The following is a 115,343-nucleotide window of genomic DNA, read 5'->3' as shown; positions in this document are numbered from 1 at the left end:
TTTAGCAAATGTTTGTATAGTTCTGTTTCATTATCTGTTGCGGCGTAATATTGACCAAGGGCGTAATCTATTTCCCCAAACTGGTGGTCTGCCCGTAAATTTTCCAAAGTGTTTAGGTTTTTTTCAGCATCAGCTACTTTTCCAATCTTTTGGTTGCTAATGGCCAATTTCACCAAAACATCACTGTTTTCCGGCTCCTGTGAATACACTTCTTTTAAAATACGCTGTGCTTTTTCATATTCTTCTTTATAGAAAAAAGCATCGGCCAGCATTTTTGAGACTACCGTTTCCTTTTCAGTATTTATTATTTTATTGAAGTATTCAACGGCTTTCTCCTTTTCACCTTTCAACAAATACTCCTTTCCCGCTTGCAGATAAAGTTCTTGAGCCTCGGCTGGGCTTGAAACGATATTTATTTTTCGGAAAAATTGATCCAATTTCTCCTCTTTTCCAGCCCTTATATAAGCAATTACCAAAGGCCTGTTCAACAGCTTTGCCTCCACCTCTTTCTGGGTGTTCTCCATAAGCTGTATCGCCGAACTGTATTTACCCAGTTCAATATCGGCATAGGCTTTTACGTAGATACGTATGGTACAATCTGCACAATTTTGAAGGTTCATGCTGTCCATAGCCACCGTTTTGTAAATGGCATCCACATCCTGTGGCCGATTCACATATTGAAGCGCAATCACCATGGCAGTTTTATTGGTTTGCAGGTCGAAAGGTGCTATTTCATATTCCTTTAAAATAGTTCTATAAACGGTTCGGTTCTCTCCTTTCAGTAAGGCTTCATACATATTTAAGAGGTTCAACTGTCTTTTGTTTCTATAGGAATCTGGCTTTATTTGCTTTAATAATGAATCTGCAGTTTTGTATTCACCAAGATTGTAATAGTGGGCAACGCGCAAAACCTTCGGTTCAAAATAGGTAGAATCTGCAGTAATGGCTTTGTTTAATAAATTGATATATTCTTCATTGTCATTGCTATATTTTGCTTCAAGCAAATATTTATAGGCGTCATATTTTGGAGGCGCATCCTGCAACATCAGCTTTTTCTGATCTTCCGTTATGAAATAGCCTGTTATGGATTCATTAAGTTCTTCAATACAATTCAAAGGATTTTCGGCCGCACACTCTGTGGGTTTAAAAGAAATATTGGTTTTGTTGGTCTTTCCGTCAGTAAGCATTCCCTGAAAAAGAAGGTTTCCGTTCTTCAGAAAAAAATTTCCGGAAATAATTTTACTTGGCTTTAAGTATTCCTTAACAATGGTGCTTTCATTTTCCTCGATATTCTTTCCCTTTAAAATACTTCGGTATTCATCTACCTGATCTTGCGTTATTACTTGCGCCACGTTGTTTTCGGTTATACCGTGGATAATCCAGTCAGCAGCCATTTTGCTTACTATATCATATTGTGGGTCGCCCGTATTGTTTCCAAACTTGAGCACTGCAATCTTATCGCTTTTTACTACTTTGGGAAGGATGTTGGAATCTGTTTGTGAAAAATTCCTATTAACTATTAGAAAAACAGCAATTACGCATAAAGAAGTAATGATGCCCAAGGAAGAGAAATACATTTTTTGAAAAGCGGTTCTTTTCTTCTTCTCCTTTTCGTCAATTTCCGTTTCCGTTTTATGTAGCGGCGCAACACGAAATTTCCATAGAAAAAATATATAAAGGGGAAAACAAAGCAGCAGTACGATAATTAAGAAAGCAACAGATTTCTGGGGAAGCCCCAAAGGTTGCCAAGTAATGGAAAGTACCTGCAAAATTACCCATGCAGATACTATATAAATGGACAACATTTTAAAGACTTCCTTTTCATGGCACTGCTTAAAAAAGGATTTTAATTTCATACAGTCTGGTTAGTCTTGCTAAGTTACTTAAATTCAAAAAGTTTCGAGGATTTAAGGATAAAAAAATAAAAGGTATCCATTAAATGATTATATTTATATATTGTCTAACTAAAACCCTTTCAATTATGCCAACACCACCAGATATGCCGCCCAAAGATGATGGCAACAAGCCCAAGAAAAAGCCCCAGGCTGCTAAGCCAAAACCGAAGCCAAAGGTTAAGCCAAAACCAGGAGCTAATATTAACCCAGGTTAATTATAGTTACCATTCGCTAAATTAAAACATTAAAAAAATCCCTCTTCGGAGGGATTTTTTTTTCTATTTCACCCAGAAGAACTATATCAACCTTTCACATCGTAAACAAACGCACGGTATTTTAGAAGTGCAACGAAGAAGGCACCTCCCAGGGCATTGCCCAATAGTGCCAATGCTATAAAGGAAAGGTACTCCACAAAAATAATTTTTGGGGAACTTATTAGTCCGGCAAACACTTCCACATTTCCTACAATACTGTGGTGTAAGCCTGTAAATGCAAGTACGGCGGTGATTATATAAATAATCAATATACGGCTTAATGTATCTTTGGAGGCGGCTACCAACCAGGAGAGCAGCCCCATCAACCAGCCCGCAAGTATAGCACTCACAAGTATAACGCTGCCGTGATAATCGGTAACGTGTACTGCAATTTTTTCAATGGTATTTAATTCAAAAATCCCCAGCTTTGGCCCAATCCAGACCATTAAGAAAGCTATTAAATAGCCCCCAATTAAATTACCCAAAATAACCAATCCCCAAAGCCTCAATAAGCTGCCGAGGCTACGTTTTTTGTTGAGAACCGGAAGTGATAGTAACGAAGTCTGTTCCGTAAAAAGAATGGATTGCCCAAGGATAATCATTATAAACCCAATGGGATATACCAGTGAAAGGCTTTTAATGATGCTATCTTCGGAAATCTTTCCTTCCAAAAAGAAAAACAAGGTACAAATCAATAAGTAGCTGAAACCTATTTCCAAACCGGCGGTCAAGGAACTCAGCAAAATACTCACTGGACTTTTATCATAGGTCTCCTGCCCTTCTATAATTTGCTGTTTCAGAATCTCTCCGTGCGATTTTGCTGAATCGGCCTCAGAAGCTTTCGAATTTTCCAATTCATCGTCAATGTGCTGCTGCTCTTGTGATTTATCGTATTTTTCCTCTGGCATAGGGTGTGTTCATAAAAAAAATCGTTTTCCGAAGATAGAATTATTTACAACATCAGAAAACGAAACTTTAATTTATATATGAATGGTGTTATTTTCGCATCATTTCTTCCAAATGTTGCCTATTGGTTGATTTTCCATAGATTTTTTGGTCTGGGTCCATTATATGTGTGTCTTCCAGCCCGCCTACATATACAGCATCAAAACCAATATCCTCAATAAGCTGTTTGGTAGCTTTTTTACTATCTTCATCCTGCGCAGCAAAAGGAATTGCCAATTTATCGGTATTTCTGAAAGCCCGATCTTTTAAATGTTCTGCATAAATGGTATTGAATGCCTTGGCGGTTTTGGCTGTTCCAAATTTCATAGCGGTATATTCAGAGGCATTTCGGTTGCTGTCGCGAACTTTCTGCGCCATTTCGCCATCGCGTTCAGGATACGGATTGGTTGCGTCAATAATTACCTTATTACCGTATTCCCCGGCATAAAGTTCAGATAATTTATCTATTGCTTTGAACGGAACTGCCAACAGATACACATCTGTATTAGCTTCCCAAGCTTCATCGAGTGTTACGGCCTTCGACTTACCTCCTGCTTCCTGTACCAATTGGTTCAATTGTTCGGGATGGCGGGAAGTAAACAATACTTCGTGGCCAGCTTTGGCCCAATGTTTACCAAGGTTTCCTCCTATGTTTCCACTTCCTATAATTCCTATTTTCATGACTATTTTGTTTTAATGTCTTATTCTTCTTCTGAATTTATTTCTTTCAGTGTTTGTGAAATCTTCTTTCCTTCCGATTTGTTTTTCATTTCAGCGTCTTTCTCAACCTTCAATTCGCCATCTCCTTTAATTTTAAGGTTTTCCTCTTGCTGAAATTTTCCGAAATTCGATGATTTTCTATATTCATCCTGAAAATCTGCATGTTTTTTTTTATCGTTCATAACATTTTGTTTATTTGTTTTTATGCTGAAAAATTTCCATTAAAGGCAAAATCTTTCTGTGGCTTTCGTTCACGCATTTCCTTGAGTTCCTGTTTTTTTAAATTGTTTGGCAATCCATCCGGATTTCCACCAAAATAGCCGAAGGCTACTGCAGTTGCCACATGGTAATCATCTGTAAACTCAAATTCAGAATGTGCTTTTTTGAACTGCACCCCAGCCATCTGGTGCACAGCAATGCCCATAGTGTTTGCCTGGTGGATTACATTGCCCATGAACAATCCCAAGTCGTGCAAGGCGTGAAAATTTTCCTTGTCATTCTTCTCCATTGTTTTCTTGAAGGCGTTTATCCACAGTAGTTGGGCATTACCTGCCCAAGTCTGGTTAAATTCATCCAAACAGTTAAAAATTCTATCGTACATTTCGGTGCCCTGTATTCCCCAAATTACCCTCCACGGTTGAATGTTTGAGGCACTTGGAGCCCAACGGCCTGCTTCCAATAATTTTTTGACTTCTGTTTCAGTAAGAGGCTCCTTTGAAAACATTCTGGGGCTCCATCTATTTTTTATGCTGTCCAGAATGTGGAAATCCAATGGGGTAATTTTGTTAACTGTAACTGCGTCTTCCATTTTTTCTTTTAAATGTAATAGCTTTCCATCGGCATAAAAAGTTTTTAAAAAACTTTTAACGCCCTATTTAAGTATTAACATTTTCATATCATATTTAGACTTTAATTGCTATTATTTTTGCTCAAAATTTTAGTTAATGATCGTCTGGGGAATTTTTATCGCATTTATCATTTTATTTTTAGCGTTGGATTTGGGTGTTTTCAACCGAACTCCACACGTAATCAAAACCAAGGAAGCTGCTATTTGGACTACCGTTTGGGTAACATTGGCGCTTGGTTTCTCAGGAATAATTTATTGGCTTTTTAAGGATGGATTGGTGGAAAATCCTACCAACTTGGCTCCAGACGTTGCGGTGCTTAAATATATTACGGGCTATTTGATAGAGCTTTCCTTGAGTATTGATAATGTTTTTGTTATTGCCGTTATCTTTTCCTCTTTCGCTATTCCGCAGAAATACCAACACGAAGTATTATTTTATGGAATATTGGGAGCTATCGTTTTTAGGGCGTTGATGATCTTTTTCGGTGTAGCGCTTATCAATAAGTTTGATTGGATAATTTATGTGTTTGGAGCTTTTCTGTTATTCACCGCCTTCAGGATGCTAACGCATAAAGAGTCGGAGTTTGACCCGAAGAAATCGAAAATGTTTCGATTTCTAAAAAAACTATTTCCAGTAAGCTATAAAATGGACGGCGATAAGTTTTTTATAAAGCGTATGGGTGTTCGCGCCGCCACTCCCCTATTCGTAGCGCTGATTATAATTGAGCTGACCGATATACTTTTTGCATTGGACAGTATACCTGCAATTCTTGCAATTACGGCAGATCCTTTTATTGTATTCAGTTCAAATATTTTAGCGATTTTGGGACTTCGGTCTATGTATTTCCTGATTTCCAGAATGCTTACCAAATTCAGATATATTAATTATAGTCTTGTGGTTATACTTGCATTTGTGGGTGTAAAAATGATCATTTCACACAATGTTGAAATTCCAGAATGGCTGTCACTTACTGTAATAGGTGTGTCTTTGGCCTCTGGTATTATTGCTTCAATAGTTATTCCAGACCCCAATCCTCCTGCATTAGAAGATTAATTTCACAAAATCCTATTAAAAAGTTTGGAAAGGATTTCTGCTATTGTATCTTTAAATTTATAATCAAAACCGAAAAATATGAATATCAATTTCGAGTATCACGAGGTGGCAGCGAGCCCAAGATTGGAAGCTTTTGTAGCTGAAAAATCAAACAAACTTGAAAATAAATATGACTCAATTGTAGGCGCCGATGTATACTTTAAAAGAGAGAATACATCCAATCCAGAAATCGGAAAAATTTGTAGCGTGCGCTTAAGCATGCCCGGGCCTACCATATTTGCGGAAACATCTACCGCATCATTTGAAGCTTCGGTAGCCAAAGTAATTACGGAGCTTCGTTCGCAACTGCAAAAAAGAAAAGAAAAATTGAAAGCACATTAATGATGAAAGAAATGGGAATAATAGCAAGAGATGATAGACAATTAACACTTATATATAGTAGCAATACCCGTGTGGGCACTCATACGTTGAGCTACCTAACGGGAATTGATGAAAAATATTTAGCTATAGATTTAGCAAAAACTAAAGTATCTGATACCCAATGGGCTGAAATTGCCGATGCACTGGGCGTAAAGATTGGAGATTTGGTTGATAAAAGACAATTGGAAATAGATGTGGAAAGTACCTCCGAATTTGATTCCAATGACTGGCTAAAAATTATTCAAAAAAATGATTCCGTAATCTCAAAGCCGATTGCAATTAAAGGCAATCGCACCAAGCAAATTGATAATCCACCAGAGATTATGGAATTTTTTGAAGTGGATTCTGCAGGGCTTGAGCAAAGTCCGTCAAATGATACACAACCAGATATTGAGCGTACCACAAGTAAGGAAAACTTTATTGAAAAGAATAAGTAATTATTTCTTTTCTACCGTTTCCAGTGGCTGTATACTGGGTTTGATTTTTTTGTAAACCACCAATTGTGGCCTAGTTAAAATATCATTCATTTCTGCCGTTTCTTCTTGTTGCATTTGGTATAAAAGATCAAGTTTTTTCTTCCCGGAAAACCCATCTTCTATTTTCGATTTACGAATTAAAAATTCTTCAACTTTTTGCTGAAATAATAATTCCTGTTTTTCGGTTAGAGAGAGTTCTAGGTCATAACTGTTGGTTATTTTAATGGCCTCTTCTTCTGCAATTGCATAGGACTTCTGAAAAACTGGGTCTTGGGAAAATGCAGAAATACTAAGTAATAAAATTAAAATAGAAACTATCTTTTTCATTGTCTTTAATTATTAAATGATTTTTTATCAAATTAATAATAAAAGAACCCTATCCCAATTACTTTAACGGTCTTTAACGGCTTATAACTAAGAGGTTAACAAACTGATAAGGATTTTTTCAGAAATTATACGGCTAAAGTTTTTTGCTTTATGAGCAGAATAGCATCGTTTACATTCCGAAGCTGTTCCATATCTTCGTTTTTAAACTCAATGTTGAAAACATCTTCTATGTCCAAAATTATATCTACCAAATGAGCAGAATTTATATTCAGTTCGCGAGTGAGATCACTCTTGCGACTTATTTCTTTGGCAGATACATCCTCGGGCAAATAAGTCTTGATAATAGGTTCAAGCTTTGTGTATATTTCTTCCGAAGTCATGTGCTTTAAATTTTTTTAAAGATAGCACATGCGTTTACATCACCAAAACCAAAGCTGGCCTTAGCAATGGTTTGTAACGATGTTTTTTGCATTTTCATCGAAATTTTTTCAGAAGAAATCAAAGAAGCTATTTTTGGATGCAGATTTTCACAATTTACATTGGGAAAAATGAATCCTTCGTGCAGTTGAAGAATTGCAGAAACAATTTCAATACTTCCACTTGCGGCCAAACAATGCCCCACCATTCCTTTTAATGAATTTATGTAAGGAAAGTGTTCTCCTTTTTTATTGAGCGCGATGCTCCAGTTTTCAATTTCATCGGGATCTTTAATGGTAGCAGTAAGGTGCCCGTTTATATAATCGATTTCCGAAGCTTCTGTATTTGAGTCTTCCAAGGCATTTTTTATGCATTTTTGGATTGCCAAACTATTGGGTGCAGTCATACTTCCACCGCCTCTCTGGCCGCCATTATTTACTGCTCCGCCAAGGACTTCGGCATAAATGGTTGCGCCTCTTTTTTGGGCACTTTCCAATGATTCAAGCAAATATGCCCCTGCCCCGCTTCCTGGTACAAAACCGCTAGCGTCTGCACTCATCGGGCCCGCAACTTCTGTTGGGGCATCGTTGTATTTATAGGTGGTAACTTTCATGGCGTCAAAACCACCCCAGATATAAGGGCCGGAATCACTGGTACTCCCACAAAGCATAAATTCGGCGTTTCCGGAGGCAATATGTTCATAGCCCATTAAAAGAGCTTCTGTTCCTGTAGCGCAGGCAGAAGAGTTTGCAGTCACCATATTTCCTGCGCCTATCAATCCTCCAAGATATGCGCTCACACCGCTCGTCATGGTTTGTGCTACTGAAGTGCTGCCCAATCTGCGCACGTTTTTATTATCGATTTTATGAATTGCTTCGCGAAATTTATCCACACCGCTTATACCGGTGCCGAAGATTATGCCAAGGTCCCAAAGTGGTTCCTCATCAGGTTTAGCAGGAGTTATTTTTGCATCTTTTAATGCGTCCATTCCCGCAATTACCCCGTATAAAATACCATTGCTGTTGAAATTACGAAGTTGAAGGTCTGAAAGGTATTTACGTTTTTTTTCTTCGGAAATTTTCGGGCTTGCGCCTAATTGGCATGAAAAATTAAGGTCGCGCAATTCTGGCAAGAACTCAATACCCAAAACTCCTTTTTTTAATGCTTCAGAAAAAGCCGAAATACCAACACCATTTGGCGAAACAACTCCAAGTCCCGTAATTACAACTCGTTTCTTCATTTTAAATCTCTATTCACAATCATTCCACTTATTGTGCCTTTTGCAACTATTTCATCTTTTGCATTCAGCATTTTTACCTTGCATTTTAATTTATTGAACCTGAAATATTCCTTAACGGAGAAAACTTTTACTTTTTCTCCCGGAACAACTGGACAATAGAAATCAATTTCGGTACTGCTCAAAGCTAAATTTATTTTTTCAGAAGAAGTTTCATCCTTTAACAGAAAGATACCCAAACATACCAGTCCAATCTGTGCCATACATTCCGTAAGTATTACGCCAGGTGTTACAGGGTTGTTTTTAAAATGCCCTTCGTAGAAAAATAAGTTTTTTTTAAAAGTATATGTACCCGAAATATCTTCGTCTGAAACCGAAAGCACTTCGTCCACAAACAAAAAAGGTTCGGAATACGGAAGTTGATTTATGATATGTTGATACTCCATTGTTAAATTTTATCTCAAACTTTCCCCTCCATCTACTTTTAATACTGTTCCATTTATCCAATCGGCTTCTTTTTTGCAGAGCAGATAGACAGCATTTGCAACATCTCCAGGATTTGTAAGTCTGTTCTGCGGGTTGCGGAGTTTCGCCATTTCTGCTAGTTTTTCACTCCCGGGAATTACTAAAAAAGAAGGTGTTTCAGTAGTTCCTGCTTGGATGCAATTTGTTGTAATTTTCAAAGGAGCCAATTCTACGGCCATATTGCGCATCAAAGCCTCCAGCACTGATTTAGCAGCAGAAACTCCAGCATAACCTGGCCAAACCCTTGCACTTCCTTCACTGGTAAAAGCAATATTTCGTGCTCCTTTGGCAAAGCTTTTATGCTCAATCAATGTTTGGGTCCATTCATACCAACTTGTTGCCATAGCGTGAATGGTTATTTCCAAGTCTTGTTTTGTCAATAATTCATCTTTCGGGGCATCCATCTTTTTTAAACTGCCCTTTGCAATGCTGTGAAGTAGAATCTTTACACTTTGTGCGGGAAGGTCTTTAATAATTTCTTCCCTAACGTCTTCCTTTAAAGCATCTTTATTGAAAGTTTTCACAGAAATTCCTAAAGATTTCATCTGCCTCACTTCATTTTCAAATTCTTTCAAGTTGCTCTTGCGATCACGATGGACTATACAAATATTCATTCCTTCGGAAGCGAGTTTTTTTGCGGTGGCAAGACCCAAACCGCTACTGCCTCCAAGTATCAATGCCCATTGACTTTTAAATTCGCCCATAATTAAAACTTCAACAATACACGTTGCGCCGAAAACCCGGGGCCAAAACTGAGCATCAGGCCCAGATCGCCTTTAGGGAGGTCTTTGTCCATAAAACGCTCCAAAACATATAACACGGTTGCGCTGCTCATATTGCCGTACAATTTAAGTACTTCTTTGGTATCATCAATGTTTTTCCCGAGACTTCCGAATAAATCCTCAACAGTTTCAACAATTTTTCTGCCCCCCGGATGAAATATGAGATGGTCGATGTCTTCGATCTTTAAGTTGTTCTTCTTCAAAAAAGGATGTACAATAGCTGGAAAATGTTCGGCAATTTTTTCCGGCACAGTTTTGTCGAGTATCATCTGAAGGCCTGTGTTTACAAGCTTAAAGCCCATCATATCTGTAGCATCATAAAAGTGGTACATTTCATCTGCAAGTATTTCGGGGCCATCGTCTTCTTCGTGTGAAGACATTAAAACACAAGCAGCACCATCACCAAAAATTGCGGCGCTAACAATATTCACCATTGAAAAATCCTCTAATTGAAATGTAGCCGTAGGTGCTTCCAAAGCGATAACCGCAGCGCGTTTGCCAGGATTGGCTTTTAAAAAGTTGTTTGCATACATAATTCCTGAAATCCCCGCAGCACAGCCCATTTCGGTTACGGGAAGGCGTACAATGTCTTGCCTCATCTTCAGTTCATTAATCAAATAGGCATCTACGGAAGGAATCATAATTCCCGTGCAGCTCACGGTTATTATAAAATCTATGTCAGTAGGTTTCCAACTAGCTTTGTCAAGTGCATTTTGAAGACATTGTTTACCCAATTTTATGATTTCGCGAGCGTAAATAGCGTTGCGCTCTTCAAAGCTTGTATTTGTAAATACCTCAACAGGATCCATAATGGAATAACGTTTATCGACGCCGGCACTTTCAAAAATTTTAACTACTTTTCGTTGAAAGCGGCTTTCTTGCTGGTACATCCATTGTTTTACAAAAGGAATTACTTCTTCAGTTTTTCGGCTATGTTGGGGCAATTTTTTTGCCACCGTGGTTATCTTTACGCTCATAAATTCTTTTTGAGTATCCATTGGTATCGGTAAGCCCAGCGCCATTGAATTATACTCTTTTGATTTGGGATTTGTTCTGATATTTTTTCTAATTCATCCTTTTTGAAACCTTTTGCAATGGAGACCAGGCCATCATGTCTTGCGGTTTTAGTTTTTAAAAACAAGGTACTTACAATTTTAAAAAGGTTGAAAGCTTGTTTATTTCGGTGCAGATCGTTTATTACTGCGCCAATGGTTACTTTATGCATAAGTTTTTTTAATAGTCCTTCAATCTCTTTATTATTGAAATGGTGCAAAAACAAAGTGCATACTGCAATATCGCAATTTGGAATTAAATTTTCTTCCAAAAAAACATCAACTTTTTGAAATTTTATATTTGGGTAACTTGCACTACTCTCTTTTGCATAGGCTAGGATGTTTTCGTTAAAATCCAAACCAATACAATCAAAATTGAAATTATTTTGATTTCCAAAGTCAGTGCATTTCCGAAGCAATTCACCATCGCCACAACCAATATCCAAAATTGTTACCTTCTCAGCCTTGGAGTGGTTTTGTAGCAATTTTTTTATTCCATCAATTGTAATCGTGTTCCCGCCTAGCCATTTGTTGACAACTTTTAGATCTTTCAATAAATTTTTCATTTCAACTCCTTGAAAATCCAAGTCGTCCATTATTTCTGTTTGGCCAGATCTATATTTATTGCTGAAAGTTATCATTTTGTTGGATTGCCGTGTGTTTTTTGAATGAGTTTTGGAACTAGGGACGGAAATGTTTTTACCATTGCGAAACCCGCTTTCGCTAAATATGGATTCAATAATACTCCCTGAATTAACTTTCCAGCCTTTAATCTTTCATCAAATTCATTATGCCATTGACTTGCATATTGCCGTTCCATGGTCGTTCTATCAAATTCTTCTTTTTGAAATAGTTGGATAAACATTTCTGAAAAAATCTGTGCACTCTTAATAGCCATTGCCATCCCGTTGCCGCAAAGTGGATGTATAAGTCCTGCGCTGTCGCCAACCATAAATATATGGTTTTCAACAGGTTTTTTTTCTTGAAAAGATATTTGGCTAATGGTCAATGGTCTATCGAAAAGGGGCTTTGCACCACTGAAAAATTTATCTAAAAAAGGGTTTTTTGAAAGTTCCTGTTTTTGAAAAGCATCAATATCGCCATATTTTTTAAAAGACTTGAACGTTGCCAAATAACAAGCATTTACAGCTCCCGTTTCAGTCTTGCTCAAACCACAATAACCTCCATTAAAGTTGTGCAGGGCAACAGTATCATCGGGAAAATCATAATAGTAATGAGTCTTTACGCCTAGCCAAGGCGAACTCTTCTGCATAAATTTTCGGTTTAGAAAAGTATCAATATTTGATCTTTTCCCGAAAGCGCCCACGACAAAATCTGCCAATAGTACTGATTTGTTTTGAGTAGTAACACGAAATTGATTTTCTTCAAAAATTATTTTTTCAACAGTGTCAAAAATTATTTTAGCTTTATTTTTTAAAGCTTCATAAAGCAAATTGTCAAACGTATAACGGCTAATTCCAAAACCACCGAGTGGTAAGGTGGCTGTTATGGGGTTCCCGTTCGTATCAGTTATTTTAAATTTGGAAATCTGTTTTGCTCCTACTGTAAATGGATCAATTCCGAGGGATTTTAAATAGGGCAATACTTCGTTACTAACATATTCGCCACACACTTTATGGTTGGGATATTCGCTCCTTTCAACCAAACAAACTGAAAAATTATTTGAGGCAAGATGCAAGGCTGTGGTAAGACCTGCAAGCCCTCCTCCAATTACAATAACGTTCCATTTGTGGTTGTGTATCATTTTGTTTTAAAACTAAAAAAAATCCCGCCCAAAAATGGTGCGGGATTTATAAAATTGAATATAATTTTTATTCGCCTGCCTGATTTTGTGCATCTTGCTTCATTTTTTCGTTTGGAATGATAGCAAGGTTAACACGGCGGTTTTTTGCGCGACCTTCTGCAGTTGAATTATCTGCAACAGGAGCTGTTTCACCATACCAATTTGTGGTAAATCTTGAAGGACTTAATCCTTTATTTTGTGTAAAATAATTAGTAACGGCCTGTGCCCTATTCTTAGAAAGAGTCATATTCATTTCGTCAGCACCTACGCTGTCGGTATGCCCCACAACCAACACATTAGTATCTGGGTATTCCTTAAGAATGTTTGATAACTTGTCCAGTGTAGCCTGTGATGCGGAATTTATATTATACTTGGCAGTATCAAAATAAACACCACTATTTTCGTCAAAAGTAACAACTATACCGTCGTCAACTCTTTCTACTTGGGCACCGGGAATTTCTTGCTCAATTTTTTGGGCTTGTTTGTCCATTTTGGCACCAATAAGTACTCCGGCACCACCACCAACAACACCGCCAATTACAGCGCCGAGTTCTCCGTTTCCACCTTTTCCAACGTTATTTCCTATAATTGCACCAAGAATTGCTCCTCCAGTTGCACCAATTACGGCACCTTTTTGTTTGTTATTGGCATTTCTTGTAGCTTCACAACTTGCTAAACTGATAACAAATGTAAAAGCTAAAGCAATCAATGCGGTTTGTTTAAAAAATGTCTTCATAATTTTTAATCTTGAATTTTAGAAAAGTTCATATTTATTTTAAATGGCTTGCCATCCAAACTTACAGTTTGCTCCCAGCGCATAGACGAATCATTTAGTTGGGCCAAACGTAATCTATAACCAGCATTTGTTTCTGATTTGCCTTTGGCATTGGTTGGTTTTAATAGGAAATCATACAAGCCCGATTTAGGGTCTATTTCCTGAATAGTAAAGATGAAATTGCGTTCACCGGTTGGGCAATTAGAGTTATCTATATTGTAATTACCCGTATTATTGTTTGGTATAAACCTCCAAGAACTTCCTTCCATACATTCTACTGATGTATCATTGAATAAAGTTACATTAAAGGTTCCTGAAGAGTCATAGGTTATATTGTCCAAAGACCAATATCCTTTGATTACTTTTCGAGATTCTTGAACGGTCTTTGGTGTACCGCAAGCGAAAGTCGTGGCTGCAATAACAACCAGAATGAGGAATTTTTTCATAAAGTTTAAATTAGTTTTGAATTGTTTAGGTTGTGATTATCTTCTGAATAATCTTGAAAGTAATGACAGTACTAAAAGCACTAGAAAAATGTAAAAGATGATTTTTGCAATATCAGCAGCACCTTCTGCAATGCCACCAAATCCAAAAATTGCTGCAATAATTGCAATAACTAGAAAAATAACGATCCAACGTAACATAATAAGTAGTTTTAATGATTAGTATGCTACTAAAGTAAATAACAATTTTAACGTTTCGACCGCCTTTATCTAAAGTTTAACAAGGAATGTTAAATTATTAGTAAGACAATAATTGTTGTAGGATTTCTTTAAATTTTTCTTTAGGAAGATAGCCGGATTCTAAATTTGCTGCAAAAGGAATAGGTGTTTCTAGGCTTGCAACACGTTTGATAGGAGCATCTAAATACTCAAAACAATTTTCTGTTACCAACGCAGAAATGTCTGAAGCAATTCCTCCAAACATAGAATCTTCTTGCAAAATTATGGCCTTGCCAGTTTTCTTTACAGAGGTATATATTGCTTCGGTGTCTAAAGGAACCAGCGTCCTTAAATCAATAAGATCTGCATGAATGTCTGGATTTTGATCCAGCGTTTCCAATGCCCAGTGCACACCTGCCCCATAAGTGATAATAGTAACGTCTTTTCCTTCTTTTAAAAGTGAAGCCCTACCGAGCGGTAATGTATAATAACCTGTCGGCACATCTTGCCGTATACTTCTATAGAGCGCTTTGTGCTCAAAAAACATAACTGGGTTGGGGTCTTCAATACTTGTTGCCAATAATCCTTTGGCGTCGTAAGGAAATGCTGGATAAACTACTTTTAAACCAGGCGTATGTGTAAACCAGGCTTCGTTGGTTTGGCTGTGAAATGGACCAGCTCCTACTCCCGCTCCGCAAGGCATTCGTACTACTACGTCAGCTTTCTCATTCCAACGGTAATGGCTTTTTGCGAGATAATTTATAATTGGATTAAAACCCGATGTAACAAAATCGGCAAACTGCATTTCAACAACAGCCTTAAATCCATTAATGGAAAGTCCCATTGCCGCTGAGACAATTGCAGACTCACAAATAGGTGTATTGCGAACGCGTTCTTTTCCGAATTGTTCTACAAAACCCTCGGTTATTTTAAAAACACCACCATATTCAGCTACATCCTGGCCCATTATAACAAGGTTGTCGTGATGCTCCATGGATTGTTTTAAACCTTGTGAAATGGCGTCAATTAATCTTAGGTTTTCTTTTTTTGAATTTTCCTTAACTTCTTCATAAATAAATGGTTTGTAAACATCATTTAATTCATTTGTTTCGTTAAATTCTATCTTTGGTTCCGCAAAGGCTATATCAAGATTTTCATCTATTTCTTGTTTAAACTCATTTTTAAAAGTCTGTATTTTTTCTTCGGAAAGAACTCCTTCATTCAATAAATATGTTTCGAAATTTAAAAGCGGATCACGCAAGCCCCATTCGTCAATCAAGTTAGTAGGCACGTATTTTGTACCACTTGCTTCTTCATGGCCGCGCATTCTAAAGGTTTTAAATTCCAAAAGAATCGGACGCGGATTTGTACGCATACTTTCCACTAAACCTTTCAGTTTTGTATAAACTTCCAAAATATCGTTGCCCTCAATAATATGAGATTCCATTCCGTAACCTTTCCCGCGGTCTGCAATATGTTCACAATTATATTGCTCATTAGTTGGGGTTGACAAACCATAGCCGTTATTTTCAACACAGAATAAAACTGGAAGTTGCCAAACGGAAGCTACGTTCAGCGCCTCGTGAATATCGCCTTCGCTTGTTCCGCCTTCGCCAGTAAATACTGCACAGACTTTATTGTTCTTTTTAAGTTTGTTTGCCAGTGCTATTCCATCGGCGACGCCAAATTGCGGCCCCAAATGTGAAATCATTCCCACAATATGAAATTCCTGCGTACCAAAATGAAAACTTCTATCTCGGCCTTTGGTAAAACCGTTCGCTTTCCCCTGCCATTGTGAAAACAAGCGATTCAAAGGAATGTCGCGCATCGTGAATACCGCTAAATTTCTATGCATTGGCAGAATGTATTCATCCTTGTCCAATACAGCTGTAATTCCCACTGAAATAGCCTCCTGCCCTATGCCGCTGAACCATTTTGAAACCTTTCCCTGCCGCAGAAGAATCAACATTTTTTCTTCTATCATCCGAGGCTTAAGCATGCCGCGATAGAGTTTCAATAAAGTTTTATCGTCAAGGTCTTTTCTATTATAATCAAAGAAAATATGTGGGGTGGTTTCAGCTTTCATGTTTATTATTTGAAGATTCAAAAGTAGAAAAAAAGCATTTCTAATACGGATTATTATAGCAAAATTTAGCTGTGGAAAAACTTTCACATTTTGGTATCTTTGTAGCTTAAAATTAATTGTGATGAATAATATACCAAGCGTAGATTTAGCAGACTTCCTTTCAGAAGATCCAAAAAGAAAAAAGAAATTTGTAGATGAAATAGGTACTGCTTACGAGGATATTGGCTTCGTTTCGCTGAAGAATCATTTTTTAAGCGATGATTTAGTTGATGAACTTTATAAGGAAGTGAAAAACTTTTTTGCGCTCCCGTTGGAAGTAAAGGAAAAATATGAAATTGAAGGTCTGGGCGGTCAGCGCGGATATATCTCTTTCGGAAAAGAACACGCAAAGGGCAAAAAGGAGGGCGATTTAAAAGAGTTTTGGCACTTTGGACAAGAACCTGCCGCAGATGCAAATCTTGAGGAAGAATATCCAAAAAATATTCAGGTTAAAGAATTGCCCGATTTTAACCACACTGGAATGGAAGCTTACAGAATGCTTGAAAAAACAGGTATTTATGTACTTCGTGCACTCGCACTTTATATCGGGTTGGATGAATTTTATTTTGACCATTGGGCCACAAACGGAAACAGTATTCTTCGCCCAATCCACTACCCTCCCATCACCGAAGAGCCAAAAGGTGCTGTGCGTGCGGGAGCCCACGGAGATATAAATTTAATTACATTGTTGATGGGCGCCTCTGCTGGTGGTCTGCAAGTTTTACGAAAGGATGGCGAATGGATTGATGCAATTCCCAATGAAGATGAACTTGTTATTAATGTAGGCGATATGCTGGAAAGGCATACTAATAACAAGCTGCGGTCAACTATTCACCGTGTAGTGAATCCCCCGCGTGAAGAATGGGGAAGTCCTCGTTATTCCATTCCCTTTTTCATGCACCCACGTAGCGATATGAAATTGAACTGCTTAGAAGAATGCGTTGATAAAGAACACCCGAAAGCCTATGATGACATTACCGCTGGTGAATTTTTGCACCAACGTTTGGTGGAGATAGGACTGATTAAAAAATAAGCAATTGCCAGTGGCAGTAAGCAGTTAACCCTGAAACCTATAATTTTGAAATCTTTAGAAGACCAACTAAAAAACCTTTTTCCCGACCACGAACCATCGAATAGTCCTGAAAACGAAGAGAAATCTACAGTTTGGATGCAAGACGATCCCTTGATATGTAAATATGAAAAACGCAAAGGGAAACCAATTACAATTATAGAAGGTTACACTGGCGACGATTCAGATTTTAAAATACTTGCGAAGGAACTAAAACAATTATTGAGCGTTGGCGGAAGTTTTAAGAATGAACAAATCATTATACAAGGCGATTACCGCGATAAAATTATGCAGTTTTTGAAAGATAAAGGCTTTAAGGTGAAACGAGTTGGCGGATAAAATTTTTAACAATGAAAATAGAAGAATCTGAGCTTATACTCACCTCCGAAGGTAAAATCTATCATTTAAACCTCGACCCGTCCCAATTGGCGAAAACGATAATAACCGTGGGAGATCCTGACCGCGTTGAAATGGTTTCAAAATATTTTGATTCCATTGAAACTACTGCCGAGCACCGTGAGTTCAAAACTTCTACGGGAACCTACAAAGGAAAACGAATTAGCGTTATTTCTACTGGAATTGGTCCTGATAATATTGACATTGTATTCAATGAATTGGACGCTTTGGCAAATATCGATTTTGAAAAACGACAAGCAAAGAAAAAGCTCACATCGCTTGATATTATTAGAATTGGAACTTCGGGAGGTTTGACCCCTGATATAAAAGTAGATAGTTTTTTAATCAGTGCTCTGGGCATTGGGCTTGACAATGTGATGCATTATTACGCCAAAACCGATAAAATATTCAATCGCGATTTTGCGCAAGCATTTATAGACCACACCCAATGGAATCCAGATAATTCTGTTCCTTATGCTGTGGAAGCTGATAAGGCTTTGATACAACAATTCACTTCAGAAAAAACAAAGCAAGGTATCACCATTACCAATGTTGGCTTTTACGGGCCCCAAGGCCGTGTGCTTCGGGCTCCATTGCGGGACGGAAGCCTTAATGAAAAACTTACCTCTTTCCGCTATAAAAAGAAGAAAATTACAAATCTTGAGATGGAAACTGCCACAATGTATGGAATGGCAAAACTATTGGGCCATCACGCGCTGTCAATGAATGCGATCATCGCTAACCGTGCTTCGGGAACTTTCAGTAAAGATGCATCAAAAACTATTGATGCGCTTATTCAATATACATTGGGAAAAATTACGGAATGAAAAACTTTCTAATTGGCGGTGTGCCGGAACATTTCAATTTACCTTGGTACATAGCCCTGCGCGCTAAAGAGTTTCAAAAAGTAGGAATAAATCTTCGTTGGAAAGATTATCCGGGAGGCACCGGACAAATGGTCCGTGCCTTGCGCGAAAAGGAAATTGACATGGCCGTTATCCTTACTGAAGGAATGGTGCGTGATATTATAAACGGAAACGAGTCAAAAATTGTTCAGGTTTTTGTAAAATCGCCCTTGCTCTGGGGAATCCACGTTGCCGCAGCTTCCGATTATGAAGAAGTGGGCGATTTAAAAGGAACTAAAGCTGCCATAAGCCGTTATGGTTCGGGATCGCATTTGATGGCTTTTGTGAATGCAGAAAATCACGAATGGGATTTAAAAAGTGATTTGAAATTTAAGGTTATCCAGGATTTGGATGGCGCTTTGGAAGAACTTCCAAAAGGTAACGGCGACTATTTTATGTGGGAAAAATTTATGACCAAACCTTATGTAGACAACGGTACCTTCCGTTTAGTGGGCGAATCCCCTACTCCCTGGCCAAGTTTTGTTATTGCCGTCCGCAATGATGTTTTAGAAAAAGAATCGGAATCTATAAAATCTATTCTAAACGTAATTAATGGAATAACTGAAAATTTCAAGAACCTGGAAGGTATAGATGAAATGATTGCGAAGCGCTACGGTCAAAAAATAGAAGACGTCCGCGAATGGCTCTCTCTAACTGAATGGAGCGACCGTCAATTAACTTCAAAAGAACTGGAAAACATTCAGCAAAAGCTTATTGAATTGGATTTAATTGAAAATAAAATTCAGGAAACCAGCATCTTACATAATTTCTAAAAAAAAATCTTAATATTTACGCAACCCCACTGTGCAACCTGCATCTTGTTATTATAAAACCAAGTATTATGACTACTTTTTTAATCGTTTTGGGGGCGTTGTTAGTCACAAATTTCTTGCTATTGCAGTTTAGCTGCAATGACGCTACAGAGCCCGAAGTACCAGAAGAAGAATAGAAAATTTCTCCCCGTTTCTATTCTTTAATTATTCTAATAGTAATTTACCAATTAATTGGTTCTTCACCATTTTTCTTTAAATACTCATTTGTTTTACTGAAGTGTTTGTTTCCAAACCAATAGCCTCTATTTGCGGCCAATGGGGAAGGATGTCCGCTGGTCAGCACCAAATGCTTTGAGGCATCTACCTTAGCTCCTTTCTTTTTTGCGGGTCCGCCCCAAAGCATAAAAACCAAGCCTTCCCTTTCCTTTGAAAGTTTTTCAATGACAGCATCCGTAAATTGTTCCCATCCTTTATTTTGATGGCTTCCCGCTTGATGTGCCCGAACTGTTAATGTTGCGTTCAAAAGCAAAACCCCTTGGTCAGCCCACCGTTCCAAATTTCCATTGTTTGGAATTGGCGAACCGATATCAGTCCGTATTTCTTCAAAAATATTTTTCAATGAAGGTGGAACGGCAACATTTTCACCGACAGAAAAACACAAGCCGTGTGCCTGTTCCGGCCCATGATAAGGGTCCTGTCCTATTATTACAACTTTCACTTTCTTAAAAGGCGTATGGTTGAATGCTGAAAAAATCTGCTTTCCCGGCGGAAAACATTTTGTGAAGGAATATTCATTTTTTACAAATTCCACTAAATTTTTGAAATAAGGTTTTTCAAATTCATCCTTTAAAATCGCCTTCCAACCCGGCTCGATTGTTACCTGCATTATTGTTACTTTTGTATGATTGCTGAAAAAGTAAAATTAATGGAAATAAAACGGAAAGCCCGTATAGATAGTAAAACTTTAGAAGACCTGGAATTTCCGACCGTTTTGCGGCAAGTTGCAGAATTTAGTGTAACACAACCGGGAAAAGAGCAGGTTTTAAAAATAACTCCTTTTCAGGAATTTACTGAAATTGAGCCAGAATTGCAACGTGTAAAAGAGTTTACAGCTTCATTTGATGGCGATAACAGAATTCCAAACCACGGTTTTGACCCTATTTTTCGGGAGCTACGTTTGCTTGAAATTGAAAATAGCAGTTTGGAAATTTCGGGTTTCCGAAAAATTCTATCCATTTCTGAAACCACGCGGATTCTTTTAAAATTCTTCAAAAAATTTGAGGAATTCTATATTCACCTCAATTCCTTTTCGGAAGAAGTAAATTATACCTCAATCATTTCCGAAGAAATAAACAAGCGTATTGACAAATACGGCGAAATAAAGGACGAAGCTTCTACAGAACTCGGTATCATTCGCAGGAGATTGAACGTTGTAAAAGGAAAGATTAATTCCTCTTTTACAAAAGCACTTTCACAGTACGCACAAAGTGATTATTTGGACGAAATCCGAGAGTCTGTGGTTGAAAACCGCCGCGTGCTTGCCGTAAAAGCGATGCACCGCAAAAAGGTGAAAGGCGCCGTTTTGGGAAGCTCAAAGACGGGAAGCATTGTTTATATAGAACCACAGGAAACGCTGGAATATGCCAACGAACTCAGCAATCTTTTATATGAGGAAGACGAAGAAATAAAGCGAATTCTAAAAGCAATGACGGAATTTGTACGTCCGCACGCTTCACTTTTGGCGAGCTATCAGGAATATTTGATAACAATGGATGTGCTTTATGCGAAAGCGAAATATGCTTTAAAAATAAATGGCGTGTTGCCCATTATCGTTTCGGAAAAAAAGATTTCGCTTCAAAAAGCATTTCATCCACTGTTGTTGGTTTCAAACAATAAAAGGAAAGAAAAAACATTTCCGCAGAGCATTGAATTGGTTCCGGCAAAACGGATTATCGTAATTTCAGGACCAAACGCAGGCGGGAAAAGTATCACACTAAAAACCGTTGGGCTTTTGCAGGTTATGCTGCAAAGTGGGCTGTTGATATCTGCCGAACCACAAAGTGAAATGTGTTTTTTCAAAAGAATTCTCACAGATATTGGCGATAACCAATCCATCGAAAACCACCTCAGTACATATAGTTACCGTTTAAAAAAAATGAACCAATTTCTGAAAAAGTGCAACAACAAAACGCTTTTTTTGATTGATGAATTTGGAACTGGCAGTGACCCTGAACTCGGCGGGGCTTTGGCGGAAACATTTTTAGAGGTTTTTTACGAACGGGAGGCATTTGGAATAATCACAACCCATTATACCAATTTAAAATTGTTGGCAAATGAACTGCCCCACGCCATCAATGCCAATATGCAGTTCGATAATAAATCTTTGGAACCCTTGTACCATCTGCATTTGGGCGAGGCCGGAAGCAGTTATACGTTTGAGGTTGCTCAAAAAAATGGTATTCCGTATAGTTTGATCAATAAAGCAAAAAAGAAGATTGAACGCGGAAAAGTGCGTTTCGATAAAACCATTGCCAATCTTCAAAAAGAGCGGTCAAACCTTCGGAAGACTTCGGAATCTTTAAAAACCGAAGAACAAAAGGCACGGATTGAAAGCAAACAATTGGAAGAAGTGAATGCCCGTGTACAGGAAAAACTGGAAAGCTATCAGGAATTGTTTGATGCCAATCAAAAACTAATCAGCTTGGGGAAAAAGCTTGATGTGCTTTCTGAAAAATATTTCAACAACAAACAGAAAAAACAGTTGATAGACGAGTTGATGAAGCTGGTGATGATTGAAAACAGCAAACGGAAAAAGCTTGCGCCAAAAGTGAAAAAGGTTGTAAAAGCCAAAGAACGGGAGGTTATTAAAGAAGTTGAAAAGAAAGTTGAAGTTATTCGCGAGCGCAAAAAAGAGGAAAAGGAAAAAGCAAAAAAATTGCCACCGCCAAAACCGAAAGTTACCCTTAAAATTGGCGACAGAGTTCGTATGATTGATGGCAGAGCAATTGGTACGATTGATATTATTGAGAAGAATAAAGCAATCGTTAATTACGGAATGTTTACAACGAATGTTAGTTTGGAAGAACTGGAGAAAGTTTGAATTGAAAATTCCAAATGACAAATCACAAGTCACAAATCACAAATCACAAAAAAGAATCAAATAACAAATTCCAAATCACAAAAGCCTTATAAATGTTTCAACTAGTTGATTTTTTGAAATTGAGATTTATTTGGAATTTGGGATTTGTTTTCTTTGGGATTTCTTAAAAGTTATTATGTCTAATAATTATAAAATCATCTTATTTGACGGCGTTTGCAATCTCTGCAATGACGCGGTTACTTATATTATTAAACGCGATAAAAAGAATGTTTTCAAATTTGCTGCGCTTCAAAGTGAAATTGGGCAAGAGCTGACTTCAAAATTCAATATAGATACTTCAAAAGTAGATTCCATCATTCTTATTGATGGCGAAAAACATTATGAAAAATCCTCGGCGGCGCTTCGTATAGCCAAATACCTTTCGGGCGCCTACCCCCTACTTTTTGGGTTTATGGTTGTACCGAAATTCATCAGAAATGCAGTCTATGATTACATTGCCAAAAACCGCTATAAATGGTTCGGAAAAAAGGAAAGTTGTATGATTCCCACTGCGGAACTGAAATCAAAATTTCTATAATACAAATTGCCCATTCCAAAATTTTACACTTCGGTTAACGATAAGTTAACGGTTCGTTTTATTTCCTTAACTTTTCATCTAAACAATATTTTTACGCCATGCAATTGAAGTTTAAAGGCTTAGTCGCCATTTCAATTTTTACCCTGATCGCGCTTATTGGCATTCAGGGATATCTTATTTATAATACCTACGAGCTCAAAAAGAAAACTTACACTATTGATGCCCGTAACGCGATTGCCAAGGTGTACAACACCAAGGAGTTGGACTCCATAATGTGGTTGTACCGGACAGATTTTCTTGAAAACCTGAGAGCATATGAAAAGGGTGAGTTAAAAGAAAAAGATTTACTCTTAAACCTTCGGGAAAAAACTATAGAAATCAACCCGGGTTTTCTGCAACTTTTTAATCAAGGATTGGCAAAGGAGAAAGAGAATTATAATGTAAAGATTAAAAAGGTACTCACTTCAGTAACACTTACAGATTCTTTGGGAAACAAAAAGGAAATTTATAATCCTGAAGACAATGATACAATAATCCTTTTGGGAGAAAATTTTGCACAAAATGACGGACTTCTCATCAATAACAGTACGTGGCAGGACGATCAAAGTCCAATAAAGCTCAATTTTAAATCCAGTATTTATATGAATATCACGGATTGGGACGCAATTATGCTGAAAGAACTTTCTGGGTTGCTTATCCTTTCAAGCTTGCTTTTTCTTTTTGTGGTGAGTTTGCTTTATTATTCCATTCAAAATTTGATGAAGCAGAAACGGTTGGCTGAAATTAAAACCGATTTCATCAATAACATTACACACGAACTTAAAACGCCACTTTCCACACTTTCATTAGCAACAAAAACATTAACGAGCGAACACGCCAATGGAAATAAAGAAATTGCAGATAATGCTGTTCAAATTATTGAACGCCAGAATACAAGACTTCAAAAATTGATAGACCAAGTTTTGCAAAGCAGTTTGGGCTATCAGGAAATCCAGCTTTCAAAGGAAACATTTAATAGCAGTATTTTTATGAATGAATTGCTGGACGATTATATACTTTCTATTTCATCGGAAATAAAACTTCAGAGAAATATCGACAGTACTGGAATCCCTATCGAAGCTGACAAATTCTATCTGAGCACTGCAATTATAAATCTTTTAAATAACGCCATTAAATATGGCGGAAACGAATTGACGGCCAGTTACGGAATTGATAAAATGGATTCCACACATTACATTTCCATAAAGGACAACGGCATCGGTATTTCCCCAAAATACCAACGCTTCATCTTTGAGAAATTTTATCGAATTAGCGAAAAAGACACCCACAATTACAAAGGTTTGGGACTGGGACTTTACTATACAAAACAAATTATAAAAGCGCACGGCGGAAGTATTTTAGTAGAAAGTGAAGGAAACAAGGGTTCAGTATTCACCATTAAAATCCCCATAATATGAAAAATATACTTTTAGCCGAAGATGATTTGGATTTCGGAACGATGCTGAAACAATATTTAGAGCTAAACAAGTTTTCGGTTTCTTGGGCAAAGGACGGAAACGAAGGTTTTGAAGTTTTTAAAAATGGTGAATTTGACATTTGTATTCTGGATGTTATGATGCCAATTATGGACGGTTTTTCGCTTGCTGAAAAAATAATAGAAGTGAATCCCGAAATTCCATTTTTATTCCTAACCGCCCGTAAAACAAAGGAAGACAGGATAAAAGGTTTAAAACTTGGCGCCGATGACTATGTAGTAAAACCTTTTGAAGCTGAGGAATTAATTCTTCGTATTAAAAATATAATGAACCGTGCTGAACAACAAAAAACCGTTCGTGCCGAACTTCCACAAAACGAGATTATTTCCATCGGAAAATACACTTTTGACGCTACAAATCTGGAGTTAAAAATTAATGACAAAACCCAGAAAATCACCGAAAAGGAAGCGCGTCTGCTCTATTATCTCTATTCAAACAGAAACCAATTGATAAAACGGGAAGAAATTTTACAACAGGTATGGCAAAAGACCGATTTCTTTTCGGGCAGAAGTATGGATGTATTTGTAACAAGAGTTCGAAAACATCTTCAAGACGACCCCAATATTTCAATTGAAAGTGTTCGTGGAATTGGGTTGGAGTTCAATATAAACTAAACAATTATTAATAATTTAAAACAAGTGAAAATGAAAACAATTACAAAATCGATACTCGTTGCTGCGGTTTCTCTTTGGGGAGCAATTTGTTCAGCACAGGAGTATTTTGGTACAACAACCTTTGGTGATACTTCCATTGAAATTCCCTATCGTTCTGCTATGGACAGTCAAGGCAATGTATATTCAGCAGGAATTTATTCGGGAACCATTACTGTTGGTAGCACAAGCGTAACTTGGGCCGGTGGAAATGCGGATGGCTTTTTAACAAAATTCGATATCGATGGAAATCCAATTTGGGTAAAAGGTTTTGGTGGACAAGCTGACGATGTTGCTCTAGACGTAGCGGTAGACGCGAACGATAACCTTTACATAACCGGATATTTCCAAGGGGCTGGGGCTTTAGCCTTTGATGCCGATCCAGGACCAGGAGTATTTCTTTTAGAACAGCCTGCACCTTTTTTAAGCCGGGATTGTTTTATCATTAAACTAGATAGCAATGGCGATTTTGTTTGGGCAAATTAAGTAAGTAATCCAGCTGCCGTGGCCAATGAAGATTCAAAAAGCATTGAAGTGGACAGTGCTGGTAATGTTTATATTGGCGGTTCATTTAATTATGCAGATTTTGATCCAGATCCAATCGCTGAACATATATTGTTCTCAACCAATGGAGGTGCTTCTACAGATGGTTTTCTTCTAAAGTTGGATACTGACGGAAATTTTGTTTGGGTAAAAACTTTTGATTCTACTGGCATAGTGCAAGTAATAGATATGGAATTTGACACAAATGAAGACTTATTGCTTACAGGAAGATTCAGAAATACTGTAGATCTTGATCCAAATGCAGGAAGCGCTCCATTTACATCTAATGGAAATGATGATATTTTTATGGCAAAACTTTCCTCCGATGGTGATTTTATTTGGGGACAATCCTTTGGTGGGTCTACCAATGATTATGTGAGCACTATAAAAAATCTTCCTTCAGGAATTTACTTGGGAGGTGAATTTGCTGGAACAGTAGATTTAGACCCTAGTGCAGGTGTAAATACTTTTGTGTCTTTAGGTTTTTCTGATGCCTTTTTAAGCAAATTTGATACCGATGGAAATTATGATTATAGTTATGTTTTAGGAGGTGATAGTACAAATTTTGAAAATTTTTATGATATAAAAGAAGGCTTTAACGGCAATCTATATGCAACAGGTCAATTTAGTGGAACAACCGATTTTGATAATAGTGCTGCTGAGGCTTTAACGACATCTAATGGTAATTCTGATAATTTCCTTTTGGAATTGACCACATCGGGTCAATATTTAAACCATTGGACTATTGGCGGCAGCAATGTTGAGATTAATCCTCAATTGTTTTTTAACAATAATAATGAAATACTTACTACAGGAGGATTTAGAAGTGCAGATGTAGATTTTGATCCATTTGTATCAGAAGATATTATTAGCACTACAGGAAATTACGATGTATATTTTTCACATTATAATATTTTCAATAATGGAAACGACAATTGTAGCGGTGCAATAGCCCTTGCATGTGGCGATATTGTTACGGGTGAAACAATAAATGATACTGATTCTGGTGGAAACGCCGCTAACGATGAATTTTTTAGCTATACTGGTACAGGAATCGCACAATTTGTAACAATTTCTTTATGTAACGGAACAGATTACGATTCTCTAATAAGAATTTACGATAATTGTGATCTTTCCAATCAATTGGCTTACAATGACGATAGTTGTGGAGCACAATCCGAAGTTACTTTTCTCTCTGATGGAACTTCTACCTATTTCATTATGATTGAAGGTTACGCTTCAAACGAAGGTAACTTTACATTGGAAGTATCTTGTGAAGACCTAGCTGTAAATGACGAGTGCGAAAACGCCTTGCCTATAGCTTGTGGCGAAACCGTAACCGGAACAACCGTAAATGCCACTGTTGATGCTTCTGCCCCCGACTGTGGCGGGGTGTCTATTACCGCTCCGGGTGTTTGGTATGAATTTACCGATACTAGTGGCTTAATTACAGACTATACCATTTCCTTATGTGCTGGTACTGATTTTGACAGTAAATTAACCGTTTACTCAGGAACTTGTGGTGCCTTGGTATGTGAAACTGCAAACGATGATAGCTGTGGTCTGCAATCTGAAGTGTCATTTCAAGGAGATGGCAATACAACCTACTATATATTGGTTCACGGATTCGACAATGCCTCCGGAAGCTTCACATTAAATGTTGACTGTGCCCCAGTACCACCACCAAATGATATGATTGTTAACGCGATTGATGTAGACCAAGTAGGTTTCCCATACACAGACACTGCAGTTGCAATGCCTGCAGCTACCACTGAAAATGGAAGCCCAGCTGGGTGTGATCTAACAGGTGCAAACGGAGTTTGGTACAAGTTCACCACAAATGTTGACGGAAATGCAGATGCTACTATTGTTTCACCTGCAGGGGCAAGCTCAGTGACGTTCTATACTGCTTCCGATGAAAATGCAACAGAAGCAGATTTAACTTGGGTAGACCAAAATTCTAACCAATGTGCCCCAGGTACATCGGCCTCTATTTTCACTTTGGCAAACCAAACATATTACGTTTTTGTATTGAATACTGGAGGAATAACTGACATTACTATAGATGCAAGCGTACTTGGTGTGGATGAAAACATTCTTGAAGATTTCAGTTTTTATCCTAATCCAACAAATAATGTAGTGAATCTGAAAGCACAAGCAGCTATAGAAAAAGCAACTGTTTTCAATATGTTGGGCCAAAGAGTAATTGAAATGAGCAATAACGCAAATACTATGGAACTTAACGTTTCAAGCCTTGCTACGGGAACATATATTATGAAAATTACCGTAAGTGGTCAAGTGGGAACCTATAAACTGATTAAGAACTAATTACTTTTCATAATTAGATTTAGTTGATAAGACAGGCCTCATAGTGGGGCCTGTTTTTTTTTAATAACCAATAACCTCTTTTCCCTATCTCAAATAACTTCTTCCCTCAAAGTAATTATTTAAAAAGGGAACACTGTGATAGTTTTGGTTCTATAACCAATAAAAACCATCACCATGAAAAATTTACTGCTACTTTATTTCTTACTGCCCCTTTCCCTATTTGCTAATTTGGAAAAACCTACAACTTCAAAAATTGAAAAAGTAACCGTTTATTTAGAAGGTGCTTCCATTGAGCGTATCGCTTCCGTAAATCTTTTATCGGGCGAGAATACTTTTGTATTTAACAATCTTTCTCCCGACATAGATGAAAATAGCATTCAGGTTTCAGGTTTGGGAGATGCTTCGGTGCTTTCCATAGTTTTTAATATAGATTTTTTGGAAAAGAAAGAAAGCTCACAGGAATATAAATCTGTAGAAAATCTATTGAAAACCTTTCAGCAACAAAAAAACCAAATAGAGAATGAAATAGCGGGCTACAATGAAGAATTACAATTACTTCAAAAAAATCAACGTATCAATAGCGATGCTACCAATCTTTCCGTGGAAATGATAAAGGAAATGTCTGTTTACTATCGCAACCGTGTAACCGAGATAAAAAATGAAATTTTCAAGCAGCAACTGATCCTATCAGAAATAAATAAGTCAATTGCCGATCACCAAAACGAACTTTTGAAACTGGATGATTCCAAAAAAGAGCAACGTGGCGAAATAATCTTAAAACTGAATTCCCAAAAGCCCACAAACCTTGTTTTAAAGTTTAAGTACAATATTAAAAATGCTGGTTGGTTTCCTTTATATGATATTCGCGCTACCAATACCTCCTCACCTATCGAGTTTTCTTATAAAGCCAATGTGTATCAACAAAGCGGTACAGATTGGGATAATGTGAATGTGGTATTATCAACAGGTGATCCTAATACGAACAATATAAAGCCTACACTACTTCCCAAATATCTCAATTTCAATAATAGAAGTTATGCTAGCAAAGCACCCGTGCGCAACACAACGTATAAATACAATCCAACCATTCGTAAAGTTAGTGGAACGGTATATGACGATACTGGATTGCCGTTGCCGGGAGTAAATGTAATAATAGCCGGAACTTCACAGGGAACCCAAACTGATTTTAATGGAAACTATACAATAGACGTTCTGGGCTACCGCGAATTAACATACAGTTATGTTGGTTTTGAAACTGAAAAATTGCCAATTTATGCAAGCACAATGAATGTGTCATTGATTGTGGGTTCAGCGTTGGATGAAGTTGTTGTTACAGGCTACTCAAAAACAGAAAGTGATGAGCCAGAATGGTTGGCTAAAAGAATACAAGGAAAAGCGGCTGGAGTAAATGCTTCAACATCTTATATTGAAGCTGAAGATTTACAGCAAGATAATTCTAAAATGATTAAAGAATCTGGCATTACCAACACCCGTTTTGAGATTAGGGAAAAATACACAATTAAATCCAATGCCGAAATAACCGTGATAGAGGTTGATAAATTCGAATTGCCCGCTCTCTTTCAGCATTACGCTGCTCCAGAGCTTAACGAAAATGTTTTTCTCACGGCCACTCTTAAAAACTGGGAGAAGTTTGACTTTCTTGCCGGCGAAGCAAATATATATTTTGAAGGAAACTATGCTGGAAAATCATTTATAGATCCACAAGCAACCTCAGATAGTTTAAACCTTTCCCTAGGAATGGACCCAAATATTATTGTGAAACGTGAAAAATTGGAAAATTTTAAAAGTAAGTCCTTTTTGGGCGGTACCCGAATTGTAGATAAAGGATATACCATTGAAATAAAAAACAATAAGAAAACCCCAATCAATCTGATTCTTGAAGACCGAATCCCCATTTCAGAAAATAAGGAAATTAAGGTAGAAGATGTAACAATTGGCACTGCGGAATACAATGACAAAACAGGTATTCTAAGATGGAAATTAAATCTGCAACCCAATACTACTGATAAAAAGGAATTTACCTATACCGTAAAATATCCCAAATATAAGAGAGTATATCTATGATTTAAAGATTGAAAAGTGCAGCGCTTCGGCTCTGTACTTTTCTAATTTATTGTTTGTCCTGAATTTATGTTTCCTGGTGACTCAGCCGAAGGACTGCTCCACCTAAAATCATTGTATTGTTTTCCAGTTCCTGTAAGTTGAAGTGATTCACCAATAGGCGTAGTACCTGGTTCGGCTACACCAATATCATCTGAAGTCATACCTGCAGCTGTCCCATTATTTGCAATAAAAGAACCTCCGTAACTCAAAAAGTAAAGAACGGTACCAGAATCAATTAAAGCAAATCCATCTGGGTTTCCGTTTTGGATGGGAGAAATATTAAAGCTAAGTGTTCCAATCCCATTGGATTGATTAGGTATTATACCGTTTAAATTAATTGTTGTTCCGTAAGTATTACCATTCGCTCCATTATAAAGTTCAATGGAATAACTGCTCAAATCCAAACCTGCAGGGCCTGCTATTTCAATAAACTCGCCAGTGTCGGTTCCACTATTATCGTAATGAAATTCATTAATCCAGGCCACGGGGCTGGCAAGAACAACACAATTTATAATTTCCCAACTATCACCATCCCACATTTGCCAACATCCCTGATTATTAGGGTAATCCAATAAAAAAATGGTTAGCCCAAAATCTGAATACCCTGCATTAATTGCATCCCGCGCAGCTACATTAGGAACACGTGGAGGCATAAACCCTTTATAGGTAGTACCCCCATCTGAAGTGCTACTTACTTCAAGCATGGACGCAGGTGATGGTGTGGTGGTACCAATGCCAACTTGGCAATAAGATACAGTTGCAATAGCTGCAATAACAAAGAATAAAAGTGATTTTTTCATAACTATGTAATTTACATAGCTAAGAAGGCAAGGGTTCAGAAATATAGATTGGGTCTATGCTTCTGGGGAGAAATCTAATTTAATATAAATTAATATTTCTTGCAACATATTTTTAATAGTAAACCTGGGAAGGCAAAATTACGTTTACATTTTATTGAAAAGGTTATTCTATTTTTAAGAAACTATTGAGAAAATGTTACGAATCCAAATCAAAAGTCTCTGAAGGATTATCGTGTGGCACATAGTTTAACATGTCTTCACCCTTTGCAATAATTGTACACACTGTAGCATCTCCCGTAACATTCACTACGGTGCGGAACATATCCAAAATTCTGTCAACAGGGAAAATGATTGCAATCCAAGCTGGATTTAAACCAACCGATTCCAAAACTATTATAAGCATTACCAAGCCCGCACTTGGCACAGCAGCTGAACCAATGGATGCCAATGTTGCTGTCAGCACTATTGTAAGTTGTTGTCCAAGCGTCAAATCAATCATATGTAGTTGCGCAAGAAAAACCACTGCAACTGCTTGATAAAGGCAGGTTCCGTCCATATTCACAGTAGCACCAATAGGCAACACGAAACTGGTTATTTTTTTGTCAACTCCTAAGTTTTCCTCTACACATTCCATGGTAACTGGCAGGGTTGCCGCGCTACTTGAAGTTGAAAAAGCCAAAGTCTGTGCAGGTGCCATTGCTTTAAAAAAGCCTTTATAGGGAATTTTCTTCACAAATAATTTCACCAATAATGGATAAATGAGAAAAATCATCAACATCAATCCTAGAAAAACAGTAAGTGAATACCAACTTAACCCTTTAAATATTTCATAAACTTTGCCTATATCGTCCCCTGCCATTTTGCTCACAACGCCTGCCAAAAGCGCGAATACAAAGAATGGCGCCGCCTGCATCACCAAGTCAACCATTTTTAAGAAAACTTCCATGGCGCTGTCCATAAAATCTGTGACAGGTTTTGATTTTTCATTCGGAATCAATAACAAACACACCCCGAAAAATATTCCGAAGAAAATAATCTGCAGCATCAGGCCATTGTCAGTAAGCGAAAAAAAGAAATTTTCCGGGACAATATCCACTAAAGGCTGCAAAGGCGTGGACTCTTTTGTCTTTTCGGCGGTCTGCATTTTTTCGGTAACCGAAGCATCTTTTAATTCACCTTTTGAGAGATCGGTGATTTTTTGGGCGCGTTCAAAGAAAGCCGGATCCTGCAGGTAATTGATTCCATCCTTAATTTCGTGCCCTTCGGAAGCGGCCCAGATTTCATAACTTATTCTATTGTCTATTCTACTCTGTTCGTCAATTAATTTTCCGGGTTTAATAACGTTTACCAATAGAAGCCCCATGCTTACGGCAAAAAGTGTGGTAATCAAATACGCCAAAAGGGTCTTCCCTCCCATTCTTCCCAAACTCGAGGGGTCGCCAATATTTGCAACTCCACTAATTATTGAGACTAAAACAAGCGGTACGGCAATCAACTTTAAAAGATTGATGAAAATTTTTCCAAACGGCGCTATCCAATCTATGGTAAATTCACTCCATCCCAGTTGGCTGGAAAGCAATGCCCAAATGATACCTAAAACCAATCCGATGATTATTTTCCAGTGTAGCGCGAGTTTTTTCATAAAAAATATGTCTTTAAATTTTTGAAATTTTATTCAATAAATAGAAATCTGCCAATACCAAAGCACCCATTGCCTCTACAATGGGCACTGCTCGTGGCACCACGCAAGGATCGTGACGGCCCTTACCTTCAGCCACGGCTTTATCACCTTTACTGTCTATGGTTTCCTGTTTTTGCATAATGGTGGCCACGGGCTTAAAGGCTACCTTGAAATAAATGTCTTCGCCATTGCTTATTCCTCCCTGTATTCCGCCGCTGTGATTGGTTTTTGTGCTTCCGTCTTTTTTAAATTGATCATTGTGCTGGCTACCTTTCATTTGTGTCCCCGAAAAACCACTTCCGTATTCAAAACCTTTTACGGCATTTATTGAAAGCATTGCTTTGCCAAGCTCAGCATGCAATTTATCAAAAACCGGCTCGCCCAGACCAATAGGTACATTTTGGATAACACAAGTAACCGTTCCGCCAACGGTATCTCCTTCTTTTCGGATTGATTTTATGTAACTCTCCATTTTTGAAGCCATTTCGGCATCGGGACAACGCACGGGGTTTTTTTCAATTTCTGAAAAATCAACTTCGGAATAATTTTTTTTGAGTTCAATTTCACCTACGGAAGAAACAAAGGCGGTGATTTTTATATGCTGAAGCATTTGTTTTGCGATGGCACCTGCCACAACCCTACAAGCCGTTTCGCGGGCAGAGGAGCGTCCACCGCCACGATAATCACGTATTCCGTATTTTTTATCGTACGTATAATCTGCGTGCGATGGGCGGTAAATATCCTTTATATGGCTGTAATCCTTGCTTTTTTGGTCTGTGTTTTCAATGGTGAAGCCAATTGGCGTTCCCGTGGTTTTTCCTTCAAATATGCCAGAGAGAAATTTTACTTCGTCCTCTTCCTTTCGTTGGGTAACGATTGCGGATTGGCCGGGTTTTCGACGTTGCATTTCTGCGTTTATAGCTTCAAAATCCAGTGAAAGTCCTGCGGGACAGCCTTCTATAATACCGCCGATGGCTGGACCGTGCGATTCGCCAAAAGTGGTGAGTTTAAAAATTTTTCCAAAGGAATTGCCTGCCATAGGTTGCTTTTTAACAAATGTAATTGATAGGGACGAATAATGAAAATAACGTTGTTCATAATATTTAAGATACATACTGTTCATCAAATAACATTCTCGCCTTTTAATCATAACTTTTACTTAAAGTATTTATTCGTTGAATTCTAGAAATTTGTAATGTAAATATGTATGATTGAAAAGAAAAGTTGAAATTGTTGTAATATCTGATGTCCATTTGGGGACTTACGGCTGCCACGCCAAAGAACTTCTTCACTATTTAAACTCTGTAAAGCCAAAAAAAATTATTTTGAATGGCGATATTATTGATATCTGGCAGTTCCGAAAAAGCTATTTTCCCAAAGCACATCTTTTGATTATTAAAAAGATTTTGTCCTTAGCCGCTAAAGGCACAAAAGTGTATTATATAACAGGAAACCACGATGAAAAGCTACGAAAGTTTAGCAATACCAAAATGGGCAATATTCAAATATGTGATAAATTAATACTCAATCTGGACGGAAAAAAAGCCTGGTTTTTTCACGGCGATGTGTTTGATGCATCTGTACAGCACGCCAAATGGATTGCTAAGCTTGGTGGTTGGGGTTATGATCTATTGATTCTTTTCAACAGGTTTATAAATTATTTATTAGAAAAAGCGGGTCGCGAAAAATATTCACTTTCTAAGAAAATTAAAAACAGTGTAAAATCTGCCATTAAATTCATAGACAATTTTGAAAAAACCGCGACCGATTTGGCAATTGACAATGAGTCTGATTATGTAATCTGTGGCCACATCCATCAACCATGCATAAAAAAGATTGTGACAGATAAAGGTAGCTGCCAGTATTTAAACAGTGGTGATTGGATAGAAAACCTCACTGCTTTGGAATATCATAACGAAAATTGGAATCTATATTCCTACCATGACCGTCAGCATATTTTTATTCCGGAAGATGCAGGGCTTGAAGAAGAAACTGACGGATTGGAAAATATGGTAGCGGCAATGAGAGCCTTTAACTCATTGTTGTAATCTAATTTTTCAAAGCAAGTTTTAAAATTGTAATAGGATGCATCGCTTGCCTGCCCGTGCCATCACATATTTGGTGGCGGCAACTTGTTCCATTTGCCGCAATAATCGTGTCTTCCTTCGCTTTACGTACTGCGGGAAAAAGTTTCAGTTCCCCAATTTTCATGCTCACCTCATAATGCTCTTTTTCATAGCCAAAACTGCCCGCCATTCCACAACAACCGGAAGGTATAATGGTAGGTTTGTAGTTTTTGGGTAAATTCAAAATATCAAAAGTTACTTTTTGGTTGCTCAGTGATTTTTGGTGGCAATGCACGTGTATTTTAATGTTTCTTTCTTCGGAAGTAAATTGTGATGCGGAAATAGTTCCGTTTTGTATTTCAGCCGAAAGAAATTCTTCAATCAAAAATGTGTTTCTTGAAATAGCTTCCGCTGAAATTTTATCATCCGCCAACCGCAGGTATTCATCGCGAAAAGACAATATTGCTGAGGGTTCAATGCCAACCAAAGGAACTTTCTTCGAAACTTTCTCCTTTAAATAAAATATATTTTTATTCGCTTCCTTTTTCGCTTCTTCCAAAAAGCCTTTCGAAATCAATGCTCGGCCACTGTCCAAATTATCTATCACTTCTACCTTATACCCCAAACCTGTTAAAAGCAAAAACGAATCCAACGCTATTTCAGTATCTAAATAATTACTGAATTCATCTATAAAAATTATTAACTTTTTATTGTTTGTATTTATTGTAGAATACTCTTCGTTAAGGTTTTGAAATGCTTTACTGAAACTATTATTTGAAACTTTCGGGAGTGACCTACTTTGATGAACATTGCCAATATTTTTTATAATTTTTGAAGTGAAACCATTCGTAAAAACCCAATTGGAAAACCTCGGAAATCTGGAAGCCATTTTGTTCAGTTTTGTGCTTTTTCCGAAGATATTGTTTGAAAATGAAATACCATTCGCTTTATTGTATTGATACAAAAATTCAGCTTTGGCAGTGCTTATATCCACATTACTTGGGCATTCAGTGGCACAGGCTTTACAACTGATGCAGAGGTCAAAAACTTCTTTTAATTCCTTTGAATTGAACTTATTTACAGCCTCATTATTAGTCAAAACCTCACGCAAAGCGTTGGCACGTGCCCGAGTGGTGTCTTTTTCGTTTTTGGTGGCGTGATAACTGGGGCACATGGCTCCGGCTGCTTCCGCCGTTTTTCTACAGTCGCCGCTGCCATTGCATTTTTCAGCCAAACGAAGAATTCCCTCGGAATCACTGAAGTCCATTAATGTCTCGATTATCGGCTCTTCCCTTCCCACCTCATACCGCAGAGACTCGTCCATTTTAAAAGCATCCACAATTTTTCCGGGATTGAAAATGTTTTGCGGATCAAAAGCTGCTTTAATTCTTTTTAAAAGCGTATTGTTTTTTTCACCAATCATCAACGGAATAAATTCGGCGCGTACAATACCATCGCCGTGTTCACCGCTAAAGGAGCCTTTGTATTTTTTGCAGAGAAGCGCCACATCGGTCGTAATTTTTCTGAAATACTCCACCCCTTCCTTCTCCTTCAAATTTAGGATGGGTCGCAAATGCAACTCCCCTGCGCCAGCGTGGGCATAGTAAACCGCCTCTTGACCATACTTTTTCATCAATGCGGAAAATTCCCCGATATAGGCTGGCAAATCTTCCAAAGCCACTGCCGTATCCTCAATGCAGGCAACTGCCTTCCTGTCGCCCACCATATTTCCCAAAAGCCCCAAGCCTGCCTTGCGTAGTTCCAAAGCCATTTCAATCTCCACACCCCTTAAAACGGGACTGTGATAGCTATAACCAGAAATTTTAAGTGAGCCCGACAATGCAGTTATTTGATCCTGCAAATCTTCTTCCGAATTGCTATTCAATTCCAAAAGCAGAATTGCCTTCGGGTTTCCTTTTACAAAAAAACGGTAGGGCTCGTAGGTTTTGTTTTTTTTAGTACAATCCAAAATCACGTTGTCCATCATTTCACAAGTGAACAGATTGTGCTGCATAGCCACGACTACATCATTTAAACAGCTTTCCAGGGTTTTGTAATGCGTTGCCACCATTGCCGTGAATTGTGGTGGTAAAGGATCCAGTTGAAGTGTAATTTCGGTAGTAAAAGCAAGGGTTCCCTCACTTCCGCAGAGCAGTTTGCACAAGTTTATTTCTTCCTCAAAATCACCAAAAACAGTTGTATTCAGCAAGCTATCAACCGCATAACCCGTGTTTCTTCGGTGGATTTCGGGTTTCGGAAATTCCTTCCAAATTTCCTGTTGGGCCTCTTCGGAAATCAATTCATCATAAAGCGTTTTATAAATTTTTCCTTCCAAAGTATCGAGTGCAGTTTTTTTCAAAAATTCTTCTTTTGAAAGATTTTCAAAAATCACTTCTTCGCCATTGGAAAGGATTGATTTCAGCTTTAAAACCTTGTCGCGCGTTACGCCGTACTGAATTGAAGTGGTGCCACTACTGTTATTGCCCACCATGCCGCCAATCATACAACGGTTGCTGGTGGAAGTATTGGGGCCAAAAAAAAGATTTAAAGGTTTGAGATAACGGTTCAATTCATCCCTGATAATCCCAGGCTGAAGTGTGACAGTTCTATTTTCTGTATCGACGGATATTATTTTGGTAAAATGCTTTGAAACATCAACCACTATCCCTTCACCTACGCATTGTCCCGCAAGGGATGTACCCGCTGTTCTTGGAATGAGCGACAGTTCATTTTCTTCTGCAAAAGCGATAAGTTGCTTGATACCGCGTTCGTTAGTAGGATAAGCCACTGCCATCGGTACTTTTCGGTAAACCGAAGCATCTGTGGCATATAATGATGTATGGAGGTAATCTGTAAAAAATTCTCCATTGAATATCTTTTGAAAATCTTGGAATTGCTTTTTCATTGTCGGTACTGTAAATGTAGAAAATTCCTTAACAAAACTTTGTAATTTTTGCATTTGGGATTAGCATCCCGTTAACGATTGTAGCTTTATAATACTCCTACATTTACAACGTTTATAACTAAAAGAAAAAATTATGAAAAAATCAGCTTTATTAATATTACTAGTTATTGGTGTGGGAATGCAAGCTAATGCACAAGAGATTTCAAAAAACGCTATTGGAATTCGTCTTAGTGAAAGTAATGGCTTTGGCCCAGAGGTTAATTATCAACGTGCATTGGGCGATGCAAACCGCCTGGAACTAGGGCTGGCATGGCATAGCGAACGTTATTGGGAGGATGTAAAATTTACTGCAATTTATCAATGGGTTTGGAACATTGACGGTGGCTTTAATTGGTATGCTGGACCTGGTTTAGGCGCCGGAATTGAAAGTTTTGATCGTTATTATGATGATAACTATCCTTATTATCGAAACAAGGATTCGGAAGCTTTTGCTTTTTTTACAGGTGATGTGGGTATAGAGTACAGCTTTGATTTTCCACTGCTGGTTTCCTTCGACTTTAGACCGCAGGTAAATTTAAACTATCGAGATGACGTTAATTTCGACGTAGGAATAAGTGCTCGATATCAATTTTAAAAAACTATATAAATATATCTTGAACGAAATGCCCCACATTAAAAGGGGCATTTCCCTTATAAAAAAACAGGAAAAATCCTGTTTCATAAGTTAGCATTTTATTGCAATTTTATAGAATTCAATAAATTGAACCATGGAAAAGCATTATGTAGATTTACATTGCCACCCTTCTCTAAAACCGTACAGTAAAAGTTTTAAGTACAATCCTACCAAACAAAACGCGCTGGATCCAAATAGAAAAAACTCCATTTGGCATTACAGTCCTCCCAATTTTCTTGAAAAGTTTGTGAACCGAATTGTTACCCTTACCAAATTTACACAAACAGACTTGATGGCTTTAGCAAAGGCTAAAACCAAAGTGGTAGTGGTTTCTCTTTATCCTTTCGAAAAACATTTTTTCGGAAATGAAATAATAGGAATTAAAGGAGTGACGGACGTTTTGGTAAACCTTGCTGCAAGCATAAGCCAGTCGCGAATGGATTACATACGCAGCAACAATGATTATTTTGCCGATTTGATGGATGAATACCATTATTACCAGCAGCTTCACAATCAGGTTGTAAATATTGACGGAACAATATATACCTATAGATTGGTTCGAAATTTTCAGGATATTGAAAATAATTTTGAAGCAGAAACCGATACAAAAAAAATTATAAATATTGTACTTACTATAGAAGGCGGACATAGCTTCAATACCGGACTGGATATGCAGAAAGATATGGCAAGCCGCAGCGAAGTTATAGGAAACATTAAGACTATTAAAAATTGGGAGCATCGCCCAATGTTCATTACACTTGCCCATCATTTTTACAACGAACTTTGCGGACATGCGCGAAGTATTTCAATAGGAATGCTGAAAAAAAATCAAGACCGAGGCTTGAATACCGGTATTACAGAATTAGGTGTGGAAGTAATTGATTTGTTGTTGGACAATACAGAAGGAAAAAGAATCCCTATCGATGTGAAACATTTAAGCACGACCTCCCGAAAAGCGTATTATCAATTACTTGACACAAAATACAATGCAGAAAAAATTCCTGTAATTGCTAGCCACGGTGCCTGCAACGGGAAGCACTCCATCGTGCAGTGGAACAAAATTGATATTTCTGAACATGCAGATTGGTTTTGTGACATTGATATAAATTTTTATGATGAAGAATTAATTAGGATTGCACGCAGCAATGGAATTTTCGGGATCCAGTTGGATGAGCGCCGCATTGGCAGCAGCAAAGCTATTTCGGAAAGTAAAATATTCTTCCCAAACAAAAGAAAACAGTTGCGCAAAAAAGCATTATTGGTGTGGAGGCAAGTTCAGCACATTGCTGAGGTTTTGGATAAGGAAGGGCTTTTTTGTTGGGGAATTCAAAGCATTGGCAGCGATTTCGACGGAATCGTAAACCCCATCAACGGTTTGTGGACTGCGGAAAACATGAAGGATTTAGCCGAAGAAATGCTAAACCACGCTGAAAATTATCTTTCAAAAAACCTAATTATGTTAAACGATTTTAACAGGATAGACGCTGAAGCCATAGTAGAGCGCGTAATGCACGGAAATGCGATGGAATTTATTGAAAGAAATTATTGAGGCTCCGCAGCGCTTCTTTTGGCAATTGCTTCCTCGTACAATTTTTCATATAGCGGGACGATTTTTTTGGTATCATAAACCATAGCAGATTCAATAGCCTGTTTTTTAAATTTGTTTAGCATTTCGTCTGTAGCTAAAATTTTTAAGGCATTTTCCGCCATTTCATCCACATTGCCAACGTCGCTCAAAAAGCCACTTACCCCCTGGATATTTACTTCTGGCAATCCGCCAGTATTGCTCGATATTACCGGAACGCCACAGGCCATTGCTTCCAAGGCAGCAAGACCGAAACTTTCCTTTTCCGAAGGCAGAATGAAAAGATCGGTAAAACACAGAATTTTGTCCACTTCATTGCTATTGCCCACAAAAAGTACTTTTTCTTCAATTCCTTTCCGCTCGCAAAGCTGTTCACAAGCCTCTCGCTCTGGCCCCTCGCCCACTATAATTAATTTTGATGGGATTTTTTTCTGAATACGATCAAAAACCTCAATAACGTCCTTTACCCGCTTCACTTGGCGCAAATTACTTACATGTGTAATTATGCGTTCGTCTTTGTCTGCCATTAAATCACGCTGACAATCGGTAAATGTGTTAATTTTCTTCGGAATATCTATAAAGTTTGGAACTACATGTATTTCTTTTTTAATATCGAAAAGATGCAGTGTATCTTCTTTTAAACTTTTAGAAACTGAAGTTACCACATCACTGTTGTTTATGCTGAAAGTGACGGCTGGCTTGTAGAATGGATGGTTTCCCACAAGAGTAATATCCGTTCCGTGAAGTGTGGTCACCATAGGAATAAAGATATTTTCTTCCTCAAGCATTTTCTTCGCCATATAGCCTGCGTAAGCGTGTGGTATTGCATAATGTACGTGCAAGACTTCAATTTTATGAAGTTTTACCATATCTACCAATTTGCTGGAGAGAGCAAGCTCGTAGGGTTGGTAGTGAAAAAGTGGATAAACAGGAACCGAAACCTCGTGAAAGTGAATGTGCTTTGAAAGCAACTCTAGTCTAACGGGTTGCTTGTAGGTAATAAAATGAACTTCGTGTCCGTGTTCTGCTAATGCCAAACCCAGCTCTGTGGCTACTACTCCACTTCCGCCAAAGGTTGGATAACATACTATTGCTATTTTCATTTTATTATTTTCAAATTAAAGGTTACAGTTTTTTGAACTTTAATAATCGATAGCCTCATAAATGGCTTCTTGTATTTTGCTGCGTAAATCAGTTTGTATCAATTTTCGGTTTTCCGCATCGGGAAAAGTCCTGTTTGATAAAAATACGTAAACAATTTCGGCTTCGGGATCTGCCCAGGCAAATGTGCCCGTGAAACCACTATGCCCAAAACTGGTCATGGAAACACAACCACATGTTGGCCCCGATGTTCCAAGTTGGGGTTTATCAAACCCTACGCCTCTTCGCACGTTTTTATAGCAATAATAACACGTATTGAAAAGGTCTAAAACATCCGGATTAAAATAACGCTCGCCACCGTAAAAACCTTTCCAAAGGTACATTTGCATAAGTTTGGCCACATCATTCGCATTACTGAATAGCCCCGCATGGCCGCTCACGCCCCCAAGCATCGCAGCGCCTTGGTCGTGTACGTAACCCTGAACTTTCTGGTTTCTAAAAATATTGTCCTGCTCGGTGGGCGGAATATTTTCCTTTGAAAATTTTTCCAACGGAAGATAGGTCATATAGTTTGCGCCCAAAGATTCGTAAATATTTTCCTGTACAATAAGTTCCATCGGTTTGGCAAATTTACGCTCCAAATATTTCTTCAAAATATAATACGGAAGGTCACTGTATTTATATTCAAGCCGCGAATTTAGATCGCTTTCACGTATGATTTTGAAAATAGTATCCATATAATCCCTGCGCATATAAAGGTTTTCAGCAACCTGTATGTTGAAGTCCTTATCGGGGATTTCTGAATAATATTTTGAAGAGATTCCGGTTTTTTCTTCATTGAAGGTATGCCGATAAAATGGAATCCACGCTTTTAAACGCGCGTAGTGCGAAAGCATTTCCTTTAAAGTAATGTTGGCCTTATTTGAGTTTTTGTACTCTGGCAGCATTTCCGAAAGCTTCGTATTCATGCTCAATTCCTTCTTGTCCACAAGCTGCATAATCAAAGGCAGGGACGCCAAAATTTTAGTTAGTGAAGCCAAATCGTAAACGCTGCTGTCTGTTACTTGAATTTTATCTGTGTATTCGTGGTGTCCAAAGTTTTTCTGATAAATAACCTTTCCTTTTCTAGCAACCAAAACCTGAGCGCCCGGGTACATTCCCTCGCTGATTCCCAACATAGCCAACGAGTCAATTTTATTCAGTTTATAGCTGTTAACACCAACACTTTCTGGGGTTCCGTATTGAAGCCTTCGCAGCGATTTAGTTTTCAAAATAGTGTTTAAAGGAAAATCTTCACCTAACGACACTGGAAGTTTTCCTTTGGCTTCACGTGCGCCAAAGATGAGTTGGGCAGAAAGTTTTTGGGAGATTTCACTGTTTTGATAGGACATGACAACACCTTCAAAGTTGGCCGTGGTTTTTAGATCAAGCATTGCGTAGGGTCTGGCAAAAACATCTAAAATCACAGTGTTTGTCCGGGCAATTTCATATAGCCAAACAAGTTCATTTTCAGTAAATTCAAACTTTTTCCAAGGATTTTCATTGCTTTTGTGAAACCCAATAATTACGTAGTTGTACGCCTTAAGTTTTTGGATATAATCATCTAGGCTGTTAGCCTTTACCCAATCTACTTTTCCATATTTTCTCAATTCACTTAAAAAGGTTTCACCCGAATCATCACCAAAATTTATATATGCAATTTTCTTCTCCTGAAGATCTTTTATAGGAAGAATGGCACGATCGTTTTTAATAACCGTTAATGCGTTGTCAATGGCTTCTTCGTAAAGCGTATCGTCATTTACCGAATTCAAATCGTCTATCAAATAGGCGGTTTTCACGGGTTTGTAGTTGTTTAGGCCTACTTTGTATTTTGCATAAAGAATTTTCTTTACGGAATAGGCCAAACGCTTTTCGGTAATAACTTGTTCATTGTACGAGTTGATGAGAAATTCCATTGCCTTGGGCACATCTTCGGAAATTAGAAGTATATCATTTCCTGCGAGGAATGCTGCCAGTTCTATTTCGCCAGGTTTTTTAAAATCGGATGCACCTTTCATATTAAGCGCATCTGTAAAAATCAAACCATTGAAACCTAGCTCATTTTTTAGAAGATCGGTAACCACTTTTGAGGAAAGTGACGATGGGTAATTCATCTGAATTTCTAAAGCTGGAACATTTAAATGGGCAACCATCACACTGTTTAAACCTTCATTTATAAGTTTTTTGTAAGGATATAACTCCAAAGTATCCAATCGTTCCCTTGAAAAATCTACAGTTGGCAAGGTTTTGTGACTGTCCATATCGGTATCGCCGTGGCCGGGAAAGTGTTTTGCGCTTCCCAGAATACCTGCACTTTGCATGCCCTTCATAAAAGAGAGGGATTTTTCGGTTACATTATCCCGATCCTCCCCAAAAGAGCGGTTCCCGATGATTGGATTTTTTGGGTTTGTATTTATGTCCACCACTGGCGCAAAGTTGATGTGCACACCCAAACGTTTGGATTGTTCGCCAATTCTACGGCCAATTTTTTCAACAATTTTATTATCCGTAATCGCCCCCAAGGTCATATTCCACGGAAAAGCATACGTAGAATCCAGTCGCATGGCCAGCCCCCATTCGGCGTCCATGCCTATCATTAAGGGTATTTTGGCGAGAGACTGAAATTCATTGTTCAGTTTGGCTTGGCGTACGGGACCTCCTTTGGAAAAAATGATACCTCCCAAATGATAATTTGTAATGAGGTCTTTAATCTTGTCGGTCTTTGCCTTTGGATCGCTCGAAAAAATATCTGCCATAAACAGTTGGCCCATTTTTTCTTCCAATGTCATTGAATCATAGATACTATCGACCCATTTTTTCTGGTTTTGAAAGTCTTTTTTGACAATCAATGGGTTTCTATCTTGGGAAAAAGCAGAAAGGCAAACAACTGCAAAAAAGAAGGAGAACAAAAAGTTTTTCATAAGTAAACAGTCATTTTATGATAAAAATCTATTATGCCAGCTTTCGTGTGCAGGTACTTCCCAGTTTTCAAGATATTCGACTTTTGTGTTTACCAGATTGTTAAAGACAACTGTATTTTTTGAAACAGATTTATCCTTTGCCATTTTTCTGAAATCGGCCAATGGTTTATACGCGATATATTCACCCGAATAGAAGGTAACGTTCATTTTATCGAGCAAATCCACATCAAATTTTTCCTGAAGTGACTGAATAAAATGTACCGAAGCATCAATACTGCAACCCGATGCGGAAGCATTTGCCTGGTTGAGCCCTAATACTATAAAACGGTTGTACTTTATTTCTACGCCAGCCTCAAGTTCCGCGCCATGCGCGGTCCATTTCGTCAAAAAATCTTCTGATAATTTGGTGATTTCGGCAACTTCGTCGTCGCTTAATTTCCTATTTGCCTGATAGATCCATATCCTGGAATCATCTGGCAGGTTTTTAAAATCTGTAAGCATGTTGGAATTTTCTTTCTAGTTCATTTGACCTACATACAGGTCTTCGAAAACAAATTACAGTTGATTTATAAATCTTCTGCATTTGCTATCATCTCTGCAACGTCCAACACTTGAACGCTGTCTTCGGCACTTTTGGCCTTAACACCATCTGTCATCATGGTATTGCAAAACGGGCAGGCGGCTGCAATTATTTTGGGAGCGGTTTCAAGGGCTTCTTCTGTGCGCTCTACATTAATGTCTTTATTTCCAGGTTCGGGTTCCTTAAACATTTGGGCTCCTCCGGCTCCACAGCAAAGTCCGCGCGATTTGCAACGTTTCATTTCAACCAGTTCCACCTCAAGTTTTTGAAGTAGATCGCGTGGCGCTTCGTATTCGCCATTTGCTCTTCCCAAATAACAAGGGTCATGGAAGGTAATACGCTTGCCTTTAAATTTTCCCCCTTCCACTTTAAGTCTTCCCTCCTCCATTAAGGATTTTAGGAATTGGGTGTGGTGCATAATTTCATAATTACCACCAAGACCCGGATATTCGTTTTTAATTGTATTGAAACAATGCGGGCAAGCGGTAACTATTTTCTTTATTTCATAACTGTTCAAAACTTCAATATTGGTCATAGCCTGCATTTGGAACAGAAACTCGTTTCCTGCTCTCTTAGCGGGATCGCCGGTACAGCTTTCTTCGGTTCCCAAAACGGCGAAATCTACATTTGCTTTGTTCAGCAATTTTACAAAGGCTTTTGTTATTTTTTTTGCACGGTCGTCAAAACTTCCTGCACAACCTACCCAAAATAAGACTTCCGGCTGTTTGCCTTGGGCCATATATTCGGCCATTGTTGGGACTTTTAGTTGTTCACTCATGTTTTTGTTGTTAATTGTTCGTTGTTAATTGTTAACGGGGATTTCCTATTAGCTATTAACGTTTTTCTATTAACTGATAATCAGTCTTCAAATACTTCTATTGTTACTTCTTTCTCCACCAAATCTGTAAATCTCCCCTTATATCGCGTAGCTCTCACCAAATGGTTGTCCACCCAATGATAATTACCACCGCGCGGTTTTCCCATCAGCATACTGTGATATTTGAAGCCATGCTTTTTTAGCCAGGTTTCGGTCATTTCACGATGGGCTTCGGTTCGGGAGGTGAAAAAGCAGATGATGTGCCCCTCGTCGTACCATTTGTTTAACGTTTTTAAAGCATCTGGAAAAGGTTCGCAGGTAGCCATACGTTCTGGTTCCTCGTTGGGAATGTCGTCAGTAATGGTCCCATCAATATCTATCAAGTAGTTTTTTATTCCTTCGGGAAGAATTGGGCTCACGTGTTCACCCTCTTCTATTTTATCGTGCAGCATTTTTTCTACTTCTTCTTTTTTCATACTAAAATGTTATCAATTCTCATCTTTCCAGTTCAAACGGTCCATTTGGTTGTAGGGCCAAGGCGCTCCATTGTTTTCAATGTTTGTCATGGAAACATTTAGCTCCGTTGGAGCTGCCGATTGTTCCATCACCAAATATTGACGCATATCCATAATAATACTCAGCGGGTCGATACTTACGGGGCAGGCTTCAACACAGGCATTGCAAGTGGTGCATGCCCAAAGTTCTTCGCGCGTAATATAATCATCCAGCAGTTGCTTTCCGTCTGGTTTGAATTCGCCGTTTTTGTCAATATTTTTTCCAATTTCCTCCAAACGGTCACGGGTGTCCATCATTATTTTACGCGGGGAAAGTTTTTTGCCGGTAATATTTGCAGGACATTCGCTAGTGCAACGACCACATTCTGTGCAGGTATAGGCGTTCAGTAATTGTATTCTACTTAAATCCATTACATCACTGGCACCAAACTTAGCTGGAGCCTCGGTTGCCCCTTCTGCGGGAGCCGCAAAGGGATCAACATTTGGGTCCATCATCATTTTCACCTCATTGGTAACGGAATCCAAATTTTTAAACTTTCCTTTTGGAACCACTTTTCCGAAGTAAACATTCGGAAATGCCAATATAATATGAAGATGTTTTGAAAAGTATAGGTAATTCAGAAAAACTAAAATCCCTAAAATATGAAGCCACCATGCTCCGCGCTCAATGGTAATTAGCGTAGCTTCGGAAAGATTGCTGAAAAAAGGAACCAAAAATTGGCTTACGGGATAGGAACCAGCCTCCACGTAATGTGCCGCTCCCATTGCCTGCAATTGCTGGTCTGTCGCGTTCATGGTCAAAAAAAGAATCATCAAGACCATTTCAAAATAAAGAATGTAATTGGCGTCATTTTTGGGCCAACCTTTCATTTCGTTTGCCCAAAACCGCTTTAATTTTTGAATGTTTCTACGCGTCCAAAAAAGAATAACTCCTATTAAAACGAGAAGCGCCAAAATTTCAAAAGAGGCAATTAAAAAATTATACAGTCCAGCGGGCAAGACGGTAGAAAGCACTCTATGGGTTCCGAAAATCCCATCGATAATAATTTCCAGTACTTCGATATTAATGATAATAAAACCTACATATACAATTATATGTAGTAGCCCGGGAATTGGCCGAACAACCATTTTTGATTGTCCCAGCGCAATGCGCACTACATTGCTCCATCGTTCCGGAGTGTGGTCTGAGGCATCTACTTCGTGACCAAGTTTTATGTTTCGTATTAACTTGCGAATGTTAAGGGTGAAATACCCAACACCCACTGCAAGCGCGATTATAAAAAGTATATTCGGAATGTATTGCATGTTTTACTCTTCTGGATTGGCTGGCGGTTCGTATTCTTTGTTCTTTTTGCCGAAGACGGAAATGTGCACATAACGTTTCGGGTTAAGCTTTACGTCCTGAAGGAGCTGCTCTAGCTGTCTGGAAGCACCTTCTAAATTTTGATAAAGTTTGTCGTCTTTTAATAGTTTTCCAATAGAACCTTCCCCATTATCTACTCCCGCTACAATTTTATCCATTTTATCAACTACATTTTGAAGATCGGTGACTAATTTGCCAGTTTCCAGCTGTGCCAAGGAATCTGTTAGTTTTGAAAGGTTTCCGGCGGTTTTGTCGAGATTGGTGAAGGTATTGTCAAGTTTACCCGTGTTATTGGAGAGGATATGGTTTAAATTCTCTGAAACTCCAGCAAACGAGTTAAGAGTAGTATTTAAATTTGCAATTGCTTCCTTTAGGTTTTGACGGGTTTGTTCATCAACAATTGCATTAATGCTCAATAATAGCGTATCTACGGTCGCTAGTGTATTGTTTACTTTTTTCTCCAGGGGTCCAAGGGCTTTCGTAACAGCCGTAAGCATTCCGTCTTCCACATCGCCTCTAAGGGTATCACCGCTTTTGGCAATATTGTTTACATCGTATTGTGGAAAAATACCCAATGATTTCCCGCCAATAAGCCCTGTACTGTATATTTTTACGATACTGTTCTTGGAAAAATCAAAGTCCTTTTCAACAGTGAATTTTACCACGAGTCCTCCCTTGGAATTGGCAAAGGAAATATTCTGAACCTTACCCACCGTAAGCCCGTTTATGGTAACAGGTGCAGCTTGCGCTAGGCCTTCAACATTGTCATATTTTACATAGAATTCTCTGTTCTTGTCGAGCAAATTAGTGCCCTTTAGAAAACTGTAACCAAAGATTAACAGCAATATAGCCCCTATGGCGAGGATTCCGGTTTTAACTTCTTTCGATAGTCTCAAGAGTATAGTTTTAGTTTGTGAACAAATTTAAATGATAAATATAAAGAATGCACGCTAATTGGCTTTCGATTTTAACACTTCAGGTAGATTAACTTTTTTTCCTTTTTTAAAAGCGACAATATATGCTGAAGGATATCCTTTTTGCTGCACAAATGTTTTCATAACCTGAATTTTATTATAGTCAGATGTTTCGCCGTAATAATACTTAAAAAGGCCATTTTCCTTTTCACGGGCTACATCTTTCAGTCCTTTGAAGTTACTGGGTTTTGGATCAAGTTTTTTACTTGTAGCGGCCAGTTGTACTTTAAATGTTACTCCCTCGTAAATATCTTCTTTTGTTGATTCAATGGTTTTTTCTACTTGAATTTGCTCAATTTCGGGGTCTTTTATCTTTTCTGTTGAAACTGAAAGACTATTGATGTAAGATTTTATGGCGTTGCTAATTTCCCGGGCCATTTCCGACTGTCCCTTGGCGGAATTTAGATAAGCGCCTTCGCTTTTATTGGTAAGAAACCCCGTTTCAATCAAAACACTGGGCATATAGGTATTGTGAAGTACCCAAAAACCGGCCTGTTTCACACTTCTATCCTTTCTTTTAAGATTGTTTATAACGTTGTTTTGCACCAAACTGGCCAATAGAATGCTTTGGTCCAGATACTCTTCCTGCATCAGCACCATACCTATCAATGATTCCGGCGCATTTGGATCAAATCCACCGTATTTTTCCTGATAATTTTCCTCCAGATAGATTACCTCGTTTTCCTTTTTTGCAACCTCAAAGTTTGCTTGACTCTTATGAAGTCCCAAAACAAAGGTCTCGGCACCATATGCGTCTGAATTATGGGCGTTGCAGTGTACAGATACAAAAAGATCGGCATCTGCTTTGTTTGCTATTGCCGCCCGTTCGCGGAGCTCAATAAAAACATCGGTTTTTCGTGTATAAATTACTTTTACATTGGGCAACTTTTCCAGTTCCGCTCCCACTTTTAAGACGATATTTAAAGATATTTCAGATTCCTTGTAGCCATTGCCCTTGTTTCCGTGGTCGTGCCCACCGTGACCAGCATCAAGTACAACAACAAATGGTTTTGTAGGGTTTTCGGCAGCTGAAGCTGCAAAAGGGAAACATGAAATTGCAATAATTAATACGAAAAAAGAAAAAAGTTTCGTTTTCATCTGTACAAGAATAATTGATAAAATGGAAGATGGAATGCCTAGCTTATTCATTTTTATTGTTCTGCAAATAGTTAATGGGCATTTCATATAGCTGTTAACGATTAAGAATATTTGATATTTTAAAAAAATGATTTAAAAAAACGTACCCGAAAAAATATGTTTATTTTTGACCGTTTCAAATACTGAGCCAAATCTACAAAATAATAGCATCTAAGCATTGCAGACAAACAGGCATTACTTAACAATCTTCTTAACATTTCTGCTACTTTGCAGCGCTCTTCTGCATGCACAGGACATTCCGCCAAAGAATGAAACAAATCTGCCAAAAACTACTCAGGATGATACGCTTACGGTAAATATAAAACCCGTTATTGATGAGGTAAATGAAAAAGCACAGGATACTGTAAAAACTGATACCATTAAACCTGAAAAGGAAACTTTAACAGATGTTGTGGACTATTATGGTGAAGATTATGTGTTGCTCAACCGAAAGGAAAACAAGGTGTATATGTATAACAAAGCCTACATTATCTATGGCGATATGCGGATAGATGCAGGTCTAATTATTCTTGATTATAACAAAAACGAAGTTTATGCCAAAGGTATAGACAGTGCTGGTGTTTACAGCCAACGCCCCGTTTTTGTGCAGGCAAATAATAAGGTTGAACCCGATTCCATCCGTTATAATTTTGATACCGAAAAGGCCTTGGTTTACAATAGCCGTACCGAGCAAAACGGATTTAGGGTAATTGCAGATGTTACCAAAAAAGTAAACGACTCAGTGGTATATCTGCGCAACGTAAAGTTCACCACTTCAAAAAATATTGATGACCCCGAATATTATTTCTATACCAGAAAGGCCAAATTTGTTCCTAAAAAGAAAGTGGTTACAGGTTTAACAAATATGTACATTGCCGACGTTCCCACGCCTGTAGGTTTGCCGTTTGCATATTTTCCGTTGACTGAAGATCGTACTTCGGGATTTATAATCCCTTCATTTGGGGATAACAACAGTCGGGGTTTCTTTTTTCAAAATGGAGGTTACTATTTCGCTATAAGTGAATATCTGGATTTGAGCCTCTTGGGAGATTATTATACTAACGGTAGCTATGCCTTGCGGGGAGAAACATCATATGCGCTTCGGTATAAATTTAAAGGAAATGTAAGTGCAAGATTTGAAAAACTTGTGGAAGAAGAAAGAGGGTTTCCAAATTTTAGCGAGACTAGCATTTACAACATTCGATGGTCACATTCCCAAGACACTAAAAGTAGTCCCAGCTCTCGTTTTTCAGCTTCGGTAAATATTGGTAGTAGTAAGTATTTTTCACAGTCCATCAATCAAACAAACAATGCCAGCGCACTTGTAAATACCTTAAGTTCTTCTATTTCCTATTCAAAATCTTTTGAAGGCGAACCACAGGTTAATCTTTCTGTAGCGGCAACCCATTCTCAAAACACAAATACCGAAGCCATATCTATGTCGCTTCCCAATCTGAATACAAGCGTTTCCAGAATTTATCCCTTTGCACCAAAAAATGGCGTTAAAAAAGGTATTATCCAGAATATAAATTTTCAGTACGATCTTTCTGCAGAAAATCGAATCCAAACTACCGATTCGCTTTTCTTTAAGTCGGAAATGTTCAACAGCGCACAAATTGGCGCCCAACACAATATTCCCGTAACTACAAATTTCAAAATTTTAAAATACCTGAGCGCTTCCGCAGGTACCAATTTTCGTGAAACCTGGGTGCTCAAAAGTACGCGGCAGCGTTATGACCAAACCATAAACAATGGTTTGGGAGGTATTGTAAAAGATACGGTTTCGGGTTTTGAAAGTTACCGAACCTATAATTTTTCCACAAGTTTGGGAACCACGCTTTATGGACTTTTCAACTTTGGAAAAGAAAACAAGATACAAGCGGTACGCCATGTGGTTCGTCCATCGATCAGTTATAATATAAACCCTGCTTTTGATAGGTATTATGATGAATTCATTATACCCGCAACCGCTGATGAAGCTGCGCAAGTTGTAGAATATTCACGTTTTGAAAATACACTTTACGGGCCACCCAGCAAAGTATATTCCAGCAGTATCGGGATGGCTCTCAGTAATACATTTGAGGCAAAAGTTCGCGATCGCGACACTACTGCGCTGGAGCCAAAGAAAGTTACTTTACTGAACAACTTAAATTTTTCAACCGCTTACAATCTGGCGGGTGATTCTTTAAAATGGAGCCCATTGCAGTTTACCGGTAGTATTCCAATTGTTCCAAAGTTGGATTTCAACTTTAGCGGATCACTGGATCCTTATGCGCTCGACAATAACAATCAAAAAATAGATGTTTTTAATATTGACAATGGCGGAAGTCTTTTCAGACTTACCAATGCCAATGTGAGTATCAATTATTCCTTTTCCAGCAAAGATTTTGATGGTAGCGGCAAAAAGGATTTGGATAGAACAGAGAATGAAACCTTCCGAAATGGAGGTCGCCCAGATGATCTTTTTGGTGATGCTACTGATATTTATGATGGGCAAATTTATAAAGAAGACGATGAAGAGGTAGATAAAACAAATGTAGCTTGGTTCAACTACAGTATACCTTGGGACATGCGCTTAGCCTATACTATCACTTACGGAAACAGCCAACGTCAAAACGAAATTTCCAGCCAGTCACTTATGGTTAGTACCAATATGGAGCTTGCACCACGATGGACGGTTGGAGTATCTTCAGGTTATGATTTTAAGAACAAAGGCGTTACCCTTACGCAGTTCCGCTTCCAGCGCGATTTGGAAAGTTGGCAAATGAGTTTTAATTGGACACCCATAGGCAGTATAAATACAGCTTGGTATTTCTTTATCGGAATAAAATCCTCAGTACTTAGTGATATCAAATACGATAAGCGAAGAGAAAGCGACAAACAGTTGTAGCATGTCGCTGGATAATAAAAAGAATCATATACACATATATTATGAAAAAAATTATCACAACCTCCAATGCCCCAGCCCCAATTGGCCCTTATAATCAAGCGGTTTTAAAAGGAAATATGCTTTATACTTCTGGGCAAATAGCCATAGACCCAAAAACGGGTAATTTGGCAATTGACGATATTAAGACCGAAACCAAACTGGTTATGGAAAATCTAAAAGCAATTCTAACCGAAGCGGGAATGACTTTTGAGAATGTACTGAAAACAAGCATCTTTATCAGTGATATGCATAATTTTTCAGCTATTAATGAGGTGTATGCTGCTTATTTTAATGAGGCCACTGCCCCAGCCCGCGAAACTGTGGAAGTTGCAAACCTACCTAAGTTTGTAAATGTTGAAATTTCTGTAATTGCTTCACTTTAAAAAGAAATATTTGCAAAAAACTTCACTTAATTTATAGTTCCATATTTTAAAACGCTAGCAAATGAAAACTTCATCTCAACTTGCCGAAAGATTTAGAGAGGTTCTTTTGGACGGAAAATGGATTGCGAATACAAATTTTAAAGAATCTCTTTCAAATATCAATTGGCAGCAGGCTACACAAAAAACGGGTTCGTTAAATACAATTGCGGCTTTAACCTTTCACGTTAATTATTATATTGCCGGTTTATGTGATTTCTTCGAAAATGGCAAATTGGAAATCCACGATAAATATAGTTTCGATTTTGCGCCCATTAACTCGGCAGAGGCTTGGGATGCACTTAGGAAAAGCTTGTTTGAAAATTCTGAAAAATTCGCAAAATTCATTGAATCCTTTTCAGATGAAAAACTAAATGAAATATTTGCAGATGAAAAATACGGCACTTATCAGCGCAATATTGAAGGAATGATAGAACATTGTTACTATCATTTAGGGCAAATTTCATTGTTAAAAAAGCTTACTGCAGATTATTAATAGCTACTCCCCTTCTTCTTCGGTTTGCGTTCCCTTGGGGTTAAAATCAACAGGGAAGCTATTATCATCTGGAATTACGGGTAGTTCTGTGTCAATGGTCACTTTTTTATTAAAAAGTTTTCTGTAAAGCTCTTGAAAAGTATTGAAATCTACGGAATATGAAATCCCCGTACCCTGTTCAAAAATCTGATCTTCACCTATGAACTGTAAATCTGCTTGTCGGTTGAAGAATTTCATCCGTAAGCTTCCGTCTTCGTTTATTAGCCATTGCACTTCCACATCTCCAGCCACTGCCGTTTCGTTAGCGCCGCCTACGGGTACACCCACTTTTCCGTTTATAAGAATACGTTCATTTATTTGTGTAGAAAGCGTAATTCCAAAGCGATCAGAGGTTTCTTGATTGGGCGTTCTGTTGCCAATTGAATAATCCAGTCCTACACGGAATTTACCATCTTGATCAGCAAAAAGGTTGTTTACTAAACCAGAAACCCTATCGGCCACGGTTCCTGCAAAAGCGTTTGAACCTGCGTAATTATCACTCACAAAAGAATTGGAAGCCAATAAAAACAGTGCTTGGTTCTGCATTTGTTCCTGATTTTGAAGTTTGTATTGCAACTCACTTTTCAAGGTAGAGCTAACCCTTGGAAAATCTATGTTAAAGCTAAGTTCAGGCTGTGCCAGTTCGCCATTTAAGTCAACATAAACTTCAACAGGTATTTTTGTATTTATAGAAGGATTATCCAATAAAACCGATGGGTTTGCCTGGGTTTTATAAACAGCGCTCAAATCTAAGTTAGCCTTTTCGGGAGCTCCATCCCAAGTGATGTTTCCTCCAGGGACCACACCAATATTTCGCTGAATGATACCACCATACCTAAAATCAAACTCTCCTTCGTAAACTTGAAAATCACCATACATCTGGAACTTTCCGTTTGTATTTATTTCAATAAGAAGAATCCCCGCACCGCGTCCTTTTAGTGTTGAATTGTTTTCTTGATCCACCACAACTTCTACTTCAGCATTTTTGTTAATGTCCAATTCAAAGTTTAACGATAAACCTTTCACGTCTTCATTAACAAGAGTTTCTCCATTAATACGTGCTTCTTTCTCTTTGGGTGAAAGGAAATGCACAAATGAGTCATCACCAATTGATTCTGTATCGCTAATTGGAATTTTAAAGGTGGTTCCTTCTTGTGTTGTAGCTTCAACGTCAATTACCAGTTCATCTATAGGGCCCGTAATATCGGCTCTTCCGCTTATAAATGCAGTACCGTAATACAGTGCGTCCTCTTCTGGCGGAGTGTCTAGAACTACCAATCTTTCAGGAGCTTCAATATGTAAATCCAATTCCCAGTCACTAAAATTGTTGTGGGTGGCATTTCCATATAAAACGCCTATGGTTTCATATTTTGTATCGGTTATCTGGGTTCCGTCAATTTCAAATTTATTTTTTGTTACAATTATTTGCGCACCTGTTTCAATGTCAAAATCGGTGTTTAGATAGGGTATTTTTAATCCGCTGTTTTCCAAAGTAAAACGCCCTAAAACATCTGGCGATTTATAATTGCCCGAAACCTTTGCGTTTCCAGTTATCAATCCCCTGATATCGGTAATCACATCGGCCCCAAACGGACTGAACGCCTGCATATTAAACTGATTTAAATCAACGTTGAGCTGTATTTGTGGGTTTTGTGCCGAAACATCTATTTCGCCCACAGCATTTATTGATTTTACATTGTTGTTTGTTAATGAAGTATTGATACGGTATTTGGTAAGGTCTTCGTTACCGTCAATTTTCAAAATCAAATCTCCGAAAGGAATCTCATTGATTTCCACATTGTCTATAGTAACAGAGCTGTTGGGGTAATATGCTCCATTTTTCTGAAGAAAATCAAATTTACCGTTCATATTTCCTTTAAGCCGCAAGCTGTCTATATCTGGAGTAATATTACCAATGTTTACGTCTTTAAAACGAACTTTCAAATCTTTATATGTAGAATCCCGAAGAACGCCCGCCATTTGTATCAATTCGTCATTATGGCTAAGCTCTAAGGAATCTATGCGAACTTCCCTGAAGTTATCATCAAAAACTACTTTATTCAAACGGTTGTTGTTTTCATTCAAGTACCAAACGTTGCCTTTGTAAGTAATATCTGATTTTTTAACGCCAATCACAGACTTGCCGGAGGGATTAATTGTGTGGTAAAGTGAAAGGTTAAAAATATCTTCCTTTTTTGGGCCGCCTGCAAACTCTGAACGCACGTACATAGTATCGTTCAAGGTTTTATTAATTACATTTAAATTTTTAATATTATAAAACCCAGTATATACGGAGTCTGCTGCTATGTATGTGTTATACAATGGGTTATCGTTGTCTACTTGAATATTTAGTTTTCCTATATAATTGTCGAAAAGAAGAATTTCAGGAGAGCGAAAATCGAGTTCAAACTTTGACTCGTCAGAAGAAACCGAGCCTTTCACACGGGTATTGTCTCCTAATTTCAACTGTGGCACAAAAACATCCACTATTTTATTATATACTACAAATTCATAATCTATGTATTGATTAGTAGTCACTTCCTGCGGAATATAATTGGTATAGATACTTGCAATTCCATTTTGAAAAAGATTAGGTATATCTTGAATTAAAAACTCTCCAGAAATCTTTCCGTTTAAAATATCGGGGGAGTTTATTTCAATAGTCCTAACTGGCCCCTCAAAAGAAGAAGTGATTGTAAAATCATCAAAGTAGAAATCATCCCGTTCGTTTTGATAAAAAGTTTGACTGAAATTAATGGTTCCCACAACATCATCAATGGTTTTTCCTTCCATATCAACCACGACTTTTCCTGTAAAAACGGCAATGCTATCACGTGTTATCAAATTTAATTTGTTCAATTCTGCATATTCTACATCTGCTTCAAAATCAAGTTGGTTTGTTTCTGAAGATGCGTCTATCAGTCCTTTAAAATCTAACTTAAGGTTTGGATCTTTAATTGAAAGTTCTCCATTAAAAAGTGGATTTTTAAGATTTCCTGAAACGGTAATGTTTTTATAATTATACCCTTCAAAATTAAAAGAAGAAACCGTGCCCGAAACTTCGGTGTTTACGGTATTTTTATTAAACCCGCGTCCATCAAAATCTAAGTCGGCGGTCATTTTTCCAAGGGAAGTGGTCTTGGCTATTTTTCCAAGGTCAAAGTTATTCAATACCACATTGCCTAAATAATATGCATTTTCAATATTGGTAATATTTCCTATTTTTAAGTCAAGGGTCGCTTGGCCTATGCCGCTCTGTAAATTACTTTTTGTGTTGAGCTCATCACCTACTATAGAAGTATTTCCGCTAAGATTAAAGCTTTTAAGTTCTTTCAATTCAGCAGGAACAACATCTCCCAAAATTCTAGGCATGAACCTTCTTAAATCGTAGTAATTGGTGGCAATATAGTGGTTGTTTGCGGTTATGGAATATCCATTTTCAGAATTTAGGATATTCTGAAAAGCGTAGTCCCCCTGTATGTTTGTATCACCCGTCTGAAATTTTAAATTGGTAGCGGTGAAATCATTTAAAGTACCTTTCATTTCGGTATCCAGTAAAATCAACTGGTCGGGGCCAAATTCATTATAAAAATCATTTAAATCGTTTGTTGCGATTTTAGAATCTTTTAATGTGGCCTTAATAACTACATCGTTAACAAAATCTGCAAATCCATTTTTGGAATAATCCAAATCTACATTTCCCACAATTTGGGACTCAGTTGTTTTTAAATTAAGATTATTTAAAGTGATATTTGTTTCAGTATATGAAAAATCCGTCTGCATATCTTCAATCACAAAGCCACGTGCAGCAATCAATGAAAGATTCTCAATATTGACTTTTACCTCAGGGCCGTTGATTTTTAAGTTATTTGCAGTAACATTTACATTATCTAAAACAAATATTTCCGGATTTTCTAGGTTTTCATCAATAATCTTAACGCGACTATTTGTCAAACTCACATCGTTACTGAAAAGTGAAAAAGGCGAAGTACTCGGCTTGCCGGTATCAAACTTTTTCGCAAAAATGGAAAGGTTGTCGGTTTCTTCGTCTTTATAAGTTTTTACGTAGAGTTTTGCTTGGTCAAGTGCAATATCTCCAAAGCCAAGATCACCCTTTATTAAGTTTTGAAAACTAATAATGTTAGTTTGCACTTCCTTGCTATAAATAAGCGTATCGTTGTGGTGGTCTGCAATATATACTTCCCGAATATCTAATTCTCCTTTCCAGTTAAGGCCTAACCTTTTAATGTTTATATCGGTTCCGTAAGTTTCATTAAGATTGGTGGTTACCTTTTTGGCAACCCATGTTTGCACAGAAGGAATAGAAAAAATAATCACTATAAGCACTAGTAGCAATACAATGATTACAAAGGTGCGAACTATTATTTTTCGAAGTTTTTTGATACGTTTTTAATGTTTAATTTTACAACCCAATAAATATACCCTTTTCACTTTGATACAGAAAAATTGCTATATCCTAGGGATTGAATCTTCGTGCGACGACACTGCTGCTGCCGTAATCAACAACGGCGAAATACTCAGCAATGTTGTTGCCACGCAGGCAATTCATGAACAATACGGTGGCGTGGTACCCGAACTTGCCTCACGGGCGCATCAACAAAATATTGTTCCTGTAGTCCATCAGGCTTTACACAAAGCAAATATCGATAAAAATCAGTTATCTGCCATCGCTTTTACACGCGGACCTGGCTTGATGGGTTCCTTGCTCGTAGGTACCTCATTTTCAAAATCATTGGCGCTTGGCTTAGGCATTCCGCTAATAGACGTGAACCATATGCAAGCCCATATTTTGGCACATTTCATCAAGGCCGAAGGGCAAACGGCTCCCAACTTTCCATTTTTGGCTATGACCATTAGCGGCGGCCATACGCAAATTGTAAAAGTGACCGATTATTTTGAAATGGAAATAATTGGGCAAACCATTGATGATGCAGTGGGTGAAGCTTTTGACAAAAGTGCAAAAATACTCGGTCTGCCCTATCCCGGTGGCCCTTTGGTTGACAAATATGCCCAACAGGGAAATCCAAAAGCGTTCCAATTTCCAAAACCTAAAGTTGGCCCGATGGATTTTAGCTTTAGTGGTTTGAAGACCTCTGTGCTGTATTTCGTTGAAAAAGAAGTGAGCCGAAACCCCGATTTTATTTCTGAAAACATAGAAGACATTTGTGCCAGTGTTCAATTTACAATTGTTGATTACTTAATGGATAAGCTGAAAAATGCTGTGAAGAAAACAGGTATTAGGGAAGTTGCAATCGGTGGCGGTGTTTCTGCCAATAGCGGTATTCGCAAGGCTTTGAAGGAAGCAGAAAAAAAATACGGTTGGAAAACCCACATCCCCAAATTTGAGTTTTGTACAGACAATGCTGCGATGATTGCCATTGTGGGCGAGTTGAAATATAAATCCCAGAATTTTGCTGAAAATAATGTTGTAGCTTCGGCACGGATGAAATTTTAAAACTATAAATGAATCCCAATTCCGAAGAAATATTACAACGAATTAGAGTCGCGCTCCAGCCTTGGGGAAAAGACATTGAAGAAAAACGTATGTTTGGCGGCACCTGTTTTCTTTTTAAAGGAAAAATGTGTGTGGGCGAAACCAAAGAACGGCTTATGGTAAGGATTCCGGCGGTAAGAATGACAGAGACAACACAGAGTCGTTTTGTAAAACCAATGGGTTTTACGGGCAAGCCGATGAAGGAATTTATTTTTGTAACTACCGAAGGTTTCAAAACGGAAGAAAAACTTCAACTATGGGCCGAAATGGGCGTTGCGCACGCAAAAACAAAATTGAAATAAATGCAACTCTTTTACAACCCAAATATTTCTGATGATGCAAAAGAAATAACTTTTGAAAAAGAGGAAAGCCGTCATATTGTAAAAGTATTGCGAATGAAGGAAGGTGATTCTTTCAAAATTACAAATGGCAAAGGCTCCTTTTTTTCAGCTGAAATTATAAGTGCAAACCCAAAGAGTTGCGTGGTGAAGATAATTTCTAAAGAAAAACAGCCTCCACTGCCCTATCAACTTCACTTGGCAGTTGCGCCTACAAAATTAAACGATCGTTATGAATGGTTTTTGGAAAAGGCTACAGAGATTGGTATTTCAGAAATAACTCCAATAATCTGTGACCACAGTGAACGAAAAACAATAAAGCCAGAACGTTACGAAAAAATTCTGCAAAGCGCTATGAAACAATCCTTAAAAGCTTACCTGCCAATATTAAACGATACTATTTCATTTAAGGATTTCATGGGTTTTGAAAAGACTTTTGATGGTTCAAAATACATAGCACATTGTGAGGAAGACGATAAAAAATCCTTGAAATCTGTACTGCTTCCGAAGGAAAAGGTATTGATTCTCATAGGTCCAGAAGGCGATTTTTCTACTGAAGAAATTGAACTTGCAAAGGCTAATGGGTTTATTCCTGTCACTTTAGGGGAAAATCGTTTACGCACTGAAACTGCTGCAATTGTTGCTTGCCATAGCGTTGCTTTTAGCAATGAAATATAATACCTATTAGGTTTATCTCTCCTATTTCGTACTTTTGAAAACTATGCGAATAAAACTTTTCACTTTCTTTTTTTTGGCTTTCCTCGGAAATATTTCTGCACAGGAAATTGCACTATTACAATACGGCGGCGGTGGCGATTGGTATGCCAATCCAACTGCACTGCCCAATTTGGTAAAATATTGTAATCAAAATATAAACACAGCAATAAAGGAAAAACCCCAGACCGTAACTCCCGGAAGTGTAGATATCTTTGATTTCCCTTTTGTACACATGACTGGTCACGGAAATGTTTTTTTCTCTGCCGAAGAAGCCCAAAACCTCAGAAATTATTTAATGAGCGGCGGTTTTCTATACATTGATGACAATTACGGAATGGATGAATACATCCGAAAAGAAATCGATAAAATATTCCCCAACAAAGAATTGAAAGAACTCCCCGCTAATTTTCCAATGTTTAGCTACGTATATAAATTTGCTCAGGGAATGCCTAAAATTCACGAACACGATGGTGGACGCCCTCAAGCCTTTGGAATTTTTGTGGAAGACAGATTAGTGTTACTTTATACTTTTGAAACAGATTTGGGCGATGGTTGGGAAAATCCCGAAGTGCACAACGACCCGCAGGAAGTAAGGCTGAAAGCTTTGCAAATGGGTGCCAATATTATTAAATATGTTTTTGAAAATTGATTTCATAACGCACTCATCTTTTATTCGTCGTCTAGCAACTAGCACCCTTAACAAAACTTTGATTTTTTCTACTTTGGAATATAGTATATTTACGAAGTGAAAAAAACTGCAAAAGCTATAACCCTTGGTATTTTAAGAGCACTGGCGGTATTGGTGGGCATTATAATTTTGCTCTGGATCCTGTATCAAATTCAGGCACTTATTCTTTATATTGGTCTGGCATTGGTATTATCACTGATTGGCCGACCCGTAGTTCTCTTTTTAAAAAGAAAACTCAAATTCGGAAATACCTTCGCATCGGTAATTACCCTATTGCTCATTATAGGTTCTATTGGGATGGTGCTCAGTATATTTGTTCCAATAATTATTGAACAGGGCAAGCATATTTCACAAATAGATTTTGAACAAGTAAAGCGCGATTTAAATGAGCTGAACATCCAAGCCAGCGATTATCTTGGCGTAGATCATTTTCAATTGGTAGAAGCCATAAAACGCACCACTTACGTTCAAAACCTCGATGTTGAAATTATTCCCAGCTTTATAGATATTTTTTTCGGAAATATTGCCGGTACTATTATCGGTATTTTTTCAGTGTTATTTATTTCCTTTTTTCTTTTGAAGGATGAAAGCCTCATTGCCCGCTCTGTCTTGGTTTTTGCGAAAAGTGGCGACGAACAAAAGTTTAAAAGAATTCTAATAAAAATCAAGGAACTGCTTTCAAGATATTTCATAGGGCTATTGCTTCAAATTTTTATTCTCGCTTTGTTTTATTCTGTACTACTGCTTTACCTGGATATTCGTGATGCTGTTGCAGTAGCTTTAATTTGTGCTTTTTTAAATATTGTACCCTATTTGGGCCCTATCATTGGCTGGGGTTTAATGTTGCTTGTAATAGTATCTAATAACCTTGGCGCCGATTTTTCATCCGGTCTATTGCCGCTGCTATTTATTGCAACCGGCGGATATGCCGTAGCACAAATTTTTGATAATTTTATATCACAGCCCGTTATTTTTGGGCATAGTGTACGCTCCCATCCATTAGAGATTTTTATTGTTATACTTACCGCTGGTTTCGTTTTCGGTATTCCAGGTATGATACTTGCCGTGCCTACCTATACTACCCTAAAAGTGGTTGCAAAAGAATTTCTTTCAGAATATAAAATCGTAAAACGTCTTACACATAACCTATAACCCTTGCTTATTCCTCCGCTTTTAAATAAAGAAGTACAGCAATTTATACGAAATTTTGAGGGTGATGTTTCCAAACTCTCTTTTGCGGGAAGTCCTTTTGAAAGCATTTCCGTCCAAGCGCTTATCCAACAAATTGAAAGCCGAAGAAGAATAGAAAAAAAACTACCCACTTGGGTTGAAACTTCAAATATTATATTCCCGCCCAAATTGAATTTGGAGCAGACCTCTTCGGAAATTACGGCTCGATACAAATCGTCATTAGTCCACGGTAAGACCATTGCGGATATAACAGGCGGTTTTGGGGTAGATAGTTTTTTCTTCACTGAAAAATTTGAAACCGTCCACCATTTTGAAATAAATGAAGATCTCTCAAAAATTGCACAGCATAACTTTGAAATTTTAGGTAAGAATAATATTCATTGCCACCCAAAAGATGGACTACGAGTGGTTTTGAACGAGAAATATGACGTAATATACGCCGATCCTTCTCGACGCCACGATAGCAAGGGCAAGGTTTTTTTCTTAAATGATTGTGAGCCAAATATACCCAGAAATATTTCAGAGATATTAAACCACTGCAATCAGTTTCTTGTTAAAACTTCACCAATGCTCGATATTACTGTTGGCTTAAATGAATTGCAGAGCGTTTCAGAAATTCATATCGTAGCTGTGGATAATGAAGTAAAAGAATTACTATGGTTACTACAAAAAGACATTTACGGCAAACCAAAGATAAAAACCGTAAATTTCACCAAATCTGGCCTTGAATCATTTGATTTTAATTGGGATGAACAATCATCGGCAAATTACAGTTTGCTTCAAAAATATCTGTACGAACCCAATGCGGCTATCTTAAAGAGCGGTGCCTTCGATTTGGTTTCGGAAAAGTTGAAATTAAACAAACTTCATAAAAACACACATCTTTACACCAGCAAAAATTTAATTGATTTTCCCGGAAGACGCTTTTTAGTGGAAAGTACAATACCCTATTCCAAAAAAGAGATGCGTGCAACCCTAAATTTTAAAAAGGCCAATATAACTATACGAAACTTTCCCGAGAGTGTTGAAGCACTTCGTAAAAAGTGGAAAATTGCAGATGGCGGGGATGTGTATTTGTTTTTTGTGACGAATCTAGAAGAAAAAAAAGAGATGATTCGTTGTTCTAAAATTTAGAGCTCTTTTTTTAAATCAATTTAATCAGCATATACTTGATTTAAACCGCTTTAAAATTTAACTTTAAAAAAGGCTATTTTTTGTTTGCGTTATTACAATTGAAGACTTACATTTGCAACCGCATTTTAGGATGACACGTTCATAAAAAACTGGAGAGGTGCCGGAGTGGTAACGGAGCAGATTGCTAATCTGTCGACGGGCAACCGTCGCCAGGGTTCGAGTCCCTGTCTCTCCGCATTATAGAGTTTAGACAAAAAAACTCCAAAATTACAGTGAACAATATAATTGCTGTTCACGGGGTGTAGCGTAGCCCGGTTATCGCGCCTGCTTTGGGAGCAGGAGGCCGCAGGTTCGAATCCTGCCACCCCGACAAAAACCGGACACACAGTTCGGTTTTTTTGTTTAACAATGGTCGCGTAGCTCAGCTGGATAGAGCATCTGCCTTCTAAGCAGACGGTCACAGGTTCGAATCCTGTCGCGATCACTGAAACCTCCATTTACTGGAGGTTTTTTGTTTTATAAATATTATTATTCTGGATATTCTACCCGAAGGTGATAAATATTGTTCAGTTTCTTCTTGAGTACCTTTTTTATAGTCTCAATTTCCTTAAAAGTAATGTTTGCGTTTAAAAACTGTCCCTGGGCCATTTGATTGTTGATTATTTTTTCAACAAACTCATCTATAATTGTGGAAGAAGGCTCCTTTAAGCTCTTGCTGGCAGCCTCCACACTGTCGGCCATCATTAAAATAGCCGTTTCCTTTGAAAAAGGAATAGGTCCAGGATAGATGAAATCTTCCTTATTTGCTGAACCTTGCTGCTCCCGCTCCTTTCTGTAAAAAAAGTACACCAAACTCGTTCCGTGGTGGGTCCTGATAAAATCAATCACCCTATCGGGAAGATTATTCTTTCTGGCTATTTCAATGCCCTTAATTACGTGATCTATTATTATTTGCGCACTTTCTTTCGGGTCTAATTCGTTATGCGAATTGATAGAATTTACTTGATTTTCTGTAAACATCGTTGGGTTTAGCATTTTTCCGATATCGTGGTATAGCGCTCCTACCCTAACCAGCATGCTGTTAGCTCCAATTTCGTTGGCCGAGGCTTCAGCCAGATTTGCAACATTCAATGAATGGTGAAATGTTCCCGGAGCCTTATTTGAAAGCTCTTTCAGCAATTTTGAATTGGTATCGCTCAGTTCCAGCAACGACACATCGGAAACCAATCCGAATATCTTTTCGTAAAAATAAATCAGCGGATGGGCAAACAGTGTAGCCAAACCACAAAGAATAAAATACTGGAAATTTTGCCACTGCATCGTTTGAATATTTCCTTCCTGGATTACGAAAAATGCGAAATATCCCAAAATATAAATTAAGGTAATCTGCCCTACGGAAATAAAAAGATTTGCACGTTTATATAGTTCCGAAACGGTAAGAATGGTAACGATTCCCGCTATAAACTGAAGAAACATATATTCAAAACTGTTTGGTACAATAAACCCGAGCAACAGTATGGTTAAAACATGAACAAACAAACCTACGCGTGGGTCAAAGAACGCTTTGAGAATAAGCGGTAAAATACAAATGGGTACCACGTAAACATAATCGGCATGCACCTTTACCACGAGCGTGGTAAGAAAAACCATTAAAAGGACATTGAAAAAGATAAAAGTAACCTTGGTGTTGTTATTATAGATTACGGGCCTGTAATTCTTCAGAAATAGAAAAAGCATTAAAAATACCAAGGAAACCAACATGGAATAACCAACCAACAACCACAGGAAGTTGTTCTTGCTCCAGATCTGGCTATCAAATTCGGCTTTTAGGGAATTTAAGATCTGAAACTTATCGCCCTCAACAACTTCGCCCTTGGCAATGATTCGCCCTCCTTTTTCAATGATTCCACGATTTGGGTTTAACGCCGCAATCTCTGCCTCAATAGCTGCATTTGTCAATCTGGTATTTAGCGATACATTGGGCTCAAGCACTTCATTTAAAAGATTGTAAAGCAGTACTTGTACATCTTCCGTGTTGCTCTTTTCAATCAACTCCCTGACTTTTTTGTTCAAATTTTCTTTCTTGAACAATTGTGAATAGGTTCGTTCCTCTATTTCGTTACCGTTCTTTAAATATATGAGCCTATCGCCTTCATAATTATGTATTTCATCAGTAACACCATTTTTATATACCTCTGAAATTAGGGAACCGCCCAATCTTTCCACGGTTTTATATGGTGTGCTGTAAAGACTGTCCACATATTTTATTTCGAGATTTTCATTAAAAGTCTCAACAACTCTTAGCTCTGTTTCATCGTTGTATTCAAAATATGGTATTACATTACCTCTAATTTCTTCCCGCTCTTTTTTAAGCGTGTCTTCGTCTTTTTTTATGGTAAAACTAAAGGGTGCGTACAGATTTTCATACTGCCAAGGCTTTCCTTTTTGGAAATTATATTTAAACTGCCCACCTTTCGGAAGAAAATAAATTACTAAAAGCGTTGAGGCTATAAATAGAAAAACCTTATAAATAAGAGACTGGTTTTTCGCAAACAAGGAAAAAAGGTTCTTCATATAATAATAACTTAAAGTAAAGGTATAAATAAGGAATGAGTTATCCCAAAACCAATACTTGCAAAGATTGATATTTAAGTTAGAAATCCGTAATTTCGCAGTCCTTATTTCAAATTAAAAAACAGTAGCATGAACAATAAAGTAGTTATAGTATCTGCAGCCAGAACACCAATAGGAAGTTTTATGGGAAGCCTATCTTCATTAACCGCAACCCAATTGGGTTCAGCGGCCATTAAAGGCGCATTGAATAAAATAAATCTTGATCCTTCTGCCGTTCAGGAAGTATATATGGGCAATGTGGTTCAGGCGGGTGTGGGTCAAGCCCCAGCGCGCCAAGCTGCTTTGGGTGCCGGAATTCCAGATACTGTACCTGCAACCACAGTTAATAAAGTATGTGCATCGGGAATGAAAGCTGTAATGCAAGCCGCACAAGCCATCGCACTTGGCGATGCCGATGTAATAGTGGCCGGCGGAATGGAAAGTATGAGCAATATACCTCATTATGTACATATGCGCAGTGGAACAAAATTTGGCCCCGCTACTTTGATTGACGGAATGCAAAAAGACGGTTTGGTAGATGCTTACGACCACAACGCAATGGGAACCTGTGCAGATCTATGTGCTACCGAATATAATTTCTCTCGGGAAGATCAGGATGCCTTCGCCATCAAATCGTACGAACGCTCAGCAAAAGCTTGGGCCGATGGAAAATTTAATGATGAAGTTGTTTCTGTGGAAGTGCCTCAGCGTCGTGGCGAATCGGTAGTTGTTTCCGAGGATGAAGAATTCAAAAACGTAAAGATGGACAAGATTGCTTCTTTACGGCCTGCATTTTCAAAAGACGGAACCGTTACTGCCGCAAACGCGTCTACCATTAATGACGGTGCTGGCGCAATGATTTTGATGAGTGAGGTCAAAGCGAAAGAATTAGGTTTAACTCCTCTGGCTTTTATTAAAAGTTACGCAGATGCCGCACAGGAACCAAAATGGTTTACCACCGCTCCCGCAAAAGCCCTTCCAAAAGCGATTGCAAAAGCAGGGATTGATATTAAAGATGTAGATTATTTTGAATTTAATGAAGCATTCGCAGTTGTGGGATTAGCGAATATGAAAATTTTAGGATTAAACGATAGCAATGTGAATGTTAACGGTGGCGCCGTATCTCTTGGTCATCCGCTGGGTTGTAGTGGCGTCCGTATCTTGATTACGCTTTTGAATGTGCTTAAGCAAAATGATGCCAAAATTGGTGCAGCAGCTATCTGCAATGGCGGCGGAGGCGCTTCTGCAATGGTAATTGAAAGAATCTAAAAAAACCGTAACTATCTTCAATAAATTCTGAATGGATTACGGTATCTGTAATTTAAGTGTGGTCCCACTTCGAGCCGAAGCTTCCGATGCGAGTGAAATGGTGACGCAAGTACTTTACGGCGAACATTTCAAAATATTGGAAACCCGTAAAAAGTGGAGTCGAATCCGCTTGGCTTTTGACAAATATGAAGGTTGGATAGACAACAAGCAATTTTTTAATATAGCCGAAGAAGATTATTCCGATTTTGAAAAGAAACCGGTGGGGCTTTCATCAGATTTGGTAGATTTTGTTACCGCGCCGGATAATCAGTTGTTTTCCATTTGTTTGGGAAGTAATATTTCCGCAGCGGCTTATTTAAAACATCATTTCGAAGGAAAATCAGTTTCGGCAAAACATCCGAAGGAACATTTGGTCGAAACTGCTCTACTCTATTTAAATACCCCATATCTATGGGGCGGCAAAACGCCTTTTGGTATTGATTGCAGTGGTTTTACGCAAATGGTCTATAAACTTAATGGCTATAAATTGCTCCGCGATGCAAGCCAGCAGGCAACCCAAGGAGAAGCTTTGAGTTTTATTGAGGAAAGTGAGCCGGGCGATTTGGCATTTTTTGATAATGACGAAGGGAAAATTACCCATGTAGGAATTATTATGAAGGATAACTACATTATCCACGCCCACGGAAAGGTGCGCATTGATAGATTGGATCATAGTGGTATTTTCAACTATGAAATGCGCAACCACACCCACAAACTTAGAGTAATAAAAAGAATTATATAAAAAGAAAAACCCCTGAAATTTCAGAGGTTTTGTTATTATTATAGAAAATCACTTTTATTCCTTCTTTAAAGTTTCAACTTTAGCTTTCATTTCCTGAAATTTTGCATCTTCTCCAAGCTGACCGTATATATTCATCAAAGTCTGTGCGACACCTAAATTTGATGGATTAATAGAATATGCTTTTTCCAAAAAAGGCATTGCATCACTATAAATATTGTTCAATTCTTTTTTAAGTTCATCAAACTTCACGTTATCTGCTCTCGAGGTACCTAAATTATTCATAGTTTCTCTTATGCCATCTTCATAGGAAAGTTTTGCAACTGAAATATTTATTAATGCTGATTCGTAATTTGGGTCAAGTTCTAAAGCCTTTTCATAATATTCAATAGCTTTTTCTGTCTTACCTAATTCAACATTCGCTACGCCCAAATTTGTATAAATCGCTGGATTAGTAGGATCTGTTGCGATTATTTTATTCATTATTTTATCATATCTATCATAGTCACCCATTTTATTACTTATGTCTGCTTCTAGACGCATTAAGTCAACATCATCTGGGCTATCGGCTCTAGCCGAATTTAAAAGCTCGATTGCTTTTTCAGTATCATCTTTTTGTAAATAGATACGCGCCATATTGCCCAAAATATCATTTCTTTTAGAATCTAAAACCCGTGCTTCTGGTTTAATAAATTCACCCGATTTCACAGCGAAATCTCTAAGCTTTTCATTATCAAAAGATTCAACCTCGCCTGTAGATTTATTAGTTGCAACATATTCTTTTGTTGCTCCTGTATAATCTGATTTTAAAAGTATTTGATAATAGTTAAGTGCCTTTTCATAATCTTCGCCATTGTGTGCGTAAACACCAGCAAAATAAAGGTAATCCATGTCTTTTTCATCAATCATATAGGTGCTATACAATTTTTCTGAAGCCGTCATATATTGCTTTGCTTCAAAATCTTTCTTTGCACTATTAACTAAGGCCGCGCGCAAATTCTGCAATGGGACTGATATCTCGTCTTCTATACTTGGAGAAAGTTTTAGTGCTTGGCTAAATGCTTCGGCAGAAGCTTTTAATTTAGTAAAATCAGTTCCACCTGTGCCGTACAAAGCTTGTCCCTTTACAGCGTAAAATTGGGCTTTTGTATCATTGTCAGCGCTTGCTAGCAATGCTTCAGCCTCATTTAAATAAGTTATAGCTTCACTGTATTCGCTTGATTTTACAGCTTTTTCAGCCTTTTTAATTTCTTTTTTTTGTCCAAATGAAATAGCAGATACAAATGCAAGTCCTGTTATTAAAATTCGTGTTTTCATGTGTTAAAGTTTATTCGTTATTTTCGGTTTGAGTTTCGTTATTATCAAGAGTGGTGCCATCATTGGTTTCTTCTAAGATTTCTACATCGTCATCGTCGTCTTTCATAGCTTTTGCTACTGCTGCAATGGCATCATCTTCCCTAACTTTTATCAACCGCACACCTTGGGTGGCACGACCCATAACTCGAAGATCTGCTACGGCCATTCTAATGGCAATCCCAGATTTGTTGATAATCATTAAGTCATCATCATCGGTTACATTCTTGATTGCTACTAATTTACCGGTTTTTTCGGTAATATTAATAGTTTTTACTCCTTTTCCGCCTCGGTTGGTGATTCGATAATCCTCAATAGAAGATCTTTTTCCGTAACCATTTTCTGAAACAACCAAGATTTCAGAATCGCCATCATCTACTGCAATCATGCCTACAACTTCGTCTTTTTCATTGCCGAGTGTAATTCCGCGAACTCCTGAGGCATTCCTTCCCATCGGTCTAGTTTTTTCTTCTTCAAAACGAATGGCTTTTCCAGATTTTACCGCCAACATTACTTGACTGTTACCGGTTGTCAATTTTGCTTCAAGCAGTTCATCGTCTTCGCGGATGGTTATTGCATTGATACCGTTAGTTCTTGGTCTTGAATATTGCTCCAAAGGAGTTTTCTTAACCTGTCCTTTTTTGGTGGCCATAATTACATAATGGCTATTTATGTACTCGTCATCTTTTAAATCCTGGGTACAGATGAAAGCTTTCACTTTATCGTCCGGTTCAATATTTATAAGATTTTGAATAGCTCTTCCTTTGGAAGTTCGCGTTCCTTCGGGAATTTCAAAAACGCGCATCCAGAAACATTTTCCTTTTTGGGTGAAGAACAGCATATATTGGTGATTGGTTCCTACAAAAAGATGCTCTAAGAAATCCTCGTTCCTTGTAGCAGAAGCTTTTTGACCAACCCCTCCTCTATTCTGTGTTTTGTATTCTGAGAGGGAAGTACGCTTAATATAGCCTGCGTGCGAAATAGTTAAAACCACCTGCTCATCTGCAATCAAATCTGTAATACTTACGTCCCCTCCTGCATATTCAATTGTAGAGCGGCGCTCATCGCCATATTTATCACGAATTTCCTCAAGTTCTTCTTTGATGATTTGCATTCTGCGCTCTTTGCTGGCAAGAATGTCTTTGTAATCCTGAATTGTTTTCATCAACTCTTCATACTCACTTCGAAGTTTATCCTGCTCCAGACCCGTCAATTGGCGAAGGCGCATTTCAACTATAGCTTTGGCTTGTATTTCGGTGAGTTTAAAAGTTTCCATCAACCGCTCCCTTGCTTCGTCTGCATTGGAAGAAGCACGGATCAATCTAATTACCTCATCTATATTATCTGACGCAATTATCAATCCTTCCAGAATATGTGCACGTTCTTCTGCTTTGCGAAGTAAATATTCAGTACGGCGAACCACAACTTCGTGACGGTGCTCCACAAAGTAATGAATCAACTCCTTCAAGTTCAGCATTTGTGGCCTTCCCTTTACCAACGCGATATTGTTTACGCTAAAGCTGGACTGTAATGCTGTATATTTGAATAAAGTGTTCAGTACGATATTTGGGATGGCATCACGCTTTAAAATGTAAACAATACGCATTCCCTTTCTATCACTCTCATCGCGGATATTGGAAATACCCTCTATTTTTTTATCATTTACTAAGTCGGCAGTTTTTTTAATCATATCTGCCTTGTTCACTTGATATGGAATTTCAGATACCACAATACACTCCCTTCCGTTTACCTCTTCAAAACTCGCCTTGGCACGCATTACCACGCGACCGCGACCTGTGTGAAAAGCTTCGCGAACCCCTTCATATCCGTAAATAATTCCACCGGTAGGAAAATCAGGAGCCTTGATGTGCTGCATCAGCTCATCAATTTCAATATCGTTATTTTCAATATATGCTATCGTCCCGTTTACAACTTCTGTGAGGTTGTGCGGCGGCATATTTGTAGCCATCCCCACTGCAATACCTGAAGCTCCATTGATCAAAAGCCCCGGAACGCGGGTTGGAAGTACGGTTGGTTCTTTTAAGGTATCATCAAAATTTAATTGATGGTCAACGGTTTCCTTATCAATATCAGCAAGCATTTCTTCAGAAATTTTCTGCATCCTAGCTTCTGTATATCTCATTGCTGCTGGGCTATCACCATCAACGGAACCAAAGTTTCCTTGGCCATCAACCAACAAATAGCGCAAGCTCCACTCTTGGGCCATACGCACCATGGCATCATATACCGAGGTATCACCGTGCGGGTGATATTTACCGAGAACCTCTCCCACAATTCTCGCAGATTTTTTATGTGCACCCGTGGCTCTAATGCCCAGTTCGTGCATTCCGAACAAAACCCTTCGGTGTACCGGTTTCATTCCATCGCGAACATCTGGCAGCGCACGTGACACTATGACCGACATCGAATAATCGATGTAGGCAGATTTCATTTCATCTTCAATGTTAATAGGGATTATTTTATCACCTTCAGCCATAAAAAATATGTTTTATTATCGTTGTTGAACTAATGGAGCAAGATACACTTTTTCGTAGGTTTAACAGGGGTTTTTGCTTTCTGTTATTCACGAATTTATTAACAAATTTGGGGGGTAAAATCGTTAATAAGTATCAACGAATATTCTTTGAATTCCACCATATATTTTGTCCTTTTACTAAAATGATATCAAAGAGGAACAGTTTTTGTCCTATTTTGGTTAATTTAGTACTTATTAAGAAGAGAGGATTTTAAATATGGATGATAATTTTTCCCCAAGAGTAAAAGATGTAATTGCCTATAGCAAAGAAGAAGCCCTTCGCCTAGGCCACGATTTTATTGGTACCGAGCACTTAATGCTCGGTCTTTTAAGAGACGGCAATGGCAAAGCGGTAACTATTCTCAATGCATTGGCTATTGACTTAAACCATTTAAGAAGAAAAGTGGAAATTTTAAGTCCAGCCAATCCTGGCGTTACTACAAATACAAACGATAAAAAGAACCTACACTTAACCCGTCAAGCGGAAAGGGCCCTGAAAACTACATTTTTGGAAGCAAAACTTTTTCAAAGTAATTCCATTAATACTGCGCACTTATTATTGTGCATTCTCAGGAATGAAAACGACCCCACTACCAAGCTGTTGAATAAGATGAAAGTAGATTATGATGTGGTTAAAGATCAATTTAAACTTATGATTACAAACGACGACGATTATATAGACACCCCGAGTGCCGAATCATTTCCGAATGATGACGATACCTCGGCTGAGGATGCCAACAAGGAAAACTTGTTTGCGGGAACTACTGCAAAGACCAATAAAAAATCCAAAACGCCTGTTTTGGATAATTTTGGAAGAGATTTGACGGCTATGGCCGAAGAAGGAAAGCTAGATCCCGTTGTAGGCCGTGAAAGCGAAATACAACGCGTTTCCCAAATTTTAAGTAGAAGAAAGAAAAACAATCCGTTGCTAATCGGTGAGCCTGGTGTAGGAAAATCAGCAATTGCGGAAGGTTTGGCATTACGAATAATTCAACGTAAAGTTTCACGTATTCTTTATGATAAAAGAGTGGTAACCCTAGATTTGGCAAGCCTAGTGGCTGGCACCAAATATCGTGGCCAGTTTGAGGAACGCATGAAAGCTGTTATGAATGAGCTTGAAAAGAATGACGATATAATTCTTTTTATTGATGAAATCCATACCATTGTTGGCGCCGGTGGTGCCACGGGCTCATTGGATGCTTCAAACATGTTTAAACCCGCATTAGCAAGAGGTGAAATTCAATGCATCGGTGCCACTACCCTCGATGAATACCGTCAATATATTGAAAAAGATGGCGCCCTGGAAAGACGTTTTCAAAAAGTATTGGTGGAACCCACAACCGTTGAAGAAACCATCGAGATCCTTAAAAATATAAAAGATAAGTACGAAGCCCACCACAATGTAATCTATACAGATGAAGCCATTGAGTCTTGCGTGAAACTTACAAATAGATATATGACTGAGCGTTTTCTTCCAGACAAGGCTATTGACGCTATGGATGAAGCTGGTTCTCGTGTGCACATTACAAACATCCATGTTCCAGATAAAATTCTGAAAATTGAAAAACAATTGGAGGAAGTCCGCGAACTGAAAAATACCGTCGTTAAAAAGCAGAAATATGAAGAAGCGGCAAAACTTCGGGATGACGAAAAGAATCTTGAAAAAGAGCTTGCTGTAGAACAAGAAAAATGGGAAGCCGATTCAAAACTTCACAAGGAAACTGTTGATGAGGAAAATGTGGCGGAAGTAGTTTCCATGATGACCGGTGTTCCCGTAAACAGAATTGCACAGACCGAAACCACAAAACTCGCTGCACTCCCCGACCGAATTAAAGGAAAAGTAATTGGTCAGGACGAAGCAGTTGCTAAAGTGGTGAAAGCAATTCAAAGAAACCGTGCCGGATTGAAAGATCCAAACAAACCTATAGGATCCTTTATTTTTTTAGGACAAACGGGTGTTGGTAAAACACAATTAGCAAAAGTATTGGCCCGTGAGTTGTTTGACTCTGAGAATGCGTTGATTCGCATTGATATGAGCGAGTATATGGAAAAATTCGCTATTTCCCGTTTAGTGGGAGCTCCTCCAGGGTATGTGGGTTATGAAGAAGGTGGACAACTTACCGAGAAAATTAGAAGAAAACCTTATGCAGTTGTTCTTTTGGATGAAATTGAAAAAGCGCATCCAGATGTGTTTAATATGTTGCTTCAAGTTTTGGATGATGGTTATTTAACAGACAGCCTTGGAAGAAAAATTGATTTTAGAAATACTATTATCATCATGACTTCCAACATTGGAGCCCGTCAGATAAAGGACTTCGGTCAAGGTGTTGGTTTTGGTACCGCTGCAAAAAAGAGCCAGGAGGAATCGCACACAAAAAGTGTTATTGAAAATGCCTTAAAGAAAACTTTCGCACCAGAGTTTTTGAATCGTATTGATGATGTTATGGTATTCAATGCCTTGGAAAGAGAAGATATCCATAAAATTATTGATATTGAATTGAATAAACTATATGCCCGCATTTCAGATATAGGGTATGAATTAAAGCTAACAGAAAAAGCGAAGGATTTTATTGCCGATAAAGGTTTTGACAAACAATACGGTGCACGACCACTAAACAGGGCCATTCAGAAATATATTGAAGATGCCCTAGCAGAAGAGATCATAAAAAGCAACCTGCAGGAAGGTGATACAATAACTATGGATCTTGACGAAAAGTCCAATGAACTCACCATAAAAATCAAGAAGCAAAAGAAACCAACGGAATCCTAGGTTCTTTCCCTTTCTAAGAACAACAGATTTTCAATACAATAATGACTCCCTAAAATTTTGTATTTTAGGGAGTAATATTTTTATTTATGATTAAAGCATTATTTTATGAGTTTGGTGAAATTAATGTCTTCAAAAATTTCGTTATTGCCATAATGAAAGAAGGCACCACGGTTAAACCTGAATACAATGATCATCTTGTTGAAATTGCCCATACTTATTTTCACAATAGACCATTTGCATATATTACTTACCGTAAAAACAGCTATGCAGTAGACCCAATGGTTTATTTGAAAACTTCACAAATTGAAAATCTAGTCGCTTTTGCAATAGTTTCAAATGAGGAACATAAAATAAAGAATGCTGAGATTGAAAAGCTTTTTCTTAAAAAACCATTAGAAATCTTTTCGAATCTTGATGATGCCAAAAATTGGGTCAATCAGTTTATTGAGAATAAAAATTTTTAGTGGCCTATGCTCTTATTTAATTACCTTGAAAGTTCTTTTTGTATCCACTATTCCATGTATAACTATAATATACATTCCTGGGCTATAGCCAGATAGATCAATAGCCATCGTTTTATTAAAGCTATTTTGAAGGGTTATCAATTTCTTACCTCTTAAATCATACACATTAGCATCTTTCACGCTCATTGTATTGTTCAACAAATAAACACCGCTATTAGTGGATTTTGAAACAATCACCTCCTCCAGCGGATTCTCCTTGACATTCATATAAACTGGTACACAATCGTCAATAGAATCTAAATTTGCATAAAAAACCTCAGTGTTTTTAAAATAGCAACTCAAAGCACCCACGCCGTTAAGATTAGGATATCCTCCCGGAGCATTAATCAGTGAAAGTGAGCCTGCTCCTTCCACCCAAACCGCATTCTCTGTACTTATAGGGTTTGAAGGTGTTGGTGAAAAGTAGAGATAATCGTAATCTAGGCCATCAACCAAGGGTCTTGGCACAATAGAATCTAACCTAAAAAAACCTCCGTCTTGAGGAAATGGCGTTATTGGGTTTTGCATTTTTATTGTATCCCCCACTTCAAGAGTAAAATCGTATAATAAATATTCCTCAAGGCCACCACTGGGGCGTATTCTCAAAAAGTATAATTTTCTTTCTGAAACATCTTCCCGTAACAAAAAAGTTCTGGATATAAAATGGTATCCTTCAAGTATTTTATACATCTTTCCATCAACCAAGGTATCTCCATCAGTGTAATATTTATCGGTATAACAACCAAAGTTACAAGTAGTGAAATGCCATTCGTTTCGGTAATCTAAAATGGGCTTATAGTCTTGCGCAAAAATTATTGGTTGACAACTTAAAAAAAGTAAAACTATCACTAGGAAAGATTTCATAACATACCATATTTGGTTCAAATGACTAAGATACCGCTTTTATCCAAAAAGTATTTCCGCATCCACATCCATTGACTGTATATATGCTACACTTGCGTGAATATCATCGGCAAGCAGCCTATCGTCTTCAATAAATGGAACAATAGACCTATATGGTTTTAAAAATGATTCTATAAAAGGTGAAGATTTCTTCGGCTCCCTAAATTTTAATGCCTGTGAGGCATTCATTAATTCAATGGAAAGAATAGTTTCTAGGTTTTCAATAATGCGCAAACATTTGGTAGCGCCATTGGCTCCCATGCTCACGTGGTCTTCCTGTCCATTTGATGATACTATAGAGTCTACGGAAGCTGGCGTGGCCAATTGTTTGTTCTGACTCACAATACTGGCGGCAGTATATTGCGGAATCATAAAGCCACTGTTTAAACCGGGATTGTTCACTAAAAATGCCGGTAATTCCCGAAGCCCAGAAACCAATTGATAGGTTCTTCTTTCTGAAATATTACCCAATTCTGCCATTGCGATTGCCAAATAATCCAAAGCTAGCGCCAATGGTTGTCCGTGAAAATTTCCACCAGAAATAATAACGTCTTCTTTCACGAAAATATTCGGATTGTCGGTTACCGAATTAATTTCAGTCTTAAAGGTTTTGTGAACAAAATGTATAGTATCTTTTGTTGCTCCATGAACTTGTGGAATACACCGGAAAGAATAGGGATCCTGCACATTTTTCTTCTCAGAAAGTCCCAGTTCGCTACCTTCCAAAAACTCTAATATTTGCTCGGCAGTTTTTACCTGTCCTCGGTGTGGACGCACCAGATGCACCAAAGCATTAAAAGGACTCATATTACAATCAAAGGCATCAATGGATACGGAGCCTATTAAATCTGCCAAATAGCATAGTTTGTAACTTTTTAAAAGACAATACACGCCATAGGCGCTCATAAATTGAGTTCCATTTAGCAAAGCCAACCCCTCTTTTGCCTGTAGGGTTATGGGTTCCCAATTGAATTTATTCAGCACTTTATCAGCTTGCATACGCTCGCCGCCGTAATATACTTCGCCCTTGCCCAACAGGGGCAATGAAAGGTGGGCCAAGGGCGCCAAATCGCCAGAGGCACCCAAACTTCCCTGCGAGTAAATTACAGGCAATATATCATTATTGAAAAAATCAATCAATCGTTGTACGGTTTCAATCTGAACTCCACTGTAACCATAACTTAATGATTGTATTTTTAGCAAAAGCATCAATTTTATAATTGGTTTTGGAACAAATTCCCCAGTGCCGCAGGCGTGGGACATCACCAAATTTTCCTGCAGTTTTGATAGATTTTCTGAGGAAATCTTCACATTGCACAAAGAGCCGAAACCCGTGTTTATACCATAAACCGCAGTTTGGTTGTCTTTCATTTTATTGATAAGATATTCTCTGGACTTTTTTATATTTAGTTGGGCTTCCTCGGAAAGGGCAAGGTTGGTATGATTTTCAATAATATCCTTGATTGTGGACAAATCGAGGATTTCTGAACTAATATAATGTGTTTTCATTGGGAAGGTATTCTTTCGGCAAAAATAATGTTTTTTAATTGCTATGCCACCTTTCCTCGCTTCAAAAGCTAGGTAGAAGTTCTATATATTAATATGCAGTTACTAAAATTAACTGTCATTGTTAATGGAAATGTAGTTTCTATATGTAATTTTACGGTGAAATTTTAAAATATAGTAAATGAAAAAAATAGGCTTATTCCTTTTGGTACTTCTAGTAATTGCCTGTGAGCAGGAAGAAAAACCACAATACTCCATACTCAGCGGTACTGTTGAAAATAATACTGCAGAAACCGTATTTGTGCGCGGAAACGATTTTGAACAAAGAACACAAATAGGTGAAAACGGCTCCTTTTTAGATACACTTCATATAAAAACGGACGGTTTTTATGAAATGTATGTAGGCCGTGAACGTACCGGAATTTATTTGGAAAAAGGGAAAACACTTTCAGTAACACTGAACGCTAATGAATTTGATGAAACGCTAAAATATACTGGCGATTTGGGCAACATCAATAACTTTTTAGCTGCAAAATATCTTTGGAACGAGCAAAATCTAGACTATAAAGAAATTTTTTCAATGGATGAAGCTGACTTTTTTAAGCAATTGGACAAGAATCAGAAAATCTTTGATAGTCTCTACACCGCCAATAGTATAACTAATGAAAATTTCAAAGAAAAACTTTCCGTGGAGGATAAATACGCACGGGCCATAATGTTGGAGAATTACCAAGAGGCACATCGCTATTACAACGGTAATACAGATTTTAAAGTTTCTGATAGTTTTTACGATGAATTGAAAAATGTAAACTATACGGACACCCTCGCATATCGTCACTCAGTGGCCTATCAGAGCTTGCTCGATGCACATTTTAACAGATTGGCAGCTGAGGCAGCCGCTGAAAATGGCAATGTTGATCAAGCCATTCTTTATTTAAAAAAAGTGGATGAAAATCTTCCAGATGGGTATGCCAAAGAACGAATTATGAGTTCTTATCTACAGTTCGGCCTTAAACCAAATGAAAGTTTAGAAGAGGTTTTCAATATTTACAAAAACAGTAATCCAGGTTCTGAAAATTTAACGGCGCTTACGGAGCGCTACAACAAACTTAAAACTATAACAAAGGGGAACCCTTCGCCTACTTTTAATTTTGAAAATCACAAAGGTGGTTATACCTCGCTTGAGAACCTAAAGGGAAAGTATGTTTATATTGATGTTTGGGCAACTTGGTGTGGCCCCTGCCTCCGCGAAATTCCTTCCTTAAAGGAAGTTGAAAAAGAATACCATAACAATAATATTGAATTTGTGAGTATTTCTATCGACGAACCAAAAGATTACGATAAGTGGAAAGAAATGGTTTCTGCTAAGGAATTGGGCGGCATTCAACTTATGGCAGATAATAATTGGAACTCCAAATTTGTAAAGGATTATGCAATATTAGGAATCCCTAGGTTTATTTTAATTGATCCACAGGGAAATATCGTATCAGCCGATGCTCCCCGTCCATCTGACCCAGAACTGAGAAAATTAATTGACGGACTGATGTAAATATATTTCCCGAAATTTTAGGCCATGAATTCACGGATTATATAAAAAAATATTCGTGTATTCGTGGCTTTTATTGTTCAGTAGGCTCTTCAGAAAGCTGTTCTTCCCGAGCAAACAAATCCAGATAAGCTTCCGAAAGATTATCGATAACATCACCAGCCATAACTGCTTCATATCCCAATTGGCCCGCAGCAATATCACCCGCACGACCGTGAAGATATACCCCAAATACGGAAGCGAGCAAAGCATCATAACCCTGTGAAAGCAATCCCGTAATCACACCGCTCAATGCATCGCCACTGCCAGCGGTTCCCATTCCGGGATTGCCAGTGGTATTTATATATAGATTATCTCCATAAACCGTGATTGTATAAGCGCCTTTTATTATTATTACAACTTCATATTTTTCTGAAAATTTCTTTGTTTTTTCAAGTTTTTCAAAATCATTTTTCCATTCGCCAATTAGTCGTTTTAATTCCCCAGGATGTGGTGTTAATACTGAATTCTTCGGAAGAAGTTTTAACAAAGCTTTATTTTTCGAAAGAATATTCAATGCGTCAGCGTCAATAACGAAAGGAATACCCTTATTCTGCAATATTTTTTTTAAAGCAGCTACAGTTGATTCATTTTTCCCGATGCCCATGCCTATTCCAATTGCTGAAGGTTCAAAATCAAAAGAAATATCACTTAAATAATCCTCTTCTTTATCGGTAATTACCATGGCCTCGGGAATCGTGGTCTGTATAATAGCGTAACCACATTTAGGTACATATGCAGTTACCATACCAGCACCAATTCTAAAAGCTGAAGTAGTTGAGAGCACCGCCGCTCCAATCTTTCCGTAGCTTCCCGAAACTATTAGGGCATGGCCATAGGTACCTTTGTGGTCAAATTTTTCTCGGGGTTTGTAAAAACGCTGTGCTTCCAGTTTTGAAATCAGTTGCCCTATAGGTTCGGTTGTTTGTAGAAATTCAATATCCAAACCTATTTCCAAAACATCAAAATTTGAAACAAAGGGAGCCGTTTCCGGTAAAAAAAAGGAAAGCTTTGGGGTTTGGAAAGTCAAGGTATGGTTGGCTTTCAATACAGCCTCGGTATCTTCCAACGGTGAATTGGAATACAACCCACTGGGTATATCAATAGCAAGTTTAAAAGCCTTGCTTTCATTCAAATACTGGATTAATTTCTTCACCCATCCGCCCGGACAACGGTTTAAGCCGATTCCAAAAATGGCGTCCACAATAATATCTTCTGGATTTATTTCAGGAAAATCACTTTCGCCCTTCATCAATAGGGGCCATTTTTTAGTTACGTTTTTTATTTTGTCATAATTGATTAAAAAGTTTTTGGAACGCTTGTCGCTGCAGTTTACTACATATACAATTACATTGTAGCCGTGCTCAATAAGCATCCGCCCCACTACCAGCCCATCTCCACCATTATTGCCAATACCGCAGAATATGCGAATGGGCACGGGCGCTCCATTTAAGCGTTGGTGCAACCAATTAAAAATCTGCGTACCGGCGCGCTCCATCAACGCTTCTGAAGTAATCTGTTGTTTTTCAACCGTGATTTTATCTGCATCGTATAATTGTTCTGCTGAAAATATTTTCATCTGTATAATCGTTTTGTTGATTCAGGAAATTTTTAACCGCCACTTTTATTGCGGTCAATTCCAAAGATAACATTCCTTCGCATTGTTGAAAAGAACGTTTATAACTAATTGCACTTCCTACCAAAAAGCCTTTGATTATTTCTAATTTTAGAAAAAACCATATATGGAAACACGAGATAGTTTACTGCTCCGTATGCGCCCCGAAATTTCCTCTGCTAAAATCAACGCTAACATGTCTGCCGACGAATTTTTTCAAAACAAGACGCTGCGTCCTGTGGCAAAGCTTCAAAATGAACTTTTATTGGCAGTTTTCAGGAATTATGTGGCAAAGCATAAAAACGTTTTTTACGATCTTACTATCGAAAAGAGACTGGACTATATAGAAAACGCCATTCATAAGGATATGAAATTCCGAAATTCATTGAAAGGTATTATCATTGGCCAATTTACACTTGAAGAATTTGAGATTTATATTAAAAATTCCTCAGCACTGAACAAACGGATGATGGATATAGTAAAGGAACGCTTGAAAAGCAACATACAGCTTTTGGAATACGATTTTGCATGATTTAATAAGAATTGGCAAAAACAGACCAGCGAATAGTTGGATTGTTTTGGCCAGTCTTAATTCTATAACAACGATTCCCCGTTTAAATCCGTCGTCAGCACATCGCTCATATAATTGAAGAATGGACGCAAAAGTTGGTAATGGTAAATTAGATCGTCCTTGAAATCTGGTGCAAATACTTCTGCGTCGGTAAAGCGGTGATTTACAAAAAAGTTTTTAAGTCTAATTAGATCAATGTTCTTATCATCTTTGCTAAAACCTTTTGGGGCTGTCTTCACCGCGTACTCCTGATTAAAGTCACCAAAGGCTTTATTAAACTCTTTCTGATGCAAAATTTCACGTATTTCTGAACTGTCCATTTCAAACTCTTTCCGTATTCTTAAAAGATCTGCTGGATTTGGATCAAAAAAACCTCCCGCCATGTAGCTATTTCCCGGCTCCAAACGGAGGTAATAGCCACCGCGCCGTTGCGCCCCTGCCCTACTGAAACTTACGCTTCGGTGCACATTATAGGGGGTTTTGTCATTGCTGAAACGGATGTCACGATTTATCCGGAATATTTTGGTTTTGGCTATTTCATCAGTAGTATTTAAACCTTTTTCTACAGCGGCATAAAACTCTTTTAGGGCTTTTTCATTACCCAGATACTCCTTTTTATGTTCCTGCATCCACTCGCGATTATTGTTTTTCTTTAATTTTAAAAGGAAATCGAAAGCAGATTTTGGAATGGTAGGGCTCATCTTTGGTATTTTGGTAAGTAAATATACAATGAACAATTTGGAAAGTATGAATAGTGATGCATAATTACCGATTGATATAATAAATAAAATTACCTACATTTATAGTTACAACCTTAAAACTAATTTAATATGAATGCAACTACAAAACCAAACACGGCCTTTTGGATCATTGCCGTGATCGCACTTTTATGGAACTTAAGTGGCGTTTACTTGTGGCTTTATGAATATTTCCTGATAACTGAGGAAATAAGGGCCACTCTTCCACCGGAACAAGTGGAAATTATGGCTAGTGCTCCTTCCTGGAGTACGTATGTTTACGGCTTAGCCGTTTTTAGTGGATTATTGGCCAGTGTATTGTTGTTGATGCGCAAAAAAATGGCAGTAGGTGTTTTTTTACTTTCCTTAATTGCAGTACTTATACTTCAACTGTACTGGATGTTTGGTATGGACATAGTGGATAAGATGGGGCCACAATCGTTGATTATGCCTCTTATTGTCATAGCTCTAGCAATTTTTGAATATTTTTACAGCAAAGGTGCGGCGCGCAATGGATGGCTTACATAAGTTTAAAATAAAAACAAAATATAAAAAAAGCTGCAGGTTGGCTGATAACTTTATAAGCGAATAAAGTCCAACAATGAGTGCTTGGATTATCATTTTCTGACACGTAGTAAGGGCTTGCTATATACTCAAATTTTGTAAATGTGACGATGTATGGATTGTAACAGTCATGAAAATAAGACTGATTTCTTCCATTGATCACAATAAATAGTATACTATTCCAAAAATAACAAGTGTAATCAAAATGCTTAGACAGACAGTTAGTATACGTACCCTTGCTTCTGAACGAACTATATCCTCAACTTTCTTTTTTAGATCTGCCCTTTGTATTTTTGTTAGCTGTGGTTGGTGATTTTCAGGCTTGTTCTTTATAAGTTTGCTATGCTCCTCTCCATAAATAGTTTTAATTCTTTCAAAGGGAAGCCTTGCCTTTCTAGTAATAACGGAAAATTTATTCCCCGCTCCTATATAAGCAGAGGCTGCCATTGGTTTATTTCGTCTTTCTCTAGTCATTTTTCAAGTATGCTAACCAATTTTTTTGTCAATCTGTAAACAGGGAAAATAATGTCAAATTACTATAAATAGTGAATTTTGATAAAATATTTTTAGTTCCGTTCTTTATTATGCATTGTTTTTCTAAATTTTTTCTTTCTGCTTTCAAATTCAATTTACATTATAAATTATTAATGCACCAAATAAAATAGCAAATGGTGAGATAAGTCGAAAATAAATTGGTTTAAGAGTATCTGCACTTTTCATGGCAAATTTGTGATGTATTTTTCGCGGAATAAAATAAAGTATAAGGGAAGTTATTAGCATTATCCAGCCAAAAATTTTAAAGGCATCTGGAAATTTGGAAGATTCCGAAGATAATATTAAAGAAATTGCTGGAATAAGTCGGATAGTTATTTCCGCATAGTTTATAAGGTTTGTACTACCAGCTTTCCTTAGTATACCTCTTGCTATTTTTGGATAAATAAGCATTAGAAACCCAATAAAAATGATATAAAGACCGAAAAGTATAACAATCCATTTGGTTATATCCATTATCATATTTTAAGTAGGTTTTACAAATTGAGATTTGACTTGAATACTATGTTATTAGTTGCATATTAAAGCAACTAATTTAACAATAAAAAACCGGCAACTCTATTTATGAAAGTTCAAACCTCAACAATTAACAAACGATAATCGATAACTGCCTGAAGTTTTTTCTTCTTAAACTTCCCCGCCCATGCCAAATTAATATTCTCGTAACGGAAGACTTACAGCGAGAAGGCTAACAATAAAAGCTAAGATTTTATCGGCTATACCACCTTATGGGTGCTTGAATTGTTTTTATTTGAAAACTAGATTTGTTTTCAAATTTGATGAATAATACGATTTATACCTTAACTTTTTTAAACCAACCCGTGTTGTGAAGCAAATTTGTAAAGCGCAATGGTATTTCCCTCTATATTCAGCTTCTTAAAAATGTTACGGCGGTGAGTTTGTACTGTAAAACTGGAAAGAAACAATTTATCGGCTATCTCTTGTGAACTGTATCCTTTACAAACCATTTGTATAACCTCCGCTTCACGTTTGGTAAGATTATACTTTTTCAAAAAATCATCGAAATAGCTAAAATCATTTACGTCTTCTTCTGCCCTTTCACTAAAATCCGGCATCACCGTCTTGCCTTCCAGTACTTCCAAAATGGTGTCCGCAAGCCTATCCAAATTGTTCGACTTCAATATATATCCTTTGGCGCCAGCAGCTTGGCATTGCTCTGCCAATTGTTTGGAAAAATAGGAAGTCAACACCAGTATATGTAGCTTGAGATGCATCGCTTTGATTTCTTCCAATACCTGTAGGCCATCCTTGCCGGGCATATTCAAATCCAGCAAGAGCACATCTGCATCGGGTAAGGATGTAGATTGCATTAGGATATGGCCGTCATTATAGGTATTAACGATAGTAAACCGAGGGTATTTTTCCAGTATCTCGGTAATTCCTTTTATTATTAATGGATGGTCGTCGGCTATAATTACTTTTATATATTTTTCTGAAAAGTTGGGGACTTCTTGCATTAGGTCTTTCTTTATAATTAAAACTCTTAGGATTTACTCACTAATGTTGTCTTCTTTGTTATTTCAATGGGCAGTTCAGCCAAGATAAAGGTGCCATTGTTTGCATTGCCATTAATTTCGATGGTTCCATTTAGGTATGCCACATTGCTTTTTAGCATTTTTAAGCCTAAGCCATCTTTTCGTAAGTTGTTGTCTATTCCCTTGCCGTTATCTTCAATATAAACGGTTACGGAATCTTCCAGTTCTACCAATTGTAAAAGTACATGGGTTGCCTGGGCGTGCTTTATTATGTTGTTCATAGCCTCCTGTACTATGCGATATACAGTAAGGCAATATTCCTCGCTCCAACTGCTTGTGTCATCCAGTCCCTCAATTATCTCTTCAACTGTAAGCTTTTGGGATGTGTTTACGGCGTTAACAATATCGTGAATAGCGGCTTTTAAACCATATTTTTCCAAAGCTACCGGCATTAGGGTGTGGCTGATGTTTCGCACGCTTTCGCTTATATCTCCCAACAATTTTTGGGTAGTTTCCAGCTTTTCCTGCGCCTTGCTTTCTGTTTTAAAAACATCAGCTTGTATTTGTTTTAAGTTTAAAATGGCAATGGATAAAATAGAACCCGCTTCATCGTGCAGTTTGTGGGCTATCTTTTTACGCTCTTGCTGTTCTGTGTTTTTTAAAGATTTTGCAAGATTTAAGCGGTGTTCCTGTTCTATATTTATTAGCTGTGCTTGATGACGCTCTTTCAGCTGTTTACGGCGAAGCCAAAGAGAAAGCGAGATTAGAAATAAAATGAGCATTACACTTCCACCAATCAATAGCAGTCGCTGCCTTTCCAGTTCTTGTTTTTGTTTTTGAAGCGACATTTCCATATCGCGTTTTTCCATCTCATACGCGGTCTCGGTCTTTAGGGCATTTATCTTTTCATTTTCGGTGAAAATTGATTTTTCAAGTTCAAGCTCCTGGGTTTGATAATATAGTGCCCTTTCAAAATTTTCTTTTTCGGTATAAAGCGTTTTCAAATAGCCATAAAGTTCTTTTAAATTTCTGTTCTCACGTACTTTTCCCTTATAAAATGGTTCCGCAGCCAAAAGATATTCTTCGGCTTTTTTCCAATTTTTCTGTTCCATTGCTGATTTCCCCAAAACCGAAAGAGAACTCGCCGCCGCCAGCTCTGCCCCTATTTGTTTACGCAGTCTATAGGCCTCTTCCAGTCGTTTATCTGCTTCGGTATAGTTCTTAGAAATTACCAAGAAATTACCATAATTATGGTTGGCAAAAGCAATACCTCCAATGTCTGATGCTTTTTCAAAATACTCAATACCCTGTCGATAGAGGGTGTCCATAGCTTCCAACTGTCCCTTCTCACTGTAAACGGTCGCCAAGTTAACATAATTCAAGCCCAGGGACTTATAATTGGCTGCATCTTTGGCAAGAGCGATGCTTTTTTTGTAATAAGTAATGGCCTTATCAAACTCGCCCCCATTTCGGAAAGCAATCCCAAGATTGTTGTAGACGCGCAACAGGCCGGTGGTATCCTTCATTTTTTCACAAAGCCTAATAACCTTAAAATGCATTTCAACGGCCTCATCAAATTTTGAAAGCCGCGAGAGGGTATTTGCATAATTGGAATAGATCAGCGAAACCTGTTTATCGTTCTTGCTGCCTTTGGAAAGTGCTATAGCTTTTTCTATTAGCGACAATCCTTCCAAATAGTTTCCTTTAGCGCTTACAATAATATTATAGCGGTTATATAATTCCGCAAGTCGGTCTTTGTTTAGCGGCTTAAAAGTTTCTTCTATCGCAATGGCTTCCTTAATAAGTGTTTCAGCTTCGTTAAGGTGGCCAAGGTTTATAAATTCCCTGCCCAAGTTACCAATGGCCACAGCCCTGCCTTTTTTATACTGAATGTTCTTGGCCAACTGCATGGCAAGAGAGTCATAACGTGCAGCCTCCTGTGGTTCTCCATATATAAAATGAAGGTTTCCAAAAGCTATATAGCTATCGGTTTCGCCTTGACCATCACCCTTTTTACTAAAAATATTAAGCGCCTGTTCAAGATCATCAAAGCCTTTTTGACGTTCGTTCTTACTGAACAAAACCCCACGCTTTAGCAGTAACTCTGCCTTACGGGATGGATTTGCTTCATCATTGATGAGTTTTGAAAGGCTATCAATTTCTGATTGGGCGATGCTAGTGGCAAATAGAAATAATGCAGTTGGAAAAAGAAGTGATTTTAAAAGGTTGGCGAAAGGAGCTAAATCTAAAAAGGCAGAATTGTTTTTGGTTAATACCACAGTTAGTTGAAGGTTTTTAAATAAATTATTGAGGAATCATAACTATTTTAAGAACATAAATATATACAATTCACATAAACCCCAAAAGCTTGAAAGCGAATGAAAATTATACTATTTATCCATCAAAACCTATGTGCTTCTTTTTTAAGATAATAGGTTTCAAAAAAATAGTTAATTGAACACCTAATTCGGTATTTATTTCATTTCATTAAAAACAAGTAGAGCCATCCACACCTATATGAGTTATGATTATATTGATATAAGCTAAGGAAGCTGAAACATAAAAACTAACTTCACTCAACTAACATTAAAACTACAGAATTATGGGTAACATTTTATGGATAATAGTAGTCCTACTGGTAATCGGCTGGCTATTCGGTTTTTTAATATTTCCGGCCATCGGCGGAATTATTCACATTCTACTGGTTATTGCGGTAATAATGGTAATCTACAAATTACTAACTGGAATAAAAATGTAATCAAAAGTTTAACTAGGTTTTTTTTGAGCGATTAGAAGAACCCTTTTTTTATTATAATCTTAAAGTTTTCTCTAAAAACCCTTCCCACGGATACTCCATAGCAAAGCCATAGCAAAGCCATAGCAAAGTCATTAAAACGTAAGAAAATCGCCCATTTTTCCTACAAAATAATTTAGCGTCTATTTTTCCTTTTTAATCTTTCCCGAAAACCGAGGTACAGTAAGGGTTGTCTTGCTTGTATTTATGAAATAAACCCCGGTTAATAGCACAGCCGCTGCTACAATGGATTGGGTAGTAATTTCTTCATTTAAAACATACCATCCCAAAATCAGGGCAATAATAGGATTTACATAGGTGGAGGTAGCAACTTTATCTGGTGATACCGTTTTTAGCAGATAATTGAAAGAAGTGAAGGCCACGATGCTTCCAAAAATAATCAGCAATACCATACTCCATTGCACGGGGGCTCCCCATTCCTTTGGTGCAATCCACTCTTCCCTAAAGAGAAAACTAGCAACGGCAAGGGTAATTCCCGCAGTAAACATTTGGTAGCCGGTATTAACAAAGAAATTTTTAGGAAGGTCTGCTTTCCCCACAAAAAGACTGCCGTAGGCCCAACTGAGCATACAGGCAAATATCATTACCATTCCCAATACCGTACCCTCTTGGGCAATGAGTTGTTTTTGTGCAACCAAGAGAAAGATGCCCACAATACCCAATCCAACACCCACTAAAGACATAGGCTTTATTCGTTTTCCCTGTAAAAGCCACATCAGTAGCAATACTACCAGAGGCTGTGCGGAAATCTCTAAGGCAGCGAAACCACTGTCAACATATTTTAAAGCCCAAACAATAATGCCGTTTCCAAACGATAGAAACAACACGCCCACTATAAATGCATTTATAAACTGCTTACGGGTGATGGCAAGGCTCTTCCCCATTAATTTGGCAATTATAAATATGAGAAGTCCCGCCGAGGTAAAACGAATAGAGGCCAAGAAAAACGGCGGCAATTCTGCCACGGCCACTTTATTAAGCATATACGTACTTCCCCAGATAACGTAAATGGAGAAAAAGGCAAGAATTATTAAAACGGGGTTTCTTGTTTCTGGCTTCAAGGATTTCGTTTGCGGTTAATTTGGTTAGGTACTTGAAATTTGGAATTATTTCCCACGTTTATTCTTTCTAAAATTTTTATCGCCTCTGGTTTTGGGCTTTTTATACTTCTGCTTTATAATGCGTTTGTAAGAACCTCCCTGATTTTCTTTTTTATTTTTTTCCTTCTTCTCGTGAAAGGCGGGTCCAGCTTCCTCTACATTGGTGGGGTTATTGATTTCTACTATTTGGGGTTTTTCCTCAAAGGTGAGCTGTTTTGAAATCTTTACTTCTTTAGGAAATTCAAGTTCTTCAATTTTAAAATCCATCAAGGTTTCGATAGCCGCCTTGGCATCCTCTTCCTTTTCGGTGTAGAGCAAAATGGAAGTTCCCTCCTGCTCTGCCCTTCCGGTACGGCCTATGCGGTGCATATAGTTTTCGGGGAAGTTGGGCACGTCAAAGTTGATAACGTGGCTTATCTGGTCCAAATCCAAGCCGCGTGCCATAACATCGGTCGTTACGAGGATTCGCGTTTTTTCGGCATTGAAATTTTCTATGGAACGGATTCTGTAGTTCTGTGTTTTGTTGCTGTGAATTACGGCAACTTCACTTCCGAAGAATTCATCCAAAATATCAAAAAGTAAATCCGCACTTTTTTTATTCGGGACAAAAACCAGCACTTTTCTAAAATCTCTTTCATTCTGCAATAAATATTTCAGCAGATTGGCCTTTGTGTAAAAGTTTTCAGCTTTGTAAGCATATTGCGAAATGTTTTCCAAGGGCGTTCCGCTAACGGCCACCGATACTGTAGTTGGCGCAATAAAGAAATCGTGGATAAAAACATTTACATCATCGGTCATCGTTGCCGAAAACATAATGTTTTGGCGCTTGTTGGGAAGCAGCTCCAAAATATTGGTCAGTTGAAACCGGAAGCCCAGATCGAGCATTACATCCACTTCATCAATTACCACTTTTTTTATGGACTTTAGCTGAAGGGCACGGCTTACCACCAAATCATACAATCGTCCCGGAGTGGCAACGATTATGTCGGCTCCTTCGGCAACGGCTTCCTTTTGGCGGTTGATGTTTGTTCCGCCAAAAACCCCAATCACTCTAATTGATGAATATTTCCCAAATTTTTCTATTTCTTCAACTACCTGCAAAACCAATTCCCGAGTAGGAACCATTACCAAGACACGCGGATTTGTTTCTTTTGAAAATTTCAAATCCTGAAGAATGGGGAGCATATAGGCAAATGTTTTTCCCGTTCCCGTTTGCGCAATCCCGACCATATCGGTCCCCGACATAATTACCGAAAACGACTGCGCCTGTATGGGCGTGGGTTTTTCAAAACCCAAATCCGCGATGGCATACTGCAGTTGTTTGGAAATATTAAGCTCGTTGAATGATTCCATGGAAAAAAGTTTGGTGCAAATATAACGCTTTGTTAATTGGGGATTTGGGATTCGTTAATTCGGGATTCGTTTATTCGGGTTTTGGGGTTTGGGATTCGGGAACTCGGGATTCGTTAATTCGGAATTTGGGATTTGGGATTTGTGGATTGAACTTTTAATTCTGATAAACTTAAAATCCCATCTTAAATCTTGAACCTTGAGTATTGAATCTCGAACCCTAATCCTCCGGCGGATGCCCGTGGATCTCTTCAAACACCGTATCAAAATTATCCCGAAGATAGCTTCGTAGTTTTAAACGGTAATCATCTTTTAGCCAACTTATAAAGTTATGTGTACTCTTGCTGATACACTGTGAGTACTTCTCAATACGGTGGTCTATATCATCGCCAAGCATTTTTGCAAGGCCAAGCGCATCGTAAACGTCTTCGCTGTTTTCTATGCAAATATAGGCGTGCTGTGCAATAGACCGTTCCAGAACCACTTTGCTCGATTCACCTTTAAAGGTTGCTTCTTGGTAAGTTTCCTTTATGTCGAAATACACTTCCTTGCTATTGGCAAATTCTGCGCGTAACTCATCAGGCATTTCATATCTGAAATGGCTTTCCAATTCCTCATCGCTTAACAGTCTGTCCATGTAATAATCAGGGGAGCGGAATATTGCCTGCCAGTCCAAAGGCGCCTCCCACGGGCCAAAACGCTGATAATTGTTGCCAAGGTCAATCACGGAAAACTTCGATTTATTGTTCAAAATACGCGAACCGCGGCCTATCATTTGGAAATACAACGTCAACGAACGTGTAGCCCTATTCAAAATAATAGTATCAATCGTCGGTTCATCAAAACCTGTAGTTAATATACTCACCGAAGTCAAAATAGCATCGGGCGTTTCATGGAACCACTTTAAAATCTGCTTGCGTTGTTTTTTGGTAGCAGTATTGTCCAAGTGCATAATGGGCAAACCTTCTGCTTTTAAATGGTAATACACCTGAATGGAAGTATTGATCCCATTATTGAATATCAAGGTTTTTTTTCCTTTGGAATGGTTTAAATAAGCCTGATACAGCTGATCCAGCATTCCCACGGCAGAATAGAGATCATCAGAAGACTTTACGGTATAATCGCCATTGGAACCTATTTCGAGTGAAGTGAGCCCCATATTGTATTGAAAAACCTCAACTTCAGCCAAAAACTCATTTTCAATCAATGACTGTATACTTTCTCCAACAATCAATTCCTGGTAGTTATCCTTCATTGGAAGGCCCCTATTGGAACTTAGTGGCGTAGCGGTTACACCAAGCACAAATGATTTCTCAAAGAATTTAAAAAGTTTGGTAAATGAGTTGTAGTGCGCTTCATCAATAATTACCAAACCAATATCGGAAATATCAAGTTTGTTATCGTTCAAACGGTTGTTTAATGTTTCAACCATTGCCACAAAACAGCTGTATTTTTCTTGATCATCTAGGTTTGCAGTGCTGTTCACCACCTTGTTTACCACACCAAAACTGGTAAGCATTTCTGAAGTTTGCTTGCAAAGCTCCACACGGTGGGTCATTACAAGTACTTTTTTGTTGTGGTTTTTTAAATATTGACGGACAATTTCAGAAAAAATAACCGTTTTTCCACCACCTGTAGGCAGTTGGTATAGCAAATGATAATCATCTGGCGCGGTCTCAAACTTTTCAAAAATCCTGTCTATAGCGCCTTTTTGGTAGCTATACAGTTCTTTATCAGTTTTTTTTTCTTGAATCGCGTCTTTAGTCTCAGTCATAAAAATCCTCATTTTGCAGGATTGCAAAACTACACCCTTTTATAGGTTTTGAAAGAAGAAATGCCAGATTTATTACGAACGAATTTTCTGATATTCTATTTCTGCTTAGTCTTTAAGTAAAGTTGTTCAACTTTTTCCCGTGCCCACGGCGTTTTCCGAAGAAATTTCAAACTCGATTTAATGGACGGATTGCTATTGAAGGAATTGATCTTTATCTTTTCACCCAAAACCTCCCATCCGTAATATTCTACAAGGTATTCCAGAATATCTGCGAGCTTTATTCCGTGCAATGGGTTATTGGGTTGTTGGTTATCCATAGTTTATTTTTTACCAGTCAATCGGCCTATAATCTTTTAAAAACTTTCCGCTCCAGTGCTTTCCAGTGTTTATACCATCAATCAATGGATCCATTACACGAGCGGCGCCATCAACAATATCAAGCGGTGGCTGAAAGTCATGCAGTTCCATTTTTCTTTTTGCCAATTCTACCGGGTCTTCATCTGTAACCCAGCCCGTATCTACGGCATTAATGTAAATTCCTTCTTTGGCAAGACTTCCTGCTGCGGTATGCGTCAACATATTGAGCGCAGCCTTGGCCATATTGGTGTGCGGATGACGATCTTCTTTGAAGAATCTGTGGAATTTCCCCTCCATTGCCGAAACGTTTATAATGTGTTTTTTACCTGTATTTTCTTTCTTCATAATTTCCCCTAAACGGTTACAAAGTACAAAAGGAGCTATTGAGTTTACAAGCTGAACCTCAATCATTTCAGTAGTCTCAATTTCACCAAGCCTTAAACGCCAACTATTTGTCTTTCGAAGATCAACTTGCTGTAAATCTGCATCCAATTTTCCTTCGGGAAAAACTTCTTTTGCGCTTAAAGAATTGTCAAAACTATAAGGAATCTGCGAAAGTTTGGCTGAAGCGCGAATACCAATTCCCGGTTCAGAACCGTGCCAAGTTACAGGAAGGTTTTTGTTTTTACAAATGTCTGCAGCAAGTGTTTTTAATTCTTGCAAGCAATTAATATGATCGTGCAATAAGTCCTTTACGAACTGTGGATGTTCTTCAAAAGGCATTTCCTCCTTCGCCATTAAATGTTGGTAAAAGCCTGCCGGTCTACGTACAGTTTGTGCCGCGTTGTTTATTAGAATATCGAGGTTTTCGTATTTCTGCTCAATGTAATTGCAGAAAATTTCCACGCTCGGAATATGTCGAAGATCCAAACCGTGAATCTTTAAACGGTCTGCCCATTGGTGGAAATCTTCTTCCTGTGCAAAACGATAGGCGGAATCTGCCGGAAATCGTGTTGTAGCTACAACGGTTGCTCCAGCACGAAGCAGCATTAATGAAATATGATACCCAATTTTTAATCGCGAACCCGTCATAACAGCTATCTGCCCAGTTAAATCTGTAGTCTGAAAGCGTTTTGCGTAATTGAAATCACCACACTCGGTACACATAGTATCGTAAAAGTGATGCAATTTTGTGTAGAGCGTTTTACAGACGTAACAGTTGCGCGGGGTTTCAAGCTCAAGTTCTTTTTTGGAAGATAAATCTGCAGCCTGGAGTAGTTTTGGAGCTATAAACACCACGTTTTCGCGAGCGCTTCGTATTCCCGTTTCCTTTCGGGCGGTTCGGTCTTTATTGGCCTGTTTACGCTTCTCAGCTTTTTTGGCATCCTTTTTTCTGCGGGAAAACTCATCGCGATTTGGTCGTGATAGTTGTCCGGATGCTTTTATTAAAGCGGTGCGTTGCTCTTTTGGAATCACAAAAATTTGATCTGTATTACTGTTTAAATATTCAAGAATGTCGATACATTTCGCTATTTCTTCGGTATTTATTTCTCTCTTTATTGAATTTCCGCCAACGGATTTGTTTAAATGCTCCATTTCTTCCTTTATGGAAGTTTCCGTTTCAAAAACCTGCTCTGGCATATATTAATTTTTCGGCAAATATAGTCACAGTTTGAATGTGCAAAACATTTTATTTCAAATAGTAAAAACAAAATACTATTGACTTACCAATTCTTTTTGAACATTTGTTGGCACTGGTTGATAGGACGAAAACGAAGATTTAAAAGTTGCTCTGCCCTGCGTGAGTGAACGCAAATCTGTAGAGAAGCCATGCATTTCGGCTTCCGGGGTCAAACATTTTAAAACTTGGTAGTTATTGTTGTTTTCTATTCCTTGAATCATGGAACGCCGCGCTTGCAGATCAGTCATTACATTCCCCACCATTTCTTCTGGAACCTTTACAATGAGTTCCAAAACTGGTTCCAAAAGTTTGGGATTGGCATTCATAAATGCTTCTTTGAAGGCATGCGCTCCAGCAATTTTAAAAGAAATATCATTTGAGTCAACAGAATGCATCTTCCCGTCATAAACCATTACACGCACATCGCGAATGTAGGAACCCGTTAACGGCCCTTCTTCCATTACTTCCAAAACACCTTTCATTATTGATGGCAAGTACCGTAGGTCAATAACTCCGCCCACAATGCAGTTATAAAAAACCAATTTTCCGCCCCAAGACAGATCTATTTCTTCTTTGCCGCGGATATTAAAACCTTGCGGCTCCTCCATATTTTCATCCCAAGGTTCAATCTTTAAGTGAACTTCCGCAAACTGCCCCGAACCGCCAGATTGTTTTTTGTGGCGATAGTTTGAGGCAGATGAACGTTGAATGGTCTCCCGGAAAGCTATTTTAGGTTTTTCAAACCGCGCCTCTACGCCGTAAATATTTTTAAGAGTCCAATCTATAGTTGCCAAATGCAGTTCCCCTTGGCAAGCCAAAATAAGTTGTTTCGCTTCCGAAGAAAAGGAAATGTTTACGGTAGGATCCTGACTGTGAATTTTCTTTAGCGCCTCACTGAGTTTTTCTTCATCCTTTGTATTTACTGCAAACACAGCTTTTTTGATACGGGCTTGTGGAAATTTAATGGGCTTAATGGCAAGAGGAAGTTTTGGCGAAGCTAAAGTATCGTTGGTTTCTGTATATTTTAATTTTAGCGTTGCACCAATATCGCCCACCGTAAGTCTATTTACGGGTTGTCTTTCTTTTCCATCCATGATGAAAAGTTGATTTATTATTTCGGTTTCATCATTTCTGGAATTTATAAGTTTATCATTTAGCCGTACTTCGCCGCTCATAACCTTAAAAAAAGTGATTTGCCCCAAATTGGGTTGATAAACTGTTTTAAAGATGAAAAGCGCTGTAGGACTCTCTTTTAAAACATTTACTTCTTTGCCGTCCACGCTTTGTTCAGGTTTGAGGTCTGCCGCAGCAGGCGCAACGTTGTCAATAAAGCCCATCAATCTTCCCGTGCCCATATCATTCAAAGCTGAAACACAGAATACCGGAAACAGTTCATGGTTCAACATTCCTGCTTTTATTCCTTGCCGCATTTCATCTTCGTTTAAGGTGCCTTTTTCAAAAAAAAGCTCCAGTAATGTTTCATCATTTTCTGCAGCTTTCTCTATTAATTCGTTATTTAATTCCTTGGCCCATTCCTTTTGGTCATCGGGAATTTCTAACTTTTCGGGCTTTCCTCCTTCTGGCGAAAATTTATACATTTTCATCTTAAGCACATCTACAATACACTGTGAACCATCTATAACTAAAGGATACTGAATTTGCACGGCATTATTGCCCACCAGATTTTTTATGCTTTTGAAGCTTTCTTCAAATTTAGCATTGATATGGTCTATTTGGTTTATTACAAACAAAGTTGGTTTGTGATATTTATCTATGTAGTTCCAGATAATTTCAGCACCAACTTCCACACCGTGCTGAGCATTTAAGACAGTAACAATAGTATCTGCAACGCGGATAGAGGAAATAATTTCACCGATAAAATCATCCAGTCCGGGTGTGTCTATTATGTTGATCTTGTAATTGCGCCATTCTGTGTGGAGTGGTGTAGCGAAGATAGAGTTGCCCCGTTCGTGCTCAATGTCGTGATAGTCAGATACGGTATTTTTATTTTCAACTGTACCGCGGCGATTGATTAGGCCTGCTTCAAAAAGCATGGTTTCTGCAAGTGTAGTTTTCCCACTATTGTGGGCGCCCACGAAGACTACGTTTTTAATGTGTTTGTCGTCATATATTTTCATCTATATAAATATTTTGGTTAGTATGTTTTCAGATGCAATGCGCCAAACACTTATGATTGTGCCTGGTCTTGCTTATTTATTGTAAATCATATATTATGTGTTGATTCTTTTGATTCTTTTGATTCTTTTGATTCTTAAATTTAAGAAATTAATTCATTAATACTTTTAGACTGGTACTTTTGGTTTCGGAATTTAAAGTAATAAAATATAGTCCTGATGTGAATTTTACTCCATTCGTACTTCTGCCGTCCCAAATTATTCTTTTATTCCCCACCACTTCATCATTTAAAAGTGTGATTAGTTTTCTACCTCTTATATCAAATACTTCTATCAACACTTTTTCTGGCGTTTCTAGTTTAAATTGAAGGGTTGTTTCATCAGTAAAGGGATTTGGGTAAGAAATGAATTGAAAGCTATCTGTAGTAAAATCTGCCACATTCAAAATGCCAGCTGGCGATATGCGTGTATAATAAACGTCTTGTCCCCCGTTGATTGTATTCGCCCAGGCTAAGTGGGCATAATCATTAGTGCTAACCATATCAAAATAATCTCCCATTTTACCTTGATTGGGGTAACCAACAGATGGGTCAAACGGCTCTGATATGGGTTCATTTACTGACCAGGTTTCACCTTGATCTTCTGAAAATGAATAATAAAGAACAGAGCTAATTCCATTAGTGGCATCTCTAGTGTCCAGCCAAATTATATCAATACGTCCATTGGGAGCCACTGACATTGTTCCGAACCATTGGTAAGAATTAGTTCCTGTATCGGTATTTATTCGTATTGGAGGTTCAAATGTATTTCCACCATCCGTACTTTTTGCAAACATAACGTCCCCCGGATCATTGTTAGAATGACGCAATACTGATGCAGCCACATATACATTATCCTTTCCTGGGCCGTTCGAAATATCCACATCTACCCATGCCTGCCCCATTAAACCGGCTGGATTTACAGCTACTTGTACATCTAAATCACCATCTAGATCGACTTGGGTTAAACTTTCCCAAATAACATCTTCTGCAGGATTCTTTGCCGAGGTAGATTTTATTAAAACAATTCCAGAATTTGATGTTCCCGTGATATATAAAGTGCCTTGAGAATCTACAGCCAAGGTACCCCAAACTGGAGCGCCATCAATCAATATACACTCTTCAAAGGTGTTGCTGCTATCGGTAGATCGGGTAAAAGCACCATTACAATTGGAAAAAGCTGCATTCCAATAAGAATAATTATTTCCCTCTCCTATGCCCGAAGTACGATCTATCCGCATCCATTGTTTATCACCACCCCTAGCCGGAACAGGCAATCCCCAATCATTGCCCCCATCGGTAATTTTGTATACGTCACAATCAAAACCGCTTGCAAGGCTGTTGTAATAAAAATTTCCTTCACTATCAAAATCTAGAACAGGGTCTGAACGAAAAACACCCGGGTCCAAAACTCCGGGGAATGTCCAGGTCAATCCTCCATCAAGAGAAAATCCATTTCCCGCTTGCCTAAAATTACTGTTTACGGTATCAAACTGGCGCCATCCAATTACAATTCTATTTGGGTTTAACGGATCTATTGCTATGGAAGTTTCGTTTGCTGCGTCTCCAATAATGTTATTTCCATTTTCGTCTACATTAACCTGCCGGGTGAAATAATTGGGAGTAGTTATATTATACGCAGGACTCCGTTCCATCATAGAACGGGAAACAGGAATATAGGGGTCATCTGGTATTTCTCTATGGCTTTCGAAAAATTCTTGCCGGGAAATTTGGCAATAAATTGATGAGCAGGAAGGAAGAAATAAAATGAAGACAACCAAGTGAACAAAGCTGTATTGTAAAGATAAAATTTTCATTTCTAAAGTGATTTTGTGAAGTGTTATTAAATTTACAACAATTTGATTAGAAATAAGATATGTTATAAATTTTAAAATTCAAGAGCAATAAATTAAAAAGACTTATGAATATCCTAAGAAGTTAGAGTTGATTGTATTAAATATATATTAAAGTCAGTTTAGAATTATGTTGGGGCGGCTTAAAATTGTACCTTCACCTTAACAAAAAAAAACAAACAACATGAACAATAAAGGAAAAGGAATATTGGCTCTGCTAGGAGTAGCAGCTGGTGCATTTGCATTTTGGAAATACAAAAACATGTCGCCAGAAGAAAAACAAAGACTTAAAGACAAAGCCAACGAAACTGGCAGAAAGATTAGAGAAAAAGTTGAAGATGTAGAGGAAACAATTTCTGAAAAATACGATCAACTTAAGAGCTCTGCAAAAAAAGAGGCAAACGACCTCACAAATTAGTGTAACAGTTATTGATGAATGAAAAATCCCGCCAAGTGCGGGATTTTTTTTGTTATAGGTAATGTTAAATTAGTTTTTTGTGACTTTTACAGCATTCATTCCACGTTGACCTTTTTCAAGTTCAAACGAAACACTGTCATTTTCAGAAATTTCATCAATTATACCACTTACGTGTGTAAAATATTTTTCGTTATTTTCATCATCAATGATAAATCCGAAGCCTTTGGAAGAATCGTAAAAGGAAACTGTCCCTTTTCGCACTGGGTCAAAAGCCTCTCGCTCTCCTTCTTCTTTAGGTGGAATGCCTAGCACAATATCTTCAGCTTCAATCTCTGGTTTTAGTGATGGATCTGGTGGTGTATCGGTCAAGTTACCGTTGTGATCCACATACACAAAATCTATCCCAGGTGTTTTTTCAGCCTTACGCGCTTCTTTTTTCTTTTGTTTCTCTTCACGCTTTTTAAGCTTTGCTTTTTCTTTTTCTTTTTTACTGTATGTTTGTTGTGATTTTGCCATTTATTTTTTTAATAAAAAAAGCCATCCACTGACTGCAGATGACTTTTAAATTAGTTTATGTAATATTATTTTTTATTTGTTTTACCTAGATGGGTTTTAATAATCTATCATCCTAACGTTTCCAAAGATACGGTAAATGAAGGTATTAATATCATAAAAAGGGTTAAAGTAATCTTTAAAGGTCTATACCTTGCCAATTCTCAGGTTTATAAGTGTCAAACTTTTTTTCCGCAGCAATCATTTTTTTGGCTAACTCCCGCATATCCGGTGCATTGGGAGCATCGTTTAAAATATTACTTATAATATACATTCTTTGCTGATCAATATCATTGAGTATTTTATTTTTTAAATTATGTTATAAATCATTAAAATATTCAACATAGTCCCGCAACAGTCTTTCATTGAGAATTGCATCTTCTAAAGTATCCAAATTACTATCTGCCTTATCGAAATTAGGTAAATGATCGGTTATCTTCAATCCCTGCTCAGCTGCCATTTCTTCTGCCATTCTGTTCATTTCTCGCATTAGCTCTACTTGTTGCATTTTAGGAAATGTTTGTACCCAATTTACAAAATCTCTTTTGCCATCAATATTAGACCTCATAAATTCCAAAATTTTGTTTCTACAGTCCATGGTGCAATTTGTTAGTTAAAATACTACTTTAAATTTCAGTAGAATAAAAATAAAAAATCAATTATAATGATTTCAATTTTTCGGAATGCATTTTCCTAAGCTTTGCAAGTTTGGGTGAAATGACTGCTGTACAGTAGCCTTGTGATTGGTTTTTAGCATAGTAATCTTGATGATTATCTTCTGCTGGGTGAAATTTTTCCAAAGAACTTAACTCAGTAACAATTGGATCTTCATAATAAGTTGCCATTTCTTTTAAAACTGTTTCAGCTACCTCTTTTTGTTTTTCGCTGTGGTAAAAAATAACCGAACGATACTGCGTCCCTCTATCCGCGCCTTGTCGGTTCAAGGTTGTTGGATCGTGGGTGGTCATAAAGATGATTAGTAGGTCTTCGAATGAAACGATGTTGGAATCAAAGGTAATCTGGATTACCTCCGCGTGTCCCGTGAGTCCACTGCATACCTCACGATACGTTGGTGTTCCGGGAACCTTTCCGCCGGAATAGCCGGAAACTACTTTTTCTACTCCCTTTACTTGGTTAAAGACGGCTTCGGTACACCAAAAACATCCGCCACCCACGGTCATTTGCTCTAAATTTTTATCTGCCATACTTTAATTTTTATTGCTTTTCCAAAGATAGATACTGAAGTATGTGTTGTGCCTAAAGTAATGTTAAACCTGTTAATCCATTAACGTGAAATTTATTCTTTCGGTTTATAATGAAATTTATATCTTAGAAAAAAATATAAAACAATCCTCAATGTTTAAAAAATTACTTTTCGTACTACTATTCTCAGCGAGCTACACTCTCCTATTTTCACAAGAAAGACCTATAGAAATCATCGAAGAAGCAAAGGCAAACCGTTTGTTTCTTTACGCCCTAAACAAAAACGAGAAAGATCTTGACGTTTTGATTACCGTTGAGGGAACCAATTTTCGCCAAAGCAAAAGCGTACCTAGGCCCGTGCGCGTACCGGCTGCTTCAAAAGTATTGCTGACCAATTTAATTGTGGAAAGAAATAAAAGAGCTAATTATACCTATAAACTGGAAGTAAGCGATAGCCTTTCACGGCGTGCTTTACGTAGGGAATTTGAATCAATAAAAATTGAACCTAAAAAAAAGGTTATTGTTTACATTCCCGAAAACTGCGCAAGCTGCGATACTTTAGTTTCAAATTTAGATAAGAGTAATTATTTATATACTTCGTATCGTTTTTCAGAAAAACCTGAATTAAAGGGGCAATTGGCTCCGGCCTTTGCTAATTCTACAGTAAAAATAGATTCCATTAGTACCCCAATCATAAGTCTTGGAGGTGTATTACACGTAAAAATTGAGGACTACGATCAGTTATTGGAAGAGCTTAATAAATAATCCCTTCTATTTCTTATCATACATCAATGCTGAATTTTATATGGGTAAATATCTTTGCCTTATAAAATTTTAATAACTAAATTCAGTAATTATGAACGATAATGAAAAAACAATTTGGAAGATTGACACTGCACATTCCGAAATCAATTTTAAGGTAAAACATATGATGATTTCTACAGTGACAGGAAGTTTTGAAAAATTCGATGGCAATATTGAAACTACTGCAAGTGATTTTAATGACGCGGATTTTTCATTTTCAGCAACAATTGATTCTATAAACACAAACAATAAAGATCGCGATGCGCATCTAAAAAGTGATGATTTCTTTGGAGTTGAAAAATATCCGGAACTTATATTCAAATCGAAATCATTTGATGGTGATAAAATGATTGGGGACATTACCATAAAAGGTATTACGCAACAAATAACGCTCGATGCCGAGTATAACGGAACGGCCGTTGATCCTTATGGCCAGACAAAGGCAGGTTTTGAGTTTGAAGGTAATCTAAATCGAAAAGATTTTGGATTAACCTGGAGCGCCGTGACTGAAGCGGGAAATGTAGTAGTGAGCGACAAAGTGAAATTAATTGCTTCACTACAATTCGTAAAACAATAATTTCCCAAGATTTTACTGTTCCCCTTTTAAAAATCGAGAGCTTTGTTTGTTACAAATGAAGTTCTCGATTTGTTTTATATAAATCTATTCACCATTTGCTAATTCTTCTTCCTTAAAACATTTCTTAGCATACATCAATATAAAACAACATTTTAGGAAGTAATTTTACTACATAAAATAAAAAATAATTTAAAATGAAAACACGACAAATAGAACGCGTATTGACTCCGCCACCACCACATATGGTTGGCGATGGGTTCAGGGTTCATCAATATATACCTTCCGCTTTGGGCGCAGGTTTTGAAAGAATGGATCCTTTTATAATGATGGATTACAACAGCAAATTTTACTTTCCACCTACGGATAAGCCTCGTGGTGTAGATGTGCATCCACATCGAGGCTTTGAAACTGTTACCATAGCATATAAAGGAAGTGTAGCCCACCACGATAGCGCGGGTAATAGTGGGGTAATTAATGAAGGCGACGTGCAATGGATGACTGCCGCTTCGGGAATACTGCATAAAGAATACCACGAAGAAAATTTCAGCAAAGCTGGTGGATATTTCCAAATGGTACAGCTGTGGGTGAATCTTCCCGCAAAGGACAAAATGAGCGCGCCGAAATATCAGGGAGTCACAAATGCTGAAATGAAAAAAGTGCAACTTCCAGATAATGCAGGTATTGTTGAAGTAATTGCTGGAGAATACAAAGGCGTAAAAGGACCTGCTTTTACTTTTACTCCAGTCCATATGTTTAACGCAAAGTTGAATAAAGGCGGAAAAGCAACATTCAGTTTCCCGCAAAACTACAATACTACTATTTTGGTAGTTGAAGGAAATATAAAAGTGAACAATAGCGATGAAATAAAAACCGATAGTTTGGGATTGTTTGCAAATGATGGCGAAGAATTCACCATTGAAGCAACCGATGACACCGTAGTTTTGGTACTTAGCGGAGAACCTATAAACGAACCGATTGCAGCCCAAGGACCATTTGTCATGAACACACGTAGCGAAATTGTTCAAGCAATAAGCGATTTCAATATGGGGAAATTCGGGTATTTGGAATGATAAAAAAGTAAGTATCTTAGAGGATGTTTTGTCCGGTCCAATGAAATTGAGACCTACAAAGCATCCTTTTTAAATTTAAAACTATGTCAAACCTAAAAACAATAATACCAGAACGCGCTGCAAACATAGGCAATTTTATGGTTGGCCGTTTGTTGCCGTTTCGTGAAAAACGGATGGTTGGGCCATTCGCTTTTATAGATCATATGGGGCCGGTATTTATGGACGAAACACAAAACCTTGATGTTCCTCCCCATCCGCATATTGGGCTTTCCACACTAACCTATCTTTTTGAAGGAAGTATAATGCACCGTGACAGTCTGGGTTCTGAAGTTGAAATTACACCAGGCGCCGTAAACTGGATGACTGCTGGAAAAGGCGTGGTTCATTCTGAAAGAACTCCGGAAAGTCTTCGAAATACGAAAAAATCATTGCACGGTTTACAGATTTGGGTGGCGCTTCCGAAGCATCTGGAAAATATGGAACCCACTTTTCATCACACTGAAAAGCAGGAAATCCCACATTTTGAAAAAGATGGTGTCTCCATAAAAGTAATTGCTGGGGAAGTTTTCGGGAAAAAATCGCCAGTTCCTGTACACAGTAATCTTTATTTTTTGGAACTGAAAAGCGGGAAGAAAAGAACAGTGAAACTTGGAGATTATCTTTTCGGCGAAAGCGGACTTTACATTTTAGAGGGAAATATTTTCAGTGAAGGGAATACATACGAACCTAAACAAATTCTTATAGCAAACGACAGCAAACTCTGCGAATTCGAAATGGCCGATAATACAACTGTTTATATTTTTGGAGGCGACCCCTTCCCAGAAGAACGCCATATTCACTGGAACTTTGTAGCTTCGGAAAAAGAAACTATTGAAAAAGCACGTGAAAATTGGAAAGCGCAACGTTTTCCAAAAGTTCCAGGTGAAACGGAAGTTGTTCCACTTCCAGTTTAATTTGTTTTAAAATTATTATGCGCTAATTCTTTCCGAACCCGGCTCAAGCTTTCGGGGGTAATGCCCAAATAGGAAGCAATCATCCACTGCGGCACCCGTAACAATAAATCTGGGTACATTTCAATAAACCTCAAATAGCGAACTTCTGCCGTTGCACCTAGCAATAGATTGATTCTTTTTTGCATATGCCTAATGTGGTTGTGCAAGAGTTTATCATTAAACCTTCTGAAAGTGGGGCTGGTTTCATTCGCCTTACAAATAAAATCCTCGCCTATTAAAACTACTTCAGTATCTTCAATTGCTTCTATATAACTTTCCGACGCATCGTTAAAATACACACTACTCCTATCAACGATAAACCAGTTTTCGGGAGCAAATTGAATTACGTGCTCCTTCCCCGATTCATCAAGCATATAGGAACGCAATAATCCTTTTTCCACAAAAAAGGAATGTCTGCAAATTGCCCCCTTTTTTAAAAGCAACTCCCCTTTTTCAAAGCTAAGCCTTTTCAATTCTGAAGTCAAAAGCATTACTTCATCGATTGAAATTCCAGCAATTTTCAACAAATAGGTTTCAAAAGCTTGCATTTTCATTTTACTTTAACCATTTAGGGAGGTAAATACATTTTAAAATTACGGTTTTCTTCCGAATATACTCTTGCCACTTTTTTTGTTTTCTGAAGAAGTGAACACTAAACCATTTTCAATTATGAGAAATTCTACAACGCCCTCCGTAAATGCCGGCAGTATGGCCGACATTGCCTTTTTATTGTTAATTTTCTTTTTGGTAACATCTATGATTCCAAACGACAAGGGAATTGCAAGAAATCTGCCCCAAGCTTGCCCTCCCGGCGCCGACTGTAATATTCCTATTAAAAAGAATAACCTTTTCACCATACACGTTAATGAAACTAGTGAAATTATGGCAAATGAAACCCGAACCACAGTTGGACAATTAAAGGAGGAATTGAAAAATTTTATTGATAATAATGGTGATGAAACTTGTATTTACTGTAAAGGGGAACAGCTTGCAGAAGCTTCCGACAATCCAAAAAAAGCTTCCATTTCATTATCAATACATCGCGGAGCGCCATACCAAAGTTTTATTACGGTTCAGGACGAAATCGCAAAAGCGTATTTTGAATTAAGGGAAACCTACGTTTCTGAAGTTCTGAAAAAAGATGTTTCTACAATTACCGATGCCGAACTAAAAAAAGTACAGGAGGCCTATCCTTTCCGTATTATTGAGCCATCGCAGCAGCAGTAATAAATTATCCTTTCATTGCATGATAAAATTTTATTTTAAATTTATATCTACAATACGCATTGTGATGAACTGGACCTCTGAAAACTTTAAGCCCAAACTCGAAAACCTGACGCCCGAAGTTCGCGAAAAAGCATTGGAGATTGCTCACGAATTGATTGAAAAAGGCGGCATTTCAGAAAAAAAAGCAATTTCCAAAGCCATTGTTAAAGCCGAAGAATGGTTCTATAACTTGAAAGGATGATTAATAAATTTTCAACTGATGACAAAAAAGAATAAACAATTAAGCCTGCAACAAAGCGAAGAAGTCCTCAAAATATTAAAAACTCGTTTTGAGAAAAATAAAAGTCGTCACGAGAATATTGAATGGGCAAAAGTGCAACAAAAACTGGAAGCCAATCCAGAAAAACTTTGGTCGCTGTGCCAAATGGAGGAAACGGATGGCGAGCCAGATGTTATTGACTTTGACCAAAAAAGCAATGAATATATTTTTTATGATTGTTGCACAGAAAGTCCAAAAGGGAGAAGAAGTCTTTGCTATGACCGGGAAGGGTTAGAATCGAGAAAGGAACATAAGCCGAAAAACACCGCAATCGATTTGGCCTCGGAAATGGGCATTGAGCTTTTAACGGAAGACCAATATCGGAAGCTTCAAAATTTAGGCGATTTCGATACGAAAACATCCAGTTGGTTAAAAACTCCAAAGAAAATACGGAAACTTGGCGGAGCCATTTTTGGAGATTATCGGTTTGGCACTGTATTTATTTACCACAATGGGGCACAATCATATTATGCAGGTCGTGGTTTTCGGGGAGCTTTACGCGTTTAACTTATAGCTTCTCGTGTTCCTCTAAATCTTTTCTCAAATCAAGTTTTCGAAGTTTAGGGAAAAAGAACCCGGTTCCCAAAACAGTTAATATTGTCATTCCGCCACCAAATACCACTGCGGTTACCGTACCCATCAGTTTGGCGGTGAGTCCGCTTTCAAAAGCACCCAATTCATTGGAAGAACCCACAAACATAGAATTCACCGAAGCCACACGCCCCCGCATAGCATCGGGAGTTCGCAATTGAAGAATTGTTTGTCTAATGATCATAGAAATTCCATCCGTTACACCACTTAGGAAAAGTGCAATTACTGAAACCCAAAACCAAGTGGAAAGCCCAAATACAATTATACAAACTCCAAAACCGAATATGGCTGCCAGTAACTTCATACCTGCATTTTTATTAAGTGGAAAATGGGCAGATGTAAACATGATAAGTAAAGCGCCCACAGCAGGTGCAGCTCGCAGTATTCCAAAACCTTCAGGCCCCACTTTTAAAATATCCTGTGCATAAATAGGCAGCAGTGCCACTGCTCCACCAAACAGTACGGCAAACATATCTAAAGTCAGGGCTCCTAAAATTACCCGTGTATTTCTTACGAATTTAATTCCCTCTTTTAAACTTTTCATAACAGGTTCGCCAATATTAGGGTTCAAAATTGGTTTCTTCGGTATTTGAAGTAATAGCATTAATGCCATCAAAGAAAACGCAAAAACAAAACACATGGACCAATGCACGCCAATCCAATGGATGAAAAACCCTCCGGCCGCAGGGCCTACCACGGCACCCATTTGCCAAACGGAGCTGCTCCACGTTGCTGCGTTGGGATATATTTTTTTTGGAACCAATAAAGAAAAAAGTGAAAAGATTGTTGGCCCAAGAAAGGCACGCACAATGCCGCCGAGAAAAACTAAAAAGTAAACTGAATAGAGAATTACACTCGTTGAAAGATCGGCCACAATTCGAGGCCAGGTCAATAAAAACAACCCAAGACTCACAACAGAAAAACCAAAAATGCATTTAATGAGCAAACCTCTTTTTTCACGCTGGTCAACCACATGCCCTGCAAAGAGCGCCATGGAAACTGCGGGTATAACCTCCATTAGGCCAATAATACCTAATGACAGTGGATCTTTGGTCAAACTGTAAACTTCCCATTCAATCACGACAAATTGCATAGTCCACGCAAACACCATCGCAAAACGAACCATTAAAAAAATATTGAATTCCCGAAATCGTAATGCAGCGTAGGGATCAGTTTTCTTCATCTAAAAGAAATGGAGTTTTTAAGAATGAAATACTTTCACGAAGAAACTACTCCGCTATTTCAAAAGTACTACACCAAACTGAATATGGCAATGGCATACAGATAAAACCGCACAAAACGAAGGAGGCCAAACAAAAGGTAATTTCTAAATTTATAGTGAATCATTCCAGCTGCCATACTTGTCATAGAATAAGGAATTGGTAATAATGCGCCCACAATAATTAAGAAACCGCCCCATTTGCGGATGTGTTTTAAATGTTTTTTCATCTTTCCCTCCATATATTCATAAACACGAGGAATAGTAAAAACCCATTTTCCAATAAAGTATGAAATGATACCACCAATGTACGATAGCGATGCCAATAGGGTCAAATACAGTAAAGGCTGTGGCATTTTATCGCTCCAGGCTATAAAAATTTCTGGCGGAACAAGCCCCAAAAGTGATTCTGAAGCAAGAAATACAAGCAGAATATTTATGGGAGCGTAGGTTTCTGTTATATATGTAAAAAGATTGCTGAAGTCAACCACATAGAGGTCTACTACTATTAATGCCGCTACTACCAAAAGAATCGGGATGATTGCTTTTTTAAGACTGTGCCCTACAAAAGAATAAAATCCTGTGTATTTATAGTATAGATGGGTACGCTTTAATTTATTTGTTTCGGTTTTTTTTATGGTATTCATTTCAATTTGGGATAATTCTTTGGAGTTTTAATAAAATATTCTTGAATATAAACAATTGCAGTTTCCTGAGGTGCAAATATATAGCTAAAGGCCCTACCCTGCAAGCATTTGGCAATTGTTTGGCGGTTAATGGAATGTTAAACATTTAGAATTCAATTCACTATAAATAACAACGTTAAAAGTTAATATTTCGTTAAATCATTACTTTGTATTACATAGTACTGTAACAATACTTCAATACTTGCGTCTTTTAGATATAACCCAATAAAAACTTTTTATTATGAGAACTTTAAACAGCAATCAGTTAACAGCAAAGATGAAAACTTCAAAAGGCTATTCCTGGAATTCAAAAAGAAGATTTCACTAAAAAAATTAAAACAATTAAAATTTTACAATCATGAGAACATTAGACAGTAACGAAAAACAGCACAGACCTTTAACTTCCAAATCACATTTATGGAATTCGAAAAGACGTTTTAAGTAACGTACTTCAAAAAACCAATAATATAATTAACTATGAAAACCTTACGAAACATTCAAAAGAGAATTAAATGCGGATCACAAAAGCAGCATACGTTGGACTATCTAAACGTCAACAAGCATTTGTTTGAAGATCCCACAATCAGAAAGACATGCAGATACATTTATTGAGACATATAAAATCAAAAACTGACTAAAGCTGGATTGAAGAAATTTAATTCAGCTTTTTTCTTTTCCCCTGTTTACATTGGATTTTGGAACAGGCTTTTTCTTTTCTGGCATGGGGCCTCTTAAATGAATAACCAGCCCATTCAAAAAATTCCGAAGAAATTGATCGCCGCATTCCATATATTTAGGATGGTTTTCATTTCTGAAAATGGCGCCCAATTCACTTTTTGTTACTGCAAAATCTACCAACGAACATATTTTTACTATATCCTCATCGCGCAGCTTGTGGGCTACGCGCAATTTTTTCATAATATCGTTGTTTGAAAGTGCCATTGTTCTTTAAGTTGAAATTATATTGCGAAGGTATCAAACTTAAACGGTAAACCTTAAATAGCTGTTATATTTTATTTAATATGTGTTAAATGGAAGGCGGGTTTTCTTCATTTAAAATATCTTTAAAAGAAAAACTATGAAAAGTTCTGAAAAAAACACAAACAAAAACAAAGACGAAAAACTTCCTTATAACCCAAATGTCACTGAACATGACAAGGATCTGCTGTCACAAAAAAATATTCACGGTGATGGTGGGGATGATCAGCAACTTCGGGATCGTGATAAGAAGGTAGATTTTGCAGGAAACGACTTAGACGTTCCTGGCCGTGAGCAAGCTAAAAAGACGAATGGCATTGGCTTTCGCGATGAGGAAAACAAACTTTTTAGTCAAGGCAGCGAAGACAACGAAAATCTGGAGCAGGATAAACCGCTATAATTTTAATTATTTTCCGGTAGGCACCATGTAAAGCGGGATTTTTGTATGTTCCAAAACACTGGAGGCTACGGTTCCAAGAAATATTTTTTCCAATGTTCCGTGGCTATGGGTTCCCATAACAATTACATCTGCTTTCCATTCTTCGGAATATTCTAAAATACTTTTTGCGGTATCACCTTCTGCTAAATGTGTGGTAATATCTTCCTTCCCTAAATGCGTTGCGGTTTTGTCAAGATAATCCTGTGCCACTTTTACAAATTCTTCCTGTATTCTGAAATCTACAGGAAAAGCATAGCCCTCGTAGCCCATAAAGGGTTCATATTGCATTCCGTAATAGCGTACATCGGCAAGCACGTGCAGCAAACAGATTTCAGCATCCATTAATTTTGCAAGTTCTTTTCCTTTATTAACAACTTTTTCAGAATTGGGATTATAGTCTAAGGTTATAAGTACTTTCTTCATCATTAAAATATTTACTATAAAGTTAAAGCAGATTGTGTGAAATCCTAAATCTTTAGGTAATTATTTATTAAGATAAAGTAGAACTATGTGTTTCCTTCAGTTTAAGAATGATATTTTGAAGTGGAAAACCCAAAAAACTTTATTGTTTTACCAAAATTGCTGTAGCCTTGTTGCCAGTAAGAAGATTCCATTCATATGAAGCAAGTAGATTGCCGATTTCGTCGTAAATATTAAGCTGTGCAGTATTTGGTCCGGAAGAGCCTTGGTTAAGTGCTTCAAAATCTATTTTATTAAATCCATCCTGCAAGGGTAAGTCAAAACCCCGAAAACTACCTTCCAGCCTTGCCTGTGGTATAGCTATTTCACCGTTCACATAAATACGTATCATATCGCCATCCACAAACTCGTGGTCTCGATACATAAAGGTAGCTTTTTTGGCAGTGGTTTTAAAATCGCCCAAATATTGGTCTTTTCCGTACTCGGGCTTTTCCTCTTTATCTTTTGTGAAGTATTTTGGAGCTTTGTTAGTCCCGGAATATTCAATCAAACCATCGCCGTTTTGCATATCTACCTGCTTTTCTTTTTCTTTTCCTATATCAGAATTATCAGGGCTGTTCGGATTTTTTGTATTGGAAAGTGAAGGCGCCTTAACTGATGGAATTTCAAAACCTGTAGGACTGTTTAAATTTGTATCCGTAGCATCAAAACGTGCCGAACTATTGGGAAGATCTATTTGGGCAAAAGAAGTCCAACCCATCAAAATAGATGTGAAAAAAAAGATTTTTTTTACCATAACACTAAGCTTTGAATGTTGTAAACAATAATTGCACCAAAAATAGTATTCCCCTGGGCATAATTGGTTCAAAGTTTAAAATTTATTTTTTCTGGTTTTTTCGTTTTCCTCTCCAAATAAAGAATAACAAAATGGCACAGAGCGGAAGTACTATATATATAATTACATCGGCCGGATTTGATAAGTCTATTGGTTTTTCACTTGGTTTTGGAACTTCTGTGGGTTTTTGGGCATGCAGTATAGTACCCCAAAAAAATAGACCTGCTAAAAGAGTTTTTTTAAGTGTCATAGAAATTTTCTTTTAAAATATGTAAAAAAAAATTCATAGAGAAATTTTAACAACTTCTGTTAACTATTTGGAAATTACCCTAAAATGTCTTACTATGCCGTGTTATTATTAAAAACAGAGAGAATATATGAGACAACTTAAAATCACGAAGCAGGTAACCAACCGAGAAACCAAATCTTTAAACAGTTATTTACAGGACGTTAGTAAAATAGATTTAATAACAGCTGAAGAGGAAGTAGAGTTGGCACAGCGCATTCGTGAAGGAGATCAGGCTGCTTTAAACAAATTGAGCAGAGCAAATTTAAGATTTGTGATTTCCGTGGCGAAACAATACCAAAACCAAGGTCTTAGTCTTCCTGACCTTATTAATGAAGGAAATGTAGGCTTAGTAAAAGCCGCTAAAAGGTTTGATGAAACCCGCGGTTTTAAATTTATATCTTACGCCGTTTGGTGGATTCGCCAGGCTATTTTGCAAGCTATTGCAGAACAATCACGTGTTGTTCGTTTACCGTTAAATAAAATTGGCGATATCAATAAAATAAAAAAGGCTTCTATTCACTTAGAGCAAAAATTTCAGCGTATACCCACTGCAGCCGAAATAGCCAAAGAACTTGATTTCAGTGAATCAAAAGTGAAAAGCTCACTTAAAAATTCCACACGAAGTCTTTCAATGGATGCTCCTTTTCAAGAAGGTGAAAACGACAACAACTTATACGATGTACTTAGCTCTGGCGAAAGCCCAAACCCAGATAAAAGTTTGTTGCACGAGTCACTTCGCATAGAGATAAACCGTGCACTGGACACACTAGCACCAAGGGAAGCAGATGTGGTAAAACTAAATTTTGGGCTCTGCGGACAACCACCGATGACTTTACAGGAAATTGGCGATACTTTTGATTTGAGTCGCGAGCGCGTTCGGCAAATACGTGAAAAAGCAATAAGAAGATTACGACAGACTTCAAAGAGCCATATCTTGAAAAAGTATTTAGGCTAAACATAAATGTTAAAAATATTGGTACTACCAATATTTTATGAAATTCTTAGGAACGAGTTTTATTTCTGCGGTTATCTTTATAAGACTAACCATCAAAACCAATGACCACAGAAATAATACTCGTTTTTTCTATTCTGTTAGTTACCATTATTCTCTTTGCTTTTGAAGTTTTTTCAGTAGACAAGATTGCGATGTTTGTTATTGCTTCTCTTGCGCTAACAGGTTTGGTAAAACCAGAAGAAGCTATTTCTGGTTTTTCGAATACTGCTACTATTACTGTTCTTTCCTTGATGATTATTGCTCTAGCGCTGGAAGACAATGGCGTTATAGCTTCACTGGCACGTTTTCTAAAAAACCTTCACGTGCTTCCACTCTTTCTTTTGTTGCCCGTTTTTATGTTTATTACGGGTGGAATTTCAGCCTTTATAAACACTACGGCGGTAGTTATTGTTTTCATTAAAATTATTTCAGAATTGGCTAAGCGGTTTAACGTACCGCAATCAAAATTACTCCTTCCCATTTCCTTTGCAGGTATTTTAGGAGGTAGCTGTACGTTAATGGGAACTTCAACCAACCTTATAGTAAATTCCGTTGCACGCGATTTGGGAGCGGAAAAATTTAGCTTTTTTGAGTTTTCATTCTTTGGATTAATATTTCTGCTCGTCGGGATAATTGTAGTTACCATAGCGTCACGATGGCTACCGAAAGATTCAAAAGAGAATTTACGCGATATTTATGATCTGGAAAATTATGTGACCACGGTTGTAATCAACAAAAATTCAAATTTAATAGATAAAAAAATTGAGGATACTTTTCTATTTGCCAATCCTGAAATTTCCATCCTCAAACTTACCCGGCGCAAACAGATCACCAACGCCCCTGGGCGCTACATTACTTTAAAAGCAAATGACAAACTTTTGCTTATGTGCGACTTGGAGAATTTGGCCAAACTAAACGAAGCCGAAGGCTTAAGCGTCCATAAAACACAGGAAAAGGACAAAAAGAGACAAACGATAGAAAGTGAGGATGAAGCCGAAAACATAAAAAAACAAGACGGCCTTGGATTTGTGGAACTGCTAATCTTGCCAGGTTCTATTTTGATTGGAAAAACATTAAAACAGCTCAGAAAACAGACTTTTCAAAGTGCGTTGCCTATTGCTATTAAAAAACGTAGAAATATACGTAATACCAAAGAGCGTTTGGTGAGAAAGGATATTGAACAAATAACTTTAAAACCTGGGGATAGATTGTTGGTGGAAATTCCAAAAAACGAAATAAACCAACTCTATGAAATGGAGAATGTGGCAATTCTTAGAGAACATAAAACCAAACCATCTGTAAATAACAAAAAGCGAATGCTATCATTCGCCATTTTGGTTCTTGTTGTGGGTTTGGCAGCAAGTGGTATTTTATCAATTTTAGTAAGTGCGATTACAGGTGTAAGTCTATTACTATTAACCAGGTGTCTTGACCTTAACGACGTGTATCACCGAGTTAACTGGCAAGTAATTTTTTTATTGGCCGGAATGATACCTTTGGGCATTGCCATGAACAACACGGGGGCAGATAAATGGATTTCTGACCATTTATTGGATATTCTTAGCGGCCAGTCCAATATTGTAATTATTGGTCTTATATTTTTAATAACAATGCTAATGAGTAGTGTGGTAAGCAACAATGCAACTGCAATTATTATGACACCAATAGCAATAGCCGTGGCGGCAGGTCTCGATCTAACGATGAAACCATTTATTCTGGCAGTTTTATTTGGCGCCAATTTTAGTTTTTTTACCCCTATGGGCTACCAAACCAATACCCTTATTTATGGAATGGGTATTTATAAATTCAAACATTTTTTTATAATTGGAGGCTTACTTTCCCTAATTTTATGGGTTTTAGGTACATTTATGCTTTCAACACTTTTTTAAATATATATTATGTCACAAAAATTTTCAATAAATGATTCAATTTCTAATCTATGGGATAAGCTTGATGGATGGCTTGACGCCATAATCCTTAAACTTCCCAACTTTGCCGTTGCCATTTTGGTAATGGTAGCTTTCTACTTTATAGCCAAAGGCATGCGGAAGTTTTCATATAGAGTACTATTCCGTAAGATTACGGAAGAATCCATAAAACAGATGCTTTCGCGCATTATGTACGGAATCGTTTTAATTATTGGTTTCTTTATAGCCCTTGGTGTAATGCAACTGGATAAAGTACTTACCTCAGTCTTAGCTGGGGCGGGTGTAGTAGGTCTTGCAATAGGTTTGGCCCTACAAGGTACTTTGAGCAATACATTTTCTGGATTGATGCTTTCCTTTTTGCCAAAAGTGCGCATTGGAGATTTTATTGAGGCCCAAGACAAGAGTGGCTATGTAGATGAAATAAATCTTCGGAATATTACGCTTCGGCAAACGGACAATGAATATGTAATTATACCCAATTCAATTTTCATAGAAAACCCCTTTACCAATTATTCTTTATCAAACCGATCGCGAATAGATGTAAGCTGTGGCGTGGGCTATGAAAGCAACCTTCAAAAAGTGGAAGACTTGGTAAACAAAATTATTACTGAAAATTTTGAGCAAAAGGAAAACGAGGGCGTAGAGTTCTTTTTTACCGAATTTGGCGATAGCTCGATCAATTTTGTTACCCGATTTTGGATATCCAGTACAAAGCCCAAGCCAAAACTGGAAGCAAAGCACAAAGCAATTAAGCTAATCAAAAAGAATTTTGATGAAGCTGGAATCAACATTCCGTTCCCTATCCGTACGTTGGATTTTGGAAAAAATAAATTGCAAATGGCGCCAAATAAAGATGAATAGTTTCCTTTTTATAAACATAATTTGATAAAATGTATCTACTATGAAAAAATTGCTAAGAATATTGCTCGCCGGTTGGGGTGCCAAGAAGATAGGCGGAGGCAAGTGCGGCTGCATAGGCACCATCGTTGTCTTTCTGATCCTTTACTGGTTGTTGGGCTTCGTTTTTGATGTTTTCTGATCATCCCAATCGTCCCCGTACTTAAGTACCGGTAAATTTTCCTATTAAGAAACGCTCCTGGAAATGGGAGCGTTTTTGGTATTTCGACATTTCCTTCGCTAAAAAAGAACGTACCGCAAGTCTGGGGAATTTTGGGAGATAACCAGGGACGTTTTCGTTCCCGCCCAAGGTTCTATAAAATATTACGCTATTTTCTATAGAATATTGCGCTATTTTTTTATAAATATTGCGCTATAATTTTCAAAATATTGCGCTATATTTATTCAATCAATAACTACAAAGCAATATCAATATGGCTATCGGGTACCGCATTGTTCGCAGGAAGAATCCTCAGAATTCCGCAGAAACGCAATATATTATGCAGCATATTTCCAAAGGAATTGTTGACATAGACCAGATGGCAGATAACCAAGGAAAGCGCCTTTTCCGAAGCCGATGTAATTGGCGTGGTAACGGCACTATCCAGCAAACTCCAGCAGCATCTGGAACGGGGCAATAGTGTGGATATAGGCCCTCTGGGAAGGTATAAAATTGGGTTCTGCGCCAAACCCCTTCCCGGGCCAATCGCCACCAGCGCCCCAAAGGCAGAAAGGTTCTACATAAACTTCCAGCCCGGCAGCCGAATAAAAAGATGGTTGAAAACGGGGCTGACACTTAAATTGGAGAAATAGTCGATACGCTAGAAGGCAATTATTCCAGTCTTTTGTGGAGTGTCTTTTAACAAAACAATAGCATCCATTAACTAATTTTTTTGAGGAGTGTACGGTTATATTTGCACTACAAACCTTTAAAAACTTAGTATTATGAAAAAAGCTATTGCACTAACCATGCTGGCAACAGCAATTTTTGCTACCTCCTGTGTATCAAAAAAGAAGTATGTAGAATTGGAGAACCAGTATAACGACACGCGTTCTACCCTAGCAAAGACCCAGCTTGAAAAAGAAGAAATTGAAGCCAAATACGCCAAGATTGAAGAGCGCGTAGCCAGTTACAATTCAAAAATCCAGTCATTGACCGATAGTAACAACAACCGCCTACAGCAAATTGAAGGCGTTGTGGTTTCAGAAAATGATAAGGAAAACATGAGAAAAGCCCTTGCCAACGTAGATCCCCAAGAACTGGCACAGGCAAAGACTCTTAAGGATTCTATGAATCTAATCGTTTCACATAATCTTAAAAAGAACCTTGACAACAGTTTAGCCGGTGAAGGCGAAGAGGATGATATCAAAATTGATATTGATGAAACTGTGGTAATGATTACCATCTCGGACAAGTTGTTGTTCAATTCAGGAAGTGCCCGTGTTAACAAAAAAGCAAATCCATTATTGGAGCGTCTTGCGAATGTAATTAACAGTGAGCCTGCCCTTGAAGTTATGGTTGAAGGCCATACCGATAGCCAGACAGTGAAGCCTGGAGCTTACATTAAAGA

The 115,343-nt window shown here is 37.8% G+C and carries 111 protein-coding genes and 3 tRNA genes (2 of these 114 cut by a window edge); 54 read left to right on the top strand and 60 right to left on the bottom strand.

What is annotated here, in order from left to right:
* Positions 1-1,856: the 5' portion of a tetratricopeptide repeat protein gene (locus AC58DT_RS05580; protein WP_497215848.1), read on the bottom strand. The gene continues 112 nt to the left of window position 1, outside the view; only the first 1,856 of its 1,968 coding nucleotides appear in the window; it begins with the start codon at positions 1,854-1,856; the stop codon falls past the left edge of the window.
* A 125-nt stretch (positions 1,857-1,981) separates the two neighbouring features.
* Here AC58DT_RS05580 and AC58DT_RS05575 point away from each other — a divergent pair, with 125 nt between their 5' ends.
* Entirely contained in the window at positions 1,982-2,110 is a 129-nt protein-coding gene (locus AC58DT_RS05575; RefSeq protein ID WP_497215847.1) for a hypothetical protein, read from the top strand.
* Between the two features lie 86 nt (positions 2,111-2,196).
* On the opposite strand, the gene AC58DT_RS05570 is transcribed toward AC58DT_RS05575, so the two are convergent.
* From AC58DT_RS05570 to AC58DT_RS05555, 4 genes are all read right to left on the bottom strand, one after another.
* Entirely contained in the window at positions 2,197-3,057 is an 861-nt protein-coding gene (locus AC58DT_RS05570; protein WP_497215846.1) for a formate/nitrite transporter family protein, read from the bottom strand.
* Between the two features lie 88 nt (positions 3,058-3,145).
* Entirely contained in the window at positions 3,146-3,775 is a 630-nt protein-coding gene (locus AC58DT_RS05565; RefSeq protein ID WP_497215845.1) for an NADPH-dependent F420 reductase, read from the bottom strand.
* A 20-nt stretch (positions 3,776-3,795) separates the two neighbouring features.
* Positions 3,796-3,996, bottom strand: a complete 201-nt coding sequence (locus AC58DT_RS05560; protein WP_497215843.1) for a hypothetical protein — start codon at positions 3,994-3,996, stop codon at positions 3,796-3,798.
* Positions 3,997-4,016: 20 nt separating this feature from the next.
* Complete coding sequence (locus tag AC58DT_RS05555) at positions 4,017-4,622, bottom strand: nitroreductase family protein (RefSeq protein WP_497215842.1); 606 nt, start codon at positions 4,620-4,622, stop codon at positions 4,017-4,019.
* A gap of 136 nt (positions 4,623-4,758) precedes the next feature.
* Here AC58DT_RS05555 and AC58DT_RS05550 point away from each other — a divergent pair, with 136 nt between their 5' ends.
* From AC58DT_RS05550 to AC58DT_RS05540, 3 genes are all read left to right on the top strand, one after another.
* Positions 4,759-5,715, top strand: a complete 957-nt coding sequence (locus tag AC58DT_RS05550) for a TerC family protein (protein WP_497215841.1) — start codon at positions 4,759-4,761, stop codon at positions 5,713-5,715.
* A gap of 78 nt (positions 5,716-5,793) precedes the next feature.
* Positions 5,794-6,096 (top strand): ribosome hibernation-promoting factor, HPF/YfiA family, encoded by a 303-nt coding sequence (gene hpf, locus AC58DT_RS05545; RefSeq protein WP_497215840.1) that lies wholly within the window; start codon positions 5,794-5,796, stop codon positions 6,094-6,096.
* Complete coding sequence (locus AC58DT_RS05540) at positions 6,096-6,572, top strand: arsenate reductase family protein (RefSeq protein ID WP_497215839.1); 477 nt, start codon at positions 6,096-6,098, stop codon at positions 6,570-6,572. The genes hpf and AC58DT_RS05540 overlap by 1 nt, the downstream gene beginning before the upstream one ends.
* Here the strand turns inward: AC58DT_RS05540 and AC58DT_RS05535 are convergent, their stop codons facing one another.
* The 12 genes from AC58DT_RS05535 to AC58DT_RS05480 all read right to left on the bottom strand — a co-directional run bounded on the left by AC58DT_RS05535 (position 6,573) and on the right by AC58DT_RS05480 (position 16,278).
* On the bottom strand, positions 6,573-6,938 hold the full coding sequence (locus tag AC58DT_RS05535) for a hypothetical protein (RefSeq protein WP_497215838.1): 366 nt from the start codon (positions 6,936-6,938) through the stop codon (positions 6,573-6,575).
* 125 nt (positions 6,939-7,063) lie between these two features.
* Positions 7,064-7,318, bottom strand: a complete 255-nt coding sequence (locus tag AC58DT_RS05530) for an acyl carrier protein (RefSeq protein ID WP_497215837.1) — start codon at positions 7,316-7,318, stop codon at positions 7,064-7,066.
* 5 nt (positions 7,319-7,323) lie between these two features.
* The gene (locus tag AC58DT_RS05525) at positions 7,324-8,595 is read right to left on the bottom strand and encodes a beta-ketoacyl-[acyl-carrier-protein] synthase family protein (RefSeq protein ID WP_497215836.1); all 1,272 of its coding nucleotides are present in this window, start codon (positions 8,593-8,595) and stop codon (positions 7,324-7,326) included.
* Entirely contained in the window at positions 8,592-9,038 is a 447-nt protein-coding gene (locus AC58DT_RS05520) for a 3-hydroxyacyl-ACP dehydratase FabZ family protein (RefSeq protein WP_497215835.1), read from the bottom strand. The genes AC58DT_RS05525 and AC58DT_RS05520 overlap by 4 nt, the downstream gene beginning before the upstream one ends.
* A 9-nt stretch (positions 9,039-9,047) precedes the next feature.
* Positions 9,048-9,821 carry an SDR family NAD(P)-dependent oxidoreductase gene (locus AC58DT_RS05515; RefSeq protein WP_497215834.1) on the bottom strand — a complete coding sequence of 258 codons (774 nt, stop codon included), beginning with the start codon at positions 9,819-9,821 and terminating at the stop codon, positions 9,048-9,050.
* A gap of 2 nt (positions 9,822-9,823) precedes the next feature.
* On the bottom strand, positions 9,824-10,876 hold the full coding sequence (locus tag AC58DT_RS05510) for a type III polyketide synthase (RefSeq protein ID WP_497215833.1): 1,053 nt from the start codon (positions 10,874-10,876) through the stop codon (positions 9,824-9,826).
* Positions 10,873-11,592 carry a methyltransferase domain-containing protein gene (locus AC58DT_RS05505; protein ID WP_497215832.1) on the bottom strand — a complete coding sequence of 240 codons (720 nt, stop codon included), beginning with the start codon at positions 11,590-11,592 and terminating at the stop codon, positions 10,873-10,875. Before AC58DT_RS05505 ends, AC58DT_RS05510 begins: the two co-directional genes overlap by 4 nt.
* Positions 11,589-12,716 (bottom strand): NAD(P)/FAD-dependent oxidoreductase, encoded by a 1,128-nt coding sequence (locus AC58DT_RS05500; protein ID WP_497215831.1) that lies wholly within the window; start codon positions 12,714-12,716, stop codon positions 11,589-11,591. Before AC58DT_RS05500 ends, AC58DT_RS05505 begins: the two co-directional genes overlap by 4 nt.
* 67 nt (positions 12,717-12,783) lie before the next feature.
* The gene (locus AC58DT_RS05495) at positions 12,784-13,491 is read right to left on the bottom strand and encodes a YiaD family glycine zipper/OmpA-like lipoprotein (RefSeq protein WP_497215830.1); all 708 of its coding nucleotides are present in this window, start codon (positions 13,489-13,491) and stop codon (positions 12,784-12,786) included.
* Between the two features lie 5 nt (positions 13,492-13,496).
* The gene (locus AC58DT_RS05490) at positions 13,497-13,976 is read right to left on the bottom strand and encodes a lipocalin family protein (protein ID WP_497215829.1); all 480 of its coding nucleotides are present in this window, start codon (positions 13,974-13,976) and stop codon (positions 13,497-13,499) included.
* A gap of 36 nt (positions 13,977-14,012) precedes the next feature.
* On the bottom strand, positions 14,013-14,174 hold the full coding sequence (locus tag AC58DT_RS05485; protein ID WP_076692425.1) for a DUF1328 domain-containing protein: 162 nt from the start codon (positions 14,172-14,174) through the stop codon (positions 14,013-14,015).
* 97 nt (positions 14,175-14,271) lie between these two features.
* A complete protein-coding gene (locus AC58DT_RS05480) occupies positions 14,272-16,278 on the bottom strand; it encodes an alpha-ketoacid dehydrogenase subunit alpha/beta (RefSeq protein WP_497215827.1) in 2,007 nt (668 codons plus the stop codon).
* Positions 16,279-16,399: 121 nt separating this feature from the next.
* Here AC58DT_RS05480 and AC58DT_RS05475 point away from each other — a divergent pair, with 121 nt between their 5' ends.
* From AC58DT_RS05475 to AC58DT_RS05460, 4 genes are read left to right on the top strand one after another with little or no spacing between them, the layout of a single operon-like run.
* Positions 16,400-17,350 carry an isopenicillin N synthase family dioxygenase gene (locus AC58DT_RS05475; protein WP_497215826.1) on the top strand — a complete coding sequence of 317 codons (951 nt, stop codon included), beginning with the start codon at positions 16,400-16,402 and terminating at the stop codon, positions 17,348-17,350.
* 45 nt (positions 17,351-17,395) lie between these two features.
* Positions 17,396-17,725, top strand: a complete 330-nt coding sequence (locus AC58DT_RS05470; RefSeq protein ID WP_497215825.1) for a translation initiation factor — start codon at positions 17,396-17,398, stop codon at positions 17,723-17,725.
* A gap of 11 nt (positions 17,726-17,736) precedes the next feature.
* A complete protein-coding gene (locus tag AC58DT_RS05465; protein WP_497215824.1) occupies positions 17,737-18,609 on the top strand; it encodes a nucleoside phosphorylase in 873 nt (290 codons plus the stop codon).
* Positions 18,606-19,460 carry a substrate-binding domain-containing protein gene (locus tag AC58DT_RS05460; protein WP_497215823.1) on the top strand — a complete coding sequence of 285 codons (855 nt, stop codon included), beginning with the start codon at positions 18,606-18,608 and terminating at the stop codon, positions 19,458-19,460. Before AC58DT_RS05465 ends, AC58DT_RS05460 begins: the two co-directional genes overlap by 4 nt.
* 220 nt (positions 19,461-19,680) lie before the next feature.
* Here AC58DT_RS05460 and ung read toward each other — a convergent pair whose 3' ends face one another.
* Positions 19,681-20,346, bottom strand: coding sequence for a uracil-DNA glycosylase (gene ung, locus AC58DT_RS05455; RefSeq protein ID WP_497215822.1), 666 nt, complete (start codon positions 20,344-20,346; stop codon positions 19,681-19,683).
* Positions 20,347-20,385: 39 nt separating this feature from the next.
* Between ung and AC58DT_RS05450 the strand changes: the two genes are divergently transcribed.
* From AC58DT_RS05450 to AC58DT_RS05420, 7 genes are all read left to right on the top strand, one after another.
* Positions 20,386-22,560 (top strand): endonuclease MutS2, encoded by a 2,175-nt coding sequence (locus AC58DT_RS05450; RefSeq protein WP_497215821.1) that lies wholly within the window; start codon positions 20,386-20,388, stop codon positions 22,558-22,560.
* Between the two features lie 175 nt (positions 22,561-22,735).
* Positions 22,736-23,137: a thiol-disulfide oxidoreductase DCC family protein gene (locus tag AC58DT_RS05445; protein WP_497215820.1), complete on the top strand. Its 402-nt coding sequence runs from the start codon at positions 22,736-22,738 to the stop codon at positions 23,135-23,137.
* Between the two features lie 98 nt (positions 23,138-23,235).
* Positions 23,236-24,594: a sensor histidine kinase gene (locus AC58DT_RS05440; protein WP_497215819.1), complete on the top strand. Its 1,359-nt coding sequence runs from the start codon at positions 23,236-23,238 to the stop codon at positions 24,592-24,594.
* Positions 24,591-25,286 (top strand): response regulator transcription factor, encoded by a 696-nt coding sequence (locus AC58DT_RS05435; RefSeq protein ID WP_497215818.1) that lies wholly within the window; start codon positions 24,591-24,593, stop codon positions 25,284-25,286. Before AC58DT_RS05440 ends, AC58DT_RS05435 begins: the two co-directional genes overlap by 4 nt.
* A 30-nt stretch (positions 25,287-25,316) precedes the next feature.
* The gene (locus tag AC58DT_RS05430; protein WP_497215817.1) at positions 25,317-25,808 is read left to right on the top strand and encodes a hypothetical protein; all 492 of its coding nucleotides are present in this window, start codon (positions 25,317-25,319) and stop codon (positions 25,806-25,808) included.
* 18 nt (positions 25,809-25,826) lie between these two features.
* Complete coding sequence (locus AC58DT_RS05425; RefSeq protein ID WP_497215816.1) at positions 25,827-28,193, top strand: T9SS type A sorting domain-containing protein; 2,367 nt, start codon at positions 25,827-25,829, stop codon at positions 28,191-28,193.
* Positions 28,194-28,367: 174 nt separating this feature from the next.
* Positions 28,368-30,278 carry a DUF4139 domain-containing protein gene (locus tag AC58DT_RS05420; protein WP_497215815.1) on the top strand — a complete coding sequence of 637 codons (1,911 nt, stop codon included), beginning with the start codon at positions 28,368-28,370 and terminating at the stop codon, positions 30,276-30,278.
* 41 nt (positions 30,279-30,319) lie between these two features.
* On the opposite strand, the gene AC58DT_RS05415 is transcribed toward AC58DT_RS05420, so the two are convergent.
* The 3 genes from AC58DT_RS05415 to aroC form a co-directional block, all read right to left on the bottom strand.
* On the bottom strand, positions 30,320-31,117 hold the full coding sequence (locus AC58DT_RS05415; protein WP_497215814.1) for a phage tail-like protein: 798 nt from the start codon (positions 31,115-31,117) through the stop codon (positions 30,320-30,322).
* Between the two features lie 196 nt (positions 31,118-31,313).
* Positions 31,314-32,759 (bottom strand): dicarboxylate/amino acid:cation symporter, encoded by a 1,446-nt coding sequence (locus AC58DT_RS05410; RefSeq protein WP_497215813.1) that lies wholly within the window; start codon positions 32,757-32,759, stop codon positions 31,314-31,316.
* A gap of 13 nt (positions 32,760-32,772) precedes the next feature.
* A complete protein-coding gene (aroC, locus tag AC58DT_RS05405; RefSeq protein ID WP_497215812.1) occupies positions 32,773-33,837 on the bottom strand; it encodes a chorismate synthase in 1,065 nt (354 codons plus the stop codon).
* 172 nt (positions 33,838-34,009) lie between these two features.
* Between aroC and AC58DT_RS05400 the strand changes: the two genes are divergently transcribed.
* Entirely contained in the window at positions 34,010-34,846 is an 837-nt protein-coding gene (locus AC58DT_RS05400) for a UDP-2,3-diacylglucosamine diphosphatase (RefSeq protein WP_497215811.1), read from the top strand.
* 1 nt (position 34,847) lies between these two features.
* Here the strand turns inward: AC58DT_RS05400 and AC58DT_RS05395 are convergent, their stop codons facing one another.
* On the bottom strand, positions 34,848-37,769 hold the full coding sequence (locus tag AC58DT_RS05395; protein WP_497215810.1) for an FAD-binding and (Fe-S)-binding domain-containing protein: 2,922 nt from the start codon (positions 37,767-37,769) through the stop codon (positions 34,848-34,850).
* Positions 37,770-37,902: 133 nt separating this feature from the next.
* On the opposite strand from AC58DT_RS05395, the gene AC58DT_RS05390 reads away from it, so the two are divergent.
* Complete coding sequence (locus AC58DT_RS05390; RefSeq protein ID WP_062621435.1) at positions 37,903-38,403, top strand: hypothetical protein; 501 nt, start codon at positions 37,903-37,905, stop codon at positions 38,401-38,403.
* A gap of 133 nt (positions 38,404-38,536) precedes the next feature.
* Entirely contained in the window at positions 38,537-39,991 is a 1,455-nt protein-coding gene (locus tag AC58DT_RS05385) for a membrane dipeptidase (RefSeq protein WP_497215809.1), read from the top strand.
* Here AC58DT_RS05385 and bshA read toward each other — a convergent pair.
* From bshA to AC58DT_RS05345, 8 genes are all read right to left on the bottom strand, one after another.
* Positions 39,985-41,130 carry an N-acetyl-alpha-D-glucosaminyl L-malate synthase BshA gene (gene bshA / locus AC58DT_RS05380; protein ID WP_497215808.1) on the bottom strand — a complete coding sequence of 382 codons (1,146 nt, stop codon included), beginning with the start codon at positions 41,128-41,130 and terminating at the stop codon, positions 39,985-39,987. The two genes, AC58DT_RS05385 and bshA, sit on opposite strands and share 7 nt — an antisense overlap.
* Before the next feature lie 39 nt (positions 41,131-41,169).
* A complete protein-coding gene (locus tag AC58DT_RS05375) occupies positions 41,170-44,088 on the bottom strand; it encodes a serine hydrolase domain-containing protein (protein ID WP_497215807.1) in 2,919 nt (972 codons plus the stop codon).
* A 15-nt stretch (positions 44,089-44,103) separates the two neighbouring features.
* Positions 44,104-44,589: an ABC transporter ATPase gene (locus tag AC58DT_RS05370; protein WP_497215805.1), complete on the bottom strand. Its 486-nt coding sequence runs from the start codon at positions 44,587-44,589 to the stop codon at positions 44,104-44,106.
* 65 nt (positions 44,590-44,654) lie between these two features.
* The gene (locus AC58DT_RS05365; protein WP_497215804.1) at positions 44,655-45,446 is read right to left on the bottom strand and encodes a (Fe-S)-binding protein; all 792 of its coding nucleotides are present in this window, start codon (positions 45,444-45,446) and stop codon (positions 44,655-44,657) included.
* Positions 45,447-45,526: 80 nt separating this feature from the next.
* On the bottom strand, positions 45,527-45,961 hold the full coding sequence (locus AC58DT_RS05360; protein WP_497215803.1) for an LNS2 domain-containing protein: 435 nt from the start codon (positions 45,959-45,961) through the stop codon (positions 45,527-45,529).
* 12 nt (positions 45,962-45,973) lie between these two features.
* Complete coding sequence (locus AC58DT_RS05355) at positions 45,974-47,305, bottom strand: 4Fe-4S dicluster domain-containing protein (RefSeq protein WP_497215802.1); 1,332 nt, start codon at positions 47,303-47,305, stop codon at positions 45,974-45,976.
* A gap of 3 nt (positions 47,306-47,308) precedes the next feature.
* On the bottom strand, positions 47,309-48,259 hold the full coding sequence (locus AC58DT_RS05350) for an MlaD family protein (protein ID WP_497215801.1): 951 nt from the start codon (positions 48,257-48,259) through the stop codon (positions 47,309-47,311).
* Positions 48,260-48,313: 54 nt separating this feature from the next.
* Positions 48,314-49,486 carry an N-acetylmuramoyl-L-alanine amidase family protein gene (locus AC58DT_RS05345; protein WP_497215799.1) on the bottom strand — a complete coding sequence of 391 codons (1,173 nt, stop codon included), beginning with the start codon at positions 49,484-49,486 and terminating at the stop codon, positions 48,314-48,316.
* A 166-nt stretch (positions 49,487-49,652) separates the two neighbouring features.
* On the opposite strand from AC58DT_RS05345, the gene AC58DT_RS05340 reads away from it, so the two are divergent.
* The 3 genes from AC58DT_RS05340 (at position 49,653) to AC58DT_RS05330 (ending at position 53,318) form a co-directional block, all read left to right on the top strand.
* Positions 49,653-52,364: a putative LPS assembly protein LptD gene (locus AC58DT_RS05340; protein ID WP_497215798.1), complete on the top strand. Its 2,712-nt coding sequence runs from the start codon at positions 49,653-49,655 to the stop codon at positions 52,362-52,364.
* Positions 52,365-52,405: 41 nt separating this feature from the next.
* Positions 52,406-52,786 (top strand): Rid family detoxifying hydrolase, encoded by a 381-nt coding sequence (locus AC58DT_RS05335; RefSeq protein WP_497215797.1) that lies wholly within the window; start codon positions 52,406-52,408, stop codon positions 52,784-52,786.
* Positions 52,787-52,847: 61 nt separating this feature from the next.
* The gene (locus AC58DT_RS05330) at positions 52,848-53,318 is read left to right on the top strand and encodes a DinB family protein (RefSeq protein ID WP_497215796.1); all 471 of its coding nucleotides are present in this window, start codon (positions 52,848-52,850) and stop codon (positions 53,316-53,318) included.
* A 3-nt stretch (positions 53,319-53,321) separates the two neighbouring features.
* Here AC58DT_RS05330 and AC58DT_RS05325 read toward each other — a convergent pair whose 3' ends face one another.
* Positions 53,322-57,671 (bottom strand): translocation/assembly module TamB domain-containing protein, encoded by a 4,350-nt coding sequence (locus AC58DT_RS05325; RefSeq protein WP_497215795.1) that lies wholly within the window; start codon positions 57,669-57,671, stop codon positions 53,322-53,324.
* A 139-nt stretch (positions 57,672-57,810) separates the two neighbouring features.
* Here AC58DT_RS05325 and tsaD point away from each other — a divergent pair, with 139 nt between their 5' ends.
* The 9 genes from tsaD to AC58DT_RS05280 all read left to right on the top strand — a co-directional run bounded on the left by tsaD (position 57,811) and on the right by AC58DT_RS05280 (position 63,424).
* Positions 57,811-58,833 (top strand): tRNA (adenosine(37)-N6)-threonylcarbamoyltransferase complex transferase subunit TsaD, encoded by a 1,023-nt coding sequence (gene tsaD, locus AC58DT_RS05320; protein ID WP_497215794.1) that lies wholly within the window; start codon positions 57,811-57,813, stop codon positions 58,831-58,833.
* An 8-nt stretch (positions 58,834-58,841) separates the two neighbouring features.
* Positions 58,842-59,174 (top strand): TfoX/Sxy family protein, encoded by a 333-nt coding sequence (locus AC58DT_RS05315; protein ID WP_497215793.1) that lies wholly within the window; start codon positions 58,842-58,844, stop codon positions 59,172-59,174.
* Positions 59,175-59,888 carry a 16S rRNA (uracil(1498)-N(3))-methyltransferase gene (locus AC58DT_RS05310; RefSeq protein WP_497215792.1) on the top strand — a complete coding sequence of 238 codons (714 nt, stop codon included), beginning with the start codon at positions 59,175-59,177 and terminating at the stop codon, positions 59,886-59,888.
* Between the two features lie 43 nt (positions 59,889-59,931).
* Positions 59,932-60,576: a DUF4159 domain-containing protein gene (locus AC58DT_RS05305; protein WP_497215791.1), complete on the top strand. Its 645-nt coding sequence runs from the start codon at positions 59,932-59,934 to the stop codon at positions 60,574-60,576.
* 96 nt (positions 60,577-60,672) lie between these two features.
* Positions 60,673-61,767, top strand: a complete 1,095-nt coding sequence (locus AC58DT_RS05300; protein WP_497215790.1) for an AI-2E family transporter — start codon at positions 60,673-60,675, stop codon at positions 61,765-61,767.
* Between the two features lie 3 nt (positions 61,768-61,770).
* Positions 61,771-62,940 carry a THUMP-like domain-containing protein gene (locus AC58DT_RS05295; RefSeq protein WP_497215789.1) on the top strand — a complete coding sequence of 390 codons (1,170 nt, stop codon included), beginning with the start codon at positions 61,771-61,773 and terminating at the stop codon, positions 62,938-62,940.
* A 151-nt stretch (positions 62,941-63,091) separates the two neighbouring features.
* Positions 63,092-63,175: transfer RNA gene (locus tag AC58DT_RS05290), tRNA-Ser, on the top strand.
* Between the two features lie 60 nt (positions 63,176-63,235).
* Positions 63,236-63,310 (top strand) — tRNA-Pro (locus AC58DT_RS05285).
* A gap of 40 nt (positions 63,311-63,350) precedes the next feature.
* Positions 63,351-63,424, top strand: a tRNA-Arg gene (locus tag AC58DT_RS05280).
* A 44-nt stretch (positions 63,425-63,468) separates the two neighbouring features.
* On the opposite strand, the gene AC58DT_RS05275 is transcribed toward AC58DT_RS05280, so the two are convergent.
* Complete coding sequence (locus AC58DT_RS05275; protein WP_062621400.1) at positions 63,469-65,514, bottom strand: HD family phosphohydrolase; 2,046 nt, start codon at positions 65,512-65,514, stop codon at positions 63,469-63,471.
* A gap of 129 nt (positions 65,515-65,643) precedes the next feature.
* On the opposite strand from AC58DT_RS05275, the gene AC58DT_RS05270 reads away from it, so the two are divergent.
* Together AC58DT_RS05270 and AC58DT_RS05265 are read left to right on the top strand one after the other, a co-directional pair.
* Entirely contained in the window at positions 65,644-66,822 is a 1,179-nt protein-coding gene (locus tag AC58DT_RS05270) for an acetyl-CoA C-acyltransferase (RefSeq protein WP_497215788.1), read from the top strand.
* A gap of 31 nt (positions 66,823-66,853) precedes the next feature.
* Positions 66,854-67,603 carry a C40 family peptidase gene (locus AC58DT_RS05265; protein WP_062621397.1) on the top strand — a complete coding sequence of 250 codons (750 nt, stop codon included), beginning with the start codon at positions 66,854-66,856 and terminating at the stop codon, positions 67,601-67,603.
* A gap of 54 nt (positions 67,604-67,657) precedes the next feature.
* On the opposite strand, the gene AC58DT_RS05260 is transcribed toward AC58DT_RS05265, so the two are convergent.
* Together AC58DT_RS05260 and gyrA are read right to left on the bottom strand one after the other, a co-directional pair.
* Positions 67,658-68,917 (bottom strand): tetratricopeptide repeat protein, encoded by a 1,260-nt coding sequence (locus AC58DT_RS05260; RefSeq protein WP_497215787.1) that lies wholly within the window; start codon positions 68,915-68,917, stop codon positions 67,658-67,660.
* 10 nt (positions 68,918-68,927) lie between these two features.
* Positions 68,928-71,450: a DNA gyrase subunit A gene (gene gyrA / locus AC58DT_RS05255; protein ID WP_497215786.1), complete on the bottom strand. Its 2,523-nt coding sequence runs from the start codon at positions 71,448-71,450 to the stop codon at positions 68,928-68,930.
* Between the two features lie 256 nt (positions 71,451-71,706).
* Here gyrA and AC58DT_RS05250 point away from each other — a divergent pair, with 256 nt between their 5' ends.
* Both AC58DT_RS05250 and AC58DT_RS05245 read left to right on the top strand, forming a co-directional pair.
* Positions 71,707-74,259: an ATP-dependent Clp protease ATP-binding subunit gene (locus tag AC58DT_RS05250; RefSeq protein ID WP_497215785.1), complete on the top strand. Its 2,553-nt coding sequence runs from the start codon at positions 71,707-71,709 to the stop codon at positions 74,257-74,259.
* Positions 74,260-74,345: 86 nt separating this feature from the next.
* Positions 74,346-74,723 carry a hypothetical protein gene (locus AC58DT_RS05245; RefSeq protein ID WP_497215784.1) on the top strand — a complete coding sequence of 126 codons (378 nt, stop codon included), beginning with the start codon at positions 74,346-74,348 and terminating at the stop codon, positions 74,721-74,723.
* Positions 74,724-74,735: 12 nt separating this feature from the next.
* On the opposite strand, the gene AC58DT_RS05240 is transcribed toward AC58DT_RS05245, so the two are convergent.
* Together AC58DT_RS05240 and hutH are read right to left on the bottom strand one after the other, a co-directional pair.
* Positions 74,736-75,626, bottom strand: coding sequence for a T9SS type A sorting domain-containing protein (locus AC58DT_RS05240; protein WP_497215783.1), 891 nt, complete (start codon positions 75,624-75,626; stop codon positions 74,736-74,738).
* Positions 75,627-75,665: 39 nt separating this feature from the next.
* Positions 75,666-77,174: a histidine ammonia-lyase gene (gene hutH / locus AC58DT_RS05235; RefSeq protein WP_497215782.1), complete on the bottom strand. Its 1,509-nt coding sequence runs from the start codon at positions 77,172-77,174 to the stop codon at positions 75,666-75,668.
* A 178-nt stretch (positions 77,175-77,352) separates the two neighbouring features.
* Between hutH and AC58DT_RS05230 the strand changes: the two genes are divergently transcribed.
* A complete protein-coding gene (locus tag AC58DT_RS05230) occupies positions 77,353-78,720 on the top strand; it encodes a TlpA family protein disulfide reductase (RefSeq protein ID WP_497215781.1) in 1,368 nt (455 codons plus the stop codon).
* A gap of 70 nt (positions 78,721-78,790) precedes the next feature.
* On the opposite strand, the gene AC58DT_RS05225 is transcribed toward AC58DT_RS05230, so the two are convergent.
* Positions 78,791-80,335 carry an NAD(P)H-hydrate dehydratase gene (locus AC58DT_RS05225; RefSeq protein WP_497215780.1) on the bottom strand — a complete coding sequence of 515 codons (1,545 nt, stop codon included), beginning with the start codon at positions 80,333-80,335 and terminating at the stop codon, positions 78,791-78,793.
* A gap of 163 nt (positions 80,336-80,498) precedes the next feature.
* On the opposite strand from AC58DT_RS05225, the gene AC58DT_RS05220 reads away from it, so the two are divergent.
* Positions 80,499-80,903, top strand: a complete 405-nt coding sequence (locus AC58DT_RS05220) for a glyoxalase (protein ID WP_497215779.1) — start codon at positions 80,499-80,501, stop codon at positions 80,901-80,903.
* A 62-nt stretch (positions 80,904-80,965) separates the two neighbouring features.
* Here AC58DT_RS05220 and AC58DT_RS05215 read toward each other — a convergent pair whose 3' ends face one another.
* Positions 80,966-81,643 (bottom strand): DUF2461 domain-containing protein, encoded by a 678-nt coding sequence (locus tag AC58DT_RS05215; RefSeq protein ID WP_497215778.1) that lies wholly within the window; start codon positions 81,641-81,643, stop codon positions 80,966-80,968.
* A gap of 129 nt (positions 81,644-81,772) precedes the next feature.
* Between AC58DT_RS05215 and AC58DT_RS05210 the strand changes: the two genes are divergently transcribed.
* Positions 81,773-82,207, top strand: a complete 435-nt coding sequence (locus tag AC58DT_RS05210) for a hypothetical protein (RefSeq protein ID WP_497215777.1) — start codon at positions 81,773-81,775, stop codon at positions 82,205-82,207.
* A gap of 195 nt (positions 82,208-82,402) precedes the next feature.
* Here AC58DT_RS05210 and AC58DT_RS05205 read toward each other — a convergent pair whose 3' ends face one another.
* From AC58DT_RS05205 to AC58DT_RS05190, 4 genes are all read right to left on the bottom strand, one after another.
* Complete coding sequence (locus AC58DT_RS05205) at positions 82,403-82,717, bottom strand: hypothetical protein (protein ID WP_497215776.1); 315 nt, start codon at positions 82,715-82,717, stop codon at positions 82,403-82,405.
* A gap of 150 nt (positions 82,718-82,867) precedes the next feature.
* Positions 82,868-83,251, bottom strand: coding sequence for a hypothetical protein (locus AC58DT_RS05200; protein ID WP_497215775.1), 384 nt, complete (start codon positions 83,249-83,251; stop codon positions 82,868-82,870).
* 353 nt (positions 83,252-83,604) lie between these two features.
* Positions 83,605-84,273, bottom strand: coding sequence for a response regulator (locus tag AC58DT_RS05195; protein ID WP_497215774.1), 669 nt, complete (start codon positions 84,271-84,273; stop codon positions 83,605-83,607).
* Positions 84,274-84,299: 26 nt separating this feature from the next.
* Positions 84,300-86,570, bottom strand: a complete 2,271-nt coding sequence (locus AC58DT_RS05190; RefSeq protein ID WP_497215773.1) for a tetratricopeptide repeat-containing sensor histidine kinase — start codon at positions 86,568-86,570, stop codon at positions 84,300-84,302.
* 323 nt (positions 86,571-86,893) lie between these two features.
* Between AC58DT_RS05190 and AC58DT_RS05185 the strand changes: the two genes are divergently transcribed.
* A complete protein-coding gene (locus tag AC58DT_RS05185) occupies positions 86,894-87,049 on the top strand; it encodes a lmo0937 family membrane protein (RefSeq protein WP_497215772.1) in 156 nt (51 codons plus the stop codon).
* A 179-nt stretch (positions 87,050-87,228) separates the two neighbouring features.
* On the opposite strand, the gene AC58DT_RS05180 is transcribed toward AC58DT_RS05185, so the two are convergent.
* From AC58DT_RS05180 to AC58DT_RS05150, 7 genes are all read right to left on the bottom strand, one after another.
* Complete coding sequence (locus AC58DT_RS05180; protein WP_497215771.1) at positions 87,229-88,167, bottom strand: EamA family transporter; 939 nt, start codon at positions 88,165-88,167, stop codon at positions 87,229-87,231.
* 45 nt (positions 88,168-88,212) lie between these two features.
* Positions 88,213-89,559 (bottom strand): DEAD/DEAH box helicase, encoded by a 1,347-nt coding sequence (locus tag AC58DT_RS05175; protein ID WP_497215770.1) that lies wholly within the window; start codon positions 89,557-89,559, stop codon positions 88,213-88,215.
* A gap of 217 nt (positions 89,560-89,776) precedes the next feature.
* The gene (locus AC58DT_RS05170; protein ID WP_497215769.1) at positions 89,777-91,330 is read right to left on the bottom strand and encodes a DEAD/DEAH box helicase; all 1,554 of its coding nucleotides are present in this window, start codon (positions 91,328-91,330) and stop codon (positions 89,777-89,779) included.
* 95 nt (positions 91,331-91,425) lie between these two features.
* Positions 91,426-91,647, bottom strand: coding sequence for a VF530 family protein (locus AC58DT_RS05165; RefSeq protein WP_497215768.1), 222 nt, complete (start codon positions 91,645-91,647; stop codon positions 91,426-91,428).
* 10 nt (positions 91,648-91,657) lie between these two features.
* Complete coding sequence (locus AC58DT_RS05160) at positions 91,658-93,223, bottom strand: SDR family NAD(P)-dependent oxidoreductase (RefSeq protein WP_497215942.1); 1,566 nt, start codon at positions 93,221-93,223, stop codon at positions 91,658-91,660.
* A gap of 120 nt (positions 93,224-93,343) precedes the next feature.
* Complete coding sequence (locus AC58DT_RS05155; protein WP_497215767.1) at positions 93,344-95,446, bottom strand: elongation factor G; 2,103 nt, start codon at positions 95,444-95,446, stop codon at positions 93,344-93,346.
* A 148-nt stretch (positions 95,447-95,594) separates the two neighbouring features.
* Positions 95,595-97,298 (bottom strand): T9SS type A sorting domain-containing protein, encoded by a 1,704-nt coding sequence (locus AC58DT_RS05150; protein ID WP_497215766.1) that lies wholly within the window; start codon positions 97,296-97,298, stop codon positions 95,595-95,597.
* A 220-nt stretch (positions 97,299-97,518) separates the two neighbouring features.
* Between AC58DT_RS05150 and AC58DT_RS05145 the strand changes: the two genes are divergently transcribed.
* Positions 97,519-97,752 (top strand): YtxH domain-containing protein, encoded by a 234-nt coding sequence (locus AC58DT_RS05145; RefSeq protein ID WP_497215765.1) that lies wholly within the window; start codon positions 97,519-97,521, stop codon positions 97,750-97,752.
* Between the two features lie 69 nt (positions 97,753-97,821).
* Here AC58DT_RS05145 and AC58DT_RS05140 read toward each other — a convergent pair whose 3' ends face one another.
* The 4 genes from AC58DT_RS05140 to msrA all read right to left on the bottom strand — a co-directional run bounded on the left by AC58DT_RS05140 (position 97,822) and on the right by msrA (position 99,509).
* Positions 97,822-98,268: a cold-shock protein gene (locus AC58DT_RS05140; RefSeq protein WP_062621362.1), complete on the bottom strand. Its 447-nt coding sequence runs from the start codon at positions 98,266-98,268 to the stop codon at positions 97,822-97,824.
* 175 nt (positions 98,269-98,443) lie between these two features.
* Positions 98,444-98,578, bottom strand: coding sequence for a hypothetical protein (locus AC58DT_RS05135; protein ID WP_497215764.1), 135 nt, complete (start codon positions 98,576-98,578; stop codon positions 98,444-98,446).
* A gap of 45 nt (positions 98,579-98,623) precedes the next feature.
* Positions 98,624-98,902: a hypothetical protein gene (locus AC58DT_RS05130; RefSeq protein WP_497215763.1), complete on the bottom strand. Its 279-nt coding sequence runs from the start codon at positions 98,900-98,902 to the stop codon at positions 98,624-98,626.
* 61 nt (positions 98,903-98,963) lie between these two features.
* On the bottom strand, positions 98,964-99,509 hold the full coding sequence (msrA, locus tag AC58DT_RS05125; RefSeq protein WP_497215762.1) for a peptide-methionine (S)-S-oxide reductase MsrA: 546 nt from the start codon (positions 99,507-99,509) through the stop codon (positions 98,964-98,966).
* 151 nt (positions 99,510-99,660) lie between these two features.
* Between msrA and AC58DT_RS05120 the strand changes: the two genes are divergently transcribed.
* The 4 genes from AC58DT_RS05120 to AC58DT_RS05105 all read left to right on the top strand — a co-directional run bounded on the left by AC58DT_RS05120 (position 99,661) and on the right by AC58DT_RS05105 (position 102,911).
* A complete protein-coding gene (locus AC58DT_RS05120; protein WP_497215761.1) occupies positions 99,661-100,272 on the top strand; it encodes a hypothetical protein in 612 nt (203 codons plus the stop codon).
* A gap of 91 nt (positions 100,273-100,363) precedes the next feature.
* Positions 100,364-100,888, top strand: a complete 525-nt coding sequence (locus AC58DT_RS05115; RefSeq protein WP_497215760.1) for a YceI family protein — start codon at positions 100,364-100,366, stop codon at positions 100,886-100,888.
* 194 nt (positions 100,889-101,082) lie between these two features.
* Entirely contained in the window at positions 101,083-101,958 is an 876-nt protein-coding gene (locus AC58DT_RS05110) for a pirin family protein (RefSeq protein WP_497215759.1), read from the top strand.
* Between the two features lie 83 nt (positions 101,959-102,041).
* Positions 102,042-102,911, top strand: a complete 870-nt coding sequence (locus AC58DT_RS05105) for a pirin family protein (RefSeq protein ID WP_497215758.1) — start codon at positions 102,042-102,044, stop codon at positions 102,909-102,911.
* Here the strand turns inward: AC58DT_RS05105 and AC58DT_RS05100 are convergent.
* Positions 102,908-103,504 carry a Crp/Fnr family transcriptional regulator gene (locus AC58DT_RS05100; protein WP_497215757.1) on the bottom strand — a complete coding sequence of 199 codons (597 nt, stop codon included), beginning with the start codon at positions 103,502-103,504 and terminating at the stop codon, positions 102,908-102,910. The two genes, AC58DT_RS05105 and AC58DT_RS05100, sit on opposite strands and share 4 nt — an antisense overlap.
* A 115-nt stretch (positions 103,505-103,619) precedes the next feature.
* Here AC58DT_RS05100 and AC58DT_RS05095 point away from each other — a divergent pair, with 115 nt between their 5' ends.
* From AC58DT_RS05095 to AC58DT_RS05085, 3 genes are all read left to right on the top strand, one after another.
* Positions 103,620-104,177 carry an ExbD/TolR family protein gene (locus AC58DT_RS05095; protein WP_497215756.1) on the top strand — a complete coding sequence of 186 codons (558 nt, stop codon included), beginning with the start codon at positions 103,620-103,622 and terminating at the stop codon, positions 104,175-104,177.
* Positions 104,178-104,241: 64 nt separating this feature from the next.
* Positions 104,242-104,418, top strand: coding sequence for a hypothetical protein (locus AC58DT_RS05090; protein ID WP_497215755.1), 177 nt, complete (start codon positions 104,242-104,244; stop codon positions 104,416-104,418).
* Between the two features lie 18 nt (positions 104,419-104,436).
* Positions 104,437-105,003, top strand: coding sequence for a DUF4256 domain-containing protein (locus tag AC58DT_RS05085; protein WP_497215754.1), 567 nt, complete (start codon positions 104,437-104,439; stop codon positions 105,001-105,003).
* 1 nt (position 105,004) lies between these two features.
* Here the strand turns inward: AC58DT_RS05085 and AC58DT_RS05080 are convergent, their stop codons facing one another.
* The 3 genes from AC58DT_RS05080 to AC58DT_RS05070 all read right to left on the bottom strand — a co-directional run bounded on the left by AC58DT_RS05080 (position 105,005) and on the right by AC58DT_RS05070 (position 107,934).
* A complete protein-coding gene (locus AC58DT_RS05080; protein WP_497215753.1) occupies positions 105,005-106,270 on the bottom strand; it encodes an MFS transporter in 1,266 nt (421 codons plus the stop codon).
* Between the two features lie 68 nt (positions 106,271-106,338).
* Positions 106,339-106,953, bottom strand: coding sequence for a YqaA family protein (locus AC58DT_RS05075; protein WP_497215752.1), 615 nt, complete (start codon positions 106,951-106,953; stop codon positions 106,339-106,341).
* A gap of 699 nt (positions 106,954-107,652) precedes the next feature.
* Positions 107,653-107,934, bottom strand: coding sequence for a DUF1456 family protein (locus tag AC58DT_RS05070; protein ID WP_497215751.1), 282 nt, complete (start codon positions 107,932-107,934; stop codon positions 107,653-107,655).
* A gap of 136 nt (positions 107,935-108,070) precedes the next feature.
* On the opposite strand from AC58DT_RS05070, the gene AC58DT_RS05065 reads away from it, so the two are divergent.
* Positions 108,071-108,370: a hypothetical protein gene (locus AC58DT_RS05065; protein ID WP_497215750.1), complete on the top strand. Its 300-nt coding sequence runs from the start codon at positions 108,071-108,073 to the stop codon at positions 108,368-108,370.
* 6 nt (positions 108,371-108,376) lie between these two features.
* On the opposite strand, the gene AC58DT_RS05060 is transcribed toward AC58DT_RS05065, so the two are convergent.
* From AC58DT_RS05060 to AC58DT_RS05050, 3 genes are all read right to left on the bottom strand, one after another.
* Positions 108,377-108,832 carry a universal stress protein gene (locus AC58DT_RS05060; protein ID WP_497215749.1) on the bottom strand — a complete coding sequence of 152 codons (456 nt, stop codon included), beginning with the start codon at positions 108,830-108,832 and terminating at the stop codon, positions 108,377-108,379.
* Between the two features lie 139 nt (positions 108,833-108,971).
* The gene (locus tag AC58DT_RS05055) at positions 108,972-109,625 is read right to left on the bottom strand and encodes a hypothetical protein (RefSeq protein ID WP_497215748.1); all 654 of its coding nucleotides are present in this window, start codon (positions 109,623-109,625) and stop codon (positions 108,972-108,974) included.
* 82 nt (positions 109,626-109,707) lie between these two features.
* A complete protein-coding gene (locus AC58DT_RS05050) occupies positions 109,708-109,914 on the bottom strand; it encodes an adenylosuccinate synthetase (RefSeq protein WP_497215746.1) in 207 nt (68 codons plus the stop codon).
* Positions 109,915-110,041: 127 nt separating this feature from the next.
* Between AC58DT_RS05050 and AC58DT_RS05045 the strand changes: the two genes are divergently transcribed.
* The 7 genes from AC58DT_RS05045 to AC58DT_RS05015 all read left to right on the top strand — a co-directional run.
* A complete protein-coding gene (locus tag AC58DT_RS05045) occupies positions 110,042-110,908 on the top strand; it encodes a sigma-70 family RNA polymerase sigma factor (protein WP_068760299.1) in 867 nt (288 codons plus the stop codon).
* 101 nt (positions 110,909-111,009) lie between these two features.
* A complete protein-coding gene (locus tag AC58DT_RS05040) occupies positions 111,010-112,836 on the top strand; it encodes a sodium:proton antiporter (protein ID WP_497215744.1) in 1,827 nt (608 codons plus the stop codon).
* Between the two features lie 9 nt (positions 112,837-112,845).
* Positions 112,846-113,736: a mechanosensitive ion channel family protein gene (locus AC58DT_RS05035; protein ID WP_497215743.1), complete on the top strand. Its 891-nt coding sequence runs from the start codon at positions 112,846-112,848 to the stop codon at positions 113,734-113,736.
* 40 nt (positions 113,737-113,776) lie between these two features.
* Entirely contained in the window at positions 113,777-113,914 is a 138-nt protein-coding gene (locus AC58DT_RS05030) for a hypothetical protein (protein WP_045080956.1), read from the top strand.
* Positions 113,915-114,206: 292 nt separating this feature from the next.
* Positions 114,207-114,413: a hypothetical protein gene (locus AC58DT_RS05025; RefSeq protein ID WP_497215742.1), complete on the top strand. Its 207-nt coding sequence runs from the start codon at positions 114,207-114,209 to the stop codon at positions 114,411-114,413.
* Positions 114,361-114,585, top strand: a complete 225-nt coding sequence (locus AC58DT_RS05020) for an HU family DNA-binding protein (protein ID WP_497215741.1) — start codon at positions 114,361-114,363, stop codon at positions 114,583-114,585. The genes AC58DT_RS05025 and AC58DT_RS05020 overlap by 53 nt, the downstream gene beginning before the upstream one ends.
* Positions 114,586-114,717: 132 nt before the next feature.
* A protein-coding gene (locus AC58DT_RS05015) for an OmpA/MotB family protein (protein ID WP_497215740.1) crosses the window boundary here: on the top strand, positions 114,718-115,343 show its 5' portion. The gene runs 217 nt beyond the window's last position; 626 of the gene's 843 nt are visible here — the first part of the coding sequence; the start codon lies at positions 114,718-114,720; its stop codon lies beyond the right edge, outside the window.

The organism is Aequorivita sp. CRS11 (genome assembly GCF_059693805.1).
This window is presented reverse-complemented; position numbering and strand designations above follow the sequence as displayed.

What these genes read in the sequence shown, in the direction of transcription:
- AC58DT_RS05575 (WP_497215847.1), top strand. Translation starts at nt 1,982, where the DNA reads ATGCCAACACCACCAGATATGCCGCCCAAAGATGATGGCAACAAGCCC.
- AC58DT_RS05570 (WP_497215846.1), bottom strand. Translation starts at nt 3,057, where the DNA reads ATGCCAGAGGAAAAATACGATAAATCACAAGAGCAGCAGCACATTGAC.
- AC58DT_RS05565 (WP_497215845.1), bottom strand. Translation starts at nt 3,775, where the DNA reads ATGAAAATAGGAATTATAGGAAGTGGAAACATAGGAGGAAACCTTGGT.
- AC58DT_RS05560 (WP_497215843.1), bottom strand. Translation starts at nt 3,996, where the DNA reads ATGAACGATAAAAAAAAACATGCAGATTTTCAGGATGAATATAGAAAA.
- AC58DT_RS05555 (WP_497215842.1), bottom strand. Translation starts at nt 4,622, where the DNA reads ATGGAAGACGCAGTTACAGTTAACAAAATTACCCCATTGGATTTCCAC.
- AC58DT_RS05550 (WP_497215841.1), top strand. Translation starts at nt 4,759, where the DNA reads ATGATCGTCTGGGGAATTTTTATCGCATTTATCATTTTATTTTTAGCG.
- hpf (WP_497215840.1), top strand. Translation starts at nt 5,794, where the DNA reads ATGAATATCAATTTCGAGTATCACGAGGTGGCAGCGAGCCCAAGATTG.
- AC58DT_RS05540 (WP_497215839.1), top strand. Translation starts at nt 6,096, where the DNA reads ATGATGAAAGAAATGGGAATAATAGCAAGAGATGATAGACAATTAACA.
- AC58DT_RS05535 (WP_497215838.1), bottom strand. Translation starts at nt 6,938, where the DNA reads ATGAAAAAGATAGTTTCTATTTTAATTTTATTACTTAGTATTTCTGCA.
- AC58DT_RS05530 (WP_497215837.1), bottom strand. Translation starts at nt 7,318, where the DNA reads ATGACTTCGGAAGAAATATACACAAAGCTTGAACCTATTATCAAGACT.
- AC58DT_RS05525 (WP_497215836.1), bottom strand. Translation starts at nt 8,595, where the DNA reads ATGAAGAAACGAGTTGTAATTACGGGACTTGGAGTTGTTTCGCCAAAT.
- AC58DT_RS05520 (WP_497215835.1), bottom strand. Translation starts at nt 9,038, where the DNA reads ATGGAGTATCAACATATCATAAATCAACTTCCGTATTCCGAACCTTTT.
- AC58DT_RS05515 (WP_497215834.1), bottom strand. Translation starts at nt 9,821, where the DNA reads ATGGGCGAATTTAAAAGTCAATGGGCATTGATACTTGGAGGCAGTAGC.
- AC58DT_RS05510 (WP_497215833.1), bottom strand. Translation starts at nt 10,876, where the DNA reads ATGAGCGTAAAGATAACCACGGTGGCAAAAAAATTGCCCCAACATAGC.
- AC58DT_RS05505 (WP_497215832.1), bottom strand. Translation starts at nt 11,592, where the DNA reads ATGATAACTTTCAGCAATAAATATAGATCTGGCCAAACAGAAATAATG.
- AC58DT_RS05500 (WP_497215831.1), bottom strand. Translation starts at nt 12,716, where the DNA reads ATGATACACAACCACAAATGGAACGTTATTGTAATTGGAGGAGGGCTT.
- AC58DT_RS05495 (WP_497215830.1), bottom strand. Translation starts at nt 13,491, where the DNA reads ATGAAGACATTTTTTAAACAAACCGCATTGATTGCTTTAGCTTTTACA.
- AC58DT_RS05490 (WP_497215829.1), bottom strand. Translation starts at nt 13,976, where the DNA reads ATGAAAAAATTCCTCATTCTGGTTGTTATTGCAGCCACGACTTTCGCT.
- AC58DT_RS05485 (WP_076692425.1), bottom strand. Translation starts at nt 14,174, where the DNA reads ATGTTACGTTGGATCGTTATTTTTCTAGTTATTGCAATTATTGCAGCA.
- AC58DT_RS05480 (WP_497215827.1), bottom strand. Translation starts at nt 16,278, where the DNA reads ATGAAAGCTGAAACCACCCCACATATTTTCTTTGATTATAATAGAAAA.
- AC58DT_RS05475 (WP_497215826.1), top strand. Translation starts at nt 16,400, where the DNA reads ATGAATAATATACCAAGCGTAGATTTAGCAGACTTCCTTTCAGAAGAT.
- AC58DT_RS05465 (WP_497215824.1), top strand. Translation starts at nt 17,737, where the DNA reads ATGAAAATAGAAGAATCTGAGCTTATACTCACCTCCGAAGGTAAAATC.
- AC58DT_RS05460 (WP_497215823.1), top strand. Translation starts at nt 18,606, where the DNA reads ATGAAAAACTTTCTAATTGGCGGTGTGCCGGAACATTTCAATTTACCT.
- ung (WP_497215822.1), bottom strand. Translation starts at nt 20,346, where the DNA reads ATGCAGGTAACAATCGAGCCGGGTTGGAAGGCGATTTTAAAGGATGAA.
- AC58DT_RS05450 (WP_497215821.1), top strand. Translation starts at nt 20,386, where the DNA reads ATGGAAATAAAACGGAAAGCCCGTATAGATAGTAAAACTTTAGAAGAC.
- AC58DT_RS05445 (WP_497215820.1), top strand. Translation starts at nt 22,736, where the DNA reads ATGTCTAATAATTATAAAATCATCTTATTTGACGGCGTTTGCAATCTC.
- AC58DT_RS05440 (WP_497215819.1), top strand. Translation starts at nt 23,236, where the DNA reads ATGCAATTGAAGTTTAAAGGCTTAGTCGCCATTTCAATTTTTACCCTG.
- AC58DT_RS05435 (WP_497215818.1), top strand. Translation starts at nt 24,591, where the DNA reads ATGAAAAATATACTTTTAGCCGAAGATGATTTGGATTTCGGAACGATG.
- AC58DT_RS05430 (WP_497215817.1), top strand. Translation starts at nt 25,317, where the DNA reads ATGAAAACAATTACAAAATCGATACTCGTTGCTGCGGTTTCTCTTTGG.
- AC58DT_RS05420 (WP_497215815.1), top strand. Translation starts at nt 28,368, where the DNA reads ATGAAAAATTTACTGCTACTTTATTTCTTACTGCCCCTTTCCCTATTT.
- AC58DT_RS05415 (WP_497215814.1), bottom strand. Translation starts at nt 31,117, where the DNA reads ATGAAAAAATCACTTTTATTCTTTGTTATTGCAGCTATTGCAACTGTA.
- AC58DT_RS05410 (WP_497215813.1), bottom strand. Translation starts at nt 32,759, where the DNA reads ATGAAAAAACTCGCGCTACACTGGAAAATAATCATCGGATTGGTTTTA.
- aroC (WP_497215812.1), bottom strand. Translation starts at nt 33,837, where the DNA reads ATGGCAGGCAATTCCTTTGGAAAAATTTTTAAACTCACCACTTTTGGC.
- AC58DT_RS05395 (WP_497215810.1), bottom strand. Translation starts at nt 37,769, where the DNA reads ATGAAAAAGCAATTCCAAGATTTTCAAAAGATATTCAATGGAGAATTT.
- AC58DT_RS05390 (WP_062621435.1), top strand. Translation starts at nt 37,903, where the DNA reads ATGAAAAAATCAGCTTTATTAATATTACTAGTTATTGGTGTGGGAATG.
- AC58DT_RS05385 (WP_497215809.1), top strand. Translation starts at nt 38,537, where the DNA reads ATGGAAAAGCATTATGTAGATTTACATTGCCACCCTTCTCTAAAACCG.
- bshA (WP_497215808.1), bottom strand. Translation starts at nt 41,130, where the DNA reads ATGAAAATAGCAATAGTATGTTATCCAACCTTTGGCGGAAGTGGAGTA.
- AC58DT_RS05375 (WP_497215807.1), bottom strand. Translation starts at nt 44,088, where the DNA reads ATGAAAAACTTTTTGTTCTCCTTCTTTTTTGCAGTTGTTTGCCTTTCT.
- AC58DT_RS05370 (WP_497215805.1), bottom strand. Translation starts at nt 44,589, where the DNA reads ATGCTTACAGATTTTAAAAACCTGCCAGATGATTCCAGGATATGGATC.
- AC58DT_RS05365 (WP_497215804.1), bottom strand. Translation starts at nt 45,446, where the DNA reads ATGAGTGAACAACTAAAAGTCCCAACAATGGCCGAATATATGGCCCAA.
- AC58DT_RS05360 (WP_497215803.1), bottom strand. Translation starts at nt 45,961, where the DNA reads ATGAAAAAAGAAGAAGTAGAAAAAATGCTGCACGATAAAATAGAAGAG.
- AC58DT_RS05355 (WP_497215802.1), bottom strand. Translation starts at nt 47,305, where the DNA reads ATGCAATACATTCCGAATATACTTTTTATAATCGCGCTTGCAGTGGGT.
- AC58DT_RS05345 (WP_497215799.1), bottom strand. Translation starts at nt 49,486, where the DNA reads ATGAATAAGCTAGGCATTCCATCTTCCATTTTATCAATTATTCTTGTA.
- AC58DT_RS05335 (WP_497215797.1), top strand. Translation starts at nt 52,406, where the DNA reads ATGAAAAAAATTATCACAACCTCCAATGCCCCAGCCCCAATTGGCCCT.
- AC58DT_RS05330 (WP_497215796.1), top strand. Translation starts at nt 52,848, where the DNA reads ATGAAAACTTCATCTCAACTTGCCGAAAGATTTAGAGAGGTTCTTTTG.
- AC58DT_RS05315 (WP_497215793.1), top strand. Translation starts at nt 58,842, where the DNA reads ATGAATCCCAATTCCGAAGAAATATTACAACGAATTAGAGTCGCGCTC.
- AC58DT_RS05310 (WP_497215792.1), top strand. Translation starts at nt 59,175, where the DNA reads ATGCAACTCTTTTACAACCCAAATATTTCTGATGATGCAAAAGAAATA.
- AC58DT_RS05305 (WP_497215791.1), top strand. Translation starts at nt 59,932, where the DNA reads ATGCGAATAAAACTTTTCACTTTCTTTTTTTTGGCTTTCCTCGGAAAT.
- AC58DT_RS05275 (WP_062621400.1), bottom strand. Translation starts at nt 65,514, where the DNA reads ATGAAGAACCTTTTTTCCTTGTTTGCGAAAAACCAGTCTCTTATTTAT.
- AC58DT_RS05270 (WP_497215788.1), top strand. Translation starts at nt 65,644, where the DNA reads ATGAACAATAAAGTAGTTATAGTATCTGCAGCCAGAACACCAATAGGA.
- AC58DT_RS05265 (WP_062621397.1), top strand. Translation starts at nt 66,854, where the DNA reads ATGGATTACGGTATCTGTAATTTAAGTGTGGTCCCACTTCGAGCCGAA.
- AC58DT_RS05260 (WP_497215787.1), bottom strand. Translation starts at nt 68,917, where the DNA reads ATGAAAACACGAATTTTAATAACAGGACTTGCATTTGTATCTGCTATT.
- gyrA (WP_497215786.1), bottom strand. Translation starts at nt 71,450, where the DNA reads ATGGCTGAAGGTGATAAAATAATCCCTATTAACATTGAAGATGAAATG.
- AC58DT_RS05250 (WP_497215785.1), top strand. Translation starts at nt 71,707, where the DNA reads ATGGATGATAATTTTTCCCCAAGAGTAAAAGATGTAATTGCCTATAGC.
- AC58DT_RS05245 (WP_497215784.1), top strand. Translation starts at nt 74,346, where the DNA reads ATGATTAAAGCATTATTTTATGAGTTTGGTGAAATTAATGTCTTCAAA.
- AC58DT_RS05240 (WP_497215783.1), bottom strand. Translation starts at nt 75,626, where the DNA reads ATGAAATCTTTCCTAGTGATAGTTTTACTTTTTTTAAGTTGTCAACCA.
- hutH (WP_497215782.1), bottom strand. Translation starts at nt 77,174, where the DNA reads ATGAAAACACATTATATTAGTTCAGAAATCCTCGATTTGTCCACAATC.
- AC58DT_RS05230 (WP_497215781.1), top strand. Translation starts at nt 77,353, where the DNA reads ATGAAAAAAATAGGCTTATTCCTTTTGGTACTTCTAGTAATTGCCTGT.
- AC58DT_RS05225 (WP_497215780.1), bottom strand. Translation starts at nt 80,335, where the DNA reads ATGAAAATATTTTCAGCAGAACAATTATACGATGCAGATAAAATCACG.
- AC58DT_RS05220 (WP_497215779.1), top strand. Translation starts at nt 80,499, where the DNA reads ATGGAAACACGAGATAGTTTACTGCTCCGTATGCGCCCCGAAATTTCC.
- AC58DT_RS05215 (WP_497215778.1), bottom strand. Translation starts at nt 81,643, where the DNA reads ATGAGCCCTACCATTCCAAAATCTGCTTTCGATTTCCTTTTAAAATTA.
- AC58DT_RS05210 (WP_497215777.1), top strand. Translation starts at nt 81,773, where the DNA reads ATGAATGCAACTACAAAACCAAACACGGCCTTTTGGATCATTGCCGTG.
- AC58DT_RS05205 (WP_497215776.1), bottom strand. Translation starts at nt 82,717, where the DNA reads ATGACTAGAGAAAGACGAAATAAACCAATGGCAGCCTCTGCTTATATA.
- AC58DT_RS05200 (WP_497215775.1), bottom strand. Translation starts at nt 83,251, where the DNA reads ATGGATATAACCAAATGGATTGTTATACTTTTCGGTCTTTATATCATT.
- AC58DT_RS05195 (WP_497215774.1), bottom strand. Translation starts at nt 84,273, where the DNA reads ATGCAAGAAGTCCCCAACTTTTCAGAAAAATATATAAAAGTAATTATA.
- AC58DT_RS05185 (WP_497215772.1), top strand. Translation starts at nt 86,894, where the DNA reads ATGGGTAACATTTTATGGATAATAGTAGTCCTACTGGTAATCGGCTGG.
- AC58DT_RS05175 (WP_497215770.1), bottom strand. Translation starts at nt 89,559, where the DNA reads ATGGAATCATTCAACGAGCTTAATATTTCCAAACAACTGCAGTATGCC.
- AC58DT_RS05170 (WP_497215769.1), bottom strand. Translation starts at nt 91,330, where the DNA reads ATGACTGAGACTAAAGACGCGATTCAAGAAAAAAAAACTGATAAAGAA.
- AC58DT_RS05165 (WP_497215768.1), bottom strand. Translation starts at nt 91,647, where the DNA reads ATGGATAACCAACAACCCAATAACCCATTGCACGGAATAAAGCTCGCA.
- AC58DT_RS05160 (WP_497215942.1), bottom strand. Translation starts at nt 93,223, where the DNA reads ATGGAGCATTTAAACAAATCCGTTGGCGGAAATTCAATAAAGAGAGAA.
- AC58DT_RS05155 (WP_497215767.1), bottom strand. Translation starts at nt 95,446, where the DNA reads ATGAAAATATATGACGACAAACACATTAAAAACGTAGTCTTCGTGGGC.
- AC58DT_RS05150 (WP_497215766.1), bottom strand. Translation starts at nt 97,298, where the DNA reads ATGAAAATTTTATCTTTACAATACAGCTTTGTTCACTTGGTTGTCTTC.
- AC58DT_RS05145 (WP_497215765.1), top strand. Translation starts at nt 97,519, where the DNA reads ATGAACAATAAAGGAAAAGGAATATTGGCTCTGCTAGGAGTAGCAGCT.
- AC58DT_RS05140 (WP_062621362.1), bottom strand. Translation starts at nt 98,268, where the DNA reads ATGGCAAAATCACAACAAACATACAGTAAAAAAGAAAAAGAAAAAGCA.
- AC58DT_RS05135 (WP_497215764.1), bottom strand. Translation starts at nt 98,578, where the DNA reads ATGTATATTATAAGTAATATTTTAAACGATGCTCCCAATGCACCGGAT.
- AC58DT_RS05130 (WP_497215763.1), bottom strand. Translation starts at nt 98,902, where the DNA reads ATGGACTGTAGAAACAAAATTTTGGAATTTATGAGGTCTAATATTGAT.
- msrA (WP_497215762.1), bottom strand. Translation starts at nt 99,509, where the DNA reads ATGGCAGATAAAAATTTAGAGCAAATGACCGTGGGTGGCGGATGTTTT.
- AC58DT_RS05120 (WP_497215761.1), top strand. Translation starts at nt 99,661, where the DNA reads ATGTTTAAAAAATTACTTTTCGTACTACTATTCTCAGCGAGCTACACT.
- AC58DT_RS05115 (WP_497215760.1), top strand. Translation starts at nt 100,364, where the DNA reads ATGAACGATAATGAAAAAACAATTTGGAAGATTGACACTGCACATTCC.
- AC58DT_RS05110 (WP_497215759.1), top strand. Translation starts at nt 101,083, where the DNA reads ATGAAAACACGACAAATAGAACGCGTATTGACTCCGCCACCACCACAT.
- AC58DT_RS05105 (WP_497215758.1), top strand. Translation starts at nt 102,042, where the DNA reads ATGTCAAACCTAAAAACAATAATACCAGAACGCGCTGCAAACATAGGC.
- AC58DT_RS05100 (WP_497215757.1), bottom strand. Translation starts at nt 103,504, where the DNA reads ATGAAAATGCAAGCTTTTGAAACCTATTTGTTGAAAATTGCTGGAATT.
- AC58DT_RS05095 (WP_497215756.1), top strand. Translation starts at nt 103,620, where the DNA reads ATGAGAAATTCTACAACGCCCTCCGTAAATGCCGGCAGTATGGCCGAC.
- AC58DT_RS05090 (WP_497215755.1), top strand. Translation starts at nt 104,242, where the DNA reads ATGAACTGGACCTCTGAAAACTTTAAGCCCAAACTCGAAAACCTGACG.
- AC58DT_RS05085 (WP_497215754.1), top strand. Translation starts at nt 104,437, where the DNA reads ATGACAAAAAAGAATAAACAATTAAGCCTGCAACAAAGCGAAGAAGTC.
- AC58DT_RS05080 (WP_497215753.1), bottom strand. Translation starts at nt 106,270, where the DNA reads ATGAAGAAAACTGATCCCTACGCTGCATTACGATTTCGGGAATTCAAT.
- AC58DT_RS05075 (WP_497215752.1), bottom strand. Translation starts at nt 106,953, where the DNA reads ATGAATACCATAAAAAAAACCGAAACAAATAAATTAAAGCGTACCCAT.
- AC58DT_RS05070 (WP_497215751.1), bottom strand. Translation starts at nt 107,934, where the DNA reads ATGGCACTTTCAAACAACGATATTATGAAAAAATTGCGCGTAGCCCAC.
- AC58DT_RS05065 (WP_497215750.1), top strand. Translation starts at nt 108,071, where the DNA reads ATGAAAAGTTCTGAAAAAAACACAAACAAAAACAAAGACGAAAAACTT.
- AC58DT_RS05060 (WP_497215749.1), bottom strand. Translation starts at nt 108,832, where the DNA reads ATGAAGAAAGTACTTATAACCTTAGACTATAATCCCAATTCTGAAAAA.
- AC58DT_RS05055 (WP_497215748.1), bottom strand. Translation starts at nt 109,625, where the DNA reads ATGGTAAAAAAAATCTTTTTTTTCACATCTATTTTGATGGGTTGGACT.
- AC58DT_RS05050 (WP_497215746.1), bottom strand. Translation starts at nt 109,914, where the DNA reads ATGACACTTAAAAAAACTCTTTTAGCAGGTCTATTTTTTTGGGGTACT.
- AC58DT_RS05045 (WP_068760299.1), top strand. Translation starts at nt 110,042, where the DNA reads ATGAGACAACTTAAAATCACGAAGCAGGTAACCAACCGAGAAACCAAA.
- AC58DT_RS05040 (WP_497215744.1), top strand. Translation starts at nt 111,010, where the DNA reads ATGACCACAGAAATAATACTCGTTTTTTCTATTCTGTTAGTTACCATT.
- AC58DT_RS05035 (WP_497215743.1), top strand. Translation starts at nt 112,846, where the DNA reads ATGTCACAAAAATTTTCAATAAATGATTCAATTTCTAATCTATGGGAT.
- AC58DT_RS05030 (WP_045080956.1), top strand. Translation starts at nt 113,777, where the DNA reads ATGAAAAAATTGCTAAGAATATTGCTCGCCGGTTGGGGTGCCAAGAAG.
- AC58DT_RS05025 (WP_497215742.1), top strand. Translation starts at nt 114,207, where the DNA reads ATGGCTATCGGGTACCGCATTGTTCGCAGGAAGAATCCTCAGAATTCC.